Raw genomic sequence first — 108770 nt, 5'->3', positions numbered from 1 at the left:
GAACGGCAGCGATGCCAATCCCCGCCTCTACCATACCGAGCATCGTGGTGACGTGACGCGTTTCGCAGACGCTGGGGCGCCCGGGAATAATATCCCCCAGCATCCGATCGAGCAGGTTACGGTTACCTGACGTTTTATCGAGGGAGATATAATCCTGCTGGTAAAACGCCTGCCACGTCAGGTGACTCTTCTGCGCCACGGGGTGATCCTTTCGGCACGCCGCGACGTAGACATCCTCCACCAGCGGGAAAAACTCGATTTCTGACGGCAGATTTCCTGCAAAGCAGATACCAAAATCCGCCTGGCTGCGGGCCACGGCGTCAATCACATTCCCCGCGCTGCTGTCGATGAGCTTGATGCGAACGCGCGGATAGCGAGACTGAAAACGCCGGATCACGTCGGGCATAAAGTAACAGGCCGCGGAAGGTACCGCGGCAACCGCGATCAGCCCCGTCCGCTCTTCGCTGGCCTTATCGACATCCGCCAGCATTGACTCCACGCTGTCGAGCAGCTGCGCGGAGCGCTCGGCAAAGTTTTGCCCGTAGAGCGTCAGCGCCACGCGGCGGGTGGTGCGATCGAACAGCCTGTTTCCCAGCGCGGCTTCTAGCTTTTCAATCCTGCGGCTCAGCGCCGACTGGGATAAGCAGATAGATTCAGCGGCGACACGGAAGTTACCGTATTCCACTAACGCTCTGAAAGCATAAAGATCGTTAAGGTCAAAATTCACGGGCATAGCGTCTGGATGTCCTGTCATGGAATACGCAACAAAGTCAAAAATAATAGCGTCTTATTGACCTGCCGCAACCGCCCAGGCGTTGAAATACCGATCAGAGGTCGTTGAGATGCAGGCGGACGTACCCGGCGCGGTCGGTAATGGCCTGCCGATCCTCTTCCGTCATGTCCGCAAGCTGTTTAAAGACAATGCCCAGGCGGGGATTGTTGCCGAGACGCGCCTGATTGCGCGCAAAGAAGTCCCAGTAAAGGGCATTGAAGGGGCAGGCCTGCTCTCCGGTACGCTGGTTGTGCTGATACCGGCACCCCTGACAGTAATTACTCATCTTATGAATGTATGACGCGCTTGAGACGTAGGGCTTACTGGCCAGCAACCCGCCATCGCCAAACTGGCTCATGCCGAGGGTATTGGGCAGTTCCACCCACTCAAAGGCGTCAATATAGACGCCCAGATACCATTCATGAACCGCCTGCGGCGACAGGCCGCTGAGCAGGCTAAAGTTTCCAATGACCATCAGGCGCTGGATATGGTGGGCGTAAGCCTCGGTGAGCGACTGCCCAACGGCATGCGCCAGGCAGCGCATCTGCGTTTTGCCCGTCCAGAACCAGTCCGGCAGCGGGGCGTGCTGGTCTAAGGCATTCAGTTCCCGATAGCCGGGCATCTGCGACCAGTAGATCCCGCGCACATACTCCCGCCAGCCGAGAATTTGCCGGATAAACCCTTCAACGGCAGGCAGCGGCGCGTGGCCCAAACGCCACGCCTGCTGGGCGGCGGCAACCACTTCCCGCGGATTAAGCATCTTTGTATTCAGCGCAAACGAAATTAACGAATGGAAAAGAAAAGGTTCCTCCGTGTGCATCGCGTCCTGCCAGTTTCCAAACTGCGGGAGCACGTGCGTGATAAATTCATTCAGCCTGGCTTTGGCTTCAGAACGGTTGAGCGGCCAGCGAAAATTGTCGGCCTGCGGTTCGCCGAAGGTCTTTACGCCGCAGCGTTGGATCTCCGCCCATAAGGCGGAACGATCGTGGCAGGGACGCGCGTCCCCAGGCGCGGGAGGCTCGCCGGACCAGCGCTTGCGGTTTTCAGCATCGAAATTCCATTTCCCCCCTTCCGGCTCGCCTGCTGACGTCAACAGGACGCCGTGCCGACGACGCATTTCCCGGTAAAAGTACTCCATTCGCCAGCTTTTGCGTGACGCAAAAAACGCGCTGACCTGTTCCCGCACGGTGAAAAAATGCTCGCTGCTGACGCAGGCCGTTTCAACGGAGACCGTTTTCGCCCACGCCTGCAGCTGCGTATCAAGACGCCATTCGTCGGGCTCCTGCCATATCACCCTGCCCGCGCCGTAATGCGCGACAAGCGCGTTGAGATTGTCTTCCAGCGCGCCGCGGTTCGAGCTGTCAGAAAGTCGGACATACCTCACCCGATGCCCCTTCTCCTTTAATGCAGAGGCAAACGCCCGCATGGCGGCGAAGATAGCGATAACTTTCTGGGCGTGATGAAGCACATAGGCGGTTTCTGCCCGGAGTTCCAGCATCACGTAAATGATGTTCGGACTGCAGGTATCAAACCAGCTGTGATGCGGATTAAGCTGATCGCCCAGGATCAGACGTAGCTCGGTCAACGGTGGCTCCTGCGACAGCGCTCAGAACAGTATTTAACCTCATTCCAGCATTTCGCCCATTTCTTGCGCCACGTCATGGGCCGCTGGCAGTGCACACACAGTCGACTGGGCAGGTCCTGCTTGTTACCTTTGAAATCGCTCATCTTTTCAATACCGTACTGATTTATTCACCCCACCTGCGGATAAAGGCTACGACAGACTTCACAAAATGAAGGTGATGCCCGCAAACCGCTACCCACCGCTACGTACGAAATGATAGTTTATTCAGGCTGGATTTGTCGCAGCAGGCGATATTCTGGCATCTTAACCTAACCTGACTTTCCCATTTTTGTTCAAGTGACGAGTTTGCGAGCAAAGCGATGATAAAGTGGCCCTGGAAAACGAATGAGGCTGGCCGGGATGTGGCGCTGCCATGGGATGACGCGCTGACGATCCCTGTTCTGGCTAATCTAAACCCGGATGAACAATCGAAACTGGTTCAGCTGGCGGATCGTTTTTTACAGCAAAAGCGCCTGGTGCCGCTGCAGGGGTTTGAACTCGATCCCCTGAAAAACGCCCGCATCGCGCTGCTTTTCTGTCTGCCGGTGCTTGAACTCGGCATTGAGTGGCTGGACGGTTTCCACGAAGTGCTTATCTATCCTGCGCCGTTCGTGGTGGATGACGAATGGCAGGACGATATTGGGCTGGTGCATAACCAGCGCGTGGTGCAGTCCGGACAAAGCTGGCAGCAAGGGCCGATTATCCTCAACTGGCTCGATATTCAGGACTCGTTCGACGCCTCCGGTTTTAATCTAATTATCCATGAAGTGGCACACAAGCTGGACACCCGCAACGGCGATCGCGCCAGCGGCGTCCCGCGGATCCCGCTTCGCGAAGTGGCGGGCTGGGAGCACGACCTGCACGCGGCGATGGATAACATCCAGGATGAAATAGACCTGGTGGGCGAAAGCGCGGCCAGCATTGACGCCTATGCGGCAACCGACCCGGCAGAGTGCTTTGCGGTGCTCTCCGAGTACTTCTTCAGCGCGCCCGAGCTCTTCGCGCCCCGTTTTCCGGCCCTCTGGCAACGTTTCTGCCAGTTTTATCAGCAGGATCCGCTACAGCGCCTGCGGCAGAATGAGGCGTCCGGCGGGCATTCGTCCCGCCAGTTTCATTAAGCTTTTTCAGCAGGGGTACGCTCGGTTGACCATACCCCTATGCTCAGGGCTAAAAACAGCAATGCCATTCCCCACGCGGCCACCGTTAAAGACTGCTCCCCGTAAAAGCGCGTCACGACCGGCACCATCAGCGCGCTGACGCCGTAGCCTAACGTGTGGCTGGTGGCGATGACGCCCGCCCCTTTCCCCGTGGTTAGCCGATCGTTCAGCAGCAGCTGGTAGCCCGGCGTGGCCATCGCCGCCCCGAGTGACGTGATAACAATCCCCACGTAGAACAGCGCTAAACCGGCGACAGACATCAGCCCAAGCCCAGCCACCATCAGCACCGCCGCGATGCTGAGCAATGTCACCGGGCTGAAATGCTGCGGGCGGACCACCAGAAACTGTGCCGCGAGCGTGGCCAGCGCGGCCAGGCTCAGCAGAAGCGCAACATGATGGCTGATGTCCCGGGCGTTACCGTCCAGCAAGGGGCTAAGATGCGGTGACAGGCCAATCTGCATCAGGCTCACCAGCGCCGCCAGCAGCAGCGCCAGCAGCAGGAACGGCAGCATGGAGGCCTGCAGGCGGGTTGCCTGATGGGCTACCGGCGGCAGCGGCGGATCGGCGACTTCGCGAAGCACCAGCAGCAGAGCGAGAAGCGGCGCAACCGCCATCAGCCAGAGCGGCGCCACCGGATTAACGCTGAGCATCAGCGCCGCCAGCGGCGGGCCGAGCAAACGCCCGCAGCTGAGGCCGGAGCTTATCGTCGCCAGCGCCGCCATTCTTTTCTCCAGTCCCGCACGCTGAATCGCCCACGTCTGGGCCGCAGGCACCAGCCCCGAGACCGTCAGTCCGTAGAGCAGGCGCGAGAATATAAGCCCCGCCAGCCCCCAGACCGTATCCAGCCTTCCGGCCGCCATCGCCCAGACCACCAGCGCCATCACGACGAAACTGGCCAGATAGCCGCTTAGCGAGGCCAGCATGACGGACTTACACCCCTTCCGCTCGCTCTGACGCCCCCACCAGGGCGAGGCCGGTAAAAAGAGCATGGATCCAAACATCAACAGCCCGGCCCAGACCGAGAGTGACAGCCCGGTCAGGGTGACCAGCTGCGGGAGCATCACCAGCAAACCGTTTTGCCCGATGCCCAGTAACCCCGCAGATAGCGCCAGGGGCCAGTTAGCTTTTGAAGTGACGTTTTCCGTCAAGGTTTCAGAGTCAGCGCGCATGAGAATGTGAACATAGTGTCAATAAATGTGTGGAAATTATGAAGTTTATGAAAACAAATATTGCAAAAATGGTTGCGAGTGTAAACAGAATGAATATCATAACGAGAATTATTATCAATCATGGAATGAGGTACATCTATGCGTGCTCTGCTCCGCGCCGCCGGTACAGACGTTGCAGCCCAGTGCTTTTTAAACGCCCTGTTGCGTGAAACGAAGGACTGGCGCTATCTCCCCGCTACCGATGCGGATGCACTATCTGAGATCCATATCCCGCTTTCCCAAACCCAGGCGCTTCGGGTGCCGGTACGCTATTTCTCACCCACCCAGCATCATCAGTACCGTTTCCCGGCAACGCGGATTCAGAGCAACAGCGACAGGGGTGACGCCGTCACTTTCCCTCAACTGCTTGATTTAATTCTTGAAAAACCGTCCGTAAAAGGCTCGCTGGATGCCGATACGCTGGCGCGTTTTAAGCAGCGCGTTCTCGAAAGCCATGCACACACCTGGCAGGCGATTGATTTACGCCACCGCTGGGCAACCCTGCGCGATAAGCCGCTGACGTTTGCCGAAGCGGAACAGGCGCTGCTGGTCGGCCATGCGTTTCACCCGGCACCGAAGTCCCACGAGCCGTTCAACGAAGCCGAGGCGCGCCGCTATTTGCCCGATTTCGCCTCCCGCTTCCCGCTGCGCTGGTTTGCCGTTGAGAGCACGCTCGTTGCCGGCGACAGCCTGAACGTCTCCCTGCGTGAGCGTCTGCTGCGCTTTGCGGCCCAGAGCGCGCCCGAGCTGCTCGGCCACTTTACCGACACCCGCTGGCTGCTGCCGATGCACCCGTGGCAGGCCGACTATCTGCTGGAGCAGAACTGGTGCCAGCGTCTGGTGGAAAACGGTTCGTTGCAGGACCTGGGTGAAGCGGGCGCACAGTGGCTGCCCACCAGCTCCTCCCGCTCGCTGTACAGCGAGACCAACAGCGACATGATTAAGTTCTCCCTCAGCGTGCGCCTGACCAACTCCGTGCGGACGCTGTCGGTGAAAGAGGTGAAGCGCGGCATGCGCCTGGCGCGTCTGGCAAAAACGGAACGCTGGCAGGATTTACAGGCGCGCTACCCGACCATGCGCGTGATGCAGGAAGACGGCTGGGCGGGGCTGCGTGACGAGAGCGGCACTATTCAGGAAGAGAGCCTGATGGCCCTGCGCGTCAATCTGCTGTTCGATACGCCAGACACCCAGACCAACGTGCTGGTGAGCCTGACGCAGGCCGCGCCGGACGGCGGTGACAGCCTGCTCGCCGCGGCGGTGCGCCGTCTGAGCCAGCGTCTTGATTTACCGCTCGCCCAGGCCGCCCGCTGCTGGCTGGACGCCTACTGCGACCGCGTATTGCTTCCGCTGTTCAGCGCCGAGGCGGACTACGGTCTGGTCCTTCTGGCGCACCAGCAAAATATCCTCGTTGAGATGCAGCAGGATTTCCCGGTCGGGCTGATCTACCGCGACTGCCAGGGCAGCGCGTGGACCGAAGGCGCCGACGCGTGGCTGAAAGAGGCGGGCGAAACTGAGGTGGAAAACCGCTTCGGCGAGAGCCAGCTGCTGCGCTACTTCCCTTACTACCTGCTGCTGAACTCTACCCTTGCCGTCACCGCCGCCCTCGCCGCCGCCGGTTTCGACAGCGAAGAGAGCCTGATGTCCCGGGTGCGCGACGCGCTGGCAGAACTGCGCCGCACGGCGAAGCAGACCCGCTGCCTCGACTACGTGCTCGACAGCCCGACCTGGAACTGCAAAGGCAACTTCTTCTGCTACCTGCACGATCGCAATGAAAACACCATCGCCGATCCGGCGGTGATCTATTTCGACTTTAGCAACCCGTTCTACAAGGAGAAGGCGTGATGGCTATCGCGAATATCGTCCATTCCGGCTACGGCTTTCACTGCACCGCAACGGATCGCGCCCTGCCGCTGGCGTTGGGTCTCGACGGCAGCGCGGTGCTGGAGCGTCTGAAGGGGATCCCGGACGGCTGGCTGGTGGAAGCCCTGGATCAGCTGTTTGTGGCCGCCCCCGCGCTGACCGGCATTACGTTGCCGTGGGCGGACTGGCAGGATGAACCCCAGGCGCAGGCGCTGTTTGGCCTGGCCCACGGTGATTATCTGGCGCGCGACGCCTTCTGGCAATTGCCGCTGTGGCTGAAGGGCGAACGCCTGCAGGCGAGCGGCGGAATGCAGTTTGACGAGAGCCGTCAACTGTACTTCCCGCTGCGCCCTCGCCGCCCGCAGGGTGAGGTGTATCGCCGTTACGATCCGCAAATTAAGCGTACCCTCAGCTTCCGCGTGGCCGACGTGGCGCTGGACGGCGAGCGTTTTACCCGCTGGATGAATAACCCGCGTGTGAACGCCTTCTGGGAGATGGCGGGCCCGCAGGCCGAGCAGGAAAACTACCTGCGCCGTCAGCTCGACTCGACCTACTGCTACCCGGTTATTGGCTGCTTCGACGATCAACCGTTTGGCTATTTTGAACTCTACTGGGCACCGGAAGACCGCATTGGCCGCCACTACCGCTGGCAGCCGTTTGACCGCGGGCTGCACATGCTGGTGGGCGAAGAGAACTGGCGCGGCGCGCAGTACATCCGCAGCTGGCTGCGCGGTCTGAGCCACTACCTGTATCTCGATGAACCGCGCACCACGCGCATCGTGGCCGAGCCGCGCTTCGACAACCAGCGCCTGTTCCGTCACCTTTCCTCTGCCGGTTTTGACACGGTGAAAGAGTTCGACTTCCCGCATAAACGCTCGCGCCTCATTATGAGCCAGCGTCACCGCTTCTTCAGCGAGGTGGGCCTGTGAACGCGCTCTGGGAAAAAGTGAACCGCGAGATGGTGGCGAAGATCCTCGCCGAGCTGGAATACGAGCGCACCCTGCGCGCCGAGCCGGTTTCGTCGGACGGCTGGCGCATCGCCATGGGCAACGCGTCCTGGCAGTTTTGCGCCACGCGCGGGATCTGGGGCTGGCTGCATATCGACCCGGACAGCCTGACCACCGCCAGCGGCGATGCCGTCGAAGCGGAAAGCGCGCTGCTGCAGCTGGCGACGGTGCTGGAGATGAGCGACGCGCAAACGGCAGAGCACATGGAGGACCTCTACGCCACGCTGCGCGGCGACATGCAGCTGCTGCAGGCGCGTGACGCGCTGGATGCGGACGCGCTGATCCACCTCGATCCGGACGAATTACAGTGCCTGATGCGCGGTCACCCGAAGTTTATTTTCAACAAAGGTCGCCGCGGCTGGGGGCTGGACGCGCTGCGCCAGTACGCACCGGAGTACCGCGGACGTTTTCGTCTGCACTGGGTTGCCGTTCAGCGAGAGCATCTGGTCTGGAGCAGCGACGCCGATTGCGATATCAGCGCCCTGCTGGCGAGCGCCATGGACAACGCCGAGCGCGCCCGCTTTGACGCCCGCTGGCAGGCGCTGGGCCTCGACGAGAGCTGGCTGCCGGTGCCGCTGCACCCGTGGCAGTGGCAGCAGAAGATCGCCATTCATTTCCTGCCGCAGCTGGCGCGCGGTGAGATGGTTGAGCTGGGCGAGTTTGGCGATGAGTACCTGGCGCAGCAGTCTCTGCGCACGCTCACCAACGCCAGCCGTCGCGCGCCGTTTGACATCAAGCTTCCGCTGACGATCTACAACACCTCCTGCTATCGCGGTATTCCGGGCAAATACATTGCCGCCGGGCCGCTGGCCTCGCGCTGGCTGCAGCAGCAGTTTGCCACCGACGCCACGCTTGCCCGCTCTGGCGCGCAGGTACTTGGCGAACCCGCCGCCGGATATCTGTCGCATCCGGGCTATGCGGCGCTGCCGAAAGCGCCGTACCGCTATCAGGAGATGCTGGGGGTGATCTGGCGCGAGAACCCGTCCTGCTATCTGCAGGAGGGTGAACAGGCGGTGCTGCTGGCGGCGCTGATGGAAACCGATAACGCCGGGCGCCCGCTCATCGACGCGTGGATCAACCGTTCCGGGCTAAGCGCCGACGCGTGGCTGGAAAAGCTGTTTGAGGCATCGGTGATCCCGTTCTATCACCTGCTCTGCCGCTACGGCGTGGCGCTGATCGCCCACGGGCAGAACGTGACGCTGGTGATGAAGGACTCTATCCCACAGCGCATCCTGCTGAAGGATTTCCAGGGCGATATGCGCCTGGTGGATGAAGATTTCCCGCAGGCCCAGAGCCTGCCGGAACAGGTGAAGGCCGTCACGGCGCGCCTGAGCGCGGATTACATCATCCACGATCTGCAAACCGGCAACTTCGTGACGGTGCTGCGCTTTATTTCACGCCTCACGCTGCAAAGCGGCGTCAGCGAAACGCGTTTCTATCAGATCCTCGCCGGCGTTCTGCACCGCTATATGGCCGCGCACCCCGAGCTTGCCGAGCGCTTTGCGACGTTCGACCTGTTTAAGCCGCAGATTATTCGCGTGATCCTCAACCCGGTCAAACTGACCTTCTCCGAACACGACGGCGGCAGCCGCATGCTGCCGAACTACGTCACCGACCTTGATAACCCTCTTTTTCTGGCCTCCCGGGAGTCCGCGCAATGAAAACCTATGATTTCATCGGCATTGGTATCGGCCCGTTTAACCTTAGCATCGCCGCCCTCGCAGAAGGGCTGGACGGCTTTAGCTCGCTGTTTCTTGAGCGCAAACCGCACTTTTCCTGGCACCCGGGGATGATGGTGCCGGACTGCCACATGCAGACCAGCTTCCTGAAGGATCTGGTCAGTGCCGTCGAGCCGACCAACCGCCACAGCTTCCTGAACTACCTGGTGCAGCGTAAAAAGTTCTACCGCTTCCTGACCACCGAGCAGCGCACCGTTTCACGGGAGGAGTTTGCCGACTACCTGTGCTGGGCGGCGGACAACCTCACCAACCTCGCCTTCAGCCAGCAGGTACAACAGGTGAGCTTTGATGAGAAAAGCGGCCTGTTTGAGGTAGTGACCCAGCGCGATCGCTTCCTGGCGCGCCACGTCTGCGTGGGGATCGGTAAGCAGATCAACCTGCCGGACTGCGTCACGGCGCAGGACGATACCTGCTTCCACGCCAGCGAGATGATGCTGCGCACGCCGGATCTCGCGGGCAAGCGCGTCACCGTTGTCGGCGGCGGCCAGAGCGGCGCCGACCTGTTCCTGAATATTTTCCGCGGCGAATGGGGCCAGCCGCTGAGCCTGAACTGGGTCTCGCGGCGCAACAACTACAACGCGCTGGATGAAGCCGCCTTTGCTAACGAGTATTTCACGCCGGAGTACGTGGACAGCTTCTCCACGCTCGGTGAAGAGGCGCGTCGTCAGATGTTGCACGAGCAGAAGATGACCTCCGACGGGATCACCACCGAGTCCCTGCTGGCGATTTACCGCGCCATGTACCACCGCTTTGAAGTGCTGCGTGAAAAACCCTGGGCGCACCTGATGCCGTCCCGCTCGGTGACGGCCCTGACGCGCCTGGAAAACGGACAGCGTCTGAGCATACAGCATCACCTCGACGGCGGCCGTGAGCAGCTGGAGAGTGACGTTGTGATTTTCGCCACCGGCTATCGCGCCGTGCAGCCTGCGTTCCTGGCGCCGCTGTCTCACCGCCTGCATCTGGATACGGACGAAGCCTTCTGCATCAACAACGATTTCACCCTCGAATGGGACGGCCCGCAGAGTAACCGCCTGTTTGCCGTGAATGCCGGGATGCACCGTCTCGGCATTGCCGAACCCCAGCTCAGCCTGATGGCCTGGCGCGCGGCGCGAATTCTGAATCGCGCGCACGCCGACGAGCCGTTTGAGCTGGCTACCACCCCCGGCGTTATCCACTGGCGAAGCACCACCAGCCCGGAGAACAGCCAGGTTTTTAAATCATTAGCAAAAACCACCGAGTACTGACACACACAATCAGGGTCAACATAACAATGAAACGTTCTCATCTTTGGGTTTTAAATCCTTGCTTGCTTGCAATGCTTTCTACCTCTGCGTGGGCGGAAGAACAAAAGGAAGAAAATATCGTGGTCTCCGCCAGCCGCGCGCACCGCAGCGTGGCGGAGATGGCGCAGACCACCTGGGTCATCGAGCGGGCTGAAATTGAGCAGCAGGTTCAGGGCGGGAAAGAGATTAAAGAAGTGCTGGCGCAGCTGATTCCGGGCATGGACGTCAGCAGCCAGGGGCGTACCAACTACGGCATGAACCTGCGCGGCCGCTCCATGATGGTGATGGTGGACGGCGTGCGCCTGAACTCGTCCCGCAGCGACAGCCGCCAGCTCGACTCTATCGATCCGTTCAACATTGACCGTATCGAGGTTATCTCCGGCGCCACGTCACTCTACGGCGGCGGCAGTACCGGCGGTCTGGTGAACATCGTCACCAAAAAAGGCCAGCCTGAGACCGAAGTCGAATTCCAGACCGGGGCTAAAAGCGGGTTCAACAGCCACAACGACCACGATGAGAACGTGTCGGCAGCGGTCAGCGGCGGCAACGATAACGCGTCCGGTCGTCTGTCGGTGTCGTATCAGCGCTACGGCGGCTGGTATGACGGCAACGGCGACGAGGTGATCATTGATAACACCCAGACCGGCTTACAGTATTCTGACCGTATCGACGTGATGGGCACAGGCACCCTCAACATCGACGATCATCAACAGCTGCAGCTGACGACCCAGTACTACAAGAGCGAGTCCGACGGCAAGCATGGTCTGTATCTCGGGAAGAATTTCTCGGCGGTCACGGGGGATGCGACCGCGTACAACAAAGGTAACCTCGATTCTGACCGCGTGCCGGGTACCGAGCGCCATCTGATCAACCTGCAATACTCCAATACCGACTTCTGGGGCCAGGATCTGGTCGCGCAGATTTACTATCGCGACGAGAGCCTGACCTACTATCCGTTCCCAACCCTGACCAAAGGTGTGGTCACCAGCATCGGCGCGTCGCAGCAGAAAACCGATTTCTACGGCGGCAAGCTGACGCTGAACAGCAAACCGGTGGACGATTTGACGCTGACCTGGGGTATGGATGCCGACCACGAAACCTTCGACGCCAACCAGCAGTTCTTCAACCTGAAAAAAGCTGCGGCAAGTGGCGGCATGGAGCTGGATAACGCCTACAACGTGGGCCGCTACCCGGGTTATAGCATCACTAACCTCGCCCCGTTCCTGCAGGCCAGCTATGACATTGACGCCATCACCCTGAGCGGCGGCGTGCGCTACCAGTACACCGAGAACAAGGTGGACGACTTTGTCGGTTACACCCAGCAGCAGGCCATCGCTACCGGGAAAGCCACCTCCGCCGACGCGGTGCCGGGCGGGAAAACCGATTACAACAACTTCCTGTTTAACGCCGGGATCCTCGGTCGCCTGACCGAACAGCAGCAGCTGTGGTTTAACTTCTCCCAGGGCTTCGAAATTCCGGACCTGGCGAAGTACTACGGCTCCGGGACCTATCAGCTCAGCAACGGTCACTATCGCCTGCTGAACAGCGTCAACGTCAACGACTCGAAGCTGGACGGTATCAAGGTCAACGCTTATGAGCTGGGCTGGCGCTACACCGGGGATAACCTGCGCACCCAGGTTGCGGCATATTACTCGCTCTCGGATAAAACCATCACCATCAACAAGACGGACATGACCATCAACCTGGAAGACGACAAGCGTCGTATCTACGGGGTGGAAGGTCAGGTGGACTATTTCTTCACCGACAGCGACTGGAGCACGGGCGCGAACTTTAACGCCATTAAGTCTGAAACCCGCGAAAACGGGAAATGGGAGAAGCTGACGGTCGACAGCGCCAGCCCGTCGAAAGCCAGCGCGTGGGTCAACTGGGCGCCGGGCGACTGGACCCTGCGCGTGCAGAGCACGCAGACCTTTGACGTCTCTGACGCCGACGGCAAGAAGATCGATGGCTACAACACGGTCGACTTCCTGGGCAGCTACGCCCTGCCGGTGGGTAAAGTCAGCTTCAGCGTGGAGAACCTGCTGGACAAAGACTATACCACCGCCTGGGGCCAGCGCGCGCCGGGGCTGTATAGCCCAACCTACGGTGCACCGGGCCTGTATACCTATAAAGGCCGTGGACGGACGTTTGGTCTGAACTACTCCGTACTGTTCTAATCCCGAGCGCCGCCTGCGGGCGGCGCATTTTGCTGTGTAATTTCGAAGCAAATTTACTATAAAATCAGCGATTTGCTGAAATTGTCGGCAAACGAACAAAAAGCGCGATTTCACCCTTTGACAAGGCGAACTGAGGTCGCTACTATGCGCCTCGTTCACACGATTCCTCTGTAGTTCAGTCGGTAGAACGGCGGACTGTTAATCCGTATGTCACTGGTTCGAGTCCAGTCAGAGGAGCCAAATTTGAAAAGCCTGCTTTTAAAGCAGGCTTTTTGCTTTTCTGCGTCGGGTAAAATTGTCGGGTGGCGGCTTCGCCTTACCCGACCTACGGGACTGCATCTCTGAAGTTAACTCTGAATCGCATCCAGCCTGGCAATCACCTTAATCTCAAACTTAAATCCGTACAGCCACGTCACGCCGATCCCGGTCAAGGTAGGATAAGGCGCGTCCCCCCAATATTCTGGCAGGATACTCCAGATAGCGTCGAGGTTTGACTCGGGATCGACGACAAAGAGGGTCACGTCAACCAAGTCAGCGAACGTGCAGCCCGCAGCCGCGAGGACAGCATTAAGATTATCGAAGGCCAGCCTGACCTGCGCTTTCAGATCGGGTTCAGGCGAACCATCCTCGCGACTACCCACCTGCCCCGAAACGAACAAGAAACCGTTGGATTTGATGGCCGGTGAATAGCGATTGCGCTCATAGAGCGCCTGTCGACCGGAGGGAAAAACGGCTTCGCGTGCTGTCATGTTTGTACCTTTGCAATAGGGCAAAATCAGCCCGTTGAACATAAAGACACTTTACAGGTGCAGGTTCGGGCGGATAAACAAGCGACTTTGTCCATCATTGTTTGTAATATCCAAACAATCGGTGAAAAGAGAGGATAAGGAATGGATCGTTTCGACGCGATGCGCGCCTTTGCTCGCGTGGTTGAGGCAGGTAGTTTCACAAAGGCTGCCCAAACGCTTCATATGAGCAAAACCACGGTGACGCAGCTCATTCAGCAGCTGGAAGCGCGCCTGCGCGTCAAATTGCTCCATCGCACCACCCGCAGGCTCGGTGTGACCCCCGATGGCGCGGTCTACTACGAACGCGTCATCCGCCTGCTGGCGGACATGGAAGATACTGAAAACAGCCTGTCCAGCGCGACGATGACGCCCAGGGGGCGGCTACGGGTAGACGTGCCCAGTCCGCTGGCCCGCCTCATCCTGGTGCCGGCGCTTCCGGCTTTTCACGCACGCTACCCGGATATCCAGTTCGATATGGGCGTGAGCGACCGGGTGGTGGATCTGATCGGCGACAACGTGGATTGCGTCCTGCGCGGCGGCGAAATCAACGACCAGTCCCTGATCGCACGCCATGTCGGCGATTTGCAAATCGGTGTTTACGTCGCACCGAGCTATCTGGAACGCCTCGGCGCCCCTGCGCACCCGCGAGAGCTGGAAAACACCGACCATCGCATTGTAGGGTTCTTGTCCTCGCGCACCGGTAAGATTGATCCGCTGGTACTGCGCAGTGAGAGTGAACATATTGACATCACGGGGAGCTATGTCCTTGCCGTGGATGATGGCAATGCTTACCTCGAAGCTGGGTTAGCCGGGTTAGGCGTGATTGCGCTGCCGGTCTATATGGCAGAAGCGCATCAGGCTTGTGGTTCCTTGATTCGGCTATTCGAACATTGGCGTATTAAGCCAATGCCCCTGTACCTGGCATTTCCGCCTAACCGCCACGTCAACGCCAGACTGCGCGTTTTTATTGATTGGATCGTTGAATTGATGCAGCAGCATGTCCCTAATTCCAATAATAAGTCACTCCCTCCCAGACCCTGATTCGCTCATTAGGGTTAGTTACTTTCCACAGCACTCACCGCTCGCCGCCAGGCCGCCACCTCCTCATCCAGCCACGCCACAAAAAGCCCCACCTCCGGCTTCTCCTCCTTTGACTGCGCTGTCACCAGCCAGTAAGGCCAGGGATATGGCGCAGTGATGGAGGTTAGCTGGACCAGTTCACCTCGGGTGATGGCATCCTGAACCAGAGAGCGACGCTCCAGCGCGATGCCTTTCCCGAGCCGAACGGCTTCGATAATGATATTGGAGTCGTTAATACATAAACCGCCAGGCACAATCTCTTTCTCCAGCCCCGCATTCACGCACCACGTTTTCCACGACTCCATGGAGAAAATAATATGACTCTTTGCAATCTCCGCTGGCGTAGCGGGCAGCACGCCCCCGTTATAGCCCGGTGTGGCCACCACAATGAGCTCATCGGAAAAAAGATAATGACTTTCGCTCCCTTCCCAGTTTCCCTGCCCCATCCGTATCGCGATATCTATCCCTTCCTGCTGCAGGCTGGTGACCGTCAGACTGGCCTGGATCCGCAGGGTAATAAGCGGATACTTCGCCCGAAAACGAGCCAGACGCGGTAATAACCAGTGGCATCCAAATGACGGCACCATCGCCAGCGTCAACTCCTGCTTTCTCGGCTTCACCTGCACGAGCCGGGTGGCATCCGCGATGTGGTTCAACGCCTCGCGTACCTGTAAGGCATAGAGCCGCCCTTCTTCGTTGATCTGCACTCCTCGCCCCTGACGGATAAACAGCTTTACGCCCACCATCTCCTCCAGCGTTTTGATCTGCTGGCTGATAGCGGAATGGGTAACGTGGAGTTCTTTCGCCGCCAGCGTCACGCTGCCAAGACGGGCGACGGCTTCAAAGCTTCGCAAACTGGCAATGGGTGGAAAATCCGACATGAAAGCACTTCCTTATCTGCGCTGGATATACAGCGGCAACCTGACCATATGTCAGTAATACTAACCCTTACGGTAAGATACTGAAGATATTCGCCATGCAAATTGTATTGTAATGTCGGGTCATCCTTTTCAATGACGCGTTCTTTCACACAGACAGGAAAACGGGAAAGATGATTAAGCTTGTTGGCATGATGGATTCACCTTATGTACGGCGCGTGGCGATCTCCCTTGAGCTTTATGGGGTTGAGTTTGAAAGCCAGCCGCTGTCAGTCTTTAGCACCTTCGACGCATTCTCCCGGATCAACCCCGCGGTAAAAGCCCCGACGCTGGTTCTGGATAACGGAATACGTCTGATGGATTCCTCGCTGATTCTGAATTATTTTGAGGCTCAGGCCGACCCCGAGCGGAGACTCCTGCCCGTCGCGCCGGATGCGCAGGCAAACGATCTTCAGACGCTGGGCTTTATTCTCGCCGCCGCTGAGAAAGCTGTGCAAAATGTGTATGAACACAACCTGCGTCCGGTGGAAAAGCAGCACGTTTCATGGGTCGAACGCATTACAATCCAGCTGCTGGCGGCCTGCAGGGAATGGAATACCTTACTGGAGGGGCGTCCCGCCACCGCCGTTCCCGATCAGGTTGCCGTCACGAGCACGGTTGTCTGGACTTTTATTCAGTCGATGATCCCGCAGATCGTTAACGCAGCGGATTTTAGAACGATTCAGGCGTTTGCCGAATCATTCGAATCACAGGCGGTCTTTAGAAAATACCCATTCAGCTAAGTGGCGAGCCCGGTAAGCACTCGCCACCGGGCAAACCCGCACCTAAATCTGATAATCAATCGCCACTTCTTCTGGCTCCATCACCTGCCGTTTAATCTCGTCCACCGACAGCCCGGCGTTGCAGAGCTCGATAAAGCGCCACACATAGTTACGCTGCAGCTGTCCGCGCTTCAGGCCAAGCCATACGGTGTTGGCGTCAAACAGATGACGCGTGTCAAGACGCACCAGGTTCCCGTCCTCGCGTTCTCCGCTGGACTGTTCCGCCACCAGGCCAATACCCAGACCCAGCTCGACGTAGGTTTTGATGACGTCAGAGTCCTGCGCGCTCAGCACGATGTCGGGCGTTAACCCTTTACGATTGAAGGCCTCGTCTATGCGCGAACGTCCCGTGATCCCCTGGCGATAAGTAATGAGCGGCCATTTCGCAACGTCTTCCAGCGTCAGGGGAGAGACCTGATTCAGCGGATGATCGACCGGGAGCAGTAAGCTGTGATACCAGCGGAACCAGGGGAACGCCACCAGCAGCGGGTCGTTGCTCAGGCGTTCGCTGGCGATACCGATATCCGCCCCACCGTTTTGCAGCAGCACTTCAATTTCCTGCGGCGTGCCCTGGATAAGCTCCAGACGCACCTCCGGAAAAAGTTCGCGGAACGCCTTAATCACCGGCGGCAGGCTGTAGCGCGCCTGGGTATGGGTGGTGGCGATGGTGAGCACGCCGGAGGCATCATTGGTGAAGAGATCCGCCAGACGACGCACGTTGCTGGCCTCGTTGAGGATCCGCTCAGCGATGGTGAGCAATGCTTTACCCGGCTCCGTCATGCCGAGCAGCCGCTTGCCGCGACGGATAAAGATCTCTATGCCCAGCTCCTCTTCCAGCTCGCGGATATGGCGGCTGACGCCGGACTGAGAGGTATAAAGCATATTGGCGACCTCGGTCAGGTTGTAGTCCCGCCTGGCCGCCTCACGGATAATTTTAAGCTGCTGGAAATTCACGATTCACTCCGGCGCATCTGACATAGCTCTATTGTTAGAGTCAGCCGAGCTGCAGAACAAATAATAAAAACCAGCATCTTATGCTTTTATGGAATATCAGCTCACGAGCTGGAGTTCACGGTTCTCAAGCGATGGCTTGCTGACCAGCGACATCAGAATCTCTTTTACCGCCTGCGCCTGTGGCGACAGCGAACCGCGTGCGGACATGTTCAGCGAGAGCGGCAGGCTCATGGAAGGCGTGGTGATCCGCGCCATCCAGCCGTTCGCCGCGCTGCACAGCGAACGCGCGGCGGATTCCGGCAGCACGGTGACGCCCATGCCGCTGGCAATGGCTGCGGTCAGCGTGGAGATCGAGTCAATTTCGCCGATGATTTTGGCCGTCAGGCGGCGCAGGGAGAACGCTTCGTCCACGCGCACGCGCACGGCGCTGTAGTCGCGCGGTAGATAGAGGTTCATCTCTGCCACGGCGGTAAGGTCGACACTCTGGCCCGGACAGTCGCGGGTGCCCACGAGATAGAGATCTTCCTTCAGCAGCGGCTGGCTGGTGATCCCGGCCACCGGGGAGCGATCGTAAAGCACCGCCATGTCCAGCTGGCCGTTGAGCAGTTTGTCATTCAGTACGGACCCGCTGTTTTCGTGCAGGTACACCAGCACTTCAGGCAGCTCAGCGCGAACGGCCTGCAGCAGCGGCATGGTAATAGAGGACGCGGCCGTTCCCGGCGCCAGGCCAATAGAAACGTGTCCGCTCAGGGTCTGACCCACGTTATTCACCGCCAGCTGCGCCTGCTCGCACTGGCGCAGAATCGTGCGCGCATGGGTATAGAGAATTTTTCCGGCTTCCGTTGGCGTGACGCCGCGTTTGGTGCGGATCAACAGCTGCTGATCCATCTCGCCTTCCAGAGTAGCCACCTGCTGGCTCAGCGCAGGCTGCGCGATATGCAGCACTTCTGCTGCTTGAGTCAGGCTGCCGATATCGACGATTTTTACGAAGTATTTCAGTCGTCTTAAGTTCATTTTGCCCCCTGTTCGAAATGCTGTGCCGGAACCGGCTGTCGTTGTTGAACAGGTTTTGCAATATGAATGCCACTTTTACCAGGCGGTCTGAATCGGGCGCTAAGCGCCTGAAAATAAGGAAACCTAATCATGGAGGGGGGTTTTATTACCGAAACAGCAGTTTATGATCTGCCCCATTAGAGGTATATCCGCACCAAAGCGGTGCATTCCGCTGTCAAAAACAGCACTTTGCCGATTTTGTCAGCAAACGATCAAAAGGCGGCGATCCACCCTTTGACAAGGTGAACGCAGGTCGATAATATGCGCCCCGTTCACACGATTCCTCTGTAGTTCAGTCGGTAGAACGGCGGACTGTTAATCCGTATGTCACTGGTTCGAGTCCAGTCAGAGGAGCCAAATTTGAAAAGCCTGCTTTTAAAGCAGGCTTTTTGCTTTTCTGGGTTGGGTTAAATTGTCGGGTGGCGGCTGCGCCTTACCCGACCGACAAAAACCTCGAATCGTAGGCCGGGTAAGGCAACGCCGCCACCCGGCGAAAATGTCCTCAATTGCCGAGCTTCACCGGCATCCCTGACCGCCGTTCCAGCTCAGCACCTGCACCCTCGTTGATCAACTCTGTCCGCAGCGCGGCCGATATCGGCAGCGGCACTTTCCGGGTCGATTCAAATTCCGCACGGTTACGTGACAACGGCTCATGCACTTCCACCCAGCGGCTGCCGTCCGGTTCCGTGGTGACTTTAACGGGCCGATCGATAAGCTGCACGCGGGTTCCGACGGGAACATTATCGAAAAGGTATTTGATGTCGTTATTCCGCAGACGAATACAGCCCTGGCTCACCCGCAGCCCGATGCCGAAATTGGAGTTTGTGCCGTGTATGGCATAGAGCCTGCCGATATAGATTGCATACAGCCCCATCGGGTTATCCGGCCCGGCGGGCACGAAGGCAGGCAGCGTTTTTCCCTCTGCCGCATAGGCACGGCGCGTTTTGGGCGTCGGAGACCAGGTGGGTCCCACCTGCTTACGTTCAACCGCCGTTACCCAGTTACGCGGGGTTTCGCGCCCGGCCTGACCGATGCCGATGGGCAGCACTTCAACGGTATTGCTGCCCGGCGGGTAATAGTAGAGACGCATTTCCGCCACGTTAATGACAATCCCCTCGCGAACGGTGTCGGGCAAAATCAGCTGCTGGGGAATGACCAGCCGGGTGCCGGATTTGGGCAAAAAAGGATCCACGCCCGGGTTCGCTTCCAGCATATTGCTCAACCCCTGCCCGTATTGCGCGGCAAACGCCTCAAGCGGTAACGTATTATGATCCGGCACGGTAATGACCTGCGAGCTCCCCACCAGGCGACTGCCCGCCGGCGGTAAAGGATAGCTCACCGCCTGCACGCTCTGGCTGATGAGTAACGCAGCAAGACAGCCCAACGCCTTTTTACGACACATATTCCCTTCCTCAGTCGCTTCGCTCTTTAGTAAGCATAGCGTAGCCGTTTTGCATTACCCATCAGGAAATAAAATCAGTTTGCACAGGCCCCCTGTCGCGGTAGTCTCATAGGTTCCGTTTATATGACGGCCGCTATGTGAGTGACCTTTTCTTATACCAATAATTAAAAATCAGTGCAGACAGGACAACTATGGACTCCACTCTCACCTCCACACATCCCAACGAGGAGACACCTTCGCTCAATCGTGCCCGCCGCGCCGCACTCGGCAGCTTCGCGGGTGCCGTCGTCGACTGGTATGATTTTCTGCTCTACGGCATTACCGCCGCGCTGGTGTTTAACCGCGAATTTTTTCCGCAGGTCAGCCCCGCGATGGGCACCCTCGCCGCGTTTGCCACCTTCGGCGTCGGTTTTCTGTTTCGCCCGCTGGGCGGGGTGATCTTCGGCCACTTTGGCGACCGCCTCGGCCGCAAGCGCATGCTGATGCTTACCGTCTGGATGATGGGGATCGCCACGGCGCTGATTGGCATTCTCCCGTCGTTTTCCGCGATTGGCTGGTGGGCACCGGTATTGCTGGTGACATTACGGGCGATTCAGGGCTTCGCCGTGGGCGGTGAATGGGGCGGCGCGGCGCTGCTATCCGTTGAGAGCGCGCCCAAAAATAAGAAAGCGTTTTACAGCAGCGGCGTGCAGGTCGGATACGGCGTGGGTCTGCTCCTTTCTACCGGGCTGGTCTCCTTGATCAGCCAGCTTACCACCGACGAGCAGTTCCTGAGCTGGGGCTGGCGCATTCCGTTCATCTTCAGCATCGTGCTGGTCATCGCCGCGCTGTGGATCCGTAACGGCATGGAGGAGTCGGCAGAGTTCGAAAAGCAGCAGGAAAAACCGGCCGTCAAAAAAAGGCTGCCGGTCATGGAGGCACTCGTCCGGCATCCTGGCGCTTTTCTGAAAATTATTGCCCTGCGCCTGTGTGAACTGCTGACGATGTATATCGTCACGGCGTTTGCCCTGAACTACTCGACGCAGAACCTCGGCCTGCCGCGTGAACTGTTCCTGAATATCGGCCTGGTGGTTGGCGGGATCAGCTGCCTGACCATCCCCTGCTTTGCCTGGCTGGCGGACCGCTTTGGCCGCCGTCGCGTCTATATCACCGGGGCGCTGGTGGGAACCCTCAGCGCCTGGCCATTCTTTATGGCGCTGGAGGCGCAGTCGATCTTCTGGATTGTCTTCTTCGCCATCATGCTCGCCAACGTCGCTCACGACATGGTGGTCTGCGTCCAGCAGCCGATGTTTACCGAACTGTTCGGCGCCAGCTACCGCTACAGCGGCGCGGGCGTGGGCTACCAGGTCGCAAGCGTGGTCGGCGGCGGGTTTACGCCATTTATTGCCGCCGCGCTGGTGACCTTCTCCGGCGGAAACTGGCACAGCGTGGCGATTTATCTGCTGGCCGGTTGCCTGCTCTCTGCTGCGACGGCCCTGGTGATGAAAGAGCCCCGCCACACCTGATCGCCCTTTTGTTTCACAGGCGTGTGACATACTATCGGGTAGAGTCGCACACCTGTGGAACAAGGAGACAGAGATGAATAATAAGGGCTCCAGCCTGACCCCGGCTCAGGCGCTGGAAAAACTCGACGCGCTGTATGAACAGTCCGTCAATGCGCTGCGCAGCGCCATCAGCGAATATATCGAAACAGGGAAACTTCCCGACCAAAAGGCCAGAAACGAGGGCCTTTTTGTTTATCCATCGCTCTCTGTGACCTGGGACGGCAGCGCCAGCACGACGCCAAAAACCCGCGCCTACGCCCGTTTCACCCACTCCGGCTGCTACAGCACCACCGTCACCCGCCCGGCCCTGTTCCGCCCGTATCTTGAAGAACAACTTACGCTGTTGTACCAGGATTACGGCGCGCACATTGCCGTTGAGCCCTCGCAGCATGAGATCCCCTATCCGTACGTAATTGACGGTTCGGCGTTAACCCTTGACCGTTCCATGAGCGCGGGGCTGACCCGCCACTTCCCGACGACGGAACTGTCGCAGATTGGCGATGAGACCGCCGACGGGATTTATCACCCGGCAGAATTTTCTCCTCTGTCGCACTTTGACGCCCGCCGGGTCGATTTCTCCCTGGCGCGACTGCGCCACTACACCGGTACGCCCGCTGAACATTTTCAGCCGTTCGTGCTCTTTACCAACTACACCCGCTACGTCGACGAGTTTGTCCGCTGGGGCTGCAGCCAGATCCTCGACCCGGAAAGCCCGTATATTGCGCTCTCCTGCGCGGGCGGGATCTGGATCACCGCAGAGACCGAAGCCCCCGAGCAGGCCATCTCCGATCTGGCATGGAAAAAGCATCAGATGCCGGCCTGGCACCTGATCACCGCCGACGGTCAGGGCATTACGTTGATTAACATTGGCGTCGGCCCCTCGAACGCCAAAACCATCTGTGACCATCTGGCGGTGCTGCGCCCGGACGTGTGGCTGATGATTGGCCACTGCGGCGGCCTGCGTGAAAGCCAGCTGATTGGCGATTACGTGCTCGCCCACGCCTATCTGCGCGATGACCATGTGCTTGATGCGGTGCTGCCGCCGGATATCCCGATCCCGAGCATCGCCGAAGTACAGCGTGCGCTGTATGACGCCACCAAAGCGGTCAGCGGCATGCCGGGCGAAGAAGTTAAGCAGCGCCTGCGCACCGGTACGGTCGTCACGACAGATGACCGCAACTGGGAGCTGCGTTACTCAGCCTCCGCGCTGCGGTTCAACCTGAGCCGCGCGGTAGCCATTGATATGGAGAGCGCCACCATCGCCGCACAGGGCTATCGCTTCCGCGTCCCGTACGGCACGCTGCTGTGCGTCTCCGATAAGCCGCTGCACGGCGAAATTAAGCTGCCGGGCCAGGCCAACCGTTTCTATGAAGGGGCCATCTCAGAGCATCTGCAAATTGGCATTCGCGCCATCGACCTGCTTCGGGCGGAAGGTGACAGACTGCATTCCCGCAAGCTGCGCACCTTCAACGAGCCGCCGTTCCGCTAATAACGATAAGGAATAACCATGTCCAGCACATCTCCGCTCTCTGCCCTGCGCCACTGGCTTGAGGCCAGCCATCTCGACGGGATGATCGTCCCGCGTGCGGATGCGTGGCAGAGCGAATACTGCGCGCCCTGTGACGAAAAGCTGGCCTGGCTGACGGGCTTTGACGGTTCTGCCGGCGTCGCGCTGGTACTGAAGGATAAAGCGCTGCTGTTCGTCGACGGGCGCTATCAGGTGCAGGCCCGCGTTCAGGTGAATCTGGACGAGATTGAAATTCACCACCTGCACAACGAGCCGCTGGCTGAATGGCTGACAGAAAACGTGGAGGCAGGCACGCGCATCGGTTTTGACGCACTGCTGATGACCAATACGGAGTTTGAGCAACTGTCCGCCACGCCGTGCAAGCTGGTACCGCTGAAGGCTTCGCCGTTTGACGCCTTATGGACCGATCGCCCTGCCGCACCGGCGGGGCTTATTCGTGAAATGCCGGTTGAAGTAAGCGGTGAAAGCAGCCAGGACAAACGTCAGCGCGTCGCTGCCGTGCTGGCCGCGAACAATGCTGATTATCTGGCCGTTACGCTGCCGGATAACATTGCATGGCTGCTCAACGTAAGGGGCTCAGATATCCCAACCAGTCCGGTACCGCTCTCATTTGCCCTGCTGAGTCGTGACGGCCACGTTGAGTGGTTTGTAAACGACAACAAGCTCGGCGCCCTGCCTGAAGACGTGCGTAATGCGTTTACGATTGCCCCGCAGGACGCCTTCATCGAACGCTGTCAGCAGATTGCTGCAGGCAAACGGGTGATGGTTGATGCCGATTCCGCTCCGGTCGCCCTGCGCTTTGCCATTGAACCACGGGGAGAGATTGTCTGGCGAACCGATCCCATCACCCTGATGAAGGCCACCAAAAACCCGATCGAGCTGGCTGGGTATCGCGCGTGCCATCACCAGGACGGTGCCGCCTGGGTCAACTTCCTGGCCTGGCTGAGCCGCGAAGTGCCGCTGCGCGAGGCGGCAGGAAATCCGCTCACCGAGCTGGAAGTGCAGGCGCAGCAGCTCGCGTTCCGTAAACAGCAGCCCGGGTTTATCGAGCAAAGCTTTGCGACCATCTCCGCCTCTTCGAGCAATGCGGCGATGTGCCACTATCATTCGAGCGAGGCCAGCAACAAGCCCATCGGCCATGATCATTTTTACCTGAACGATTCCGGCGGTCAGTACGTTAATGGCACCACCGACGCCACGCGCACGCTGGTATGGGGTAAGGTCGACCCGCAGCAGCGCCTGCACTACACCGCCGTGCTGAGAGGCTTTCTGTCGCTCATTACCCTGCAGTTCCCCTCTGGCACTCAGGGGCATCAGCTGGATGCCTTCGCGCGTCGTCCGCTGTGGGAGATGGGGCTGGATTACGATCACGGCACAGGGCATGGCGTGGGGCATCAGCTTCTGATCCATGAGAACCCGCATCGCATCGCCAAAAAGGTCAACCCGTGGCCGCTGGTGGCGGGCAATATCATGACGATTGAACCTGGCTACTATCTGGGCGATAGCCACGGGATTCGCATTGAAAACCAGGTGGAGATTGTGGAGAGCCGTCCGGGATTCTGTAAATTTGCCTCGCTGACGCTGATCCCGATTGATTTAAGCCAGGTCGAGCTGGATCTGTTGAGCGAACAGGAAAAAGCGTGGCTGGATGCGTATCACCAGCAGGTGCGTGAGGCGCTGTCACCACTGGTGAACAGCGATGCGCGTTCGTGGCTGGAAGAGGCGACGGCACCGGTTCGTGTGAACGGATAGTGCGGCTTTTGCCGGGTGGCGGCTTCGCCTTACCCGGCCTACGATTCGAGGTTTTTGTCGGTCGGGTAAGGCGAAGCCGCCACCCGACAATTTTACCCGACGCAGAAAAGCAAAAAGCCTGCTTTAAAAGCAGGCTTTTCAAATTTGGCTCCTCTGACTGGACTCGAACCAGTGACATACGGATTAACAGTCCGCCGTTCTACCGACTGAACTACAGAGGAATCGTGTGAACGGGGCGCATATTATCGATGCTCCCCCATGATGTCAAAGGCAGAATGCATATTTCCGATCGTTTGCCGATTTATTCTCCACTTCGCGCAATTGTCAGGCATTTTTCCGCGGGTATTTCCACAGCCAGCGCCCGCTGACCATGCGCCAGTAGAACAGCGCGCCCCGTACGGCCCAGTCCAGGAACATACCCAGCCAGACGCCGACTACGCCCCATCCGAGCATCACCCCGAGCGTATACCCCGCCACAACGCGACATCCCCACATGCCGAGCATCGACACCCACATCGCAAAGCGGGCGTCACGCGCGCCCTTCAGCCCGGCTGGCAGTACCCATGAGGCCGCCCAGATGGGCATAAAGGCCGCATTGAGCCAGATGAGGATTTTAACGACCTCTTTAACGTCCTCTTCGTGGGTATAGAACGAGGCCATCAGCCCGGCAAACGGCGCCGTTCCCCAGGCAATCACGGTCAGTCCAATGGTTGACAGCCAGAAAACGTGGCGCAGCTGCCGCTCAGCCTGGCCAATCTGTCCTTTCCCGAGCCGTTTCCCGGTAATGATAGTCGAGGCCGAACCCAGCGCGTTACCCGGCAGGTTAATCAGCGAGGCGATAGAAAAGGCGATGAAGTTACCGGCGATAACGTCGGTGCCCATCCCGGCGACAAACATCTGCGTCAGCAGCTTCCCGCCGTTAAACAGCACCGACTCAATACTGGCGGGAATGCCGATCCCCATCACTTCCCAGATAATGGCGAAGTTAAAGGGGCGGAAATAGCTCTTCAGCGTGAGGCGCAGCGAGGGGGTGATCCCCGCCATCAGCACCCCGATAATCGCCGCCGCACCGATATAGCGTGAAATGGTTAACCCCAGTCCGGCGCCGACGAACCCCAGCCCGTCCCACGAGAACACGCCGTAGATCAGCACGCTGCTGATGATGATATTCAGGATATTCATTCCGCCGTTGATCAGGAGCGGAATTTTGGTGTTACCTGCCCCGCGCAGCGCGCCGCTGCCAATCAGGGCGATAGCCGCCGCCGGATAGCTGATGACGGTCATCTCCAGATAGGTCAGCGCCAGGTCTTTAACCTCGTTCGTGGCTTCCCCGGCGACAAAATCGATAATCTCTTTACCGAAATAGTGAATCACCGCCGCCAGAACAATCGAAAAGACAGTCATGATCATCAGCGACTGGCGGGCTGCCTCGCGCGCACGTTTGGGATCGAGCTTGCCGAGGCTAAAAGCCACCACCACCGTCGTCCCGAGATCGATGGCAGCAAAAAATGACATCACCACCATGTTAAAGCTGTCCGCCAGCCCGACCCCCGCCATCGCCTCTTTCCCCAGCCAGCTCACCAGGAAGGTGCTCAGTACCCCCATCAGCAGAACGCAGGTATTTTCCAGGAAGATAGGCACAGCAAGAGGGGTGATTTCACGCCAGAACAGGACACGATAGCTTTTACGTTTTGCATACCATGGCGTGCGCGCGATCGCCTGGCGTAAGGAGGCAGTGACGTTCAAAATGGACCTTAGCGAGAAAAGTTGAAACTCCATTTCAAATGATGGGGGAGAAATGCTAATCCTGCAAAGTATTTTCCTGAAAAAAGATGTGTGGAATTACAACAAACTGACGACAGAATCAGCAATCAGTCGATTTTCCCTAAGATCAGGTTTGACAAAAGTTTTTTCGCCGCTAAGATAAGCCTCCACAACGATTCCTCTGTAGTTCAGTCGGTAGAACGGCGGACTGTTAATCCGTATGTCACTGGTTCGAGTCCAGTCAGAGGAGCCAAATTTAAAAAGCCTGCTTTTAAAGCAGGCTTTTTGCTTTGCGGATGAGGGAAAATGAACGCTCTGTTTGTCTACGGCACGCTGCGCCCGGGCCATTCTAATGCGCATATCCTTGAAAACATCGGCGGTGAATGGCTGGCCGGTTTCGTCTCCGGTACGTTCTACGAGCGCGGCTGGGGTGCGGCGGCGGACTTTCCCGGGATTGTCCTCCACTCCGATGGACCGCGCGTCGAAGGCTATCTGTTTATCTCTGATAACCTTTCCGCACACTGGCAAATGCTGGATGAGTTTGAAGACGGCTATGACCGGGTTGAGGTCACGGTGACCACCACTGAAGGCAAGCAGGTTCAAGCCTGGATTTATCAGCTACAGCCACATTCTGAGTCATAAAAAAAGGCTCTCTGTCACCAGAGAGCCTTTTTCACGATTCGCTGCGATTACTCGCTTTTTGCTTCGCCGTTTTTGATTTCGCCCATCACTTTCAGCTTCTTAGAGATGTCGCGACGCTCTTTGGACAGTTCAGCATTTTTGATGATGTAATCATCAACACGGTCTTCATAGTCGCTCTTCATGCTGGCGATGATGCCCTGAATAGCTTCAACGCTCATGCCTGGCTTGATATAGTCGCTCAGGTTGTCGAGCAGCAGAACACGTTTCTGGTTGTCACGGATCTTCTTCTCAACGTCCTGGATTTCACGCTGCAGCTTGTTTTTGCGGCGGAACAGGCGGACGAATTCCAGAACATCCTGGAACGAAGGCTTGGTAGTTTCCATTTTTACACCCCTGATAATGTGAGATTCGGATTCGTTAAAGCAACCGTTGTAACAATAACCTTACTGACAGCGGCTGCGAATGACAATGAGTATATCGTTTAAACCTATCATAACCCCAATTGCTGCTGAATCGAAGCAGCAGGCGTCACATCCGCGTTTTATTTGCGCAGCGCTCGACAAATCAGATGCGATAGCAGCTCAAGCTGTCGCGCCAGTTCCATACTCAGCCAGACATAGCCATGAATGGGCGTTTCCGCCACGTTATCGCCCTGCCGCTCATTGATTAACTGCTTCAGCTCCGCAACGATCTCATTCAGCCGCTCGCTGTTTGCCAGTATCGGCTGCGGGTTACCTTCGTAGAGCGCATGAGCGATGGTCAACAGCGTTTGCTGCGTCATCTGCTGGGTCTCTTTGAGGGTCTGCGCGTTAAGCATCAACAGATGGCTCGGGCGAGAGGCCCAGTGCGCGTTGATTTGCAGTTCAAGCATGCAGACCAGGTTGCGGCTTACCGTCTGGATGGCTTCGAAAATCGCTTTCTGAATATGGGTCTCTTTGCTGGCGGGCGTGATCAGGCCGCGCATTTTGACCACGTCGTTGAGGATGGTTTGCAGATGCTTTTCCAGCCGGGGGCGTTCAACCAGATTAGGGGAAAAACCGGCCTGATAGACGCGGTTAAACGCGGTGACATAGTTGGCCATCTGGATACGCCAGTGCAGAAAAGCCCGCTGCGGCCAGATGCCGGTAAACAGCATGGCGAGCAGTGAACCCAGAATGACATCCCCGCTTCGCCACAGCGCCGTGGTCATATCGCCGGCGGGTGCGCCGACCACCACCGCAAGCGTGATACCAATCAGCAGCGCCTGATAAGGACGCTTGCCCAACGCCAGCCAGCCGCACAGGAACATGGCGGCACCGCACCATATCAGCATGACCGGGAACGAGATAAGCTCCAGCTTCAGGGCGATTAGCCCCAGGGCCGAACCTAACACGGTCCCGCCAATACGCTCGAAGGCGCGCGGGACAACGTTGCCCCAAAACGAGATGGGCCCCATCACCACCACCAGCGTGATCAGCGGCCACGTCCCTTCCGGAACCTCCAGCAAGCGGACCAGTACAAACGTCAATACGAATGCCAGCGCGATGCGACACCCGTGCACCACACGGTAGTGTTTATACAACCGAATTTCAAAAGGGGTTAATGATTTGTCGGGACGCACACCCGCTCTCCAGCTACACGGCAAATCACAATTGTACTGTGTTTTCAGCCGGGCGGAACGGTCCCGGCTGAAAAACCCTTTATTCAGCAGGCCTAAACCGGTTTGTGCTCTACCGCGATATACATTTCAATATCCCAGTAGCCGTCCGCGTTGCCATCATTCAGGTAGCGCTCGAAGCAGGGTTTGAGCGCCATCTGATACTTATTGTCCTGCAGCAGGGAATTAAAGAACTGATACCACGGCGTGGCAAAGTCGTAGTTTTCCACACGCGCCGTCGCCACGGCATAATCACCGCCCGCGATTTCCGTCATCATGACGCCTTCGCTGTTTTCCGGGATCACAAAATCGTCCGGTACGGTAACGGCCGTATCGCAGCGCAGTTTTTCGGCCGGGACTTCATCCGGGTTATCGTAGTAGACCGCCACCCACTCCAGCGGCTCAATGTGACGCCCGTCGACCCACATGACCAGCTGTTCAAAGCCCTGTTTTACCGTGTGTTCCCACGGACCGACCAAATGAAAACCGGCAATCTTACGTTTCTGTTGCTGCGTAATGCTGTAGTCCATGCTGCCTCCGTTTATCACTGTATATTTATACACTATAAAACTGAATTATCATTATCAGCAAACGAGGAGTGTTTATTATGTGAGCAGACTCGCAACCCTGCCAGTCTGCTCATCGGCGGTTAAAGCGTGTGATGCAGATAATCGCTCAGACGAGAGAACAGGCCGCCTTTATCAACGGCTTCCAGCGTGACCAGCGGCCAGTGGGCTACCACCTTGTCGCGATCGTAAAGCTGGATCTCCCCGACACGCTGATGCGCGGCAATCGGCGCTTCCAGCTCTTTTTTATCCAGCACGTATTTGGCTTTGATATTGGGCACCTCCGCTTTCGGCAAGGCCAGCCAGAAGTCCTGGTCGGTGCCCAGTTTTACCTGCTCCTTGTCGCCGTACCAGATGCGCTCCGTTCCCACTTTTTTTCCGTTATGCAGGATCTGCACCGTATCGAAATTCTGCTGCCCCCAGTGCAGCAGTTTTCGGGCCTGGTCCTCACGCCCTTTCGGGCTGTCCGCTCCCATTACAACGGCTATCAAACGACGCTGACCGTCAACGGCGGATGCAATCAGGTTAAAGCCGGCCCCCGAGGTATGCCCCGTTTTCAGCCCGTCTACGTTCATGGTCTTATCCCACAGCAGGCCGTTACGGTTCTGCTGGGTGATCCCGTTCCAGGTCAGACTCTTTTCGCTGTACATATGATAAAACTCGGGCTCACCGTGGATAATGGCCCGGGAGAGAACGGCCAGGTCATACGCCGAGCTATGCTGGCCCGGCGCGTCCAGCCCGTGGACGGTTTCGAAGTGGGTATCACGCAGGTTCAGCTTCTGCACATAGTCGTTCATCATCTTCACGAACTGCGGCTGCCCGCCCGCCACGTGATCGGCCAGCGCCACGCAGGCGTCGTTGCCGGAATCGACAATCAGGCCGCGGCTCAGATCGCGCACGGTGACGCGATCGCCCTCCTTCAGGAACATCAGCGATGAACCGTCAAACACCGGGTTCCCTTTTGCCCAGGCATCACGCCCTACGGTGACGATGTCATCCGGGGTAATGCGGTGGCTATCAATGGCCCGATCCACCACATAACCCGTCATCAGCTTGGTCAGGCTCGCCGGATTACGTTGTTGATGTTCGTTGCCCGCCGTTAAAATCTGACCAGTCGTGTAATCCATCAGCACCCAGGAGCCAGCCTGAATGGCCGGAGGCTGCGGCGAAAAATCCAGTGGTTCGGCCGCAAAAGCAGATGAGACACTCGAAGCGAGTAAAGAAACAGCAATAAACAGACGGCGTTTCAACGGTATATCCTCAGGTCATTAAAAATCGATGACCTTTTTACGGGAGTTCTGATGTCGTTACCTGGCTTAATTGCAAAAAAATGTGACAGAACGCAGATTTTTCTCTGAAGCTGGCGCGCAAATTTGCGACGCGGCGGTGCTTTTTATTCGGTCTGACCCGCACGATCGTTTACCATAGTGACGTCATTTTTTAACAGGATGGTATTACTGGTGTCTGACTCTGCCGCTCGCCCGACTTTTTTGTTCCACGACTACGAAACCTTTGGCACGCATCCGGCGCTGGACCGACCGGCGCAGTTTGCCGCCATCCGTACCGACGACGAATTCAACATCATCGGCGAGCCAGAGGTCTTTTACTGCAAGCCGGCGGATGATTACCTGCCGCAGCCCGGCGCGGTGATGGTCACCGGGATCACCCCGCAGGAAGCGCGGGAAAAAGGCGTTAACGAGGCAGAATTCGCCCGACGCATCCACGACCTGTTTACCGTTCCCAATACCTGCGTGGTCGGTTACAACAACATCCGCTTCGATGACGAAGTGACGCGCAACATCTTCTATCGCAACTTCTACGATCCCTACGCCTGGAGCTGGCAGAACCGCAATTCACGCTGGGATTTACTCGACATCATGCGCGCCTGCTACGCCCTGCGTCCTGAGGGCATTCACTGGCCGGAAAATGAGGAAGGTCTGACAAGCTTCCGGCTGGAACACCTGACGCGCGCCAACGGTATCGAGCACAGCAATGCCCACGACGCGATGGCGGACGTCTATGCCACCATTGCCATGGCAAAGCTGGTGAAAAGCGCACAGCCCCGGCTGTTTGAGTATCTGCTGAGCCATCGCAGCAAGCAGAAGCTTATGACCCTTATCGACGTACCGCAGATGAAACCCCTGGTGCATATTTCCGGCATGTTTGGCGCCTGGCGCGGCAATACCAGCTGGGTTGCGCCGCTGGCTTGGCATCCGGACAACCGTAATGCGGTCATCATGGTGGACCTGGCGGGCGATATTTCACCGCTGCTCGAACTCGACAGCGATACCCTGCGCGAACGGCTTTATACCCCGAAAAACGAGCTCGGCGATCTGCCGGCGGTGCCGGTCAAACTGGTGCATATCAATAAATGTCCGGTCCTGGCGCAGGCGAATACGCTGCGCCCGGAAGATGCTGACAGGCTGGGCATTAACCGCCAGCACTGCCTCGATAATCTCAAAGTGCTGCGTGAAAATCCGCAGGTGCGCGAGAAAGTCGTGGCCATTTTTGCTGAAGCAGAGCCGTTCGTGCCGTCTGAAAACGTGGACGCCCAACTCTATAACGGTTTCTTCAGCGATGCCGATCGCGCGGCCATGAATATCGTTCTGCAAACAGAGCCGCGTAACTTACCGGCGCTGGATATCACCTTCGCCGATAAGCGCATCGAAAAGCTGATGTTTAACTACCGCGCGCGTAATTACCCCGGCACGCTGGATGAAGCCGAGCAGGAACGCTGGCTGCAGCATCGTCGCAACGTGTTTACGCCAGAGTACCTGCACAGCTATGCACAGGAGCTGGAGATGCTTTACGGCCAGAATGAAGGGAATGCTGAGAAACAGGCGCTGCTGAAATCCCTGTTCCAGTACGCGCAAGAGATAGTTTGATCGATGGGTATAAAAAAGCCGGAGGCGATGTCTCCGGCTTTTTTTTGCCCGGTGGGGCGGCGCTTACGCGGGCCTACGGGGTATGGAGGTCGGGTAAGGCATAGCCGCCACCCGACACAGTCTTACGCGACGTCTTCGTACTGCGGAACCGGGTTACGGAAGCTCTTCGTGACGCAGGCCAGGTAAACCAGACCAATACCCGCCCAAATCAGGCCAAGCACCATTGAGCTCTCTTCCAGGTTAACCCACAGCGCGCCCACGGTCAGGGCACCGCACATCGGCAGGAACAGATACTGGAAGTGATCTTTCAGCGTCTTGTTACGCTTTTCACGGATCCAGAACTGAGAGATAACCGACAGATTAACAAAGGTGAACGCCACCAGCGCACCGAAGTTAATCAGCGCCGTTGCCATCACCAGATCAAAGTTAATCGCCAGAAGCGCGATCGCACCGACCAGGATAATGTTCATTGCCGGGGTACGCCAGGTTGGATGCACGTAGCCGAAGAAGCTTTTCGGGAATACGCCATCGCGGCCCATTACGTACATCAGACGCGCAACGCCTGCATGCGCGGCCATACCGGACGCCAGTACGGTGATGGTGGAGAAGATCAGCGCGCCGACCTGGAACGCTTTACCCGCCACGTACAGCATAATTTCCGGCTGAGACGCATCCGGATCCTTGAAGCGAGAGATATCCGGGAAGTACAGCTGCAGGAAATAGGTCGAGAAAATAAAGATCAGACCGCCAATCAGCGCCGTCAGGAAGATGGCACGAGGAATTACGCGCTCTGCATCTTTGGTTTCTTCAGAGAGGTTGCTGATCCCGTCAAAACCGGTAAAGGAGAAGCACAGAATGGTTGCCCCGGTAATCATCGGGATCACATGCGCATCACCAGACCAGAACGGCTTGCTGCTCGCCAGGGTGCCCGCGCCTTCGCCGTGGAATACGCCGTAAATCACCATGCCAAGAATAACCGCAATCAGGACAACCTGAAGCACAACGATAACGGAGTTAAAGTTGGCGACAGACTTGATGCTGCGCAGGTTAAAGGCCGTCATAAAGGCCACCAGCGCCACAACGAACATCCAGGATGGAATCGACGGCACCAGCGCTTCAAAATAGATTTTTGCCAGCAGAATGTTGATCATCGGCGCGAACAGATAGTCGAGCAGCGAAGACCAGCCCACCATAAAGCCAACCGTCGGGCTGATGGATTTCTGGGCATAGGTGTAAGCGGAACCCGCAGACGGATAGCGACGCACCAGTTTACCGTAGCTCAGCGCGGTAAAGAGGATCGCAATCAGCGCGAAGCCATATGCCGTTGGCACATGACCGTCTGTGAGGCCTGATACGATACCGAATGTATCAAACAGCGTCATCGGTTGCATATAGGCCAGGCCCATCATAACAACCGGAATCAACGTAAGCGTTTTACGTAATTCCACGCGAGAGGTGTTTGGAGTTGCGTTATGCGACATAGTTATTCTCCTTTACGGTGATAACCGCCACGTAAGCGAAAAATTGCCCCATTTCTTTCTTCCTCAGCGACAACAACTGTCGGATTTTAGTAAATATCTATCCGGTACGAAGCCCGGCCTCTTGGTTTTTAGTTTCGTTTCGTACATGCAAAAAAAAATAACCGACGCCTTTTATATCGTCGATTATTCATTTGGTTGCAGCGGCGGCATTTTGCCCCACATCGGATACAAAAGGCAATACTTTGCAACGCACCGGGTAATTTTCTTTTTGCTAACTGGCTGATTTCTCGACGCTGCCCTGAGCATATACAGCAGCGATAGCACTATTTGCTAAAATTTCGTCCCGCCACCAGGCACTCGCCAGCCCGGCGGTCTGTTCATTCCAGCCCACCCACACCGATTCATGGCTGTTTTGAGCAAGTACCTGTTTTTCAACAAGCGCACCGCTGTCAATAAAGCGCTGCGCCAGATAGCGGGGTAAATAGCCGCAGCCCAGACCGCTAATTTGCAGCTCAAGCTTGGTTTTAAAGTCGAAAACGGTAATCGCTTCCTGCTCGTCAAGCAGTTGCGAGGAAACCGCACATTCCGGGCGAGAGCTGTCACCCACTACAATCGCGCGGTAGCCTTTAATCACGCGGCGGTTAAGCGGCTCGGGCTCCAGAGCCAGCGGATGATGAGGTGCCACGGCAAATACCTGCTCCAGCACGCCAAGGCGGGCAAAACCAAATTCACTGAGTTGGGGAGGCTCATGCAATGCACCGACAAAAATGTCCGCCCTGCCCTGGGTTAAGGCATCCCAGGAACCGCCCAGCACGCCGTTGATGAAAATAAGCCGGGTGACGCTGTGATGCTGGTAAAACATTTCAATCAGCGGCGTCAGGAGAGAGAACGGAAAGGTGTCATCCACCCCAATCACCAGCTCGTTTTCCCATCCCTGGTGAAGTTTGACGGCCTGTTTTTCGAGTTCACGAACGGTATGGAGGACTTCACGGCCTTTTTCCAGCAGCATCTGTCCAGTGCGGGTAAAGCGTGCGCGATGCCCGGAGCGATCGAGGATCTGGATATTGAGGTCGCTTTCCAGTTTTTGGACGGTATAGCTCAGGGCCGAAGGGGTTTTGTAGAGCTTTGCCGACGCAGCGGCAAAGCTCCCCTCTTTTTCCAGTGCATCCAGAATAATAAGAACATCCAGCAGCGGTTTCATGCTCGCCCCCTTCTGGTGTGCGATCGTCTCCGCTGCGGAACTTATTCCATGGGCATCACCAGCGGATCGGGATACTGATACTCAAACCCCAGCTCATGACAAATGCGATTGCCATCAACAATTTTGCCTTTACTGCCATCTTTTGCCTCACCAAAGACCGGCGGAGCCAGGCCCAGCTGACGTGCCATCAGTGGGTAAAAGGTGCTGCGCGCCGGATGAGTCGGTGCACATATATTATAGATGTGTCCGCCTTTTGGAGCCTGTAAGAGTAGCTCAATTGCGCCAATAACATCCTCAAGATGGACAAGATTCACGCCATGCTGGCCGTCCGGCGCAGTCTTTCCGGCAAAGAAGCGTCCCGGATGGCGGCCAGGACCCACCAGCCCCGCCAGACGAACGATATCGACCTGCGTGCCGGGAAGATTGTGCAGCCAGTCTTCCAGCTCTTTCAGGACCTGACCGCTCGCGGTAACGGGACGGCGCTCGGAAGTCTCTTTTACTACGCCCTCAACCTCACCATAGACCGACGTCGAGCTGGTGAAAACAATGCGCGGTACGTGATGCGCCAGCGCGCTGTCGACTATCTCCTGCATCGCCTGCAGATAAAATGATTCACCCGGGCCGCTGCGCCGCGCGGGTAGCGTAATCACCAGCGCATCGACGTTCATCAGCGTGTCCAGATCGTCCGCATCACACACCAGTTCCGGCTCCAGACGCAGTTCAACGCCATCAATACCGCACATGCGCGCCGCTTCGACCCCATCTCGGGTGGTCTTGCTCCCGGTCACCTGCCAGCCTTTCGCGGCTAATGACATCGCCAGCGGCATTCCCAGCCATCCTAAACCGACAATCGCGACCTTTTTCATGCGAATTCTCCTGACTCTCACTCGTCTTTCATAAGGCTACGCCAGCCCGGCAGAACACACAATTCATAGCATCAATATGAAATGAATTAATGATCAAAAAAAGCCCTTGCAATATGTCGCACAACTGGTTTAGGTTAAAAGACATCAAATGAATAAGCATTCATCGAGAATTTATATGACACGCGTTCAATTTAAACACCACCATCATCACCATCATCCTGACTAGTCTTTCAGGCGATGTGTGCTGGAAGACGTTTGGATCTTCCAGTGGTGCATGAACGCATGAAAAAGCCCCCGGAAGATCTTCTTCCGGGGGCTTTTTTTTGGACCGAATTCAGACAGGTTAAAACAGGTTAACGAGGAATAAAGAATGTTAGATAACTCACGCTTACGCATAGCTATTCAAAAATCAGGCCGTTTAAGTGACGATTCACGCGAACTGCTGGCCCGCTGCGGGATTAAAATCAACCTGCACACCCAGCGCCTGATTGCACTGGCTGAAAACATGCCCATCGACATTCTCCGCGTGCGTGATGACGATATTCCCGGCCTGGTGATGGATGGCGTCGTTGACCTCGGCATCATCGGTGAAAACGTGCTGGAAGAAGAGCTGCTGACCCGCCGCGCGCAGGGCGAAGACCCGCGTTACTTCACCCTGCGTCGTCTGGACTTCGGCGGCTGCCGCCTGTCGCTGGCAACGCCGGTTGATGAAGCGTGGGACGGCCCGGCCGCGCTGAACGGCAAACGTATCGCCACCTCCTACCCTCACCTGTTAAAGCGCTATCTGGATCAGAAAGGCGTGCAGTTTAAATCCTGTCTGCTGAACGGTTCTGTTGAAGTGGCGCCGCGTGCGGGTCTGGCGGACGCCATCTGTGACCTGGTCTCTACCGGCGCGACGCTGGAAGCGAACGGTCTGCGCGAAGTGGAGGTGATCTACCGCTCCAAAGCGTGCCTGATCCAGCGTGACGGAGAGATGGCCGACGCTAAGCAGCAGCTGATCGACAAACTGCTGACCCGTATTCAGGGCGTCATTCAGGCGCGTGAATCCAAATACATCATGATGCACGCCCCAACCGAGCGTCTGGATGAAGTGATTGCCCTGCTGCCGGGCGCCGAGCGCCCAACCATCCTGCCGCTGGCAGGCGATCAGCAGCGCGTGGCGATGCACATGGTGAGCAGCGAAACCCTGTTCTGGGAAACCATGGAAAAACTGAAGGCACTGGGCGCAAGCTCCATCCTGGTGCTGCCAATTGAGAAGATGATGGAGTAATGGCCATGAGCTTTAACACAATCATCGACTGGAATACCTGTAGCGACGCACAGCAGCGCGAGCTGCTGATGCGCCCGGCGATTTCCGCCTCTGAAAGCATCTCGCGCACCGTGGCGGAGATCCTGGATAACGTCAAAGCCCGCGGCGATGACGCGTTGCGTGAATACAGCGCGAAGTTTGATAAGACGGACGTCGGCGCATTAGAGGTTACCGAGCAGGAAATGATTGATGCCAGCAATCGCCTGGGGGATGACATCAAGCAGGCGATGGCCGTCGCGGTGAAAAACATTGATACCTTCCACACCGCGCAAAAGCTGCAGACCGTGGATGTCGAAACCCTGCCCGGCGTGCGTTGCCAGCAGGTGACGCGCCCGGTTGCGTCCGTCGGCCTCTATATTCCCGGCGGCTCTGCCCCGCTTTTCTCCACCGTGCTAATGCTGGCGACTCCCGCACGCATTGCCGGATGCCAGAAAGTGGTGCTGTGCTCTCCGCCACCGATCGCCGATGAGATCCTCTACGCGGCGAAGCTCTGCGGCGTGCAGGCGGTGTATAAAGTGGGCGGCGCGCAGGCGATTTCGGCCCTGGCGTTCGGCACGGAATCCATTCCCAAGGTCGACAAAATCTTTGGCCCGGGCAATGCGTATGTGACCGAGGCTAAGCGTCAGGTCAGCCAGCGTCTGGACGGCGCGGCCATCGATATGCCTGCCGGCCCGTCTGAAGTGCTGGTGATTGCCGACAGCGGCGCCACGCCGGACTTCGTGGCCTCCGACCTGCTTTCCCAGGCGGAACACGGCCCGGACTCGCAGGTTATCCTGCTGACGCCGGATGCCGATATGGCGAAACGCGTGGGCGAAGCCGTGGAGCGTCAGCTTGCCGACCTGCCCCGCGCCGACACGGCACGCCGGGCGTTAGCGGCCAGCCGTCTGATTGTGGCGCGCGATCTCGAGCAGTGCATTGCCATTTCGAACCAGTACGGTCCGGAGCACCTGATTATTCAGACTCGAAATGCGCGCGATCTGGTCGACAGCATTACCAGCGCGGGCTCGGTGTTCCTCGGCGACTGGTCACCGGAATCCGCGGGCGATTACGCCTCCGGCACCAACCACGTGCTGCCAACGTATGGCTATACCTCAACCTGTTCCAGCCTGGGGCTGGCGGATTTCCAGAAACGCATGACCGTGCAGGAGCTCTCCCGCGAAGGATTTGCCTCGCTGGCGTCCACCATTGAAACCCTGGCCGCCGCCGAGCGCCTGACCGCTCACAAAAACGCCGTTACGCTGCGCGTTGCAGCCCTGAAGGAGCAAGCATGAACATTGAAGAATTGGCCCGCGAAAATGTCCGTCGCCTGACGCCTTACCAGTCTGCGCGTCGTCTGGGCGGTAAAGGGGATGTCTGGCTGAACGCCAACGAATATCCTACGGCGGTGCAGTTTGAGCTGTCGCAGCAGACGCTGAACCGCTATCCGGAGTGTCAGCCGAAGGCGGTTATTGAGAACTACGCGCAGTACGCTGGCGTGAAGCCAGAGCAGGTGCTGGTCAGCCGCGGCGCGGATGAGGGCATTGAACTGCTGATCCGCGCCTTCTGCGAGCCGGGCAAAGACGCGGTGATGTACTGCCAGCCGACCTACGGCATGTACAGCGTCAGCGCGGAGACCTTCGGGGTGGCGTGCCGCAACGTGCTCTCACTGGAGAACTGGCAGCTGGATCTGCAGGGGATTGCCGACAATCTCGAAGGCGTAAAAGTGGTGTTTGTTTGCAGCCCGAACAACCCGACCGGGCAGATTATTAACCCGCAGGATATCCGCACCCTGCTGGAGATGACGCGCGGTAAAGCCCTGGTGGTCGCGGACGAAGCCTACATCGAGTTCTGCCCGCAGGCGACGCTGGCTGGCTGGCTGGAAGAGTACCCGCACCTGGTGGTACTGCGTACGCTGTCGAAGGCTTTCGCCCTCGCGGGTCTGCGCTGCGGATTCACCCTGGCGAATAAAGAGGTCATCGACCTGCTGCTGAAGGTGATCGCCCCGTACCCGCTCTCAACGCCGGTTGCCGATATTGCGGCACAGGCGCTGACGCCTCAGGGGATTAGCGCGATGCGCGAGCGCGTGGCGCAAATCCTGGAGGAACGTCAGTACCTGGTGACCGCCCTGAAGGATATACCGTGCGTGGAGCAGGTGTTCGACTCGGAAACCAACTACATCCTGGTGCGCTTTACCGCCTCCAGCGCCGTATTTAAATCTTTATGGGATCAGGGCATTATCTTACGAGACCAGAATAAACAACCTTCTCTGAGCGGATGCCTGCGCATTACCGTCGGCACCCGTGCAGAGAGCCAGCGCGTGATTGACGCCCTGAAAGCGGAGAAAGTATGACCCAGAAGATCCTTTTCATCGATCGTGACGGCACCCTTATTTCGGAGCCACCAGCTGATTTTCAGGTCGACCGATTCGACAAGCTGGCGTTTGAACCTGACGTGATCCCGGTGCTGCTCAAGCTGCAAAAAGCCGGGTACAAGCTGGTGATGATCACCAACCAGGACGGCCTGGGTACCGACAGCTTCCCGCAGGCAGACTTTGACGGCCCGCATAATTTAATGATGCAGGTGCTGACCTCTCAGGGTGTGGTGTTTGATGAAGTGCTGATTTGCCCGCACATGCCAGCCGACGAGTGTGACTGCCGTAAGCCAAAGGTGAAGCTGGTTGAGCGCTATCTGGCAGAGGATGTGCTGGATAAGGCCAACAGCTATGTTATCGGCGATCGCATCACCGATATTACGCTGGCGGAGAACATGGGCATCGCGGGGCTGCGCTATGACCGCATCAACCTTAACTGGGCGATGATTGGCGAGCAGCTGACAAAACGTGACCGCTACTCGCACGTTGAACGCAACACCAAAGAGACGCAAATTGATGTGAAGGTCTGGCTGGACCGCGAAGGCGGCAGCAAGATCCACACCGGCGTGGGTTTCTTCGACCATATGCTGGACCAGATTGCCACCCACGGCGGTTTCCGCATGGAGATCGCGGTAAAAGGCGACCTCTATATTGACGATCACCACACCGTGGAAGATACCGGCCTGGCGCTGGGTGAAGCCCTGAAGCTGGCGCTCGGCGATAAACGCGGCATCAACCGTTTTGGCTTTGTCCTGCCGATGGACGAGTGTCTGGCGCGCTGCGCGATGGATATTTCCGGTCGTCCGCATCTGGAATACAAAGCAGACTTCAATTACCAGCGCGTGGGCGATCTGAGCACCGAAATGGTGGAGCACTTCTTCCGTTCATTGTCCTACACCATGGGCCTGACGCTGCACCTGAAAACCAAAGGCAAGAACGACCACCACCGCGTGGAGAGTCTCTTCAAGGCCTTTGGCCGCACGCTGCGCCAGGCAATTCGCGTGGAAGGCGACGCCCTGCCCTCATCAAAAGGAGTGCTGTAATGAACGTGGTGATTCTGGATACCGGATGCGCCAACCTCAACTCCGTAAAGTCGGCCATCACCCGCCACGGCTACGAACCGGTGGTCAGCCGTGACCCTGACGTGGTGCTGCGTGCCGACAAGTTATTTCTGCCGGGCGTGGGCACTGCGCAGGCCGCGATGGATCAGATTCGCGAGCGCGAGCTGGTCGATCTGATCAAAGCCTGTACCCAACCGGTGCTGGGCATTTGCCTGGGTATGCAGATCCTGGGCCGCCGCAGCGAAGAGAGCAACGGCGTTGACCTGCTGGGCATTATCAACGAAGACGTGCCGAAAATGACCGACCACGGTCTGCCTCTGCCGCATATGGGCTGGAACCGCGTGTACGCCAAAGCGGGCGACCGGCTGTTTCGCGGCATTGAAGAGGGTGCGTACTTTTACTTTGTGCACAGCTACGCCATGCCGGTGAACGTCAATACGATCGCCCAGTGCACTTACGGCGAGGCGTTTACCGCAGCCGTGCAGAAAGACAATTTCTTCGGCGTACAGTTTCACCCAGAGCGCTCGGGCGCCGCGGGCGCGCAGCTGCTGAAAAACTTCCTGGAGATGTGATGATTATTCCCGCGTTAGATTTAATTGACGGCACGGTTGTCCGTCTGCATCAGGGTGATTACGGGCAGCAGCGAGACTACGGAAACGATCCGCTGCCGCGCCTGCAGGAGTATGCCGCCCAGGGTGCGCAGGTACTGCATCTTGTGGATTTGACGGGCGCGAAAGATCCGGCGAAGCGCCAGATCCCGCTGCTGAAAAATCTGGTTGCCGGTGTTGATGTGCCGGTACAGGTCGGCGGCGGCGTGCGTACGGAAGATGACGTGGCGGCGCTGCTGGACGCGGGCGTGGCGCGCGTGGTGGTCGGTTCAACCGCCGTCAAAGATCCTGAGACGGTGAAGGGCTGGTTCCGCCGCTTTGGCGCCGACGCGCTGGTGCTGGCGCTGGACGTGCGCATTGACGAACAGGGTAATAAACAGGTGGCGGTCAGCGGCTGGCAGGAAAACTCCGGCGTGACGCTGGAGGCGCTAGTTGATACCTATCTGCCCGTTGGCCTCAAGCACGTGCTGTGCACGGATATCTCCCGTGACGGCACGCTGGCGGGTTCCAACGTTTCTTTATATGAAGAAGTTTGCGCCCGTTATCCGCAGGTGGCGTTCCAGTCATCTGGCGGCATCGGTGACTTAGCCGATATCGCTGCGCTGCGGGGAACCGGCGTGAAGGGCGTGATTGTGGGCCGGGCCCTGCTGGAAGGTAAATTTACGGTGACGGAGGCGATTCAATGCTGGCAAAACGGATAATCCCTTGCCTGGACGTGCGTGACGGCCAGGTCGTGAAAGGCGTGCAGTTCCGCAACCACGAGATCATTGGCGACATCGTTCCGCTGGCAAAACGCTACGCCGATGAAGGCGCAGACGAGCTGGTGTTCTACGATATTACCGCGTCCAGCGATGGCCGCGTAGTCGACAAAAGCTGGGTCGCGCGCGTAGCGGAAGTGATCGATATTCCGTTCTGCGTGGCGGGCGGGATTAAATCCGCCGACGACGCCGCCAAAATTCTCTCGTTTGGTGCCGACAAGATTTCCATCAACTCTCCTGCCCTGGCCGACCCGGAGCTCATTACCCGCCTCGCCGATCGTTTTGGCGTGCAGTGTATAGTGGTAGGGATTGATACCTGGTTCGACGCCGCGACCGGCAAATACCACGTCAATCAGTATACGGGTGACGAAAGCCGCACGCGCGTTACGCAGTGGGAAACGCTCGACTGGGTGCAGGAAGTGCAGAAGCGTGGCGCGGGCGAGATTGTCCTCAACATGATGAACCAGGACGGCGTGCGTAACGGGTATGACCTCGAGCAGCTGAAAAAAGTTCGTGAGGTCTGCCACGTTCCGCTGATTGCCTCCGGCGGCGCGGGCACCATGGAACACTTCCTGGAAGCCTTCTGCGATGCGAACGTAGACGGCGCGCTGGCCGCTTCCGTGTTCCACAAACAAATTATTAATATTGGTGAGTTAAAAACGTACCTGGCCGACCAGGGCGTGGAGATCAGGGTATGTTAACAGAGCAACAACAGGCGCAGCTGGACTGGAAAAAAACGGACGGATTACTGCCGGTGGTTGTCCAGCATGCCGTCTCAGGCGAAGTGCTGATGCTGGGCTATATGAACCAGGACGCGCTGGCGAAAACGATCGACAGTGGCAAAGTGACCTTTTTCTCGCGCACGAAACAGCGCCTGTGGACCAAAGGCGAAACCTCGGGTCATTTCCTGAACGTGGTCAGCATTACGCCGGACTGCGATAACGACACCCTGCTGGTACTGGCAAACCCCATCGGTCCGACCTGCCATAAGGGCACCAGCAGCTGCTTTGGAGAGGCGAGTCACCAGTGGCTGTTCCTGTACCAACTGGAGCAGCTGCTGGCGGAGCGTAAATCGGCGGATCCGGAGAGTTCTTATACCGCGAAGCTGTACGCCAGCGGAACCAAGCGTATTGCACAGAAGGTGGGTGAAGAAGGCGTTGAGACAGCGCTGGCCGCGACCGTGCATGACCGCGAGGAGCTGACGAACGAAGCGTCTGACTTGATGTATCACCTGCTGGTGCTGCTGCAGGATCAGGCGCTGGATTTGACGGCGGTGATTGAGAATTTACGTAAAAGACATAAATAAACACCCTACCTGGGGAGCACTCGCCTCCCCTTTTCCTGTAATAAAGCAGTTATCATTCCTTCCGCGAGCGGGTATCATCAGCCGATAGTGTAACGCACGATTTTATGCGTTAAGAGTTACTCATTTAACATTGAGGTTGAAGATGAAATTTCTGGTCACCGGCGCTGCCGGCTTTATCGGTTTCCACGTCAGCGAGCGCCTGTTGCAGGCAGGACATCAGGTTGTAGGAATTGATAACCTTAATGACTATTACGATGTCAATCTGAAGCAAGCACGACTGGATCTGCTTACGTCGGACAATTTCACTTTCTATAAGCTGGATCTGGCGGATCGCGAAGGGATGGCCTCGCTGTTTGCTACTGAGAAATTTGACCGCGTGATCCACCTCGCCGCGCAGGCTGGCGTACGTTACTCTCTTGAAAATCCGCACGCTTACGCGCAATCAAACCTTATTGGCCATCTCAACGTACTGGAAGGCTGCCGACACAATAAGGTGCAGCATTTACTGTATGCTTCTTCCAGCTCTGTTTACGGCCTGAACCGGAAGATGCCGTTCTCCACCGATGACTCGGTTGATCACCCGGTTTCCTTGTATGCCGCGACGAAAAAATCCAACGAACTGATGTCGCACACCTACTCTCATTTGTACAATCTGCCGACAACCGGCCTGCGCTTTTTCACCGTGTATGGGCCATGGGGCCGACCTGATATGGCACTGTTCAAATTTACCAAGGCGATGATCGAAGGTAAAAGCATCGACGTTTACAACTACGGCAAGATGAAGCGCGATTTTACCTATATCGATGATATTGCCGAAGCCATTATCCGTCTGCAGGACGTTATCCCTCAAGCCGATGCGAACTGGACCGTTGAAACAGGGTCCCCGGCGACCAGCTCTGCCCCGTATCGCGTTTACAACATTGGCAACAGTGCGCCCGTGGAGCTGATGGATTACATCACCGCGCTGGAAGAGGCGTTAGGCAAAGAAGCAGAGAAAAATATGATGCCTGTTCAACCTGGTGACGTGCTGGAAACGAGCGCGGATACCACGGCGCTGTATGACGTCATTGGCTTTAAGCCGCAGACGTCGGTGAAGGAAGGCGTGAAGAATTTTGTGGACTGGTATCGTAATTTCTACAAGGTCTAAAAAACAAAACCCGGCGAATGCGCCGGGTTTTTTATTTGTTACGAACACTATTCAGTCGCTACCGAACAAATCGCGGGTATACACTTTATCCGCAACGTCCGCCAGCTCTTCCGCCATACGGTTAGAGATGATCACGTCCGCCTCTTTCTTGAATGCATTCAGATCGCGCACCACGCGGGAATGGAAGAACTCATCTTCCTTCATTACCGGTTCATAAATAATGACCTGTACACCCTTGGCCTTAATGCGCTTCATGATGCCCTGAATGGAAGAGGCACGGAAGTTATCTGAACCACTTTTCATAATCAGGCGATAGACGCCCACCACTTTCGGCTGACGGGAAAGGATTGAATCAGCAACAAAATCTTTGCGCGTCCGGTTGGCATCAACAATCGCCGAGATGATGTTGTTAGGAACAGACTGATAGTTAGCCAGCAGCTGCTTAGTATCTTTCGGCAGGCAGTAACCGCCATAGCCAAACGACGGGTTGTTATAATGATTGCCGATACGTGGATCCAGACAAACGCCTTCGATAATTTGACGGCTATTCAACCCCAGGCTCTCTGCATAGCTGTCCAGCTCGTTAAAATATGCCACACGCATGGCAAGATACGTGTTAGCAAAAAGCTTGATGGCTTCCGCTTCGGTCGAATCGGTAAACAGCGTCGGGATATCTTTTTTGGTCGCCCCTTCCTGGAGCAGCGCGGCAAACCGCTCGGCGCGCTCTGAACGCTCACCAATAACGATACGTGATGGGTTCAGGTTATCGTACAGCGCACGCCCTTCACGGAGAAACTCCGGTGAGAAGATGACATTATCAATGCCGTATTTTTCTTTAACGGACTGGGTAAAACCAACCGGGATGGTGGATTTAATGATCATCACCGCGTTCGGGTTGATTTCCGTAACATCGCGGATAACCGACTCAACGCTCGACGTGTTGAAGTAGTTGGTTTTAGGATCATAGTCGGTCGGCGTGGCGATAATCACATAGTCCGCCCCACGGTAAGCATCCTGCTTGTCAGTGGTTGCGCGGAAGTTTAGCGGCTTCGTAGCCAGATACTCTTCAATCTCTTTATCTACAATCGGGGACTGCTTCTTGTTAAGCATGTCCACTTTAGCCTGCACGATATCCAGCGCAACCACTTCGTGGTTCTGAGCAATCAAGATACCGTTGGAGAGACCTACATAACCTGTACCGGAAATTGTTATTTTCATTCGCGAATAACTTCTGTAAGTGAGCTGTAGAGATGACCGCAGGGCCATCACGATAATCAATAACTGTAGGGCTTTTTACCTCCTGCCTTGTGGGAGTGTCAAGGCGAAGCCTCAGGAATAGCCCGTCCAGGTACAACATTCAGACTACTTCGAATATGTGGTTGTGATTTTGGTGAAAAAAAACCCGGAGAATATCTCCGGGTTTATATAACAACCTGAGGCTAAATCAGATTAGTCCAGCCATTCCGTGTGGAACACACCTTCTTTATCTGTACGCTTATAGGTATGCGCACCGAAATAATCACGCTGAGCCTGAATGAGGTTAGCCGGCAGTACCGCAGCACGATAGCTATCGTAGTAGGCTACTGCAGCAGAGAAGGTCGGAACCGGGATACCGTTCTGCACCGCGTAGGCAACCACGTCACGCAGCGCCTGCTGGTATTCGTCCGCAATTTTCTTAAAGTACGGTGCCAGCAGCAGGTTGGCGATACCGGCGTTTTCAGCATAGGCATCGGTGATTTTCTGCAGGAACTGCGCACGAATGATGCAGCCCGCGCGGAAGATCTTCGCGATCTCACCATAGTTCAGATCCCAGTTGTTCTCGTCTGATGCCGCACGCAGCTGAGAGAAGCCTTGCGCGTAAGAAACGATTTTCCCCAGGTACAGTGCACGACGCACTTTCTCAACGAATTCGGCTTTATCACCCGCTGGTTTAGCCTGAGGGCCAGACAGCACTTTAGACGCCGCAACGCGCTGCTCTTTCAGAGAAGAGATGTAACGCGCGAAGACAGATTCGGTGATCAGCGACAGCGGTTCGCCCAGATCCAGAGAGCTCTGGCTGGTCCATTTACCGGTACCTTTGTTCGCAGCTTCATCCAGAATCACATCAACCAGGTATTTACCCTCTTCATCTTTTTTCGTGAAGATATCTTTGGTGATGTCGATCAGGTAGCTGTTCAGCTCACCTTTGTTCCACTCGGTGAAGGTTTCCGCCAGCTCTTCATTGGTGAGGTTCAGGCCGCCTTTCAGCAGAGAGTATGCTTCCGCGATCAGCTGCATATCGCCGTATTCAATGCCGTTGTGCACCATTTTAACATAGTGCCCTGCACCGTCCGGACCGATATAGGTCACACACGGCTCGCCATCTTCTGCAACAGCTGCGATTTTGGTCAGAATAGGCGCCACCAGCTCGTATGCTTCTTTCTGGCCGCCAGGCATGATGGATGGGCCTTTCAGCGCGCCCTCTTCACCACCGGAAACACCGGTGCCGATGAAGTTGAAGCCTTCAGCAGACAGTTCACGATTACGACGAATGGTGTCCTGGAAGAAGGTATTACCGCCATCAATGATGATGTCGCCTTTTTCGAGGTAAGGCTTCAGGGAGTCGATAGCTGCATCAGTACCCGCGCCCGCTTTCACCATTAACAGGATACGACGAGGGGTTTCCAGAGATTCAACGAATTCTTTAACCGTATAGAAAGGGACCAGTTTCTTGCCTGGGTTCTCGGCAATCACTTCTTCGGTCTTATCACGGGAGCGGTTGAATACGGAAACGGTATAGCCACGACTTTCGATGTTGAGCGCCAGGTTGCGCCCCATCACTGCCATACCGACAACACCGATTTGTTGCTTGGACATTATAAACTCCTGTCAGGTGTGGTTACGAAGACTGAAAAACAGGCTCCAAAGTAAAACTGAATATAGTGTACGACAAAAACTTGCTATTCAATAGTAATGATGCTGACCAACTATCTGATTAACATTCTTATTATGATTGCTATATTTGTAACAGCAGGAATGACGAAGGTGGTTAATGATAAAATCTGTTTTAAGTCATTATTTATCAGATTAGACATGCTGATCGCCAGCAATGAAACCACTAAAATGGGCAAAATCGGAAGTAAATAACGCCCCTGAAAGCCGAGTAAATTATCATATGCCACTGGGTTATAAGTAAGATATAACGGCAATGAAAGAACAATTCCAAAAATAAAGAACAACATTAAGGAGAATGCAAAGCAACTTGTGCGAGAAACACATGAAAAGTTATTGGGCACATTAAAATGTGGATTTGTTAAGCATGCAAAGAAAAGATTCACCAATAACAACCAAAATGCAATTATCATATACATGCCATTTAGGCCATAATGTAATGGGAGAATAGTTGAGTAAAGTTGTTTAACATCAAACACAGTTGATAAAGAAAGTGAAATAAAGTAAAGTGGATTCCTCAACACAAAACAAATTTGTTCGAGCGGTACAGCACCATTACCTAAATAAACCAAACTTTTGTCAGTAAACTTTACCCAAACAATACTCGTTCCAACTGCAAGAAGTACACATCCCATTAAAAGCAAAGTACTCCGGATTAAAGAATTCCTAAAAACCATGAAGCCATTACAGCAAAAATGTAGCACCAATGGAGTTATAGTAATCATTGAATATCCTACCTTACTATTCCCTATGGCAAAGGCGAGAAGGTAAAGTAATATCCATTCTTTTCGTTTTATCAGCGACGCTCTACTATAATCAAAACTCAATATATAGAATATAAAACATAGACAAAGCGCCAGAGTTAAAGCATCAGCACTGACTGAAGCCCATAGAGATAAAGCCATGGGTAACATAGCCAAAATAAGTAGGACTGATACCGAATGTTGCCCAAGCAAAACTCGAGAGCTAAAAAAATAAATTAAAAACAAACAAGAAAAGCCGTTTACAATACGCATAAAATAAACGGAATGCTCAACACTTAAATGCATGAGCTTCGATACAGATAAAGAAATCGCCAATGGCAGGTACGGAAGCGGGGGGTAAGTGCCAGCAGAATTTATAGATTTCACCATACAATTCGCATCTAAGCTTTCACTTTCAGGTTGGTACCAAGCAATTAAAAAATGTTTTTTTGCTGCTGAAAAATAATCTTGGCAATTAATACCAACACCAATATCCCCTTCACGATTTATCAAATGAAAATGGGATACTTCATAGGCTCGCAGGAAATGAGCCCCTTCATCTGGATTGCCGAAAGGTTTTTTTAATAAAGAAAATGCGACAACAACAATAACTAAGAATATAAAAATAATCCGTTGTGATTTAATACCCATATATCACTCCAGACTTTCTGCCAATGGACGTTGTGGTTGCGTATGCATATCATAAGAGAGGAACGATAGAAATAATTGCACACCAATAATTATTGGCATCGATGCAAGCATTACGGTACCGCTCGATGCAACAGTGTCAGAAATTATGGAATTATACCATTCTGAAAGACCGAAAATAATACCAAATGACATCATTAAAATACTTAATGGTAATTGAACGGATGCAACAGAGAAATCTCTCAGATAATATTTATAAAAGATTCTCTTGATTGAGTTTTTAATATGACCTTTCATAAATTTAAAGAGTATATCTGATATTTTTAAGTTTGATATTTCGTCTGCATAAACTGATTTCATTGGAATATCAATCACGACAGCGTTAATGGTACCCAAACGGAAAAGAATATCTGACTCAAAAAAATATCGCTCAGAAATCTTATCGAGATTTAATAGTTTGAGAACATTCAAATTAATTGCTGTATAACCATTAGTAGGGTCGAAGAGATCCCAATAACCGGAAGATATTTTCTGCATGAAAGACAATCCAAGATTACCTAATAATCTTATTTTGGGCATCGACTTAACATCTTCTGGGTTATAAAATCGGTTTCCCTTTGTATAATCAGCTTTATTTGACAATATTGGATCACTAAAATGATGCAATATGCTAGGATCCATCTGATTATCACCATCTATCTTTACTGCACAGTAATGACCATCTAAAATAGCTTGCTTATAACCACTTAAAACAGCAGCACCGACACCTTTGTTGACTTCATGGAAGATCACTTTTACACGCGGATCTAAACAGTTAGCCTGAACATAATTCCCAGACATCTCCGGACAACAGTCATCAACAACATAAATTGCACTTACATTTTGCTCAATACGGTTTATGACATCAAGAATATGCTTTTTAACTTTATAAGTTGGAATTACAACAGCTATAGTTTTTTGTATCACGTTATTTTCCATTATTGAACACCCAGAATTTAGAAATAAAGAAACTTATAACAAACAACAATGTTTCCGTTGCTATTTTGGCTATTAATGTATGCAGCGGCAAAAATGAAATATTAAGAGAAATGAATTTTAAAAAAACCATCAACAAAATATTACTAAGTAGCGTCATGAAAACCCAGAACAATGCAAAACGGAAGTATACTTTTATTAAATAACGAACCTCAAGACACCTTTGATATTTAAATGTATACCGATAATTTAAATAACACCCGAGGCATGCAGCCAATGCACGTGATAAGATATTTGCATAAGTTACTTTGACATCAACCAAAACAAAAAATTGTAATAATGCTGTGTCTACAAAGAACTGAATAACACCAACATTAAAAAAAACAAAAATTCTGTCGAAAGTTTTCAAGTTCATTTATAAAATCTTTTTTCTATGAGCGTGTATGACAAAGCTGAAATACCCAAGATCACTATCAGCGATATTAACTCGGGCCAAAATTGTCCGAGATTGTTTGATGGAAGTGAGTTTTTAATATTCAAAAATATTGGCAAATGATACAAATAAATACTATAACTGATAGTTCCTATATAACAAAAACCGGACCAATGACATAGTTTTACAAAGATATTATTACGTTCAAAAACAATAAAGGAGGCGATAACACTAGCGATACCAACCGCGAGAAAAGTTCTCGAAAAAATGACTGTTGAGGCTGATGTCCAGAACTGAGGGCCTATATGTTTTACGTGAAAAACAAATACTGACACTATCAGCAATCCACTCATAAACAAGAATGTTCCAATATAATTATTTTCAAAGAATTGTCGTTTTGTTGTCCACAATTTCGCCAGAAGGACTCCACAGGCAAATTCATCGAGCATTCCCGGAAGTTGTGTTGTCCATATAAACATCATCATTGGATCTGCTTTAACAATATAAAAACAATAAGCACGCCAGCACCATGAAATGACAAACCACAGCGCAATGTAATAATAAATCTTTTTATCACTTTGTATGATTTTATAACTTAAAGCCATGAGGATGTAAAACATGAATTCAACGCCTAAAGTCCAATAGACGCCATTAATACTGCCATGGAAACGTGCATCAAATGAATGTAAAAAAAGCAGGTGAACAGCAATATGTGTTATACCATTTGTAGTAACTAAAAAATAAGAAGATGCCAACGCCACAAGCACGAGCATCGAAAAATAGTAAGCTGGCGCTATTCTCAAAAAGCGACGTTTGAGGTATTTTAATGTATCCCAGGGCTTCGACTTGATGACACTAATACCTATGAATAACCCACTGAGGACAAAGAAAATATCAACCCCAATCCAACCCCACGTAAACAATCTTGTAATAAAAGATACTTGCAATACCTCCATGTGATAGAGAACGACAAGCATTGCCGCGACGCCACGTAGGACATTCAGGCTGATTAATTTATCTTTCATGAACCCTCAAGACTCAAAATGTTTTATTTTTAACGAAATCATTTATAACAAGCACAAGTTCGCATAAAATTATTTATTATCATAAAAAACAACAGCCTTACGGCTGTTGTCATTTTTATTTTTTATTTATTATTTCATGCATGGGTTTTCTTGAGAGATATCGCTTCAACTTCTTTTGGATGTTAATAGGTATGAATTTCACCAATCTAGCAAGTAATTTTATCCTCATGGACATCCATAATAATAATAATATCCGTTCTTTTATACTTGCCGTTTTTTCCGTATTCTTGTGCAATATTGAGTGATTAATTAAAATCTCCGACAACTGGAGAGCATTATCTCTCTTATCATATTCCATAATATTTTTATTACTCAGCAAAGACAAATACATTTCTGAATAATAGTTTTCAGATACCTCATGAGCTACATGCTTGAAAACATTGCTCATTTTGCAGTCATAAAAGTCAGGCTGTTGCAGCATAAACTCCTCAAACATTGATACTAACTGCTCGACAGAACTATCCCAATCAATAACTTTAGCTAAGTGATTAGCTGTAACCCGCTCGGTGAATGCTCCAATATTAGGAACAATGACTGGATAACCATTTTGAATCGCCAAACTAAGAGTATAACTATATGTTTCAGGCCACAGAGCCGGATACCAAACCACATCAGGCGAGATGTTATTTACCAACTCGATTGCATGTTCTTCATTATAAGGGCCGTGTATAATAACTGAACTATCAAGTTGACGATAAGCATACCCCAAGAGGTAAAATTCAATATTTTTTTTGCGGAGAGCTTTAGCAACTTTTTCTAGATTATCAGCGCCTTTCTCCTTGCTTAACGCACCAATAACAAGGACTTTAAGCTTGTCACTTTGGTTGCATTTTTTTATATTATTAATTTTATTCTTAGCATAAAGCTCATGATCTAGATGGTAAGCGACACGCGACCTTTTTTTGAGCTGTGGCATAAATTGAATAAAACGACTATAACAGTCGATTGATGGAAAAATTACTTCATCAGCTTTATTGAGCCATTCTTGATAACTATTAGATTGTAATAAAAATGATTTTTGTTTATTATTATAATTTTCTACAACTACATTATCACCAATGAACAAGCCATTCTCATCAGTTAATGTTGGGTTAGATGATAATAAGAAATAATCATGAATCGTAATCGCATATTTGACTTGTAATTTATTCGGAAGTTTTAAAATTCTTTCATTGAATCCCAAAGTATGGTGAAAATGTACAAGACTTATGCCAACTCGTTTCAAGAAATCCAGTAGCTTTTGATAATCTTCAACTCCAAAGGAGAATTCATATTTGTTACTATGAGAAGATAAATCGATCCTAATATTGACATCACCATCTGTTGCACCTGGTGTTAAGAGAAGGAAATGCACATTACCTTTGTAAAATTTTGCCATTTCGGCAATATGTTTTTTAACACCGCCACCAAGTTTGTGTGAAACTAATAAAATCGTTGGCAATTGACTTTTGGTAAGCAATGACAAATATGTTTGTATTCTAGAGTAATGCGCAGGATCTTGTTCTATAAAACGCATTACGTCATGAGTATACTGTGGATGCAGCTCATTTAATAACTCCATAGCGCGTTCCTTACGTGGGTTCTGCTCATCGGCAAAACTCACGCCACCTTTATGATACACAAAGGTGTCTAAGGCATGAACATTTTTCCATCCTTTCTTAATCGCACGTTGGCACCAGTCGTTTTCCTCACCATAGCCACGCCCAAAGGTTTCTACATCGAGTAAACCTACATCCTCAATTGCCTCACGCTTCAAATACATACAAAAACCGACACCCGTAGGTACTTCCACATAATTTGCTTTGGAGGAACTATTTGCAACGCTAGAAAATGTTTTATCGATGAGATCTACGGACATTCCTGCAAAGAGCACATTGTCTTCACAGAAATTAGGGAAACTACAAATAGTTGCATTATTTGAGTAAGGCGTTACTGTAGCTATTTTGTCATTTGAATGAGCAATTTTCCGCAATCGCTCTACCCAATCATTTACAACTTCCACATCGCTGTTTAGAAAAATGACATCAGTATCATTATGATAAGTCATCCCTCGATTAGTCGTACCTGTGAAACCTAAATTACTTTCATTTTCTAACAGAATGAAACCATAATTTTTGGCAGTTATTCTTAAGTACTCAGTCAACTCTGGCTCAGGACTGCAGTCGTTAATTAAAATAACATTGACGAGATCTTTATCGATACTGCTATGAACAGTTTCAATTGCCGCGACCGTCTCATCCATTCCTCTGTAAATAGGAATGACTATATCGATTTTTCTCATTTTAAGATATTCCTAGCTTTTTTTGTTACTTTAATAACGGCTCTTGCCAAGATAGATTTTCTTATTTCTAAAAGCTCATTTTTGAAATAATCCCTCTCTTCAGCAAGTTTTTCTAAGAGGTCATGATGTTCATTAATTACAGCTGCATCTAATGCTATCTTATTACGTAACTCATTAATTATCTGAAGATGCTTAGGATGCAGCTCCATCACCCGTTCAGGTATTTTACATATTAATGACGAAAATTGAACATCTGAGCCATTAATTTTATTTAAAAAACCTCTTTCTTTTTTCTGAACATTAGAAAGAAGATTGGCATCAAAATCAATATTGATACTTTTCAAAAGTGCACTTGCTATTTCAGCAGGAGATATCTCTAAAGGATGAATTGTTTTGAGATTAACAAGACTCCAATAGACACCTCGGTAAGCCATCCAGGCGAGGGATACACGTTCATTAATACACCACTCTTGATCAAATATGAAAACACTGTCGCTCAAAAATTTCACATTAAATGGAGTGAGATCGATTAAATTGCCTGGTATTGTATTATTTTCATCCGCTTTTGTGAGTAGAAGATTGAACCAGTGTTTGTAATAAATCATGAAGGAATCTAAATTTTTATATATATTCCATTCTTGCTCTAATTCATTCTGTAGACTTTTACCTGAAACATACTCTTGTTCAAGATCAAGAAGTACAATGTCATTCTGTGGTTTACATTTATTTATCTTACTTTTAGATACAGTAATACTTTGACCGTCATGATTAAATCTTGTCTCTGTAACAAATGCGCTATTGCGATGGCAATTATAATACGATGCAATGATATTCTTCTGAAATATAGTATCATTACTTTTTCCACCGCTGATATCACTATATTCGGCAACTATTAAAAATGAGTTAGACAAATCTTGTGCGATATCATTTTTGCATAGCTCAGGCCATACTAATGATTCTTCAAAAACACGCCCAGTTCTGCCAGAATAATCCCTTGATTGTATAGAACTCAGCAGTTCTTGAGAGATATTTGCTTCATTAAAGCTTTCGTCATCAAGTATAAGTACTGGTAATTTATAATCAGGAAATGGATAAAAGAACTTTGTGCTCAAAAAACCATTAGCATTAAGTAATTGTTTAATTTCTTTTTTGCCAAATGTAATAGGTGAAACTTTTTTATACCTATTTTCAATACTAAGATTTATTTCATCAAGATGGTCTTCTGCACATCCATTGAAATATTTCAGCCCCAATTTGTTCTCTATCGCAACAACAAGTTTTCCAGATGGCTTAAGGTATTTTTTAGCTATTTCGAGGTAACTCTGAATAGGATCACTGGCAGATGAAAATAAAGGTGCATATTCTAGAACTCCAATGAATAAAACCCAGTCATATTTTTTCTCACTTTCATATTCAAGAAAATTATCTACATGGATTTTTACGTTTTCTAATTCGCGACAACGCTCTCCAGCAATTCTAGCGCGAGAGGAAGTCCCCTCAATAGAATCAACTATCGCGCCAATCTCGCCTAAATATCTGGTCATGGCCCCGCATCCACAACCTAATTCCAGGACATCTTCTCCAGCCTGAATATTCAAGGGGCGAAGCAAACAATGACGCTGCCTTGAGAAATGATATTCAGTTGGCCAATCAGTGATTTTTTGCGCAAGCTCATTTGACCAAACACTCTTATCATTGAGATTAAGAACTATTTCATAAAGTCTATTTTCAGTATCCGAGCCATCAGAGTAATTGATAGATGACGAGTCATTTTTCTCATAGAAATTATATTTTTTGTTTTTTTTATACATTGAGCTCACTCGCTTCAACTCCTCTCAGTAAATCTACAACACCATAAGATTTAGTTTTCGATTCGACTCTAATATTTATTGCATCATAGCGACGTTCTATTGGAACAATTTCATCGTTTATCTCAGTAACAACACCAAGAGAAATCACATAGTCACCAGTACAGAGTTCTGGTTTCAATCTAAATGCACATTGGATAATTTGCCCTGCACTCACACTCTTAAGAGATGCATCATCAACCGATGCACGGGTGTTGGTACCAAAAATAGTAATTCCATCTACGGATTTAAGTGTAAAGCCTATAATAACGTTTAAGAAGCTTTCAAAAAATTCGACTTCAAAACAAAATACCAGATCAGCATGATTATCGAATATAATAGGGTTTCTTTTTTCGCCCTGCTGTATATCAAAGTTAATTATCTGTGCTTGCCTATTACCCCATCGATGCTCATGATTATTATAATAAATAGCATCTGATAACTCTCGTCTTTCAAAACTAGTGCCTAATGCTTTAAGCTTTGTCGGTTCTTCGTTTTTCCCAAAAAGGAGTTCCAAATATTTGTTTGCAATAATACTTGACTCCCCTATTGCCAGCATCTCACCCTGCTCAATCAACACAGCGCGGTCGCAGTGCCTCGTAACCTGTTCCGTCGAATGTGTTACAAGGAGAACAGTTGTTCCTTTAGATTTAAGTTCATTGATTCGCCTAAAACATTTTGACTGGAACCGAACATCGCCAACAGCAAGGGCCTCATCAATAATTAAAATGTCCGGATCAACAGAAGAAGCAATTGCAAAAGCCAGGCGCATAAACATTCCGCTTGAGTAGTTTTTAACTGGCTGCTCAATAAAGTCGCCAATGTCCGCAAAATCGAGAATGCTATCGAACCTTTCTTCTAGTTCTTTTTTAGTTAAACCTAAAATGGCGGCGTTAATATAAACATTTTCCCTGCCGGTGAATTCAGGATTAAAGCCAGCCCCTAGCTCCAACAATGCAGATAGTCGTCCATGAACTTCTATTTTTCCGGATGTGGGAGTAAGTGTTCCACAGATAATTTGCAACAATGTAGACTTACCTGCGCCATTACGGCCAAGAATGCCAATTGATTCCCCTCGTTGTGCCTCAAAAGAAATACCTTTAAGAGCATGAAATTTTTTGACAGTAGAGGAATCTTTGAGCCCAAATACATCGCGAGAAAATTTCGCAAGTTTTTGGAACTGATTTTTGTAAATATTATACGATTTGCAAACATTATCAATTTTTAAAGTTGTTCTATATAACATCAGCAAACCCTTTTTTTGTTCTATCAAAAATAATTAGCCCCAGAGCAGCAATTGCAAATGTACTAACTAATGATATTATATAATGAAGATAATTGGGATGGTTGCCATAAATTAGGACATTTCGAAATTCTTCGATGAAGTATGTCAGCGGATTTAAATATATGATTGTCTGAAGTCTTTCAGGTAGCATTGAAACTGGATACAAAATTGGTGAAGCAAACATTAGCATTGCTGTCAATATACCCGTAAGGTGAATAACATCCTTAAAATAGACACCAATAGCTGAAATAATCCAACTGATACCCGCGAGTAAAAAAATAAATGGTATAATCAGAGGGAACAAATACAATATATTAAGTGATATACTGTGAGTTATAATTACTTTCGCTATTACAAGCAAAACAAATCCAATACCAGCCTGAAACGTCGCACTTCCTACAATTACCCAAATTAATGACTCAAGAGGAAACACGACCTTTTTAACATAATTTGAATTATTTTGCATGAGTCCCGGCGTTCGATTCAAACATTCAGCTAATTGCGCATGAAGTATCATGCCAGTGTATAAAATTAACGCATACATGTCTCGTGGTAATTCTTCACCTTTTCCCCAGCGAGCCTGAAATACATATGAAAACACAAATGTATAAAGAGCAAGCATTATCAATGGAGTAATAACAGACCATGCGAGTCCAACTGTTGACCCCCTGTATCGCTGTAAAATATCACGTTTTGTTAGCTGATAGATTAAATTATAATTAGCAAATAAGCTTTTATATAACTTATTGAAAATCGACATTAATTTTTCTCTTTGCTTAAAGATTTATCCCACAAGCACAACATCAAAAATCAGAATTGCTCATAAAACACTATATTTTTTTTAATAACAGCGCCACATAAAAAGCAATACTTTCTAAAACACTTTGTCTGTATAAGCCAACACTGTGAGCATTTACCATTCTGCTAATAAAAGATGCCGTTCTTATATAATTAAATTTATCAATTAATATTTTGCTTTCTTCTGTAAGATGCCCATTTAATGCCTTCAAAAGTAAAATGTTTTTATCTATGCTTGGCCGCAAACTACCAGAGAAAAGTAATTTAAACCTTAATATTCTTGCTGACAGTAACCTGTTAGCACCAACTATATTTCCAGAATGTTGTCGATATTTTACTGTCGAAGTTGAATCATAGTAGACGTAACCACCACATGCACAGACACATTGATATATCCACCAATCATGTGATGGAACTAGTATACTTTCAGGAACCTTAGTTATAATTTTTCTTGCCGCGTGATTTATCAGCATGGTATTACCGCCAGCAATGCTTTGGATTAGCGCATTTTTAAGTGTGGCAGCTTTACTGAAATTGTATGAATAACCAATTGTAATATCTTGTTCATCGATTAACTCAGTTCTCGAGCAGTATAATGCAGGAGTCTGTGACTTGCTACTGAGGGCCGATAGACTTCTTTCTAATTTATCCGAATTCCAAATGTCATCCTGATCGCAAAAAGCATAGTAATCAGAAAAAATACAGTGGTTGTATATTAAGGAAAGAAAGTTTCTTGCAAAACCCTGGCCGGGTCCATCTAGTATGACCAAACGGTTTTTTCCTAATTTTTTCTGGTAATGCCTCAGAATTTCTATTGTTCTGTCGCTGGAACCATCGTCAGAAACGTAAATATCCCAGTGTGTATAAGTCTGGTTTATTATTGAATCTAACTGTTTTTTTAAAAATTCTTGTCCATTATACGTGCAAAGTAAAATGGTAACTTTCGGCTGATGTGTCATTATCAACAATAAATATCTGCTTTTTTTAACGTTACGGCACAAGCATCTTTTTGAGAAAGCTGAATATTATCTACTAATGGCCATTTAATACCAATATCAGAATCATTCCAGATGATGCTTCTTTCAGAGGTTGGACAATAATAATTGGTGGTTTTATAAACAAACTGTGCTTTTTCACTTAATGTTAAGAATCCATGAGCAAAACCTTCAGGGATCCACAATTGCTTTTTGTTATCTTCACTCAAGATAATTCCGACCCACTTTCCAAATGTTGGAGAGTCCTTGCGTATATCGACTGCAACATCAAAAACTTCACCTTCAATGCAACGCACCAGTTTACCTTGTGCATTCGGTTCAAGTTGATAGTGTAAGCCTCGCAAGACGCCGCGCTGTGACTGGGAATGGTTGTCCTGAACAAAATCAATATTGGAACCAACAGCTTCATCAAAAATTTTCTTATTGAAGCTTTCAAAAAAGTAACCTCGAGCATCACCAAATACTTTAGGTTCGATAATCAATACATCGGGAATTTCTGTTTTAATAATATTCATATATGCACTCGAATTATTTACCAAGAGTTTCTTTTACTACACGCACAACGCCTGTCTTCCAGTCCGGTAATGATACATTAAATACCTGCTCAAACTTACGGTTGCAAAGACGTGAGTTTAATGGCCTTTTCGCAGGAGTAACATATGAAGATGTTGATACACCGTTAACCTTTTTAACATTCAAACTTTCGCCATTATATTCAGCTGTTTCAAAAATAAGATTGGCAAAATGGTACCATGTGGTTTCACCGCTTGCGACTAAATGATAAATTCCATAATTGGCATTTTCTGACATAACTTTGTGGATAGCTAATGACGTACAATCCGCAATGAGTTCAGCTCCTGTAGGAGCCCCAAACTGATCGTTGATTATTGAAAGTTCTTCTTTTTCACCAGCTAGACGCAGCATTGTTTTTATAAAATTTGCACCACGTGTTGCGTAAACCCAACTTGTTCGAAAAATCAGATGCCTAGGATTATTATTAATAATGGCCAGTTCACCTGATAATTTCGTTTCTCCATAAACATTTAGTGGTCCAGTTTTTTCATCCTCACGTCGAAAATGCGAACCACTTCCATCAAAAACATAATCTGTGGAGTAATGAACTAATAGTGCATTAATATTTGCCGTTTCTTTAGCAATTATATCAACAGCATCGGCGTTCAAAGACTGGGCTAATCCAACGTCGCTCTCTGCTTTATCTACTGCAGTATGAGCTGCAGCATTGACGACAACATCCGGTTGAACTCGGCGAATCGTTTCTGCTATTCCTGAAAGGTTTGTCAGATCTCCACAAAGCTCATTATCAAAATAATCAATTGCTATCAGCTCACCCAGAAAACATAGCGAACGTTGAAGTTCCCAACCAACCTGCCCATTCTTCCCAATCAATAAAATTTTCATTTTCTGTTCCATAAACGCCCGATCAAAGTTCTTCATTAATGAGCATTCTTAAATATCGTCCATATTCATTTTTAGCCATTTTATTTGCCTGTTCCTGAAGCTGTTCACGTGAAAGCCAACCTTTACGGAATGCAATTTCCTCTAGACAAGCCACTTTCATTCCCTGACGTTTTTCTATTGTATGAATAAATTGGGAAGCTTCCACTAGACTGTCATGTGTACCAGTATCAAGCCAGGCAAACCCTCTCCCTAACAACTCTACTTGCAGGTTACCTTGTTCAAGATACATCTGATTGAGTGTTGTGATCTCGAGCTCCCCTCTTTCAGAGGGTTTAACCTGCTTGGCCATTTCCACAACATGATTATCGTAAAAATAAAGTCCTGTCACGGCCCAATTTGATTTTGGTTTTACTGGTTTCTCTTCAATTGAAAGTGCTTTGTAGTTTTCATCAAACTCTACAACACCGAAACGTTCTGGATCTTGTACCTGGTACCCAAATACCATGGCACCGCCTAAGAGCTGTGCGGCAGTTTCCAGTTTTTTACCAAAGCTTTGACCGAAGTAAATATTATCACCAAGTACAAGGGCACATGGTTCATTATTAATAAACTGCTCACCAATAATGAATGCCTGCGCCAGGCCATCCGGAGAAGGTTGAACGGCGTAAGACAAGCTGATGCCAAATTGCGACCCGTCGCCCAGTAGACGTTTGAATGAAGGCATATCTTCCGGAGTAGTGATTACCAAAATCTCACGGATACCTGCCAACATCAGGACAGAAATAGGATAGAAAATCATTGGTTTATCATAAACAGGAAGCAACTGTTTAGATACACCTTGCGTAATAGGATAAAGACGCGTTCCGGAACCACCCGCGAGCACAATACCTTTCATCATATTTATCCTTTATTATTCCGCCAGTCCAAGACGTTCGCCCGCATAGGAGCCATCCATAACGCGCTTCCACCAGCTTTCGTTATTTAAATACCACTCGACCGTTTTACGGATACCGGACTCAAATGTCTCCTGAGGTACCCATCCCAGATCGTTTTTAATTTTGCTGGCATCGATGGCATATCGCAGGTCGTGTCCAGGGCGGTCGGTTACATAGGTAATCAGATCGGCGAAGTGAGTAATGCCTGTAGGCTTAGCGGCTATAATTTCATCCAGAATGGTGCAGATTGTCTTAACGACCTCAATGTTTTTACGCTCGTTGTGTCCACCGATATTGTAAGTTTCCCCCACAGCACCTTCAGTCACTACTTTGTATAACGCACGCGCATGATCTTCAACAAACAGCCAGTCGCGAATCTGCTCGCCGTTACCGTACACCGGAAGCGGTTTGCCTGCCAGTGCGTTGAGGATGATGAGTGGGATCAGTTTTTCCGGGAAATGGTAAGGACCGTAGTTATTTGAGCAGTTAGTTACCAGAGTAGGTAACCCATAGGTTCGACTCCATGCGCGGACTAAATGGTCACTGGATGCTTTCGAAGAGGAATAAGGACTGCTGGGGGAATAAGGTGTTGCCTCAGTAAACAGTGGTAGAGAGCTTCCGGCTGGTACCTCATCAGGATGCGGCAAATCACCATACACTTCGTCGGTTGAGATATGGTGGAAACGGAACGCATCTTTGCGGACATCATCCAGCTGTGACCAGTACTTTCGTGCCGCTTCAAGCAGAACATAGGTACCAATAATATTGGTTTCGATAAATGCCGCTGGACCAGTGATTGAACGGTCAACATGACTTTCTGCCGCAAGATGCATGATAGCATCAGGTTGGTGCTCAGCAAAAATACGCGCCATGGCATTTCCATCACAGATGTCTGCTCGTTCGAATGCATAACGCGGATCATTTGCAATGTCTACTAGCGATTCGAGGTTACCAGCGTAGGTCAACTTGTCTACGTTAACCACAGAATCTTCAGTATTATTAATGATATAACGAACTACTGCAGATCCAATAAAACCTGCACCACCAGTGACAAGTATTTTCACAAGACTATTCCGTATTGCGTTGTAATGTTTAGATTTAAACTTAAATCATAGAGCCGAACTGGCGTACGCAGAAAATAAAACACGCTACCGCCCCTGGCTCTACAGCTACCAGTATACTGAAAACAATGACAGTGTTTTTTAGCCCTCCAGCCACAGCTGGCGAGCTATTTTAAGGGGGTTGGCACAAAATGCTAATCGACTATTCTCCCCTTTAACGGCGCTGAAAACAAGGAAAAATCTCAGCGTAAAATAGGGAGTCAAAACTGCTCGCCGCTTTTTTATTGCTTGATTTTAATACAAAAAAAAAGGTAGTGAAGATAATTTATTAAGCTGTAAACAGCTCGGAATTATCCTCGGCTACCTGTGTATTGTTACGACCGAAACGACCGGTTCGTCGGCTTACTGACTAAGAAGTTGCTCGATTTTCTTACGGAACTTCGCCCCTTCCTTCAGGTTGCGCAGCCCATAGTTCACGAACGCCTGCATATAGCCCATTTTCTTACCGCAGTCATAGCTCTCACCGGTCATCAGCATCGCATCGACAGACTGCTTCTTCGCCAGCTCGGCAATCGCATCGGTGAGCTGGATACGATCCCAGGCGCCTGGCTCGGTTTTTTCCAGTTCCGCCCAGATATCGGCATTCAGAACATAACGCCCCACTGCCATCAGGTCAGAATCCAGCGTCTGCGGCTGATCCGGTTTTTCGATGAACTCAACGATGCGGCTAACCTGCCCTTCCGTCTCCAGCGCTTCTTTCGTCTGAATTACGGAGTACTCGGAGAGGTCGCCTTTCATGCGCTTCGCCAGCACCTGGCTACGGCCCGTTTCGTTGAAACGTGCCACCATTGCCGCCAGGTTGTATCGCAGCGGATCGGCAGACGCGTTATCAATAATGATATCCGGCAGCACAACGATGAACGGGTTATCACCCACCACCGGACGGGCACAAAGGATCGAGTGTCCCAGACCCAGCGGCTGCGCCTGACGCACGTTCATGATGGTCACGCCCGGCGGACAAATAGACTGCACTTCCGCCAGCAGCTGACGCTTAACGCGCTGCTCAAGCAACGCTTCGAGTTCGTAAGAGGTGTCGAAGTGGTTTTCTACCGCATTCTTGGATGAGTGCGTAACCAGGACGATTTCTTTGATCCCTGCAGCAACAATCTCGTCGACAATGTACTGAATCATTGGCTTGTCGACGATCGGCAGCATCTCTTTAGGAATGGCTTTTGTGGCGGGCAGCATATGCATGCCCAGGCCTGCTACCGGAATGACTGCTTTCAAATTAATCATTATTTCTTCCACCTTAAAATGGTTGACGAATTATAGCTCTTAAACCTGTTTTCGCCAGCATGATTTGCCGTAATCCTGAAGCAATGTTACGCCTTAGCATCACATATTTCTGTAGTTGTAATCTGATTCGATCGCGCTTATATGCCAGGAATCGTCTTAAAACAGATTATTGTCGATTATCTGTGCGGCAGCGCAAAGTTCAGTCTTTCCACATTCACCACCTGCTGGTCGACCCGGTCAATATCCACCGAGCTTTGCCCCTTCTCGTTCACAGCTTTGATGTTCGCCAGCGAAAGCAGCGTCTCGTCTTTCGCCATGAATTTTCCTCGCACATCCTTGCGCAGGTCGAAGTTAATCTTCAGGGCAGGCCCCACGGCAGCTTCCTGCATCACATTGATATTACGTAAGAAAAGATGCTGCGGCTTGTTGTGCAGTTCCAGCGTTGCGCGCTGCATTTCCACATTAGTAATCGCCACAAACGACGTCGCATTACCGGATGAAATCTGTATTCCGCGCAATTTATAGGCGAGCTGGCGGTTATCGAGATGAATATTATTGAGCTTGAAGTTCTGCGGGATGGACAAATAATCGCCTTTTATGACCCCATAGCCGATTAACATTCCCGCGCTGTTGACCATGTCGACATTATCAATAATGAAATTATCACAGCCATAAATCGCCACCGTGGCGTTGTCTATTCCCGCCTTTTTACTGAAGTCTGGGGTGATATTTTTGGCCTTAATATTGCGGATAACAAAGTGCTTCCCGTTTTCCACATGCACCAGCTGACGACAGTTGCTGCCGGTGATGTTGGCCACCACGAAGTTCTTAACGGTTTGCTTTTCCGGGTAGTCGTTGTCGTAGGTGCTCCCGGCAAGGCCAATGCCGATGCCCCAGTTGATCTTGCCGTTGGTGCAGTTGATGTTGTCGATGACATGATCGGAGATCAGGATATTGCGATCGTTGATGGCGACGTTCCATTCGATCGCATCGCCCTGCAGATGGCTAAATTTGCTGTTGGTGATGCGGGCGCCGTCCACCTGGTTGTGGAAACCCTGGCGCAGGATGGCGTAGTTGGCCTGACTCACGCTGATGTTATCAATCACCAGATTGCGCATCACGCTCGGTTTCTTACCGCCGATGTAGATTTGCGTCACAGGGCCAAAACCGCTCATGGCCAGCCCTTTGATGACGCAGTTAGAGCCGCGAACGTCGAGCGTAATGTTCTCCGTGCGGCCAGCGCCTTCGCCTACCACTTTGCTGCCTTCCTGCAGAACAAAGCGGCCGCGGCCATTGCCGGTTAACGCCCCGCGGATCAGCAGCGTTTTACCGTCGGGAATGAAAATACCCGTGTTGATGTTTTCACAGGTCAGCCCGGCAGGGACAACGACCGTGTCCCCGTCATTAAACGCCTGCTTAAAGGCCGCGATCCAGTCGTTGTTATTGTACTGTTTAACAGGGACCGTTCTTCCACTCGCCGCCCGCGCAATGCGGGACGACAGCAGCGGCGTAGCTGCCAGAACGGACAGAGACGAGACAAAGGTGCGTCGGGTAATCTTTTTCAGCATACATCCTCGGCGTTACAACGTTTGCAGCAGGCTGGCTAACTGACGGTTAATCACCTGCTGGTTAAAATCGGCTTCAACTTTTTGTCGGGCATTATGGAGCACGGGCTCCAGCGCCTGCTGGTCGATATCGCTGAAGGCAGCTAAGCGATCGGCGAGCGCCATGGCATTATTCTCCGGCACCAGCCAGCCGGAATGGTCAGACTTAATCAGCTCCGGGATCCCGCTGTGAATGGTCGAGACCACCGGTATCCCGACGGCCATCGCCTCCATCAGCGCCACCGGAATGCCCTCCATATCGCCATCGGCTCCCGTTACGGAAGGCAGCAGGAACACATCTGCCTCATCGAGCATCGCCTTGACCTCGTGGCTCGGCTTGAAGCCCGGCATCTCTACGACATCTTCCAGCTGATACTGTTCGATCAGCGTGCGCAGACGACGCTCCCACGGCCCAATCCCGAGAATGCGGTAGTGGAAATCCACCCCGCGCGCTTTCAGCTGGCGGCAGGCTTCAATCGCCACATGCAGGCCTTTCTTCTCGGTCAGACGCGCGACGGAGATGATCTGCAGCGGCTTGCCCGGCACCTTCACCGGACGGCGGGTAAAGCGCGTTAAATCCACGCCCATGCGCGACACGGCAATTTTCTCTCCCGGGCAGCCCATGCTTTTCAGGCGTCCGGCCCACAGTTCGCTGATGGGCAGCATCATGTCGCCGCGGCGGAAAAGCTGCTGGTACTCCGGCGTATAATGGTTCAGCACTTCACGGCTGGAGATGTCGATACCGTGGAAAATGGTCGCAATTTTACCGTCAATCACGCCCAGTTCGCGTAACTTCGCGGCGGTCACGCCTGCCGGGCCAAAGTGGGCGATAAACACGTCAGCACGATACGGCTGCGCCGTTTGCCCGCAGATGGCCGAGAGAATTAAATTGCGTGATTCCGACCCATAGCGGGAAACGTTCAGCGCCCGCCACGTCGACGCGCGATGGATCCCACGTAAGGTCTGGCTGGCGCGGTGGCGCAGCTTGCTCAGCTTCCCGGACGGCTCGTCCTGCAGCCAGCGGGTTTTTGCCTCCAGCCCATACTGGGTATACGCCGCATGGGTGTTTTGGGTATCGCCCTTTTGCAGGGCGATAATCTCCACGTCATATCCCATATCGATAAACGCGGTGATTTGGTTCAGAACAAACGTTTCGGACGACAGTGGAAATTTCAGTAAGAAGAAACCAACCTTCATTTCCCCTCCCGTACGCGATCGAGCACCGATTTCACCATCCCAATGCCCTTCTCGCGCTCGGCTTTCACCGCCACCGCCAGACGTTCATTGATCGCAGGCAGTTGGCCAAGCGTGTCCCCCACCATGGCGCCGAGCGATCCGTCCAGCAGATGACGAATATCCACCGCCATTTCCGGCATACCGAGCTGCTGCATAATCCCGGCGGACTTGTGCTCGTAGTTAATAGCGATGGCTGGCGTGCCAAAGTTCATGGAGATAATGGCCGAGTGCAGTCGGGTGCCCACGGTCAGGTCGCAGGCGGAGAGCAGTTTGCCCATCTCCAGGTCGTTCAGCTCGTCCATCACCACGTGATAGCGGGACGGATCGTTCACCAGGTTGCGCAGGTTGAGAGCCACCATGCGGTCATCTTTGTTGTAGCTGTCGATACCGGTACAGGTGGATAGCGCCAGCACCTGGTACCCGCTGTCCAGCACGCGGTTCACCACGTCGGCGAACGCTTGCTCATACGCCGCCTGCGTCGTGCCTAAACGTTTATCGAATGGCGCCAGCTCGCGCAGGGTGATCGCGACGGTTTTCTGTTTCGCCGTAACGCCGAGCCAGTGCTGCACCGCGTAGCTCGGCTGGAAGCTGTCGTCCTGGTGATCCACCAGCCAGGCGGTATCCACGCCGTGCTCAACTTTCGACGTGTCAATCTCGCTGCGCTTCATCATGTCAAGGCTGACCGACTCACGCAGGATCAGGGCATCGCAGTGGCCAAACACATAGTTCGCCAGCTGGTTAAACTGCGGATCCTGGAAAGGCCCGACGCTGTGGCCGATCATAAACAGCGGCTTTTTCGCCATGAACGTACAAAGCGCATGCTCAAACTGCGGCACGCCGTAGAGATCGACGAAGAACGAACCGCCGACCTGAATAATGGCGTCATAGCCGGAGAGCAGACGGACAAAATCCGTAAAGCCCTGGGCAATGGCGATATTGCGCAGCTTGCCGGTATCGGTCACCCGGGAAAGCAGCACCTGATGCTGGTAGCGACGACGCAGCACTTTTTTCACGCGCCCCATTACGCCCGCGGCGTTGTTGTGCTGTTTCATCTGGCTGTAAAGCGGGTCGCCCATTACCGGGCGGTTCAGTAACCAGGATGAGCTGACTGGATAACGGCTCATCACGTCCACTTCGGTCTCAGGCTTAAGGGTGTTAATTGCATCCAGTAAACCGCGCAGGATGGCGCTGTCGCCACGGTTGCCGCAGGTATGGTTGCCAAGAATTAATAATTTCATAATGGCCTCTTAAATAACTAGCCTGCGCGAAGCAGCGTTTTCATTTTTTCGTTACGGCAAAACTGGCGCTTCATCTCAACGACCAGCGCATTGCGCGACAGCACAATCATCACGCCAAATGCCAGCGCCCCCGCGGCAACCTGCACCGCCAGCAGCGCGGCCAGCGGAAGATGCCCGCTGAGGATAATGCCCAGGCCGTAGCTCACCGCCAGGGTCGGCAATGAGAGATAGAACGGCAGCCACAGGCTCAGGATGTACTGACGGTAGCTGGAGCCCAGCACCGGTTTAATCATGATGAAGTAGCTCAGGACGGTATTGACGATCTGCACCAGCAGGAAGCCCAGCGTCACGCCAATAGCGCCCGCCATGTGTCCGCCGACGATAATTGCCGGAATAAACAGGAAGGTTTTGAATACGTTGAACTTAAAGCTGATGTCCACGCGCGCTTTTGCCATCAGCAGGGACCCAATCGGGTTTCCCACGGAGCGCAGCAGCCCCACCACGCACAGCATCTGCAGGATCGGGATGATGCCGTTCCATTTCTCACCAAACACCAGCGGTACGAAGTTGCTGGACACCACCATCAGCCCCAGCAGCACCGGGAAGTTGATGATCCCCACCACCGAAAGCAGCTTGTAAAAGTTAATGCGCAGCTTTTCGGTGTCGTCCTGAATCTTGGCAAACGCCGGGAACAGCACGCGGGTGATTATTGGGTTCAGCTTCATCGGCGGCACCACCGCGACGTTGTAGGCCAGGTTGTAGCCCCCCGCCACGCTCGCGCCCAGAATGCGTGCCAGCACCAGCGTCGAGAGGTTGGTGTTCACGTAGTTGATAATGCTGTCCGCCGTCAGCCACGCGCCAAAGCGCAGGTTGGACGAGACGGACGCAAGAGAGAAATGCAGTCCCGGGCGGTAAATTTTACGCCCAAAGTAGCCGAACAGCAGCGTACGCACGGCAGAGTTCACCAGGTAACCGAGGATGGCGGTCATCGCCAGCGGCCAGAAATGGGCGCTCACGACGGTAAAGGTAAAGCCCGCCAGCACGGCGCTGGTCTCGATCATGCCGATCTTGTTGAACTCCAGCTCTTTCTGCATCAGCGCGCGGAACTGCTGCCCGTGGGGGATCACCACGAACGCAAACGACAGCGTACGCATCAGCGGGGCGAGATCCGGGTTGTGCAGCACGCTGGCGATGGTATCGCTCAGCAGGAACACCAGCACAAACACGAAAATCCCCAGCCCCACGTTCAGCCAGTAGAGCGTGGTCAGCTCAAGATGGCTGATCTCTTTGCGCTGGATAATCGAGTTGGCGATACCAAAGTCAGACAGCGTATCGGCCAGCGCAATGATCACCAGCGAGACGGTCAGCAGGCCGAACTGGTGATTATCGATAATGCGCGCCAGCACCGTCATCTGCACCAGGCCGAGGCCAATGATGACGATGGTCGCCATCGCTGACCACTTGGCGCCGCTGATGGTTTTTTCACGTAAGCTCATCTTAGTACGCCGCTTTGTTCACGAAACCTTTGAAGATGGTCAGAAAAACAATCTTGATATCGAACCAGAGGCTCCACTCGCGGATGTACTCCAGATCGAACTCGATGCGTTTTTCCATTTTTTCCAGCGTGTCGGTTTCGCCGCGCCAGCCGTTGATTTGCGCCCAGCCGGTGATGCCCGGCTTCACCTTATGGCGCAGCATGTAGCCTTCAATCAGCGAGCGGTACTGCTCGTTATGCGCCACCGCGTGCGGACGCGGGCCAACAATCGACATCCCGCCGGTAAAGACGTTGATAAATTGCGGCAGCTCGTCCAGCGAGGTGCGGCGCAGGAAGTTCCCCACGCGGGTGACGCGCGGATCGTTCTGCGTGGCCTGAGTCACCACCTTGTCGTTCTCCATCACCTTCATGGAGCGGAATTTCCACACCATAATCGGCTTACCGTCCATGCCGTAGCGGGTCTGACGGAAGATAACCGGTCCTGGCGAGCTCAGCTTCACCGCGAGGGCAATGCAGCACAGCACCGGGGAGATGAGCAGCAAAATCAGCGAAGAGAGCACGATATCTTCCAGACGCTTCAGCACGCGGTTAATACCGGACAGCGGCGTGTCGTACAACGGTACGACCGGCACCCCGTTCACCTCTTCAATACGGGAGTGAAGAATGTTGAAGGTAAACACGTCCGGGATCAGGATCACTGAACAGGTGGTATCCGCCAGCTCGCGCATCAGCTGCTTAATGCGGGATTCGTCTTTCATCTGCATGGCGATGTAGACGTTGTGAATTTTGCCGGCTTTGGCATCGTCAATCAGCTGATCGTAGTTGCCCGCCCAGTCGGCAGGCACGCCGCCAGGCTTTGCGTCGTGATAAATCCCGACCACTTCAAAGCCTAACCACGGCTCTTTGCGGAAGCTGTCGAGCAGCACTTTCCCAACCGGCAGATCGCCTGCCACCGCCACGAAGCGACGGTTATAGCCCCGGTTGCGCAGCCAACCCGCGCCAAAGCGGATCAGGGAACGGCACACCACCATGCCGACGCTGGTCAACAGATACCAGCTCAGATAGGTCACGAGGCGATTATCAAAATCATGGCTAAATGCCACCAGGCCTGCGCTGAAGATCAGGCTCAGGGTCCAGTTCTGCAGCAGCAGCATCAGTTCAGTGGTCATTTTGACGCCGCGCCACGAGCGGTAGAAATCGGTCATACCGCCGATCATTTGAAACACGACCAGCGCAATCAGGGCCATCAGCAGATGCATATATAAGAACGGCAGCCCGCTGATCCGACACACCGCCCACAATCCACCGACCATGATGGTGATATCAGAAAAACGCTGCACCATAGAGATTAACGATGCATTCGTTCTCGCTCGTTCGCGTTTTTTTAGATTCGTCATCGTTGTTCCTGTATTCGGTTCCCCCTCCCACCGGGAGGGGCAGTTATTACTGATTCAACAGCGCCAGAATGTCCTTCGTTCGGGCTTCCATGAGCGCGGTGTCAGCGCGGGACTCCACGTTCAGGCGCACCACCGGCTCGGTATTGGACGAGCGCAGGTTAAAGCGCCACTGCGGGAACGCCATGCTGATGCCGTCGGTACGGTCAATTTCCAGCGCGTGGATGGCAAAGTGCTGCTCCACGCGGGCAATCGCCTCGGCAGGCTGTGCCAGCTTGCTGTTGATCTCTCCGCTCGCCGGGAACGCCGCCATACGGTCGCGCACCAGCTCGCCCAGGGTTTTCCCCTTCAGGCACAGCAGTTCAGTCACCAGCAGCCACGGGATCATCCCGCTGTCGCAGTAGGCAAAGTCACGGAAGTAGTGGTGGGCGCTCATCTCGCCGCCGTAGATGGCGTCTTCTTCGCGCATGCGCTCTTTGATGAAGGCGTGACCGGTTTTGGACATCACCGGCGTGCCGCCTGCGGCAGAAACCACGTCGACGGTGTTCCAGGAGAGGCGCGGGTCATGAATGATCTTCGCGCCAGGGTTTTTCTCGAGGAACGCTTCCGCCAGCAGGCCGACAATGTAGTAGCCCTCGATGAACTGCCCTTTCTCGTCGAACAGGAAGCAGCGGTCAAAATCGCCGTCAAAGGCGATACCCATGTCCGCGCCGTGTTCAATCACCGCGTTGCGGGTGTCGTCACGGCACTCCGGCAGCAGCGGGTTAGGAATGCCGTTCGGGAAGTTGCCGTCCGGGGTGTTGTGCACTTTGACGAAGGTCACCGGCACGTTCAGTGCTTTAAAGCGCGCTTCAAGGGCATCGACCACCGGGCCAGCCGCGCCGTTGCCGGAGTTAATCACCAGCTTCAGCGGCTTCAGGTTTGCCACGTTGATGTAGCCCAGCAGGTGGTCGATGTACTCTTTCTGCAGGTTGATTTTTTTGTAGCTGCCGCGCTTCGCCTCGTTCACCGGCGGGAAATCGTTGGCTTCCGCCAGACGCTGCACGTCGCGCAGGCCGGTGTCGCCGCTGATAGGACGGGCGCCCTTGCGCACCAGCTTCATGCCGTTGTAATCCATCGGATTGTGGCTGGCCGTCACTTCAATACCGCCGTCCACGCCCAGGTGGAAGGTGGCAAAGTAAATCTCTTCGGTTCCGGAAAGACCGATGTCCAGCACGTCCACGCCCGCGTCCTGCAGCCCTTTCGCCAGCGCCAGCTTGAGGGATTCACTGGTCAGACGCACGTCACCGCCCAGCACGATGGTCTGCGGTTTTAAGTATTCGCCGTACGCGCGGCCAATGCGCCACGCAATGTCTTCATTCAGCTCTTCGCCCAGCTTGCCGCGAATATCGTAGGCTTTAAAACAGGTTAATTTATCCATGATGACCCCTTTTTCAGGCAACAGTCGGTCCTGACCACTAAATGGCCAAATTAATTTTTTTGTCATTCGTAGGCCCGGTAAGCGCAGCGCCACCGGGCATGATGCAGAGAGCTACACTCGCCCGTAGCGGTCCTGGAAGCGCACGATATCGTCCTCTTCCAGATACGAGCCGGAGCGCACCTCAATTAAGTCGAGAGGAATTTTCCCCGGGTTCTCCAGACAGTGCGTCGCCCCCAGCGGAATATAGATGGACTCGTTTTCGCCCAGCAGTTTCACTTCACCGTCGATGGTGACTTTGGCGGTACCCGCGACCACCACCCAGTGCTCGGCGCGGTGATGGTGCATCTGCACCGACAGCCCCTCGCCCGGCTTCACGGTGATGCGTTTCACCTGATAGCGGTCACCGGCGTCAATGGAGTCATATTTGCCCCACGGACGGTAGACTTCGCGATGAATATGGTGCTCGTGACGGCCATCCGCCTTGATCTTCTCCACCACTTTTTTAACGTCCTGCACGGCGTTACGGTCGGCAATCAGCACGGCGTCTTTGGTCTGGACCACAACAAGATCTTTTACCCCAACCGTGGTGACCAGGCCGGACTCGGCGTAGACGTAGCTGTTTTCCGTTTTGTGGCTAATGACATCGCCGTGATGGACGTTACCCTCCGGGGTATGGGCGCTGATCTCCCACAGGGAGGACCAGGATCCAACATCGCTCCAGCCCGCATCCATCGGTACCACGACGGCGTCAGCCGTGCGTTCCATTACCGCATAGTCAATGGACTCTTCCGGACAGGCGAGGAAGGCCTCTTCATCCACGCGGATGAAGTCGAGATCCGGATCCACCACCGCCATCGCTTTCTCGCAGGCGCTCAGAATATCCGGGCGATATTTGCGCAGCTCTTCCAGATAGCGTCCGGCGCGGAACAGGAACATCCCGCTGTTCCAGTAATATTCCCCGCTGGCGACATACGCCTGCGCGGTTTCCAGATTCGGTTTTTCAACGAACTGCGCCACGTCAAACGCCACGCTGTCGCCTTCACCCGGCGTCACGTTGCCGCGACGGATGTAGCCGTAGCCGGTTTCCGGCAGATCCGGCACGATACCGAAGGTCACCAGCTTGCCGCGCTCAGCGTAAGGAATGGCCGCACGCACCGCGTCGCGGAAGGCCTCTTCCTGCTGGATCACGTGGTCTGCCGCCAGCACCAGCATCAGCGGGTCACAGTCCGGGCTGCTGCGTTTTGCCGCCAGCGCCGCCAGGGCGATAGCCGGTGCGGTATTGCGTCCGGCAGGCTCCAGGATGATATTTTCTGTGAGTTTGTTCAGCTGGCGCAGCTGCTCGGCAACAATAAAGCGGTGCTGTTCGTTACAGATCACCACCGGGCTTTCACACTCCACGCCGTGGAGACGGTTTACCGTCGTCTGCAGCATGGTGAGATCCCCTTTCAGGCAGAGGAACTGTTTTGGATAGAGCACGCGGGACAGCGGCCACAACCGGCTACCAGAGCCACCAGCCATCACAACCGGATACAAAGTGGTTTGACTCATGATTTATCCCCGTATATCTGCAATAAATTGGCTCAGCACGTTCTCTTTCTCGAGCGTGCGTTCGGCATATTCACGTGCCACCGTGTTCACTTTTGGCATGGCAAGTGCCTGTTCAATGCCGGTGACCAGCGCCGGAACCGATTCCGGCTCTACGCACACCGCAATCCCCGGATAGCTGTCACATAGCTGGCCTAATTCAGTTTCGGCTTCGGCCGTAATCACCGCGTTACCGCCCACGGCCAGAATGTTGGTCAGCTTGGACGGCAGCACCGCATCCGCCGCGCCGCGCTTTTGCACCACCAGATGGCAGTCGCCCATCTTCAGCAGCGCAGGCAATGCCTCGTAAGACTGAAGCGGGAAGAATTTCACGTTGGTCAGGCCGCGAACGCTTACCATTTTTTCCAGCCGCGCTTTTCCACCGCCCTGCCCGACAATCACAAACATCCATGGATGTTCGTTCAGCAGTTGAGCCGCCTCGATCACGCTCTCCAGCCCCTGCTTTTCGCCGATATTGCCTGAGTAAAGAATGATTTTTTGATCTTCAGGCAAACCGAGCTGCCCGCGCAGCGCCTGAGCGTCTTGCTCAGTCACGTCGCGAAAACGCGCCACTTCGGACCAGTTCGGGAAGAAGATCACCTTCTCCGCCGGGACACCTTTCTCCTGCGCTTTGTTCATCATGGAGCGCGAGATCGTTGAGACGTAGTCCACGTTGTGTAAGCCACTGCGCTCAAACGCGCTGGCGAGCTTCGCCACCTTGCCGCCTTTGCTTTTGCCTGCCATCCCCAGGCCCAGCATGGCGTCCACTTCATAATCCTGAATGTGCAGCAGGGTGCGCGCGCCGGAGAGTTTGCCCAGCAGGCGCATGCCCGGCGTGCAAAACAGCGTCGGCACCACGCCGATAATGCGATCCGGCTTCCAGCGACGCTGCGCCATCAGCGGGAAGAAGCTGCTCAGGGCAAAGCTGCCGAGATGAATCAAGCGCTTCAGCGTCGAGGGCTGCTTAGGCACATACAGCGGGCAGCGCCAGACGGTCGCTGCCCCCTCTTCGCGACGGTAGCGCCAGCTTGAGTAGCGCTCCCCCACTTTCCACTCCGGGTAGTACGGCGGCGCGGTAATGACCCGCACGTCATGTCCCTGGCTCGCCATCCACTCGACCATCTCGCCGGTGTATTTTCCGATGCCGGTTAATTCCGGCGAGTAGTTGATTCCGTATACGAGGATCTTCATAAGCCCGGCACCCCGGACTGACGTTCAGCGAGGAAATAGGCACGGCTGTTGTCATGCACATTGTCGCTCGCCAGCAGCGCCTCTGGCGTCTGCCAGCGGTAGTCGTCATGCTGAGAATCAGGCAGACGCAGGTCTGCCTCACTCACCTTCAGGCGGAACCCCAGCACGATGTAGTGCGTGGAGAACCCGGTACCCGAAAAGTTATCGTCATAGAAGTGCTGCCAGACCCCGTAAAACTGGCCCGCTGCCATCGGCAACTGCAGGCCCAGTTCCGCCAGAGTGAGACGCTCAAACGCATCGGTCAGCGTCTCATCCTTTTGCACGCGCCCGCCGGGCACGAACCAGAAGCCCTGTGCAGGACGGTTGGTTCGTTTCCCCAGCAAGAACTCGCCGCGTTCGTTCTCCACGATCAAATCAATTGAGATGAGCGGAGTGGAACGCACTACCGTGGCAAAATCTTCCTGACTTAAAAACATCGTTACCCCCGGAAGCGGTGCTGGTTTTCCAGGAACCACTGATAGGTGCTGGCCAGCCCCTGCTCCAGTGACACCTCGTGATACCAGCCCAGCTGATGCAGACGGGTCACGTCCAGCAGTTTGCGCGGCGTGCCGTCCGGTTTCGTGGCGTCAAACACCACGCGGCCTTTGTAGCCCACCACCTGCGCGATGGTCTGCGCCAGCTCGCGAATGGTGCAGTCCACGCCGGTGCCCACGTTGATGTGCGACAGCATCGGCTCGGTGTTCTCCTGCCACACCTCGCGATCCAGCTCCATCACGTGAATGCTGGCCGCAGCCATGTCGTCCACGTGCAGGAATTCGCGCATCGGCGTACCGCTGCCCCACACCACCACATCCGGCGCGTTCTCGGCGGTCGCCTCGTGGAAGCGGCGCAGCAGCGCCGGGATCACGTGCGAATTGCTCGGGTGGAAGTTGTCGTGCGGTCCGTACAGGTTGGTCGGCATTACCGAGCGATAGTCGCGGTTGTACTGACGGTTGTAGGACTCGCACAGCTTGATCCCGGCAATTTTGGCAATCGCGTACGGCTCGTTGGTGGCTTCAAGCGTGCCCTGCAGCAGCTCGCTTTCAGCGATCGGCTGTTTTGCCATTTTCGGGTAAATACAGGATGAGCCGAGGAACAGCAGCTTGTTCACGTTGTGCAGATGCGCCGCGTGAATGATGTTGCTCTCAATCATCATGTTTTCGTAGATGAAATCCGCCGGGTAGGTGTTGTTGGCAACAATGCCGCCCACCTTCGCCGCCGCCAGATACACCTGGTCAATACGTTCGTTCGAAAAGAAGTCCTGTACCGCACGGCTGTCGAGCAGGTTCAGCTCGTCGCGCGTGCGGACAACCACTTCGACGTCACCGCGCTGTTCGAGCTGGCGAACAATCGCGGAACCCACCATTCCGCGATGACCGGCGACAAAAATACGTTGTTTTGTCATTCTCAGGACTCCAGCGCGATGGCAACCTCGTAGCCATGAGATTTGAGCAGGGAGTGTTTTTTCGCTGCTTCAAGATCTTTGGCTACCATCTCGGAAACCATCTCCTGCAGAGTGGTTTCTGGTTTCCAGCCCAGCTTCTCGTGCGCTTTGGTTGGGTCGCCCAGCAGGGTTTCCACTTCAGCAGGACGGAAGTAGCGTGGGTCAACCTGCACAATCACGTCGCCTGGCTTCACGCCCGGTGCGTCATGGCCGGTCACGGAAACCACGATGCCCTTCTCTTCCACGCCGGTGCCTTCGAAGCGCAGCTTGATGCCCAATTGAGCGGCAGCCATTTCGACGAACTGACGAACGGAGTACTGCACGCCGGTGGCGATCACGAAGTCTTCTGGCTGTTCCTGCTGCAGCATCATCCACTGCATTTTCACGTAGTCTTTGGCATGGCCCCAGTCACGCAGGGAGTCCATGTTGCCGAGGTGCAGGCACGATTCCAGACCCTGCGCAATGTTGGCGATTGCGCGGGTGATTTTGCGGGTCACGAAGGTTTCGCCGCGACGTGGAGATTCGTGGTTGAACAGAATGCCGTTACAGGCGTACATGCCGTAGGATTCACGGTAGTTCACGGTGATCCAGTAGGCGTACAGTTTCGCTACCGCGTACGGAGAACGTGGGTAGAACGGCGTGGTCTCTTTCTGTGGGATTTCCTGCACCAGGCCGTACAGCTCAGAGGTGGATGCCTGGTAGAAACGGGTTTTCTTCTCAAGACCCAGGAAGCGGATCGCTTCCAGCAGACGCAGGGTACCCATGGCGTCCACGTCAGCGGTGTATTCCGGAGACTCGAAGGAGACCGCAACGTGGCTCATCGCGCCCAGGTTGTACACTTCATCCGGCTGCACTTCCTGCAGGATACGGGTCAGGTTGGAGGTATCGGTCAGGTCGCCGTAGTGCAGGTGGAATTTCGGGTTCGCCGCGTGAGGATCCTGATAAATATGATCGACACGTTCGGTGTTAAATGAAGACGCACGACGTTTAATACCGTGTACTTCATAACCTTTTTCCAGCAGTAACTCTGCCAGGTAAGAACCATCCTGCCCGGTAACGCCGGTGATGAGAGCGACTTTAGACATGTTTATATTCCTCTACTTATGAATTTAATCAGTTTCAACGCGTTCGCGTATCACCACTGCGGGGTTGCCACGACAAATTTTATTTGCCGGTAGCGATTTAAAAACGCTGCTGCGGGCACCGACTACCGTGCCATCGCCAACAGAAACACCCGGTGCAACAAAAACATCCGTTGCCAGCCAGCATTTTTCACCAATCACAATAGGCGAAGCGGTAATATCAAAATGCTGACTCATAAAGTCGTGGCTGCCGGTGCACAAATAACATTTCTGTGAAACCACCGAATTCGCGCCAATCGTAATCTCGCCCAGGGTATATAACACCGCGTCATCCCCTACCCAGGCGTAATCCCCAAGCGTTAATTTCCAGGGATAGGTAATTTTCACCGAAGGACGAATGACTACGTTTTTTCCTATTTTTGCGCCAAAGAGACGCAATAAAAATGCTCGCCAGCGGTAAAGTATTTGCGGTGACCAGGCAAATAAGGTGGCCTGAACCGCCCACCATAGCTGCACTTTAATACCGCCTGCCCCCCGAAAACCTTTCGGTACGGAGAAACCGTTCAGATCCTGCATTACGTTTCCTTATATTCAGGCTTTGTTATATAAGGCTTTCGTTTTACTCGTGGTACGCACGCGTAAAAAATAAGATAATTCCGCCCAGAATCCCGGCACGCGTAATATTTTACGCTGCACGTTTTTGGCATCCTGGCACAACTCCAGATTATTCGAGGTTGACACACCCCCCATTGAAAACTCAGATACCAGCCCTTTAATTCGGCGGAACGGGTAACCTGACTTATACAGACTGGCGGCCAGCGCATAATCGGATGACACTTTATACTGCAAATCGTAAGGCTGTTTTTTCAGACCTTTTACCGGAAAGAAAATGGCCTGATGGCTGGCGGGTAAGCTGTGGTAGATATACCAGCCCGGCTTCGCGCTGCGGCACACTTTATGTCCGTCGCCAAAATCAAGCAGCGCATCGCCAATATACATGGCGTCCTCTTTCTGGCGCGCCAGCTGACGGGCAAACAGCGCCACGTCGTCATGGAAGATATCACCCGAATTCAGGAAGATGGCATAACGGCCTTGCGCCATGTTAATGCCTTTGTTCATTGCATCGTAGATGCCTTTATCTTTCTCGCTGATGTAGCGTAAGTTGAACTCACCGTTGAGTTTTTCCAGAAACTCTGCCGTGCCATCGTTCGAGCCGCCGTCGACCACAATCCACTCAAAGGTGAGGCTTGGATCGCGCGCCAGGTTGCGCAGCGAGCGCCAGGTTTTTACCACCCCTTCGTAATTACGAAAAGCGACAGTAATGACGCTAAGAAACATAAATCACCTCATTTCGTCATACGTGCGTAATATTAAGCGCCTTGCGCAGAATAAACGGACAGACAATCAAGAAAGCATATTCCGGGCTAAATATTGACCCGGTAAAAAACAGCGACACCGGCGTAAACAGATAAAGTTGCACGCGAAAGTTCTGGTTATCACCAAACGCGTTAATCATCATTTTGAAAACTTTAAACAGATACCACAGCGTCAACAGTACGGCGAACCACGAAAAATAAATAATTAACAGATACAGACCATTGTCTATGGTTTTACCGACATCCGCACCGTTAAAGATTCCGAATGATGCAACATATTCGTAAAGTGAGCCGAATCTTACTACACCATCAATATGGGTTAAGGAATAACCCACCATCACCAGTGGTCCAATGATGCGATAATAGGACGAGGATCCTTCCGTTCCCAAATCACCCAGACGTTCTGAGATGTAGGGGAAAGCAAATATCACGCCCACCATAAATACCGTCAGGGAGATAATCGCCAGCGGCAGTTTTTTCTTAATCGCATCTTTGTTCAGGTACTGAAACGCCCATTCCAGCAGGTAAAACAGGATAAATGTCATTACCCCTGAGAACGATCCAGACAGAACGATTCCTGCAAGAATCATAGCATCGGTCTTAGGCGTTTTGATACCAAACTGTTTGATGCTGAGCCAAATTGAGATTAACGCCAAAGCGAAAAACGCCGGTTCAAAATAGAGGGCCGTGGTACGCTTCCCGCCGAACTTGATGAAGTTCAATACATAGCTGTTGCTGTAAATGAGATATTTCGAAATTATCTCCATCAGGCTGCTGCCGCCGGTGAGAATAATTTGCGCCATCTCCATAGCAGCAAGCATAACAATTAACGCAACGGCAATATAAAAGAACCTGAGGATTTTCCGATAATTGTGCGGAGAAATCGTTTTAAAGCGAATACTCCAGACCATTCCGATAATAATGACAATATAAACAAACAGCATGGTCGAGGTGACGTATTTACTGGCATCCAGCGACTGACCGAAGATATAGTTAAAAAGCGTCAGACCCGTACCCAACCCTAAGGCAATCATCAGCTTCTTCAGGTTGATTTTATCGACATACAGCAGAAGCAGAACGGGCAAGAAGGTGACGATAGTTATCGGGAAGCTTTCGCCGAGCTGGGCAATCTTAACGTTGACCAGCAGGTAAATCAGCGGCAGCAGCAGATAACTACAGATTCTGATAGAACGAGACATACTCCTCCAGCATCTGTTGTCCACTGTAGGCCTTGCGGCTGCGGTTGCGGAACGATTCCAGGTCGGTGCCAAAAACGGCCTGAGCGATCTGCGCCTTCGGCAATTGCACCAGCGGCAGAACCTCCTGCTCCGCAAAAGTTTTCCCGCCGGATTTTTCCAGCACCTCACGTGCCGCATCGCTGTGGGTGGCAATCACCGGCACGCCGATGGAGAGCGCTTCACAGAGGATCAGCGGGTAGTTATCCACGCGGGAGCTGAACACCAGCGCATCCATTTCATTCAGCGCGCTCATCAGCTTGCGCTTATCGGTTTCAAACCCGTGGTTGACCACGTTAGTCCCTTCAAACGGTGAAAATTTGCCGAAGGTGTGAAGCTCAATTTTGTCACCCAGCGCCATCATGTCGCGCACCAGCTGCTGGTTGGTTTTCCCGTCGTAACGAAGGTCATGCGCAACGATAGCGATTTTCGGTTTGCCCGTGGTTTGCGCCACCGGCGTCAGGTCGGCGAGAATGGCTTCCGTCGCCACGTCGATGCCGTTGTTAATAATCTGGCAGCGCCCTGCCCCATACAGACTGTTGAAGGCATCGGCCACGTGCTGGCTCGGGGAGATAAACGTACAGCCGAGCGAGAGCATGTCGCGGAAAAGCTGACGCTTTCCGGCCACCAGCTTGTGCGCGCGATCCACCTTCACCGGCGGATAGTTGCTCAGCGTCGGGCATTTCTGGCAGTTGTTTTTCCAGCCTTCGCAGCCGTCGGTAAATGCGCAACGGCCGGTTACGCTCCAGTGATCGTGCAGCGTCCAGACGAAGCGGGTGTCGGGCTTGTGGGCCTGCACCTTCTGACAAAACGCTACCACCTCTTCCAGATTCAGCCAGTAGCTGTGCAGCACGTGAAAATGCAGCACAACCGGGCCGGTAGTGCGGGTCACCGTGCGATAAAGCGTATTCAGGTTGCCAAACAGATCGCGGTTAAACAGACGGAACAGCGCAATGTTGGCAATCGAGGTCAGGCGCGGCGTGTGCTTGTGCACCTGCGGGAAGTTATCGTGACTGACGCTTTTCTTGCCGCCCTTGCCATAGCCATAAATAAATCGAGACTGAAGTCCTTTTTGCAGCGCGCGCTGGTGCAGATCCAGCGCCACCCCTGCCGCTCCGCCTTCTGCGAGGCGTACGTTAAATTGCAGAATATTCATTTAATCACCTTCACGCGGGCTTTTTCTCCCACCACCAGCGCGTTATCCGGAATGGTGTCCAGCACCACGCTGCCCGCACCAATCGTGACGTTGTTACCAATCGTAATGTCGCCAATGATCACCACGTTCGCGCCCAGCTCGACGTTATTGCCAATGACCGGGCAGGCCAGGCTGTCTGGCCCACGGTTGCCAATGGTCACCCCATGGCGGATGGTGAAATCATCCCCGGCGACCACGAACTTGTTGATCACCACCGCATAGCCGTGATGGATGGTAAAGCGACGGCCAATGGTGGCAGCGGCCTGAATTTCATAGCCAAAAAAGCATTCGGTAATGATGCGGTACAGCACCAGTACGGGGGCCGCCCAGATGTTGTTCAGGATATTTTTCTTACGCCACACCGAGCAAAAATGCGCGATGCGGTACGCCAGAACCATGCAGCAAGGACGCAGGCTCCAGCTGTTAGCGCGGCAATCTTCCAGAAACATTATTTCCCCCGAAGTCCATCAGCCAGGCGCTTGCCGTTACGTATGGACAACAGCGTCAGCAGCGTGCGCCAGTTCATGCGCTTATTGCGGATCTGATAGAGGGTAAAGAGCTGATATTTACGGCTGGCACGGTCAAACTTGTCCTTGTGCTTGCGGTAAAAATGGAAGTAGCCCGAGAACTTCTTCGGCGACGAGGTGATCTGCATCTCCCCGTGGTTGATGTGCAGGATCTGCGTGGCCTCTTCCACTTTCCACGGCTCGCCATACTCCACCACCATGCGCAGAAAGATATCGTAATCCTGCGCGGCCTTCAGTTCGGTATCGAACAGGCACTCCTTGAAGCGCCACGCCCAGGTGAAGACCTGGTTACCAATGATGTTGCGCTTGTAGAACAGGCGTCGAGAGTACGGTGATTTCGGATAGAGCGGCAGGCTGGCAGGCTGCGAGTACACCTCGCCCTGACAGACATAGTCGTTGGCATACAGGAACGCGTGCGTGACCAGCTGCTCTTTATGCGACAGGAAAATAGACAGGCGGTTTGGCGTCCATTCGTCATCGTCGTCGATGCCGGTCAGATACTGCCCTTTGGCCTGCATAATCGCCTGATTTCGTACAGCACAGGCGCCAGAGTTAATCTCGTTGTGGGTATAGACCACCCGCGGGTCGTTGAGGTCAGTCACGAATTTTTGCAGCTGTTCATACGAGGAAGAGCAGTCATCAACGATGATCAGCTCCCAGTTATCGTAATCCTGACGTAACACCGACTTGATTGCGCGGATCGCCAGCTGCTGACGATTCCATGTCGGCATATAGATTGAAACTAAAGGGCGTTGTGTGGTCATGATCTTCCCCTGATCCCTCACCCCGCCCCTCTCCCCTCGGGAGAGGGTTAGGGTGAGGGGGATTGTTATTTGCTGTCAGACTTATATTCGTACTCGTAATACCCGTAATCCTGGTACCCGGTCGCGCGGCGGAAGATGGAGTTCAGGATCACCCCTTTCACCTCAATCCCGTTCTGCTCGAAGCGGCTCAGGCTGGTTTCCACCTCTTTCAGGGTGTTCACCGCGTAACGCGCCACCATCAGCGTCGTACCCGCATGGCGACCCACAACGGCAGCATCGGTCACGGCCAGAATCGGCGGCGTATCGATCAGCACCAGGTCGTAGTTTTTGCTCGCCCACTCAACCAGCTCGGTAAAGCGTTCGCTCATCAGCAGCTCGGACGGGTTAGGCGGTACCTGCCCACGTGGGATCAGGTCAAATTTCGGCACGGTAGTCGGTTTCGCGCTCTGGCTGATGTCACCTTTGCCAAGCAGGATCTCCGACAGACCGTTGACGTTGTTGGTGCCCAGCAGCTCGTGGGTGTAGCCCTTGCGCATATCGCAGTCGATAAGCAGCACGCGCTTGTTGGTCTGGCTAACGACCGCCGCCAGGTTGGCGCAGACGAAGGTTTTACCGATTGACGGGCTAACACCGGTCAGCATCAGGACGTTGTTTTTAGCCTGCATCATGGCGAAGTGCAGACTGGTACGCAGGCTGCGTATCGCTTCAATCGCCAAGTCGGTTGGGTTACCCACCGCCAGCAGCTGGCTCTGTTTGTAACGCTTAACGCCTTTGATGGTTTTCACGCTGTCACGGGATTTTTGCCACTCAGACAGCGGAATGCTGGCATAGACGTTGATACCGTTCTCTTCCAGCACCTGCGGGCTTTCGATACCGCGGTTGAACAGCGAACGCAGCAGCACGCCAACGATGGAGAGCATCAGGCCGAGAATAATGCTGCCGAGAATGATCAGCGCTTTCTTCGGCTTCAGCACGCCAGGCTGGGTAATCGCCGGGTCGACGATGCGCACGTCACCCACGGTGCTTGCCTCGGTGATTTTCAGCTCCTGCTGCTTGTTCAGCAGCTGCATGTAAACCTGCTGTCCTGACTCCACGTCGCGGGTCAGACGCACGATCTCCTGCTGCGTTTTCGGCATCGCGGTCACACGGTCATTGAGCTTCGCCTTCTCCTCTTCCAGCGTGCGGCGTTTCTCCAGCAGCGTGCGGTAAGCCGGGTGACGTTTGGTGTAAAGCTTGGAGATCTCCGCCTCTTTGAAGGTCAGCTCGTTGAGCTGAGCGTCAATGTTGACCATCGAATCGAGGACCGATTTCGCCTCCAGCGGCAGGTCGACAGAGTCTTTATCCTGGCGGTAGGCGTTCAGCTTGTTCTCGGCATCATCCAGGCGGGCGCGCACTTCCGGGAGCTGTTTCGACAGGAACGCCAGGCTTTTCGCCGCTTCAGCCGACTTACGCTCAACGTTCTGCTCAAGGTAGTTGCGGGTAATGCTGTTCAGGATGTCGCGGATCTGATCCTTATCCTCCCCGGTAAAGGTCATGCTCAGCACGCCGGTGTCCTTACCGTTTTCGGTAACGGTCAGGTTGTTTTGCAGGTTGTTGATCATCCCCAGCGTGGAGAATTTGGTGACGGTAAACTCCCCGCCCTCCTGGGCGTTGATCGCACTGACCATCATGCTGACGCCGTCTTTGCTCAGCATCTGTCCGACTTCACCGCGCGCGCTAAAGCCCGCGTCGCTGGTCAACTGATACTGTTTCGGGCCAAGCACCGTCAGGGTAAAGGTCTGATCGGCTGCCCCTTTTGGCAGCACGAAGTCAGTGACCTTCACCGTGTCGTTGCTTCTGCCCATCAGCCGATCCCAGCCCGCACCAAAGATTGGGAAGGTATTTTTGGTGACGGAGATATCGAGCCCAAGGTCGTGAACCGTTTTACCCAGGACCAGACGTGACTGGATGAGCTGGATTTCAGCGTCAGAGGCCGGCGGCTTGTTCGCCAGCGCAGAGCCAATGTCCTGCACCAGCGAGTTACCGGTATTCTGCTCGATCTGCACCAGCGCATCGGCGCTGTAGATAGGGGTGGCGAACAGCGTATAGACGACGGCCGCCGCGGCAAACACGGCGGTAATGCCCAGCACCCACCACTTTGCCTCGATAACCGTGCCAACCAGGCGCCCAATATCAATTTCATCACTGCCCGAAGTCGGGGCGGCAGAAGGTTTTGTTTTTTCTGTCATTGTTATCCCTGCTGAGCTTTCAGTGCCTGCGCCCACTGTTGGGCAGACTGGTCAAGTAAGGTGTAAACCGCCTCGAAAGCCTCATGGCTTTTGCGATATGGATCGGGGATTTCACGTTCATTGTCCCAGTGTCCAAACAGCATCACCTTACCGCGCATCTCCGGAGCGATATCGCACAGCGCTTGAATATGGCGTTTTTCCATCGCCAGAATCAGGTCATACTCACGGCACATGCGGCCAGTGACCTGGCGGGCAACATGCCCGTCGAGAGAGAGGTGATGGTCCCGCGCCACGCTCATTGCGCGCTCATCGGCACCTTTACCGACCAGTGCACCCAGCCCTGCCGAATCAACGTTCAGTTCGGGCTGGTAGTGTTTCAACAACCGTTCAGCCGTAGGGGAACGGCAAATGTTCCCCACGCATACCACCAGAATTTTGTTAAACATCGCGGATTACCAGGTATGAATGTCGCGCGCCGTATCCGTCATGTAGCGAACGCCACTGATGGTTGGCAGCAACTGGTTGATCAGACGGTTCCAGCGGGCAACCGGTGCGGTAGTGACATACACCACGTCGTATGGCTGGAGACGGAACTCCGTCGCCATCACCAGAGAGGTCGCATCGGACATATCCAGCTGGTAGATGTTGGCAATCTTGCCTTTCGCGCTGCCCTCACCTTTCAGCGGACGGATCACGAAGATACCGGTCGCGTTAGAGGTCGTCAGATCGATACCCTCAGCATTGCCCAGCGCTTCGGTCAGCGTCATACCGCTGAAGTCCATCTTGAGGGTGCTCTGTTTCTTCACTTCACCCATCACGAAGACTTTAAGATCGTCATTGCGTGGTACATAGAGGATGTCGCCCGGATAAAGCAGGCGGTTCTGGGTCAGATCGCCGTTTTGCATCAGCGCCTGCAGCGAAATGCGCTGCTCTTTCCCGTTGTGGGTCAGTACCACGTTGCGCCAGTCGGCGCCGTCGGTTAACCCGCCTGCGGCGTTAATGGCATCCAGCACGGTCAGAGGAACGTTGGTGATGGCCTGCTGACCAGATTTGTTCACCTGGCCGGAGATATAGGCTTTTTGCGAGCGGAATGCGGCGATATTAACGTCCACCTGCGGATCGGCGATGTACTGCGCTAAGCGGCCGGTAATATCACTGCGGATCTCGGCAAGCGTTTTCCCTGCTACATGGACTTTACCAATGTAGGGATAGAACATGGTGCCATCTGACTGCACCCAGTTACCGGTGTCGCTTGAGCTACGGTACTGGCCCGCTGGCGTGGTCAGTTCGGGGTGATCCCAGACGGTCACGTTAATGACGTCTCCAGGCCCTACGCGATACTGGTAGGAAGCAATTTCCTGGTCCAGTGACATATTTGGCTGGGCAACGTTTGGACGTGGGCGTAATTGTTCGACCAGACGAGGCGTAAGTGGATAAACATTCACCATTTTGTCGAGATCAAAATCGGCATCCTGTTGCTTGATCACATCCTTGCCCATTGTAGACATATTGCTTCCGGGAAAGACCGTGCAACCGCTCATCAAGGTCACAGACACCAATAATGGCATCAATTTCATTTTGGAGTTCATCATTGATTATTTATCACTTTGGCAGAGTAATTATCCTGTGCAATTTAAATACGTGTGAATCTAAAATGCATTAAGAATGTAGCTAATTAAATAAAAATATAAGTGGCATCATTCCTAAAAAAAACGCTATTTGGCCAGTCACTGTTGACAACGTAATCATGGCCCACCCACACACATTCAGGCACGCTACCGCCCTTGGCTTCCAGCTACCAATACGCTATAACACAATGAATTACAGGCAAAAAACCGCAAGAATTTTTTACTGGTGAAATAAATGAAGCATTCAAAATACGCAGGCACTATTTCGTTAATCGCCCAAAAAAAACATCAATCCTTAACGGGAGATATCCTTTTTTAGGCTAATAATCTTGTAACAGTTAATCCCAAAACAGGCAAGAAAACGGGTTCCGAACGTCAACTTTTAAGAATTTATTTAGAAATGCACTTTATTTTTAAGAATTTCTTTATGTTGACAGCGTTATGATTGACCATCTTTTAATGCGATATTTCTTAATTTTGTTATTTCGGATAAATACAGATTTCCTGGATAAATTAAAACTATTATACCCGCCAGTTTTAATTTAATGATTATTGAGAGAAATCTCATACTGACATTGCATTTTCCCACAGCTTTATCCATGATCGAATTGTGTCATTAGTCATGTTACAGAAGGTATTGCTACTACTATGGAATGGATTGCCGATCCCTCAATCTGGGCCGGGCTGGTTACGCTGGTTGTCATCGAGCTGGTGCTCGGGATTGATAATCTGGTTTTTATCGCCATCCTCGCTGAAAAACTGCCCCCTTCCCAGCGCGATCGCGCGCGCGTAACGGGGCTGCTGCTGGCGATGGTGATGCGCTTACTGCTGCTGGCCTCTATTTCCTGGCTGGTCACGCTCACTCAGCCTCTGTTCTCCATTCACGGTCTGAGCTTTAGCGCCCGCGATCTGATCATGCTCTTCGGCGGGCTATTCCTGCTGTTCAAAGCCACCGTGGAGCTCAACGAGCGGCTGGAAGGCAAAGACAGCGAGAACCCGACCCAGCGCCGCGGAGCAAAATTCTGGCCGGTGGTCGCGCAAATCGTGGTGCTGGATGCGGTCTTCTCCCTGGACTCGGTGATCACCGCCGTCGGGATGGTGGACCACCTTGCGGTGATGATGGCCGCGGTCATTATTGCCATCACGCTGATGGTCATGGCCAGCAAGGCACTGACCCGCTTCGTGAACAGTCACCCGACCATCGTTATCCTTTGCCTGAGCTTCCTGCTGATGATTGGCTTCAGCCTGGTGGCCGACGGTTTTGGCTTCCATATTCCGAAAGGCTACCTGTATGCCGCCATCGGGTTCTCCGTCATGATTGAAGCGCTTAACCAGCTGGCGATATTCAACCGCCGTCGCTTCCTTTCCGCCAATCAGACTCTGCGTCAGCGCACAGCCGACACGGTCATGCGTCTGTTAAGCGGCAAGAAAGAGGATGCGGAGCTGGACGCCGAATCCTCCGCCATGCTGGCCGACCACAGCGACGGGCAGATCTTTGACCCGCAGGAACGACGGATGATTGAGCGAGTGCTCAATCTGAACCAGCGTACGGTCAGCAGCATTATGACGTCGCGGCATGATATAGAGCATATTGACCTGACGGCCCCGGAAGCGCACATTCGCGCCCTGCTGGATAAAAACCAGCACACCCGCGTGGTGGTGACCGGCGGGGAAGCGGAAGAGGAGCTATTGGGCGTGGTACACGTCATTGATCTGCTCCAGCAGCAGCTCCACGGTGAGCCGCTCAATCTCCGCGCTCTGGTTCGCCAGCCGCTGGTCTTCCCGGAGGGGCTGCCGTTGCTTTCCGCCCTTGAGCAATTCCGTAACGCGCGCACCCACTTTGCCTTTGTGGTGGATGAGTTTGGTTCGGTGGAAGGGCTGGTCACGCTCAGCGACGTGATGGAAACCATTGCCGGTAATCTGCCAAACGAGGTGGATGAGATTGACGCCCGCCACGACATTCAGAAAAACGCCGACGGCTCGTGGACGGCTAACGGCCATATGCCGCTGGAAGACCTGGTGCAGTATGTGCCGCTGCCGCTGGATGATAAACGGGAATACCACACCATTGCCGGTCTGCTGATGGAGTATTTGCAGCGTATCCCACAGCCGGGGGAAGAGGTTCAGGTCGGCGACTATCGGCTTAAAACGCTCCAGATTGAAAACCATCGCGTGCAGAAGGTTCAGCTGATACCGCTGCGGGAAGAGGAAGAACTGGATTTTGAGGTGTAAAAAAGCCGGGTGGCGTTTCGCTCACCCGGCCTGCGGTGTTCGGTTTTTGTAGGCCGGGTAAGGCGAAGCCGCCACCCGGCATAAAGAGATTTTCCATGCCACATCTTTCCACCCGCGTGCTTCAGGGCCTGCTGACCCTGCTGCTCACGCTCTTCGGGCTGCTGCTCGTCACGTTTGCGCTCTCGGCGTTTTCACCGGTCGATCGCGTGCTGCAGATCGTCGGCGATCACGCCAGCCAGTCCACGTACGATCAGGTTCGCCACCAGCTCGGGCTGGATCGACCGCTGCCCGTGCAGTTCTGGCACTATCTGCAGAGCCTCGCCCACGGTGATTTAGGCACCGCCAGCGCCACCGGGCAGCCGGTGCTGCAGGATCTGCTGCACGCCTTCCCCGCCACGCTGGAGCTGGCAACGCTGGCGCTAATTATCGGCACGATACTCGGCGTGATTGCGGGTGTGCTGTGCGCCCGCTACGCCGGTTCGCCGCTCGATTTAGCGATCAGAACGCTCACCCTGCTCGGCAACTCGGTGCCGATTTTCTGGCTCGGCCTGCTGATGCTGGCTCTGTTCTACGCGAAGCTGCAGTGGAGCGCGGGCCCCGGCAGGCTGGACGATATCTGGCAGTTCACCGTCGAGCCGCGCACCGGCTTTGCGCTGATAGATACCTGGCTTTCCGGCGATCGCGAGGCATTCCGCAACGCCATCAGCCACCTGGTGCTGCCGGTGGTGCTGCTGGCCTACTACTCGCTGGCGAGCATTACCCGTCTGACCCGCTCCGCCTGCCTCAGCGAAATGAACAAGGAGTACATCCTGCTTGCCCGCGCCAAGGGCGCCGGGGAGATGACCATTCTGCTGCGCCACGTGCTGCCGAACATTCGCAGCACCCTGCTGACGGTGATCGCCCTGGCCTATACCAGCATGCTGGAAGGTGCGGTATTAACCGAAACCGTCTTCTCGTGGCCGGGCATCGGACGCTATCTCACCACCGCCCTGTTCGCCGGAGACACCACCGCGGTCATGGGCGGCACGCTGCTGATCGGCGTCTGCTTTGTCCTGATCAATAACCTTACCGACCTGCTTGTGCGGGCGACCGATCCCAGGGTGCGCTGATGCCGTTTTATCTCTTCTTACGCCGCCTGCGCCGCTCCCCTGCCGCCGTTTGCGGGCTGATTGCCCTGGCGCTGCTGGTGTTTATTGCCCTGTTCGCGCCCTGGCTGGCACCGGTTGATCCGAACTGGCAGGACGCCGCCGCGCGCCTGCAGGCACCGAACGGCCAGCACTGGCTGGGCACCGACAGCTACGGGCGCGATCTGCTCTCGCGCCTGATTTACGGCACCCGTCCGGCGCTCGGGCTGGTGGCATTAGTCACCGTTATCACCCTGCCCGCCGGGCTGCTGGTGGGGATCCTGTCCGGCTACTACGGCGGCTGGCTGGAGCGAGTCCTGATGCGCTTTACCGACGTGGTGATGTCGATGCCGCGCCTGATCCTCGCCTTCGCGTTTGTGGCGATGCTCGGCCCGGGGCTGGTCAACGGCGCGCTGGCGCTGGCCTTAACCAGCTGGCCCGCCTACGCGCGTCAGGCCCGGAGCGAGATTCAGCGTCTGCGCCACAGCGATTATCTGGCCGCCGCGGAGATGATGGGGATCCGCGGCCCGCGCCTGCTGGTCGGCCATATTCTGCCCCTGTGCCTGCCGTCCGCGATTGTGCGGCTGGCGCTGGATCTGGCGGGGATTATTCTGGCCGCCGCCGGTCTCGGCTTCCTCGGCCTTGGCGCACGGCCGCCCATGGCCGAATGGGGCGCGATGATTGCCGACGGCATGCAGGTGATTTTCGACCAGTGGTGGATTGCCGCTATTCCGGGCGGAGCGATTCTGTTTGCCAGCCTGGCGTTTAACCTGCTGGGCGATGGCCTGCGCGATGTACTGGAGCCACAGCATGACTGAACACCGCGTCATCGTCGATGCGCTGAATATCGACTACCCCGCCGCACGCGTGGTCAACAACCTGAGCTTTACGCTTGGCAACGAGCGGCTGGCGCTGGTGGGGGAATCCGGCTCCGGCAAGTCCATGTCCGCCCGCGCCCTGATGGGTCTGGTGCGTAAACCCGGTATCGTAAGCGCCAACCGGCTTAACGTGCTGGGCAACGATCTGCTGACCCTGAACGCCCGCCGCTGGCAGGCGCTGCGCGGCAACGGGATTGCGATGGTCCTGCAGGACCCGCGCTACGCCCTTAACCCTGTGAAAAGCGTCGCCGCGCAGCTTGATGAGGCGCTGACCCTGCATCAGCGCCTGCCGCGTCCGGAGCGTACGGCACGTATTCACGACATCCTCCGCGCCGTCGGGCTGAGCGAGAACGTGCTGTCACGCTATCCCGGCGAACTTTCCGGAGGCATGGGCCAGCGGGTGATGATTGCGATGGCGCTGATCAACAACCCGCAGGTGCTGATTGCCGACGAACCGACCTCCGCGCTGGACGCCCGCCTGCGCAACCAGATCCTCGAGCTGCTGGTGCAGCAGTGCGAAGAACGCCAGATGGCGATGCTGCTCATCAGCCACGATCTGCCGCTGGTGGCGGAGCACTGCGACCGCGTGCTGGTGATGTATCAGGGCGAAAAGGTGGATGAGATGACAGCGAGCCAGCTCCCGCTGGCGACGCATCCGTACACGCGAACCCTGTGGACCTGTCGACCAGACGCCCATACCTATGGGCAGATGCTGCCGACGCTCGACCGTTCGCAGCCGTGGAAGGAGGCCAGCGATGGCGATCGTTGAGGTTAACCAGGTGCAGGTCGCCTTCGGGGAAAAAACGGCGGTTTCGGCCGCCAGCTTTAGCATTGAGAAAGGCGAGACGTTCAGCCTGATTGGCGAATCCGGCTGCGGGAAATCGACTATTCTGCGCGTGCTGGCGGGGCTGCAGCGCGAGTGGCGCGGCAGTATTGCGCTACTGGGAGAAGCGTTAACGCCAGGGCGACGCTTTGAAGGCGAGCTTCGCCGCAACGTGCAGATGGTGTTTCAGGATCCGTGGGCGTCGCTGCATCCCAACCACTCGATTTCTCGCACGCTGTCGGAGCCGTTGAACATTCGCGGCGAGACCCAGGTCGCGGAGAAGGTGGCCAATGCGCTGCACGAGGTGGGGCTCTCCGCCGACGCGGGCAGTCGCTATCCGCACCAGCTTTCCGGCGGCCAGCGTCAGCGCGTTGCGATTGCCCGGGCGCTGCTGCTGCGCCCGCAGCTACTGCTGCTGGACGAGCCGACCTCGGCGCTGGATATGTCGGTGCAGGCGGAAATCCTGAACCTGCTTAACCGCCTGAAGGCCGAGCATGAGATGACGTATCTGCTGGTGAGCCACGACGCGGACGTGATTGCCCATATGTCCGACCGGGCGGCATTGATGGCGCACGGGAAGATCCAGAAGGTGTTTAACCGTGAGGCGATGTTACGGGGCGAGCACAGGATGGGTTAAGTGCGTGCGGCGGTGCCCGGTGGCGCTGCGCTTACCGGGCCTACGTTTCGTGCCGCGTTGATGGTTTTTCGTAGGCCGGGTAAGGCGTGCCGCCACCCGGCAAACAATTACTTCAGCAGCTTCACCGTGGCATCGATGTCGATCTCATCTTCGGTGAAGATCAGCGTCGTATTCTGGAAGGTGGTGATCGCCAGCTTCTTCACCGTGCGCATTTCGCCCGGCTTTTTATCGGATTTTGGCTTGATGCTGTTCATCAGCAGGCCCACCGACAGCACCGCGTTCTCTTTGTCGATTTTGGTATCAACGGGCTCTTCTTCGCTGAACACCACGAAGGATTTGATCGAGGTGAGCTTTACGCGCTCGCCTGCGATATAGAGATGTTTGCTTTCGGGGATCACCTTCACCGCGTAGGCGGAAAGGCCTTTGTTGTTGGTGGTAGGCTCGAAGGTCACCGCGGCATCTTTCTTAATCAGATCGGGGTTCGCGACCTTAATCACATGAAAATAGCGGTTGTCGCCGTTTTCATCTTTGATAAATCCAAAGCCTTTATCTTTAAACCACGTTGTGATTGTACCGTTCATCGCTGTTACCGCCTGTCAGATCGTAATGACTAAAGTTTTGCAGCGCGCAGTGTAATGCACAATGACGGAGGAGACAAAAAAAAGCCCCTGCACGGGGGCAGGGGAAAACTCATGTCAGAGCTTATTAGAATTTAGTTGAACACCATCCCACCATCGATGAGCAGAGACTGGCCTGTCATGTAGTCAGAGTCCGGTCCTGCCAGGTATGAGACGCAGGCGGCGACATCTTCCGGCTCGGACAGGCGGCCAAGCGTGATGCGTTTGGCAAAGGTTTCGGTCCCGTAGCCCAGCGGTTTACCCGCCGCCTCGGAGACCTGACGGTCGATCTCCGCCCACATCGGCGTTTTCACGATGCCCGGGCAGTAGGCGTTAACGGTGATCCCCAGCGGAGCAAGATCCCGCGCGGCGGTCTGGGTTAGGCCGCGCACCGCGAATTTACTGGAACTGTAGACGGCCAGCTCCGGGTTACCGGTGTGGCCCGCCTGGGAGCAGGCGTTAATGATCTTGCCGCCGTGCCCCTCTTTGCGAAACGCGTCAATCGCGGCCTGGATCCCCCAGATCACCCCTTTCACGTTGATGTTGTAGACCTTATCGACAATCTCCGGCGTGATGGATTCGATTGGCGTGGACGGCGCGACCCCGGCGTTATTGACGATAACGTGGAAACCGCCCAGCGCGGTGCGGGCTTTCTCTACCGCCGCAAATACCTGCTCGCGGTCAGAGACGTCCACCTTCACGGCGACGGCGTTACCGCCGTTGCGGATAATTTCATCGGCCACGGCTCTGGCCGTTTCCGCGTTATAGTCGGCGATGGCGACGGCAAAGCCATCCTTCACCAGGCGAAGCGCAATCGCTTTACCAATCCCCTGGCCTGAGCCTGTTACGAGAGCAACTTTTTGCATTTCTCTGTCCTTATGTTGAGTCACAAAATCTGGCTGAGATGGAGCTGGCCCATCAGCAGCGGGTTATCGCTGTAGTCGACGGGAATGGCCACCACGGCCGGGCCATCCACATCCATCGCCGCGCGCAGCGTGGGTTCGAGCGCGTCGGCGCTCTCCACGGCAAAGCCTTTCGCGCCAAAGGCGTCGGCATAGACTTTGAAATCGACCGGGCCGAACTCGACGCCGGAAAGACGCTGGTATTTTTTCTCTTCCTGAATGGCAACCATGTTGTAGCCGTTATCCACCCAGATGATGTGCAGCACGTTAGCGTTGAGGCGCACCGCGGTTTCCAGCTCCATGCTTGACTGCAGGAAGCCGCCGTCACCGGAGACCGACACCACCTTGCGGCCCGGGTTGACCAGCCACGCGCCAATGGCCCACGGCAGCGCGACGCCCATGGTCTGCTGGCCGTTGGAGATCATCACCTGGCGCGCCCGGAAGCTGTAGAGGTAGCGGGCGATCCAGATGTGGAAGCTGCCCATGTCGACGGTCAGGGTCACGTCGTTATTCACGATGTCCTGCATGGCCCGCACGATGCGCAGCGGATGCAGGGCGAACTGATTAAGCGAGGCGCCGCGACGATCGAGCAGATCGCGCTGATGCTGGCGGTCGACCAGAATTTCGGAGGCCCGCTGGCTCAGCTCAAGCTTGTGGTCGATACGGTTCGCGAGCTGATTCAGCGTTTCGGCGATGTCCCCCACCAGCTCCAGATCCGGCACGTAGTTACGCTCTTCATAGGCAGGCAGCACGTCGATGTGCACCAGCGTGGCGTCGCCGCTGTTCCACATGGACGGCTCGTACTCCACCGGACTGTAGCCGATGCAGATAATCAGATCCGCCAGATGGAGCAGCCTGTCGCCCGCCTGGTTATTGAACAGACCGACGCGTCCGGCGAAGCGGGTGAAGTGTTCCTGGTTCACCGCCCCGGCGGCCTGATAGGTGCTGGTGACCGGAATACGGCTTTTCTCCAGCAGCTTGCGCAGCGCCGCGCTGTTGGCGGGCTGGCTCGCCATCAGCCCCAGCAGGATGACCGGGTTTTTGGCCTTTTCGATAAGCTTCGCCACATCGTTGATAGCGGATTCTGGTGCGGGGCCCATCAGCGCGGGACCGCTGGCGGGTAAAATCGCCCCCGTGGCGGGCTGGTCAACAATGTCCTGCGGCAGGCTGACGAACGCGCCCCCCGGCCTGCCGTGCTCGGCGGCGCGAAACGCATTCGATACCACCTCAGCAATCGCGTCCGGCGCACTCACCTCCACGGCGTATTTGGTGACCGGGCTGAACATGGCGACGGTGTCCATGCTCTGGTGCACCAGCTTCGCTTTATCCGCCCGCTTCACCGCCCCGCCCAGCGCCACCACCGGGTCGCCTTCGCTGTTGGCGGTGGCAATGCCGGTGATCAGGTTCGAGCAGCCCGGCCCGGAAGTGACCAGCGCCACCCCGGCCTTGCCGGTCAACCGCCCTACCGCCGCCGCCATAAACGCCGCGTTCGCCTCGTGACGCACCGGGATGATCTCAATGGAGGAGTCCAGCAGAGAGTCAAAGACCTTGTCGATTTTCGCCCCCGGGATCCCGAACACCTGCTTCACGCCCTGCGCTTCCAGCTGGCCGACAACCAAATCGGCGCCGTGCGCCCACTGACGTGACTGTTTCTCACTGTTCACGGTAGTTCTCCTGTTAGTTTTCGACGGCACGGATCGCCGCATCCAGATTGCTGGGGTGAAGGTTGGCCTGTAAAAAGGCGCTGTCGGCGGGCAGGTCAATCATCAGCTTGTGAATTTCACCGAAGGTGAGCACGCCGCTCTCCAGCTGGTAGTCAAGCAGATGGCCCCCGCCCTGACGGTCGTCGGTGATGAAGTGTTCGTGGTAGCCCGCCACGTTGATCCCCTGCATATGCTGCGGCGTGCGGAACCCGACCAGCACCCCTTCGCGCTGGTTAAAGCGGAACACCGGCTGGTCGTCCAGCACGTCGGTCATCGCGCGGTACGGCGGCGTCTGGCGCGGTACGGTGCGGGTGTGGGCATGGCGGAAGTTGCCGTCAATGCGCAGCGCGCAGAACAGGTTATCGGAGGGGATCTGCTGGTCGATGACGTCGTGGATCTGCTGACGGCTGACCGGCGCGTCGAAGGTTTTACGGTACTGCGGCTGGAACCAGGTCATCACCGCGAACGGCGTTTTCTGCTCCGGCTTCGCGGCCCGGGCGCTGCCGTCGGCGCGCAGCTGGTACACCTGGCTGCTGAAGGCAATCATTTCGCCGTCCAGCTCGTTGAAGGTGCCCAGACCAAAATCACCGTGTGCCAGCAGATCGGCGATGGTGGTCTCCCCCTCGTACACGCCGCTTAGCAGGGCGCTCATTAGCGATGTCTGATAGATCACGCTGTCAGGATGCTGGGCGGAGAACCCGCGCAGGGTCTCGCACAGGCTGGCTTCACAGTCGCAGGCAGATGAATGCACCATCATGCTCGTCCTCTTCAACTTTATTTAGAAAGGTTAAATAAATGTTGACCCGATTCAGCAGAGAGTTCCAATATAGAAACCATGCTGGTTTGAGACGTTTTAGATATGGAACTTCGTTATCTGCGGTATTTTGTCGCGGTTGCACGCGAGCGACACTTCACCAGGGCGGCCGAAGCGCTGGGTATTTCGCAGCCTCCTCTGAGTCAGCAGATCAAACGGCTCGAAGAGGAAGTGGGCACGCCGCTGTTCAGACGCCTGACGCGGGGCGTGGAGCTGACCGAAGCGGGAGAAGCCTTCTACGAGGACGCCTGTAAGATCCTGGCGCTGAGCGACGCCGCGCTGGAGAAAGCCCGCGGCATCGCGCGCGGGCTGAACGGTAACCTGTCGATTGGCATCACCAGCTCCGATGCTTTTCATCCCAAAATTTTCGCGCTGATTCGCCAGTTTCAGGTGCAGAACATGGCGGTGCAGGTTCACCAGGTGGAAGCCAATATGTCGTCGCTGACGACGATGCTGGCGGAGGGCGAACTGGATATCGCCTTCGTGCGCCTGCCGTGCGAGAGCAGCAAGGCGTTCGAGTTAACCATCCTCGATCGGGAGCCGATGGTGGTGGCGCTGCATCGCGACCATCCGCTGGCGGCGTGCGATTCGCTGGCGTTAGAGCAGCTTCAGGATACGCCGGTGGTGTTGTTCCCGCAGGAGGTCGCGCCCGGCCTGTACGACCGGGTTCACGGCTGCTGCGAGCGGGCCGGGATCGACGTGCAGCACGCGCTGCAGTCGTCACAGCTTTCATCCTCCCTGAGCATGGTTTCCGCGGGCGGCGGGTTTGCGCTGGTGCCGAAATCCATGGCGGCCATTTCTCCGCCAAATGTCACCTACCACGCGCTGAGCTCGCCGGAGCTTTATACCGATATCGCGCTCTGCTGGCGGCGCTTTGAACGCTCGCGGACGGTGAAGCGGTTTCTGGCGATGATGAGCGAGGGGTAGCGGCCGGTTTGGTTGGTGGTTTTTGTAGGCCGGGTAAGGCGTAGCCGCCACCCGGCAATGCCCTTCTGGAAGCCGCCTCGCAAACCTGCAAGCAACCTTATGTAATTCAGGGTTATCCCCTTTCCATCCTTTTTTCACCGCCGTAAAGTGCCTGCGTTGCGGCCCATCCGTAACCGGGCGTAGGAACCCGTTAGCATAACGTGACATTTTTACTTAAAGAGGATGCTAAATGGCTACTGTCCCTGAGTTTTCTTATGCGCTCTCTGAAGAAAGCGCTGTTCACCACCTCATCGATCTTCAACTTTGCGATTCTGCAGATCTCTTCGAACTGGCTGACACCTGCGCCGCCTGTGTGAGCGTGCTGGTTGAAACTGACGATCCCGTGACGTTTTCCATACTTTGCGAGCGCTTGCTGGCACTGCTTAAACGCCTGCGTGAATGTTGCGATACAGAACTTCCCCCACATCTGGTTGAAAGGCTCATCGCAGGAGAAAAGATCGTTTCCTGCGTGCCAGACTGCTGGCAGGAGACGACGTTGCAGGTGGATTATGCCGTGGCGTTAACGCTGGCGGTGATTGGCGGGACACTGCCTGCGCGCGTGGCGAAAGAACTCACCGGGTTGCTGCACGATATGGTCTGGCTGCTGGCGGAGTTTGTGAAGGAGCCGTATATTACGGCGCACTGAGACGGGTGATGGGCCGGAATTCTGCTGCTGCGGATGGGGGAGCATTTCGGCCAGATACCCCTCTCTTTTCCTGGTAATTGCTTGCGGAACGCCATCTGATACTCTGGCTGCACTCAAGGGATGACAAGGAAGAGAAATGCTGAATCCTGGATTCGTAACCCGCAAAGCGCTTGCTCAGTGGAAGGATGTCCCCGCTTTTTTACCTCAGTTCCAGTTTCATGAAAAACACCGAACGGTCATTCATACTGCGCATCCCGAACATATTCTGCCGTTGATTGCAAACTTTGACGTTCGGCAAGATGTCGTCATTCGGCGGCTGATGTTTTTACGGCAATTACCGCAGAAATTTCTGCGTAATCAGCAGGCTAACTCCATCGGCAACTTTGGCCTGCACAGTTTTACCCTTTTGAAAAACTCAGCATCTGAGCTCTGCTATGGCTTGCGAGGACAGTTCTGGCGTTCAGATTTTGGTCTGGAAAAAGTACCGGATGTCAGCGCTTTTCAGACGTCAGTGACGCCGGGCAGCGCGACATTGTTGCTGCGCTATCAGGTAACGGAATTGGCGCCAGGCCAGCATGAACTCAGTACAGAAACGTTCGTCGATTGCCCGGACAGAAGCACCCGGCTCAGGATGGCGGCTTACTGGCTGATAATCCGGGCGGGCAGCGGCTGGATCCGCAGGAGAACGCTGAAAGCGGTTAGGTTGAATATCGAGAAGCTGGACTGAAGTGCAACAGATAACCTTATGGCGTTCAGCGTTAGCACTTCGCTTTAAATATCCGTTTCAGGACGAGAACTACCGGGAAGAAATGTTTGAGGAACCGTTATTAGCAAAGAGCGGTCCCTGGTAGGGATTTAGAATGAATATCTATGCTGCGGGAATCCCCCCTTAACACAAATTTACTCGAAAAAGTTACCTGCACAGCATACTTATTTATCAGTCAGTTGCGTTTGTAATAGACTTCGTTTAATCTATTGTAAATTATAAAATACTTCAAAGGTCCATATATGGAATGGGGATGCATAAAGTGTGGGGTCGAAATACCTCAGGACAGAGAGTTTTGCGACAGTTGTGAAGATAAAAGTTTCAGGAAAATTGGAGGTTTTCTTTTTTTACCCCTTATAGGATTAGTGGTTACTGCTGCTTCCTATCTTTTTGCAATGACAGATGCATTTAAATTTACGATAGAAAACTATTCGCATTTGAATGCAAATGCAAAAATCTTCTTCATGCTTTCCCTGGTTATTTATATAGGCGAATTTCTTTTTACAGTCACCGTTCTTTCATTTTTCCTAAAAAAGAAGAAATCGCTACCAAAGCTTTATATTTTGTTTTTAATATCAATCGTGACGACAATGTCATTTAATACCTACTTGCTTTACATATTAATTCCTGGCGCTGAAATTGGCTATAATGAACTTGTGCCTGTTTTTAGAAACGTAATTACGGCTTTAATTTGGATTCCCTATTTCATAACCTCTGTTCGCGTAAAAAGAACGTTTATCCGATAAAAGCACGAGTGGCTTCATCATTTTGATGACAGAAGATGCATGGCTATACTAATGCACATACAGTCATCAACACTGAGCGGACGCTATCACCGTCCGCTCATTATACGGAAAGGGCAGAAAAGTGGGTAAGGTCCGCACTGAGTTAAGAACGGACACTCTTGTAGAAAGCATGGCGTCGGATTATAGTGAGAGCATTGATTGATAAGTGAGTAGAATCAGAACAGTAGCCAATGAAACAAAAACTTCGCAAACGTAACCAGGACTGGATATCAAGGCAATTACAACGTGCGCGCAAAGAGAAAATGCCGTTAAGTTTCTTTATTAATTTTCCTTCAATACGAGCAACTGCGTGTAATGGTCAGCGCCTTAAACGGCGTGGTCGTCTCAAGCCTGACTGGAGTCGCGCATTGTTTCATCCGGGGTGGGGAGAAGTGCCGATTATTGGACCGCAAGGCTCAGTGTATTGGTTTGAGGGGTTTGATAAGGAACAATTACCTGCAGAATTGATGCCGCTATGGGACGATGTTTGATTGTATTGACTTTGAATTAATAACTTTCAGTGTAACGCTTAGACAGTGAGGAGTAGAGGCCAATTCTACTCAAAGACTAACGTATTCCTGTTAGCCATTAACCGATTTTATCTAGTTAAAGATAATCTACATAGCTGACCGAATCTGCGTATCCCCAAATTCTATAACCGGTTGATACCTCGATTCCTGGGAGATGAATAGCGCGAAGAATAGTACCTACCATGGTATGTTGTTCAACTGAGTTTGTCATAATATCAAGATACTTGATATCCAAATAGCCACCTTCACAGAAATGGTAAAACCACTCGCCATCAACTGCAGATTCATAGCCATTGAGAAAAGTGATTTTCCATAAGGGGGAAGATTCAATGCTAACCATTGCCATGCGGATCTCATTCCATTTTGTATTATTCATGCAGCTATAAAGCATTTGAACCTCCCGGGATCTGCTCCCGACAGATTAACACGCTACCAGGATAACAACGTAAAATTATGGCACAAAGCTGAACTTCATATTCACTTGTCTTCCCCCCTCTCTATCGCCCCACCGCCACTCTCAGGTACGAATCCGTGAACGCGTTTATCACCATGTTCATAAAAGTGATGGGCAGCACGGCCGCCCATTACTTTGCCGAACGGAAAAACAGTAACCGTTAACCCGGCCCCTCGCTCCCCGCCGCCAGCAGCGGCACCACCACGTCGCTGATGGGCACCGCAATGCCGTGTTTGCGGCCGTAGCGCTGGATCACGCCGTTGCGGATGTCCCACTCCATCGGGCGATCCGCCTGACGGTCAGCGAGAATCGACGTGCCGAGGTCCTCAGGCGCGCGCTGAAAGTTCGCCAGAATCTCCTGCGCCACGTCATCGGCCAGCTTCGCCCCCTCAGCGCGGGCGACAGTAAGCCCTTCCCGCAGATAGGCCAGCGAAAGTTCGCTGATATCCTCGCGCCTGAACATCCCGGCACGGCGGTTAGCGAGCACCATGAGCCCGGCGACCGCGTTTTGCAGCAGCTTGCGCCAGGCGACGGTGGGGAAATCAGCCGAGAGTTCAACTTCACAGTGCGTACCGCGAAGCGCCTCCACCACCCGCTGCGCCTGCGGCACGTCCGGCAGCGTCAGGCGCGGCTTCGCCCGTAGCCAGACGGAGGCATCCGGCTCGCGCTGCGCCGGGAACCAGACCACCGACGGCAGCACCGTTGCGCCACTGACCAAAGGCTCAAGCTGCGCCTTCTGCTCTACGCCATTTTGCAGCGCGCAGACCACGGTATTTTCATCGCAAAGGGCGCGCAGCCACCCGGCGCTGTCGGCATTTTGCGTCGTTTTTACCGCGATAAACACGAGGTCAACGGGGCGCGTGATGGCCGTCGGATCGGTGAATACCGGACCGGGCACCACCGTTTCACCCTCATCGTGACGCAGGCGTAATTCCGGATGCGCGGTCCGTCCGCAGAGCAGCGGCGTGCGGCCCGCGTCATGCAACACCGCGGCAATGGTGGTGCCAATCGCACCGGGACCAATCAGCGCAATGGTTGGATAGTCAGACATGAGTCACTCCCCTTTTGCTAAGCCTGCTATCAGTTATACCACCCTGAGACGAGCGCGCCACACCCGTTGTCTATACTCAACATTCACAGACAACGGAGTGCGCCATGCCTTTACCTGATTTTAAATCCTCTGAACCGTTCACCCTTGGCATCGAGCTCGAACTGCAGGTGGTTAACCCGCCGGGGTACGATCTCAGCCAGGACTCCTCCGCGCTCATCGCCGCCGTCAAAGACGACATCAAAGGCGGTGAAGTCAAACACGACATCACCGAAAGCATGCTCGAAATCGCCACCGGCGTGTGTCAGACCATCGATCAGGCGGCGGCGCAGTTCTCGGTGATGCAGCAGAGCATCCTGCGCGCGGCGGCGGAGCAACACATTCAGATCTGCGGCGGCGGGACGCATCCGTTCCAGAAATGGCAGCGTCAGGAGGTGTGCGACGACGAGCGCTATAACGTCACGCTGGAGCGCTTTGGCTATCTGATTTTGCAGGCGACGGTATTCGGCCAGCACGTGCACGTCGGCTGCTGGACCGGGGATGACGCCATTTACCTCCTGCACGGCCTGTCGCGCTTTGTACCGCACTTTATTGCCCTGGCGGCCGCCTCGCCGTACATGCAGGGCACCGACACGAAGTTCTCCTCGTCGCGGCTCAATATCTTCTCCGGGTTCCCGGATAACGGACAGATGCCGTGGGTCAACAGCTGGCAGGAGTTCGAAGGGCTGTTCCGCCGCCTGAGCGCCACCAGCATGATCGACAGCATCAAAGATCTGCACTGGGATATTCGCCCCAGCCCGCATTTTGGCACCGTGGAGGTGCGGGTGATGGATACGCCGCTGACGCTCGGCCACGCGATTAACATCGCCGGGCTGATTCAGGCCACGTCGCACTGGCTGCTGACCACGCGGCCGTATAAGCATCAGGAACGGGATTTTCTGCTCTACCGTTTTAACCGTTTTCAGGCGTGTCGCTACGGGCTGGAGGGGATCCTGACGGACGTGCACACCGGCGAGCACAAAACCCTGGCGGAAGATATCGCCTGGCTGTTGGAGCAGGTGGCGCCGTCGGCCGAGAAGCTCGGCGCGACAAGCGCAATCAATGAAATTGCCCTGCTGTTAAAGCAGGGCAAGAGCGAGGCGCAGCGCATGCGGGACTTTATCGCCGACGGCGGCTCGCTGATTTCTCTGGTGCAGAAGCACTGCGAGCTGTGGGCGACGAGTCCGTAAGGCCGTGGCCCCACTCCCGCAGGCGCTGGAACAGCACGAACAGCGCGGGGATGAACAGAATCCCCACCACGGTCGCCACCAGCATGCCGCTGAAGACCGTGGTGCCGATGATGCGGCGGCTCTGGGCGCCCGCCCCGGTCGCCAGCATCATCGGCAAAACGCCGATAATGAACGACACGGCGGTCATCATCACCGCCCGGAAGCGGCGCGAGGCCCCTTCCCGCGCGGCATCGACAATCGCCATTCCGTCCATACGCCGCGCGCGGGCGAACTCGACGATAAGAATCGCGTTCTTGGCCGCTAACGCGATCAGCAATACCAGACCAATCTGCACGTACACGTCGTTGGCGTAGCCCGTCATCCACAGCCAGACCAGCGCCCCGCCGAGGGCGAACAGCACCGAGAGCATTACGCTCGCCGGAAGCGTCCAGCTCTCGTACTGGGCGACGAGGAACAGCCACGCCATCACCACCGCCGCCAGCACGATCCAGATCGCCTGATTGCCGGTCTGCTGCTCCTGATACGACATGCCGCTCCAGGCGTAGTCGTACCCCGCAGGCAGGCTTGCCGCCAGAATTTCGCCCATCGCCGCCATGGCGGTGCTGCTGCTCACCCCAGACGCTGCCGAGCCGCTCACCGACACCGACGGGAACTGGTTGTACTGCTGGAGGAACGGCGCGCCGACGGTCGGCGTGATGGTGACGAGGTTGCTCAGGCGCACCCGCTCGCCGCTGTTGCTGCGCACGAACAGCTCGCTGATTTGCTCTGCACGCTCGCGCCACTGCATCTCGTTCTGCATCACCACGTGGTAGACGCGGTTGTTGATGCTGAAATCCCCGGCGCGGGTGCCGCCGAAGGCGGTTTGCAGGCTGCTGAAGATGCGCGACACCGGCACGTCGAGACGGGCCGCACGCTCGCGGTCAACGGTCAGCGTCAGCTGCGGCACGTTGCTGCTCCAGGTGGTGAACACGCGGCTCAGCTGCGGGTGCTGGTTGGCTTTTATCAGCACCTCGCGGGTGACGCGCTCCAGCTCCGCCGGGCTCTGCCCCGCCTGCGCCTGGATGCGCAGGTCAAAGCCGGAGGCGTTGCCCAGCCCCGGCAGCGTCGGCGGCGCGAAGGTCATGATGGTCGCCTCCGGCAGGGCCAGCAGCTGGCGCTGAAGAGTACCCATCACCTCATCCAGCGGCGGACGCTCGCTCCAGTCTTTGAGCATGATGGAGATAAACCCGCCGTTGGAGGCGCTGGTGCCGTTGAGGATGTTAAACCCGGAGACCTGAATCACGTCTTCCACCGCCGGATTTTGGGCGATCAGCTCTCGCGCGGTGGTCATCACCGCTTCGGTGCGCTCCAGCGAAGCCGCTTCCGGCAGCTGAACGCTGGCGAAGAAGTAGCCCTGGTCCTCCTGCGGCAGGAAGCCTTTTGGCATCGACATAAAGCTGAACAGCACGACTGCCGACGCGCCAGCGGTGGCCAGCAGCGCCAGCCACGGGCGCAGGTTTAAGACATGCACGAGGCGGGTGTACAAACCGCGCGTGGCGTCCAGCCCGCGGTTGAAGACGCGATAAACGGCCGCCGGTTTCTCCGGGCGCGGACGCAGCAGCATCGCGCACAGCGCGGGCGTCAGGGTCAGCGCCACCAGGCTTGAGAGCGTCACGGCCGTCGAGAGCGTCACCGCGAACTGGCGGTACAGCTCGCCGACAATCCCCGGCAGCAGCGCCACCGGCACAAACACCGCCAGCAGCACCAGCGTGGTGGCAATCACCGGCCCGGCAATCTGGCGCAGCGCCAGCGCGGTCGCCGCCGTGCGGCTCTGCCCTTCCGCCATCAGCGTTTCGACGCTTTCCACCACCACGATGGCGTCATCCACCACCATGGTCAGCGCCAGAATGATGGCGAACAGGCTCAGCGTATTGGCGGAGTAGCCGAGCGCGTAGAGCACCGCAAAGGTGCCCACCAGCGACACCGGAATGGCAAGCGCGACAATCAGCGTCGCGCGCCAGCTTTGCAGGAACAGGGAAACGACCACCACCACCGCCAGCATCGTGAGCGCCAGCGAGGCGCCGATCTCTTTAATGGTGGCGGCGACAAAGGTGGTGGTGTCGAATTTCACCTCATAGACCAGGTCGTCCGGGAAGCGCGTCGAGAGGCGCTCCAGCTCCGCGCGCACCGCGTCGGCCACGCGCAGGGCGTTGGCGGACGGCGTCGGGTAGATACCCAAATAGGCGGAGTCGTGCCCGTTCAGCTGCGCGCCGGAGCTGTAGCTGCGCGAGCCGAGCTCGATGGTGGCGACGTCCTTCAGGCGCACCAGCTGGCCCATTTCCCCCGCGCGGATGATGATATCGGCAAACTCGTCGGCCTGGCTTAAGCGCCCCAGCCCGTTGATGGTCAGGGTCTGCTGCTGGCCGTTAAACACCGGCGGGGTGCCCACCTGGCCGGCCGCCCCCTGCACGTTCTGCTCTCGCAGCGCCTGCGCCACGTCATCGGTGGTGACGTTCAGGGCGTTCATGCGGTCCGGGCGCAGCCAGATGCGCATGCTGTAGTCGCGCGCGCCGAACATCTGCACCTGCCCCACGCCGGGCAGACGCGACAGCGCCTCGCGCACCTGGGTGCTGGCGTAGTTGCTGACGAACAGCGGCGTGTGGGTGTTATTCGGTGAGTAAAGACTTACCCCCATCATCAGGTTGGTGGCCCGCTTGCGCACCTGCACGCCGTTTTGCTGCGCCTCGGTGGGCAGCTGCGCCACGGCCTGCGCCACGCGGTTTTGCACGTCGATGGCGGCGAGATCCGGCTCGGTCCCCGCCGCAAAGGTGATGTTCAGGCTGTAAGTGCCTTCGTCCGAGCTGGTGGACTCCATGTAGAGCATATGGTCCACGCCGTTCAGCTGCGTCTCCAGCGGCGTGGCGATGGCCTCCGCCACGTCGGCCGAGCTGGCGCCCGGCCAGCTGGCAGAGACGTTCACCACCGGCGGCGCGATCTGCGGGTACTGCTCCACCGGGATAATCCTCAGCGCGATGGCCCCCAGCAGGGTGATGACCAGCGCAATCACCATCGCGAAGCGCGGGCGTTTGATGAAAAACGTCAGCATGATGGCTCCTTAATTGAGTATCTGGACGGCAGCGCCGGGCTGCACGCGCTGCGCGCCGTCAGTAATCGCTCGCTCACCGGGCTTCACGCCGGAGGCAATCTGAAACTGCTGGCCGATCTGCCCGGCCACGTTCAGCAGGCGCATTTCGGCGTTGCCGTCGGCATTAACCACCCAGGCAAAGAAGCCGTCGCCGTTCTGCTGGACCGCTGCGGCAGGCAGGGTCAGCACCGGCTGCTCGCTTGCCGGGCGCAAAAACACATTCACGTTGCCGCCGGGCAGCAGCTGATGGCGCGGATTGGCAAACTCGGCGCGCAGCATCACGCTGGCGGTACGCGGGTCAACGCGGTTATCCACTGACGTCAGCTCGCCGCTGACGCGCTGGCCGTTGCTGTCGATCAGCGCCTGCCAGGCACGCTTCATGGCGTTGATATCCGCATACTGTCCGGCTTTGGCGGCAAATGCCCCCTCTTCCAGCGCAAAGGCGATGCGGATCGGGTCAAGCTGCACCACCTCCACTAAAACGCCGCTCGCCGGGTTGACCAGGCTACCCACGTGGAAGCTGCTGTGCCCCACGCGGCCGTCAATCGGCGAGGTGATGCGGGTGTAGCTCAGGGTGACGCGGCGGGCGTCGAGCCGGGCCTTCGCCTGCTCGAGAGCGGCGCTGGCGACGTCGCGCTGCATGCGGGCGTTGTCCACGTCGTGGCGGCTGATGGCGTTGCTGCTGCCGAGACTTTCAAAGCGGGAAAGCTGCTGCTGCGCCTGGCGCAGCGTGGCTTCGGCGCTTTTCACTTCGGCCTGCGCCAGGCGCAGGGCGGCGCGCGGCTCGGCGTCGTCCAGCTCAAACAGCACGTCGCCTTTTTTCACGTACTGCCCGCCGCGGAAGTGGATTTTGGTAATCGCGCCCTCCGTGCGTGCGCGTAGCTCAACGGTGTGAATGGCTTCGATGCGGCCCGGGATCTGGCGCTCGGCGGCATGGGCGGTTTGCTCCACGGTGGCGACGCGAACGGGAATGGCGGCAGCGAATGCGGGTGGCAGAGTGCAGGCGAGGAGCGCGAACAGGAGTGGGAGTTTCATGGGAGTACCTCAGGGTTGTTGCCCTCACCCCGGCCCTCTCCCACAGGGAGAGGGAGGTCAGAGTCCCCTCTCCCCGTGGGAGAGGGTTAGGGTGAGGGCAAAAGGTTATGCAGCCTTACGGAACCTGCGGGTCAGCCGCTTCTCGAATTCGACGACGAAGAACATCACGCCTGCAACGGCCAGGGTCACAAACCAGTAGCGCAGCGGCAGGGCTTCGGTACCGAACAGCATCTGCATAAACGGCAGGTAGATAATCGCCGCCTGGAGCAGGAACAGCACGCCCGTCACCAGCCAGATCCCTTTGTTCGCCAGCAGGCCGCGGTTGAGGGAGAACCCTTCGGTGTTGCGGCAGTTAATCATGTATACCCACTGGGCGCAGACCAGCATCTGCAGCAGCACGGTGCGGATGAACTCCGCGCTGTGGCCGCGCGGGGCCAGCCAGGCTTCCAGCGCAAAGGCGGCGATGGCAATCATGGTGCCGACGAAGGCCACGCGCCAGACGGCGTAGGCGTCCATCACGTGCTGGCCGGTCTGACGCGGCGGACGGCGCATGATGTTGCGCTCGGCGGCTTCAAAGGCCAGGCCGAAGGAGAGCGTGGCGGAGGTCGCCATGTTCATCCACAGGATCAGCACCGGCGTCAGCGGAATGATGTTCCCCGCCAGCAGCGCAATCACAATCAGCAGCCCCTGCGCCAGGTTGGTCGGCATGATGAACAGGATGGTCTTCTTCAGGTTGTCGTAAACGCGACGCCCCTCTTTCACCGCGCTGGCAATGGTGGCGAAGTTATCGTCCGTCAGGACCATGTCCGCCGCCTCTTTGGTCACTTCCGTGCCCTTAATGCCCATCGCAATGCCCACGTCCGCCTGACGCAGCGCCGGGGCGTCGTTCACGCCGTCGCCGGTCATGCCGACAATTTCACCTTTGTCCTGCAGCGCTTTCACCAGTCGCAGCTTATGCTCCGGGCTGGTACGGGCGAAGATGTCATACTTCACCGCGGCTTCCGCCAGCGCGGCATCGTCCATCTTCTCCAGCTCATAGCCGGTGACCGCCTGCTCGCTGTTGCAGATCCCCAGCATCTGCCCGATGCTCATTGCCGTCTGCGGGTGATCGCCGGTGATCATCTTCACGCGGATCCCCGCCTGCTGGCAGGCGTTAATCGCGTCAATCGCTTCCGGGCGCGGCGGATCCATCATCCCGGCGATGCCGAGGAAGATCAGGCCGTGGCTCAGGTCATCGTGCGTCAGTTCCTGCTCGCCGTTCGCCGGCTTGAACGCCGCGGCGACCATGCGCAGCCCCTGACGCGCATAGCGCTCCATCTCACTTTCCCAGTACGCGCGGTTGAAGGCTTCCGCACCGTGACGGGTCTGCTGCTGCGCGCAGAGGGCGAAAATGACGTCCGGCGCCCCGGTGATCAGGATCTGCTCCTCACCGCCAATCTGGTAGTGGGTGCTCATGTACTTGTACTGCGAGTCGAACGGGATTTTGTTAACCAGCGTGGTCATCACCGGCTCAAGGTTGGCTTTCGCCGCCAGCACCTTCAGCGCGCCCTCGGTTGGGCCGCCGGTGATGCCCCACAGCCCGCGATCGTCCTGAATCAGCTGGCTGTCGTTACACAGGTCGATGGTGCGCAGGTACTGCTCCAGCACGGTGCCCGGCTGGATGTGGACCGGCTCGTCGCTGCCTTCCAGGTAGAGGTTGCCCACCGGCTCGTAGCTGTTGCCGTCCACGCGGTAGCAGGCGTCGGCGGTGATGATAGCTTTGACCGTCATCTCGTTCATGGTCAGGGTGCCGGTTTTATCCGAGCAGACCACGGTCATCGCGCCAAGCGTTTCCACCGTCGGCAGCTTGCGGATAATCGCCCGCTTGCGCGCCATCGCCTGCACGCCCAGGGAGAGGATGATGGAGATAATCGCCGGCAGACCTTCCGGTACGGAGGCGACCGCCAGGCTGATCAGGGAGAGCAGCAGCTCGCCCATTGGGATCTCGCGGAACGCCAGGCTGAAGACAAACAGCGCGGCCATCATCGCCAGAATAATCGCAAAGATCGCCTTACCCAGCTTGTCCATCTGCACCAGCAGCGGCGTACGGTGCTTCTCGATACCCGCCATCATCTGGTTGATGTGGCCGAGTTCCGTATCCTGACCGGTGGCGGTGACCACGCCGACGCCGCCGCCCGCGCTGACGGTCGTTCCGGAGAAGACCATGTTGGTGCGATCGCCCAGCGGTAATTCGCCGCTCAACGGATTAACGTGTTTATCCACCACGGTGGATTCACCGGTCAGAATCGCCTCTTCCACGCGTAAATTATGCGCTTCAATTAAACGCATATCCGCCGGAATACGATCCCCCGCGCGTAATACAATAATATCGCCCGGGACTATTTCAGTTGTGGGAATTGTTTCATGGTTGCCGTTACGAATAACGCGCGCCTCGCTGGCGAGCATATTACGAATACTCTTCAGGGATTTTTCCGCGTTGCTTTCCTGAATATGACCAATTAAGGCATTGATTACCGCCACGCCCAAAATAACCAGCGTATCGACCCAGTGGCCCATTACTGCCGTTAATACAGCGGCGGCCAGCAGGACATAAATCAGGACATCATTAAAATGGGCCAGGAAACGCAGCCAGGCGGATTTCCCTTTTTTCTCCGGCAGCGCGTTCGGCCCTGTTTTTTGCAGACGCGCCTGCGCCTCTGCACGGTCCAGACCGCAGGCCTGGCTCTGCGCGTGTGCAAGCACCTGCTCTACGGTCTGCTGGTATGCCAGCCCGCCGGAAGGCGGCACGTTCGGAATCACTTTTTTTTCAGTCATCGTATTTTTCCTTCAATTTCCGGT

Annotated in this window: 97 protein-coding genes, 4 tRNA genes, 1 pseudogene and 1 other annotated feature; of the genes and pseudogenes, 38 read left to right on the top strand and 64 right to left on the bottom strand. The window is 54.5% G+C overall.

The annotated features are described in order from the left end of the window. The 3 genes from B498_RS20100 to B498_RS21935 all read right to left on the bottom strand — a co-directional run. Positions 1 to 733 (bottom strand): LysR family transcriptional regulator (locus B498_RS20100; protein WP_008499490.1); only part of this gene is annotated, 733 nt, incomplete at its 3' end. Between the two features lie 94 nt (positions 734 to 827). After that, on the bottom strand, positions 828 to 2357 hold the full coding sequence (locus B498_RS20105) for a cryptochrome/photolyase family protein (RefSeq protein WP_008499489.1): 1530 nt from the start codon (positions 2355 to 2357) through the stop codon (positions 828 to 830). Next, the gene (locus B498_RS21935) at positions 2354 to 2500 is read right to left on the bottom strand and encodes a DUF2256 domain-containing protein (RefSeq protein WP_071530926.1); all 147 of its coding nucleotides are present in this window, start codon (positions 2498 to 2500) and stop codon (positions 2354 to 2356) included. The genes B498_RS20105 and B498_RS21935 overlap by 4 nt, the downstream gene beginning before the upstream one ends. 216 nt (positions 2501 to 2716) lie before the next feature. Here B498_RS21935 and mtfA point away from each other — a divergent pair, with 216 nt between their 5' ends. Then, positions 2717 to 3514: a DgsA anti-repressor MtfA gene (mtfA, locus tag B498_RS20110; RefSeq protein ID WP_008499488.1), complete on the top strand. Its 798-nt coding sequence runs from the start codon at positions 2717 to 2719 to the stop codon at positions 3512 to 3514. On the opposite strand, the gene B498_RS20115 is transcribed toward mtfA, so the two are convergent. Continuing rightward, on the bottom strand, positions 3511 to 4722 hold the full coding sequence (locus B498_RS20115; RefSeq protein WP_008499487.1) for an MFS transporter: 1212 nt from the start codon (positions 4720 to 4722) through the stop codon (positions 3511 to 3513). The two genes, mtfA and B498_RS20115, sit on opposite strands and share 4 nt — an antisense overlap. A gap of 138 nt (positions 4723 to 4860) precedes the next feature. Between B498_RS20115 and B498_RS20120 the strand changes: the two genes are divergently transcribed. The 6 genes from B498_RS20120 (at position 4861) to B498_RS20145 (ending at position 13067) form a co-directional block, all read left to right on the top strand. Beyond that, a complete protein-coding gene (locus tag B498_RS20120) occupies positions 4861 to 6603 on the top strand; it encodes an IucA/IucC family protein (RefSeq protein WP_008499486.1) in 1743 nt (580 codons plus the stop codon). Beyond that, positions 6603 to 7550 carry a GNAT family N-acetyltransferase gene (locus B498_RS20125; protein ID WP_008499485.1) on the top strand — a complete coding sequence of 316 codons (948 nt, stop codon included), beginning with the start codon at positions 6603 to 6605 and terminating at the stop codon, positions 7548 to 7550. Before B498_RS20120 ends, B498_RS20125 begins: the two co-directional genes overlap by 1 nt. Then, the gene (gene iucC, locus B498_RS20130) at positions 7547 to 9289 is read left to right on the top strand and encodes an IucA/IucC family protein (RefSeq protein WP_008499484.1); all 1743 of its coding nucleotides are present in this window, start codon (positions 7547 to 7549) and stop codon (positions 9287 to 9289) included. Before B498_RS20125 ends, iucC begins: the two co-directional genes overlap by 4 nt. After that, positions 9286 to 10611: a lysine N(6)-hydroxylase/L-ornithine N(5)-oxygenase family protein gene (locus B498_RS20135; protein WP_008499483.1), complete on the top strand. Its 1326-nt coding sequence runs from the start codon at positions 9286 to 9288 to the stop codon at positions 10609 to 10611. The genes iucC and B498_RS20135 overlap by 4 nt, the downstream gene beginning before the upstream one ends. 26 nt (positions 10612 to 10637) lie before the next feature. Beyond that, positions 10638 to 12827 carry a TonB-dependent siderophore receptor gene (locus B498_RS20140; protein WP_008499481.1) on the top strand — a complete coding sequence of 730 codons (2190 nt, stop codon included), beginning with the start codon at positions 10638 to 10640 and terminating at the stop codon, positions 12825 to 12827. Between the two features lie 164 nt (positions 12828 to 12991). Further along, a tRNA-Asn gene (locus B498_RS20145) sits at positions 12992 to 13067 on the top strand. Positions 13068 to 13174: 107 nt separating this feature from the next. On the opposite strand, the gene B498_RS20150 is transcribed toward B498_RS20145, so the two are convergent. Further along, on the bottom strand, positions 13175 to 13576 hold the full coding sequence (locus B498_RS20150) for a RidA family protein (protein ID WP_008499480.1): 402 nt from the start codon (positions 13574 to 13576) through the stop codon (positions 13175 to 13177). 141 nt (positions 13577 to 13717) lie between these two features. On the opposite strand from B498_RS20150, the gene B498_RS20155 reads away from it, so the two are divergent. Continuing rightward, on the top strand, positions 13718 to 14656 hold the full coding sequence (locus B498_RS20155) for a LysR family transcriptional regulator (RefSeq protein ID WP_008499479.1): 939 nt from the start codon (positions 13718 to 13720) through the stop codon (positions 14654 to 14656). 14 nt (positions 14657 to 14670) lie between these two features. Here the strand turns inward: B498_RS20155 and B498_RS20160 are convergent, their stop codons facing one another. Beyond that, positions 14671 to 15576: a LysR substrate-binding domain-containing protein gene (locus B498_RS20160; RefSeq protein ID WP_008499478.1), complete on the bottom strand. Its 906-nt coding sequence runs from the start codon at positions 15574 to 15576 to the stop codon at positions 14671 to 14673. Between the two features lie 170 nt (positions 15577 to 15746). On the opposite strand from B498_RS20160, the gene B498_RS20165 reads away from it, so the two are divergent. After that, positions 15747 to 16355 (top strand): glutathione S-transferase family protein, encoded by a 609-nt coding sequence (locus B498_RS20165; protein ID WP_008499477.1) that lies wholly within the window; start codon positions 15747 to 15749, stop codon positions 16353 to 16355. Positions 16356 to 16397: 42 nt separating this feature from the next. Here the strand turns inward: B498_RS20165 and cbl are convergent, their stop codons facing one another. After that, complete coding sequence (cbl, locus tag B498_RS20170; protein ID WP_008499476.1) at positions 16398 to 17348, bottom strand: HTH-type transcriptional regulator Cbl; 951 nt, start codon at positions 17346 to 17348, stop codon at positions 16398 to 16400. A 96-nt stretch (positions 17349 to 17444) separates the two neighbouring features. Then, a complete protein-coding gene (gene nac, locus B498_RS20175; RefSeq protein ID WP_008499475.1) occupies positions 17445 to 18362 on the bottom strand; it encodes a nitrogen assimilation transcriptional regulator NAC in 918 nt (305 codons plus the stop codon). Between the two features lie 320 nt (positions 18363 to 18682). On the opposite strand from nac, the gene B498_RS20180 reads away from it, so the two are divergent. Beyond that, positions 18683 to 18758: transfer RNA gene (locus B498_RS20180), tRNA-Asn, on the top strand. Between the two features lie 145 nt (positions 18759 to 18903). Here B498_RS20180 and ldtA read toward each other — a convergent pair. Continuing rightward, positions 18904 to 19803 carry a L,D-transpeptidase gene (gene ldtA, locus B498_RS20185; RefSeq protein WP_008499473.1) on the bottom strand — a complete coding sequence of 300 codons (900 nt, stop codon included), beginning with the start codon at positions 19801 to 19803 and terminating at the stop codon, positions 18904 to 18906. A 191-nt stretch (positions 19804 to 19994) separates the two neighbouring features. On the opposite strand from ldtA, the gene shiA reads away from it, so the two are divergent. From shiA to B498_RS20200, 3 genes are all read left to right on the top strand, one after another. Further along, positions 19995 to 21308 carry a shikimate transporter gene (gene shiA / locus B498_RS20190; RefSeq protein ID WP_008499472.1) on the top strand — a complete coding sequence of 438 codons (1314 nt, stop codon included), beginning with the start codon at positions 19995 to 19997 and terminating at the stop codon, positions 21306 to 21308. Positions 21309 to 21381: 73 nt separating this feature from the next. Continuing rightward, positions 21382 to 22836: an AMP nucleosidase gene (locus B498_RS20195; protein ID WP_008499471.1), complete on the top strand. Its 1455-nt coding sequence runs from the start codon at positions 21382 to 21384 to the stop codon at positions 22834 to 22836. A gap of 18 nt (positions 22837 to 22854) precedes the next feature. After that, the gene (locus B498_RS20200) at positions 22855 to 24627 is read left to right on the top strand and encodes an aminopeptidase P family protein (protein ID WP_008499470.1); all 1773 of its coding nucleotides are present in this window, start codon (positions 22855 to 22857) and stop codon (positions 24625 to 24627) included. 145 nt (positions 24628 to 24772) lie between these two features. Here B498_RS20200 and B498_RS20205 read toward each other — a convergent pair. Both B498_RS20205 and emmdR read right to left on the bottom strand, forming a co-directional pair. Next, positions 24773 to 24848 (bottom strand) — tRNA-Asn (locus B498_RS20205). A gap of 103 nt (positions 24849 to 24951) precedes the next feature. After that, the gene (emmdR, locus tag B498_RS20210) at positions 24952 to 26406 is read right to left on the bottom strand and encodes a multidrug efflux MATE transporter EmmdR (RefSeq protein ID WP_021241423.1); all 1455 of its coding nucleotides are present in this window, start codon (positions 26404 to 26406) and stop codon (positions 24952 to 24954) included. A gap of 162 nt (positions 26407 to 26568) precedes the next feature. On the opposite strand from emmdR, the gene B498_RS20215 reads away from it, so the two are divergent. Together B498_RS20215 and B498_RS20220 are read left to right on the top strand one after the other, a co-directional pair. Next, positions 26569 to 26644: transfer RNA gene (locus tag B498_RS20215), tRNA-Asn, on the top strand. Between the two features lie 53 nt (positions 26645 to 26697). Next, complete coding sequence (locus B498_RS20220) at positions 26698 to 27033, top strand: gamma-glutamylcyclotransferase family protein (protein ID WP_008499468.1); 336 nt, start codon at positions 26698 to 26700, stop codon at positions 27031 to 27033. Positions 27034 to 27080: 47 nt separating this feature from the next. Here B498_RS20220 and B498_RS20225 read toward each other — a convergent pair whose 3' ends face one another. The 4 genes from B498_RS20225 to dacD all read right to left on the bottom strand — a co-directional run bounded on the left by B498_RS20225 (position 27081) and on the right by dacD (position 30485). After that, positions 27081 to 27416: a DUF496 family protein gene (locus B498_RS20225; protein WP_008499467.1), complete on the bottom strand. Its 336-nt coding sequence runs from the start codon at positions 27414 to 27416 to the stop codon at positions 27081 to 27083. Positions 27417 to 27574: 158 nt separating this feature from the next. Continuing rightward, positions 27575 to 28633: an FUSC family protein gene (locus B498_RS20230; protein WP_008499466.1), complete on the bottom strand. Its 1059-nt coding sequence runs from the start codon at positions 28631 to 28633 to the stop codon at positions 27575 to 27577. Between the two features lie 92 nt (positions 28634 to 28725). After that, positions 28726 to 29199 carry a DNA gyrase inhibitor SbmC gene (sbmC, locus tag B498_RS20235; RefSeq protein ID WP_008499465.1) on the bottom strand — a complete coding sequence of 158 codons (474 nt, stop codon included), beginning with the start codon at positions 29197 to 29199 and terminating at the stop codon, positions 28726 to 28728. A gap of 119 nt (positions 29200 to 29318) precedes the next feature. Continuing rightward, positions 29319 to 30485 carry a serine-type D-Ala-D-Ala carboxypeptidase DacD gene (gene dacD, locus B498_RS20240; protein ID WP_008499464.1) on the bottom strand — a complete coding sequence of 389 codons (1167 nt, stop codon included), beginning with the start codon at positions 30483 to 30485 and terminating at the stop codon, positions 29319 to 29321. 198 nt (positions 30486 to 30683) lie between these two features. Here dacD and sbcB point away from each other — a divergent pair, with 198 nt between their 5' ends. Then, positions 30684 to 32120, top strand: a complete 1437-nt coding sequence (gene sbcB / locus B498_RS20245; RefSeq protein WP_370976713.1) for an exodeoxyribonuclease I — start codon at positions 30684 to 30686, stop codon at positions 32118 to 32120. Positions 32121 to 32242: 122 nt separating this feature from the next. Here sbcB and plaP read toward each other — a convergent pair whose 3' ends face one another. The 4 genes from plaP to B498_RS20260 form a co-directional block, all read right to left on the bottom strand. Continuing rightward, positions 32243 to 33601, bottom strand: coding sequence for a putrescine/proton symporter PlaP (plaP, locus tag B498_RS20250; RefSeq protein ID WP_008499462.1), 1359 nt, complete (start codon positions 33599 to 33601; stop codon positions 32243 to 32245). Beyond that, positions 33591 to 33653, bottom strand: a complete 63-nt coding sequence (gene yoeI / locus B498_RS23040) for a membrane protein YoeI (RefSeq protein WP_099458931.1) — start codon at positions 33651 to 33653, stop codon at positions 33591 to 33593. The genes plaP and yoeI overlap by 11 nt, the downstream gene beginning before the upstream one ends. A 219-nt stretch (positions 33654 to 33872) precedes the next feature. Continuing rightward, positions 33873 to 34802: a LysR substrate-binding domain-containing protein gene (locus B498_RS20255; RefSeq protein WP_008499461.1), complete on the bottom strand. Its 930-nt coding sequence runs from the start codon at positions 34800 to 34802 to the stop codon at positions 33873 to 33875. Between the two features lie 41 nt (positions 34803 to 34843). Beyond that, the gene (locus tag B498_RS20260) at positions 34844 to 35668 is read right to left on the bottom strand and encodes an SDR family oxidoreductase (protein ID WP_008499460.1); all 825 of its coding nucleotides are present in this window, start codon (positions 35666 to 35668) and stop codon (positions 34844 to 34846) included. A 175-nt stretch (positions 35669 to 35843) separates the two neighbouring features. Between B498_RS20260 and hisL the strand changes: the two genes are divergently transcribed. The 10 genes from hisL to B498_RS20305 all read left to right on the top strand — a co-directional run bounded on the left by hisL (position 35844) and on the right by B498_RS20305 (position 44207). Continuing rightward, positions 35844 to 35894: a his operon leader peptide gene (gene hisL, locus B498_RS23035; RefSeq protein WP_001364200.1), complete on the top strand. Its 51-nt coding sequence runs from the start codon at positions 35844 to 35846 to the stop codon at positions 35892 to 35894. Continuing rightward, positions 35870 to 35993 (top strand) — a sequence feature (His leader region). It overlaps the preceding gene by 25 nt. 45 nt (positions 35994 to 36038) lie before the next feature. Beyond that, the gene (hisG, locus tag B498_RS20265) at positions 36039 to 36938 is read left to right on the top strand and encodes an ATP phosphoribosyltransferase (RefSeq protein ID WP_000886595.1); all 900 of its coding nucleotides are present in this window, start codon (positions 36039 to 36041) and stop codon (positions 36936 to 36938) included. Between the two features lie 5 nt (positions 36939 to 36943). Further along, the gene (gene hisD, locus B498_RS20270; RefSeq protein ID WP_008499458.1) at positions 36944 to 38248 is read left to right on the top strand and encodes a histidinol dehydrogenase; all 1305 of its coding nucleotides are present in this window, start codon (positions 36944 to 36946) and stop codon (positions 38246 to 38248) included. Then, positions 38245 to 39306, top strand: a complete 1062-nt coding sequence (gene hisC, locus B498_RS20275; protein WP_008499457.1) for a histidinol-phosphate transaminase — start codon at positions 38245 to 38247, stop codon at positions 39304 to 39306. The genes hisD and hisC overlap by 4 nt, the downstream gene beginning before the upstream one ends. Then, positions 39303 to 40370, top strand: coding sequence for a bifunctional histidinol-phosphatase/imidazoleglycerol-phosphate dehydratase HisB (gene hisB, locus B498_RS20280; RefSeq protein WP_008499456.1), 1068 nt, complete (start codon positions 39303 to 39305; stop codon positions 40368 to 40370). The genes hisC and hisB overlap by 4 nt, the downstream gene beginning before the upstream one ends. After that, positions 40370 to 40960, top strand: coding sequence for an imidazole glycerol phosphate synthase subunit HisH (gene hisH, locus B498_RS20285; RefSeq protein WP_008499455.1), 591 nt, complete (start codon positions 40370 to 40372; stop codon positions 40958 to 40960). Before hisB ends, hisH begins: the two co-directional genes overlap by 1 nt. Then, positions 40960 to 41697 carry a 1-(5-phosphoribosyl)-5-[(5-phosphoribosylamino)methylideneamino]imidazole-4-carboxamide isomerase gene (gene hisA / locus B498_RS20290; protein ID WP_008499454.1) on the top strand — a complete coding sequence of 246 codons (738 nt, stop codon included), beginning with the start codon at positions 40960 to 40962 and terminating at the stop codon, positions 41695 to 41697. Before hisH ends, hisA begins: the two co-directional genes overlap by 1 nt. Next, positions 41679 to 42455, top strand: coding sequence for an imidazole glycerol phosphate synthase subunit HisF (gene hisF / locus B498_RS20295; protein ID WP_008499452.1), 777 nt, complete (start codon positions 41679 to 41681; stop codon positions 42453 to 42455). The genes hisA and hisF overlap by 19 nt, the downstream gene beginning before the upstream one ends. Further along, a complete protein-coding gene (gene hisIE, locus B498_RS20300; RefSeq protein ID WP_008499451.1) occupies positions 42449 to 43060 on the top strand; it encodes a bifunctional phosphoribosyl-AMP cyclohydrolase/phosphoribosyl-ATP diphosphatase HisIE in 612 nt (203 codons plus the stop codon). The genes hisF and hisIE overlap by 7 nt, the downstream gene beginning before the upstream one ends. A 142-nt stretch (positions 43061 to 43202) precedes the next feature. Further along, a complete protein-coding gene (locus B498_RS20305) occupies positions 43203 to 44207 on the top strand; it encodes an NAD-dependent epimerase (protein ID WP_008499450.1) in 1005 nt (334 codons plus the stop codon). Between the two features lie 51 nt (positions 44208 to 44258). On the opposite strand, the gene ugd is transcribed toward B498_RS20305, so the two are convergent. The 36 genes from ugd to B498_RS20470 all read right to left on the bottom strand — a co-directional run bounded on the left by ugd (position 44259) and on the right by B498_RS20470 (position 85583). Beyond that, the gene (ugd, locus tag B498_RS20310; protein ID WP_008499449.1) at positions 44259 to 45425 is read right to left on the bottom strand and encodes a UDP-glucose 6-dehydrogenase; all 1167 of its coding nucleotides are present in this window, start codon (positions 45423 to 45425) and stop codon (positions 44259 to 44261) included. A gap of 231 nt (positions 45426 to 45656) precedes the next feature. Beyond that, on the bottom strand, positions 45657 to 47063 hold the full coding sequence (gene gndA / locus B498_RS20315; RefSeq protein ID WP_008499448.1) for an NADP-dependent phosphogluconate dehydrogenase: 1407 nt from the start codon (positions 47061 to 47063) through the stop codon (positions 45657 to 45659). A gap of 110 nt (positions 47064 to 47173) precedes the next feature. Next, positions 47174 to 48532 carry a DUF2142 domain-containing protein gene (locus tag B498_RS21925; RefSeq protein ID WP_008499447.1) on the bottom strand — a complete coding sequence of 453 codons (1359 nt, stop codon included), beginning with the start codon at positions 48530 to 48532 and terminating at the stop codon, positions 47174 to 47176. Between the two features lie 3 nt (positions 48533 to 48535). After that, positions 48536 to 49507 carry a glycosyltransferase family 2 protein gene (locus B498_RS20320; RefSeq protein ID WP_008499446.1) on the bottom strand — a complete coding sequence of 324 codons (972 nt, stop codon included), beginning with the start codon at positions 49505 to 49507 and terminating at the stop codon, positions 48536 to 48538. Next, the gene (locus B498_RS23485) at positions 49497 to 49919 is read right to left on the bottom strand and encodes a GtrA family protein (RefSeq protein ID WP_032622657.1); all 423 of its coding nucleotides are present in this window, start codon (positions 49917 to 49919) and stop codon (positions 49497 to 49499) included. Before B498_RS23485 ends, B498_RS20320 begins: the two co-directional genes overlap by 11 nt. After that, complete coding sequence (locus tag B498_RS20325) at positions 49916 to 50962, bottom strand: acyltransferase family protein (protein WP_008499445.1); 1047 nt, start codon at positions 50960 to 50962, stop codon at positions 49916 to 49918. Before B498_RS20325 ends, B498_RS23485 begins: the two co-directional genes overlap by 4 nt. Before the next feature lie 115 nt (positions 50963 to 51077). Next, positions 51078 to 53303, bottom strand: coding sequence for a glycosyltransferase (locus B498_RS20330; RefSeq protein WP_008499443.1), 2226 nt, complete (start codon positions 53301 to 53303; stop codon positions 51078 to 51080). After that, the gene (locus tag B498_RS20335) at positions 53300 to 55114 is read right to left on the bottom strand and encodes a class I SAM-dependent methyltransferase (protein WP_032622656.1); all 1815 of its coding nucleotides are present in this window, start codon (positions 55112 to 55114) and stop codon (positions 53300 to 53302) included. The genes B498_RS20330 and B498_RS20335 overlap by 4 nt, the downstream gene beginning before the upstream one ends. After that, positions 55107 to 56396, bottom strand: coding sequence for an ABC transporter ATP-binding protein (locus tag B498_RS20340; RefSeq protein WP_008499441.1), 1290 nt, complete (start codon positions 56394 to 56396; stop codon positions 55107 to 55109). The genes B498_RS20335 and B498_RS20340 overlap by 8 nt, the downstream gene beginning before the upstream one ends. Continuing rightward, positions 56386 to 57195, bottom strand: coding sequence for an ABC transporter permease (locus B498_RS20345; RefSeq protein ID WP_008499440.1), 810 nt, complete (start codon positions 57193 to 57195; stop codon positions 56386 to 56388). The genes B498_RS20340 and B498_RS20345 overlap by 11 nt, the downstream gene beginning before the upstream one ends. A gap of 70 nt (positions 57196 to 57265) precedes the next feature. After that, entirely contained in the window at positions 57266 to 58192 is a 927-nt protein-coding gene (locus B498_RS21920) for a glycosyltransferase family 2 protein (RefSeq protein ID WP_008499439.1), read from the bottom strand. Positions 58193 to 58194: 2 nt separating this feature from the next. Next, positions 58195 to 58743, bottom strand: a complete 549-nt coding sequence (gene rfbC / locus B498_RS20350) for a dTDP-4-dehydrorhamnose 3,5-epimerase (RefSeq protein ID WP_008499438.1) — start codon at positions 58741 to 58743, stop codon at positions 58195 to 58197. A 13-nt stretch (positions 58744 to 58756) separates the two neighbouring features. Beyond that, positions 58757 to 59647: a dTDP-4-dehydrorhamnose reductase gene (rfbD, locus tag B498_RS20355; RefSeq protein WP_008499437.1), complete on the bottom strand. Its 891-nt coding sequence runs from the start codon at positions 59645 to 59647 to the stop codon at positions 58757 to 58759. Positions 59648 to 59669: 22 nt separating this feature from the next. Beyond that, on the bottom strand, positions 59670 to 60542 hold the full coding sequence (gene rfbA / locus B498_RS20360) for a glucose-1-phosphate thymidylyltransferase RfbA (protein ID WP_032622655.1): 873 nt from the start codon (positions 60540 to 60542) through the stop codon (positions 59670 to 59672). A 15-nt stretch (positions 60543 to 60557) separates the two neighbouring features. Continuing rightward, a complete protein-coding gene (gene rfbB / locus B498_RS20365; protein ID WP_032622653.1) occupies positions 60558 to 61646 on the bottom strand; it encodes a dTDP-glucose 4,6-dehydratase in 1089 nt (362 codons plus the stop codon). Positions 61647 to 62045: 399 nt separating this feature from the next. Beyond that, positions 62046 to 62939 (bottom strand): GalU regulator GalF, encoded by an 894-nt coding sequence (gene galF, locus B498_RS20370; RefSeq protein WP_008499434.1) that lies wholly within the window; start codon positions 62937 to 62939, stop codon positions 62046 to 62048. A 176-nt stretch (positions 62940 to 63115) separates the two neighbouring features. Next, complete coding sequence (gene wcaM / locus B498_RS20375; RefSeq protein WP_008499433.1) at positions 63116 to 64507, bottom strand: colanic acid biosynthesis protein WcaM; 1392 nt, start codon at positions 64505 to 64507, stop codon at positions 63116 to 63118. Positions 64508 to 64519: 12 nt separating this feature from the next. Further along, positions 64520 to 65740: a colanic acid biosynthesis glycosyltransferase WcaL gene (gene wcaL / locus B498_RS20380; protein WP_008499432.1), complete on the bottom strand. Its 1221-nt coding sequence runs from the start codon at positions 65738 to 65740 to the stop codon at positions 64520 to 64522. Then, a complete protein-coding gene (gene wcaK / locus B498_RS20385) occupies positions 65737 to 67017 on the bottom strand; it encodes a colanic acid biosynthesis pyruvyl transferase WcaK (RefSeq protein ID WP_008499431.1) in 1281 nt (426 codons plus the stop codon). The genes wcaL and wcaK overlap by 4 nt, the downstream gene beginning before the upstream one ends. Before the next feature lie 17 nt (positions 67018 to 67034). Next, positions 67035 to 68513, bottom strand: a complete 1479-nt coding sequence (wzxC, locus tag B498_RS20390; protein WP_008499430.1) for a colanic acid undecaprenyl disphosphate flippase WzxC — start codon at positions 68511 to 68513, stop codon at positions 67035 to 67037. A gap of 1 nt (position 68514) precedes the next feature. Beyond that, complete coding sequence (gene wcaJ / locus B498_RS20395; protein ID WP_008499429.1) at positions 68515 to 69909, bottom strand: undecaprenyl-phosphate glucose phosphotransferase; 1395 nt, start codon at positions 69907 to 69909, stop codon at positions 68515 to 68517. Between the two features lie 46 nt (positions 69910 to 69955). After that, positions 69956 to 71326: a colanic acid biosynthesis phosphomannomutase CpsG gene (gene cpsG / locus B498_RS20400; protein ID WP_032622651.1), complete on the bottom strand. Its 1371-nt coding sequence runs from the start codon at positions 71324 to 71326 to the stop codon at positions 69956 to 69958. Between the two features lie 111 nt (positions 71327 to 71437). Beyond that, the gene (cpsB, locus tag B498_RS20405) at positions 71438 to 72874 is read right to left on the bottom strand and encodes a mannose-1-phosphate guanyltransferase (protein ID WP_008499427.1); all 1437 of its coding nucleotides are present in this window, start codon (positions 72872 to 72874) and stop codon (positions 71438 to 71440) included. A gap of 3 nt (positions 72875 to 72877) precedes the next feature. Continuing rightward, complete coding sequence (gene wcaI, locus B498_RS20410; RefSeq protein WP_008499426.1) at positions 72878 to 74101, bottom strand: colanic acid biosynthesis fucosyltransferase WcaI; 1224 nt, start codon at positions 74099 to 74101, stop codon at positions 72878 to 72880. Further along, on the bottom strand, positions 74098 to 74577 hold the full coding sequence (locus tag B498_RS20415; protein ID WP_008499425.1) for a GDP-mannose mannosyl hydrolase: 480 nt from the start codon (positions 74575 to 74577) through the stop codon (positions 74098 to 74100). The genes wcaI and B498_RS20415 overlap by 4 nt, the downstream gene beginning before the upstream one ends. A gap of 2 nt (positions 74578 to 74579) precedes the next feature. After that, positions 74580 to 75545: a GDP-L-fucose synthase gene (fcl, locus tag B498_RS20420; protein WP_008499423.1), complete on the bottom strand. Its 966-nt coding sequence runs from the start codon at positions 75543 to 75545 to the stop codon at positions 74580 to 74582. A gap of 2 nt (positions 75546 to 75547) precedes the next feature. Next, complete coding sequence (gmd, locus tag B498_RS20425; protein WP_003863514.1) at positions 75548 to 76669, bottom strand: GDP-mannose 4,6-dehydratase; 1122 nt, start codon at positions 76667 to 76669, stop codon at positions 75548 to 75550. Positions 76670 to 76693: 24 nt separating this feature from the next. Then, on the bottom strand, positions 76694 to 77242 hold the full coding sequence (gene wcaF, locus B498_RS20430; protein WP_008499422.1) for a colanic acid biosynthesis acetyltransferase WcaF: 549 nt from the start codon (positions 77240 to 77242) through the stop codon (positions 76694 to 76696). Positions 77243 to 77257: 15 nt separating this feature from the next. After that, entirely contained in the window at positions 77258 to 78004 is a 747-nt protein-coding gene (wcaE, locus tag B498_RS20435) for a colanic acid biosynthesis glycosyltransferase WcaE (RefSeq protein ID WP_008499420.1), read from the bottom strand. Between the two features lie 16 nt (positions 78005 to 78020). Next, on the bottom strand, positions 78021 to 79241 hold the full coding sequence (gene wcaD / locus B498_RS20440) for a colanic acid polymerase WcaD (RefSeq protein WP_008499419.1): 1221 nt from the start codon (positions 79239 to 79241) through the stop codon (positions 78021 to 78023). Further along, on the bottom strand, positions 79216 to 80433 hold the full coding sequence (gene wcaC / locus B498_RS20445) for a colanic acid biosynthesis glycosyltransferase WcaC (protein ID WP_008499418.1): 1218 nt from the start codon (positions 80431 to 80433) through the stop codon (positions 79216 to 79218). The genes wcaD and wcaC overlap by 26 nt, the downstream gene beginning before the upstream one ends. Continuing rightward, positions 80430 to 80921: a colanic acid biosynthesis acetyltransferase WcaB gene (wcaB, locus tag B498_RS20450; RefSeq protein ID WP_008499417.1), complete on the bottom strand. Its 492-nt coding sequence runs from the start codon at positions 80919 to 80921 to the stop codon at positions 80430 to 80432. The genes wcaC and wcaB overlap by 4 nt, the downstream gene beginning before the upstream one ends. Continuing rightward, positions 80921 to 81763 (bottom strand): colanic acid biosynthesis glycosyltransferase WcaA, encoded by an 843-nt coding sequence (gene wcaA / locus B498_RS20455; protein WP_021241458.1) that lies wholly within the window; start codon positions 81761 to 81763, stop codon positions 80921 to 80923. The genes wcaB and wcaA overlap by 1 nt, the downstream gene beginning before the upstream one ends. Before the next feature lie 65 nt (positions 81764 to 81828). After that, positions 81829 to 83991, bottom strand: a complete 2163-nt coding sequence (gene wzc / locus B498_RS20460) for a tyrosine-protein kinase Wzc (RefSeq protein ID WP_008499415.1) — start codon at positions 83989 to 83991, stop codon at positions 81829 to 81831. Between the two features lie 2 nt (positions 83992 to 83993). Next, positions 83994 to 84437, bottom strand: coding sequence for a low molecular weight protein-tyrosine-phosphatase Wzb (wzb, locus tag B498_RS20465; RefSeq protein ID WP_008499414.1), 444 nt, complete (start codon positions 84435 to 84437; stop codon positions 83994 to 83996). Positions 84438 to 84443: 6 nt separating this feature from the next. Continuing rightward, on the bottom strand, positions 84444 to 85583 hold the full coding sequence (locus B498_RS20470) for a polysaccharide export protein (RefSeq protein ID WP_008499413.1): 1140 nt from the start codon (positions 85581 to 85583) through the stop codon (positions 84444 to 84446). Positions 85584 to 86267: 684 nt separating this feature from the next. Here B498_RS20470 and B498_RS20475 point away from each other — a divergent pair. The 5 genes from B498_RS20475 to B498_RS20495 all read left to right on the top strand — a co-directional run bounded on the left by B498_RS20475 (position 86268) and on the right by B498_RS20495 (position 91313). After that, complete coding sequence (locus tag B498_RS20475; protein ID WP_008499412.1) at positions 86268 to 87851, top strand: TerC family protein; 1584 nt, start codon at positions 86268 to 86270, stop codon at positions 87849 to 87851. Positions 87852 to 87946: 95 nt separating this feature from the next. Further along, positions 87947 to 88960: an ABC transporter permease gene (locus B498_RS20480; RefSeq protein WP_008499411.1), complete on the top strand. Its 1014-nt coding sequence runs from the start codon at positions 87947 to 87949 to the stop codon at positions 88958 to 88960. After that, a complete protein-coding gene (locus tag B498_RS20485) occupies positions 88960 to 89793 on the top strand; it encodes an ABC transporter permease (RefSeq protein WP_008499410.1) in 834 nt (277 codons plus the stop codon). The genes B498_RS20480 and B498_RS20485 overlap by 1 nt, the downstream gene beginning before the upstream one ends. Continuing rightward, positions 89786 to 90622: an ABC transporter ATP-binding protein gene (locus B498_RS20490; RefSeq protein WP_008499409.1), complete on the top strand. Its 837-nt coding sequence runs from the start codon at positions 89786 to 89788 to the stop codon at positions 90620 to 90622. Before B498_RS20485 ends, B498_RS20490 begins: the two co-directional genes overlap by 8 nt. Continuing rightward, positions 90609 to 91313 carry an ABC transporter ATP-binding protein gene (locus B498_RS20495; protein WP_008499408.1) on the top strand — a complete coding sequence of 235 codons (705 nt, stop codon included), beginning with the start codon at positions 90609 to 90611 and terminating at the stop codon, positions 91311 to 91313. The genes B498_RS20490 and B498_RS20495 overlap by 14 nt, the downstream gene beginning before the upstream one ends. A gap of 107 nt (positions 91314 to 91420) precedes the next feature. Here B498_RS20495 and B498_RS20500 read toward each other — a convergent pair whose 3' ends face one another. The 4 genes from B498_RS20500 to budA form a co-directional block, all read right to left on the bottom strand. Then, positions 91421 to 91894, bottom strand: coding sequence for a cold-shock protein (locus B498_RS20500; protein ID WP_008499407.1), 474 nt, complete (start codon positions 91892 to 91894; stop codon positions 91421 to 91423). Between the two features lie 131 nt (positions 91895 to 92025). Continuing rightward, the gene (locus B498_RS20505) at positions 92026 to 92796 is read right to left on the bottom strand and encodes a (S)-acetoin forming diacetyl reductase (protein WP_008499406.1); all 771 of its coding nucleotides are present in this window, start codon (positions 92794 to 92796) and stop codon (positions 92026 to 92028) included. A gap of 20 nt (positions 92797 to 92816) precedes the next feature. Then, positions 92817 to 94538: an acetolactate synthase AlsS gene (gene alsS, locus B498_RS20510; RefSeq protein WP_247608344.1), complete on the bottom strand. Its 1722-nt coding sequence runs from the start codon at positions 94536 to 94538 to the stop codon at positions 92817 to 92819. Then, on the bottom strand, positions 94510 to 95289 hold the full coding sequence (gene budA, locus B498_RS20515; protein ID WP_031275271.1) for an acetolactate decarboxylase: 780 nt from the start codon (positions 95287 to 95289) through the stop codon (positions 94510 to 94512). The genes alsS and budA overlap by 29 nt, the downstream gene beginning before the upstream one ends. A gap of 105 nt (positions 95290 to 95394) precedes the next feature. Here budA and B498_RS20520 point away from each other — a divergent pair, with 105 nt between their 5' ends. The 5 genes from B498_RS20520 (at position 95395) to B498_RS23030 (ending at position 99003) form a co-directional block, all read left to right on the top strand. Continuing rightward, positions 95395 to 96276 (top strand): LysR family transcriptional regulator, encoded by an 882-nt coding sequence (locus B498_RS20520; protein ID WP_008499402.1) that lies wholly within the window; start codon positions 95395 to 95397, stop codon positions 96274 to 96276. 229 nt (positions 96277 to 96505) lie between these two features. Continuing rightward, entirely contained in the window at positions 96506 to 96961 is a 456-nt protein-coding gene (locus tag B498_RS20525; protein WP_008499401.1) for a hypothetical protein, read from the top strand. 136 nt (positions 96962 to 97097) lie between these two features. After that, positions 97098 to 97688 carry a hypothetical protein gene (locus tag B498_RS20530; RefSeq protein WP_008499400.1) on the top strand — a complete coding sequence of 197 codons (591 nt, stop codon included), beginning with the start codon at positions 97098 to 97100 and terminating at the stop codon, positions 97686 to 97688. Between the two features lie 281 nt (positions 97689 to 97969). Continuing rightward, complete coding sequence (locus B498_RS20535; protein ID WP_008499399.1) at positions 97970 to 98473, top strand: DUF2569 family protein; 504 nt, start codon at positions 97970 to 97972, stop codon at positions 98471 to 98473. 230 nt (positions 98474 to 98703) lie between these two features. Continuing rightward, positions 98704 to 99003, top strand: coding sequence for a hypothetical protein (locus B498_RS23030; protein ID WP_126287360.1), 300 nt, complete (start codon positions 98704 to 98706; stop codon positions 99001 to 99003). A gap of 115 nt (positions 99004 to 99118) precedes the next feature. Here the strand turns inward: B498_RS23030 and B498_RS20540 are convergent, their stop codons facing one another. Further along, a complete protein-coding gene (locus B498_RS20540) occupies positions 99119 to 99433 on the bottom strand; it encodes a DUF6678 family protein (protein WP_008499398.1) in 315 nt (104 codons plus the stop codon). 119 nt (positions 99434 to 99552) lie between these two features. On the opposite strand from B498_RS20540, the pseudogene B498_RS23320 reads away from it, so the two are divergent. Further along, positions 99553 to 99660 (top strand): annotated as a pseudogene (locus B498_RS23320) (AraC family transcriptional regulator); the annotation flags it as partial. Here the strand turns inward: B498_RS23320 and B498_RS20545 are convergent. Beyond that, a complete protein-coding gene (locus tag B498_RS20545) occupies positions 99657 to 100547 on the bottom strand; it encodes an oxidoreductase (protein ID WP_008499397.1) in 891 nt (296 codons plus the stop codon). The pseudogene B498_RS23320 and the gene B498_RS20545 overlap by 4 nt on opposite strands. A 104-nt stretch (positions 100548 to 100651) precedes the next feature. Between B498_RS20545 and B498_RS20550 the strand changes: the two genes are divergently transcribed. Beyond that, entirely contained in the window at positions 100652 to 101773 is a 1122-nt protein-coding gene (locus tag B498_RS20550; protein ID WP_008499396.1) for a YbdK family carboxylate-amine ligase, read from the top strand. Here the strand turns inward: B498_RS20550 and B498_RS20555 are convergent. From B498_RS20555 to B498_RS20565, 3 genes are all read right to left on the bottom strand, one after another. After that, positions 101703 to 104858, bottom strand: a complete 3156-nt coding sequence (locus B498_RS20555; RefSeq protein ID WP_008499395.1) for an efflux RND transporter permease subunit — start codon at positions 104856 to 104858, stop codon at positions 101703 to 101705. The two genes, B498_RS20550 and B498_RS20555, sit on opposite strands and share 71 nt — an antisense overlap. Before the next feature lie 9 nt (positions 104859 to 104867). After that, complete coding sequence (locus tag B498_RS20560) at positions 104868 to 105932, bottom strand: efflux RND transporter periplasmic adaptor subunit (protein ID WP_008499394.1); 1065 nt, start codon at positions 105930 to 105932, stop codon at positions 104868 to 104870. 105 nt (positions 105933 to 106037) lie between these two features. After that, complete coding sequence (locus B498_RS20565; RefSeq protein WP_008499393.1) at positions 106038 to 108746, bottom strand: cation-transporting P-type ATPase; 2709 nt, start codon at positions 108744 to 108746, stop codon at positions 106038 to 106040. Positions 108747 to 108770: the final 24 nt, after the last annotated feature.

It is taken from the genome of Enterobacter sp. SST3, assembly GCF_000286655.1.
Taxonomy (GTDB): domain Bacteria; phylum Pseudomonadota; class Gammaproteobacteria; order Enterobacterales; family Enterobacteriaceae; genus Enterobacter; species Enterobacter roggenkampii.
Note: the sequence above shows the minus strand (reverse complement) of the source record. Positions and strands in the feature narration are given on the sequence as shown.

Bases quoted from the DNA above. Each gene is read 5' to 3' on its own strand.
- wzxC (WP_008499430.1), bottom strand. From the start codon at position 68,513: ATGAGCTTACGTGAAAAAACCATCAGCGGCGCCAAGTGGTCAGCGATG.
- gmd (WP_003863514.1), bottom strand. From the start codon at position 76,669: ATGTCTAAAGTCGCTCTCATCACCGGCGTTACCGGGCAGGATGGTTCT.
- wcaA (WP_021241458.1), bottom strand. From the start codon at position 81,763: ATGACCACACAACGCCCTTTAGTTTCAATCTATATGCCGACATGGAAT.
- B498_RS20125 (WP_008499485.1), top strand. From the start codon at position 6,603: ATGGCTATCGCGAATATCGTCCATTCCGGCTACGGCTTTCACTGCACC.
- B498_RS20135 (WP_008499483.1), top strand. From the start codon at position 9,286: ATGAAAACCTATGATTTCATCGGCATTGGTATCGGCCCGTTTAACCTT.
- cpsB (WP_008499427.1), bottom strand. From the start codon at position 72,874: ATGAGTCAAACCACTTTGTATCCGGTTGTGATGGCTGGTGGCTCTGGT.
- wcaD (WP_008499419.1), bottom strand. From the start codon at position 79,241: ATGTCTCGTTCTATCAGAATCTGTAGTTATCTGCTGCTGCCGCTGATT.
- hisC (WP_008499457.1), top strand. From the start codon at position 38,245: ATGAACATTGAAGAATTGGCCCGCGAAAATGTCCGTCGCCTGACGCCT.
- hisD (WP_008499458.1), top strand. From the start codon at position 36,944: ATGAGCTTTAACACAATCATCGACTGGAATACCTGTAGCGACGCACAG.
- B498_RS20120 (WP_008499486.1), top strand. From the start codon at position 4,861: ATGCGTGCTCTGCTCCGCGCCGCCGGTACAGACGTTGCAGCCCAGTGC.
- hisB (WP_008499456.1), top strand. From the start codon at position 39,303: ATGACCCAGAAGATCCTTTTCATCGATCGTGACGGCACCCTTATTTCG.
- B498_RS20260 (WP_008499460.1), bottom strand. From the start codon at position 35,668: ATGAAAAAGGTCGCGATTGTCGGTTTAGGATGGCTGGGAATGCCGCTG.
- wcaE (WP_008499420.1), bottom strand. From the start codon at position 78,004: ATGTTTCTTAGCGTCATTACTGTCGCTTTTCGTAATTACGAAGGGGTG.
- ldtA (WP_008499473.1), bottom strand. From the start codon at position 19,803: ATGTGTCGTAAAAAGGCGTTGGGCTGTCTTGCTGCGTTACTCATCAGC.
- B498_RS20150 (WP_008499480.1), bottom strand. From the start codon at position 13,576: ATGACAGCACGCGAAGCCGTTTTTCCCTCCGGTCGACAGGCGCTCTAT.
- sbcB (WP_370976713.1), top strand. From the start codon at position 30,684: ATGGTATTACTGGTGTCTGACTCTGCCGCTCGCCCGACTTTTTTGTTC.
- wcaF (WP_008499422.1), bottom strand. From the start codon at position 77,242: ATGCAGGATCTGAACGGTTTCTCCGTACCGAAAGGTTTTCGGGGGGCA.
- wcaC (WP_008499418.1), bottom strand. From the start codon at position 80,433: ATGAATATTCTGCAATTTAACGTACGCCTCGCAGAAGGCGGAGCGGCA.
- B498_RS20470 (WP_008499413.1), bottom strand. From the start codon at position 85,583: ATGATGAACTCCAAAATGAAATTGATGCCATTATTGGTGTCTGTGACC.
- B498_RS20325 (WP_008499445.1), bottom strand. From the start codon at position 50,962: ATGAAAGATAAATTAATCAGCCTGAATGTCCTACGTGGCGTCGCGGCA.
- B498_RS20140 (WP_008499481.1), top strand. From the start codon at position 10,638: ATGAAACGTTCTCATCTTTGGGTTTTAAATCCTTGCTTGCTTGCAATG.
- B498_RS20560 (WP_008499394.1), bottom strand. From the start codon at position 105,932: ATGAAACTCCCACTCCTGTTCGCGCTCCTCGCCTGCACTCTGCCACCC.
- B498_RS20155 (WP_008499479.1), top strand. From the start codon at position 13,718: ATGGATCGTTTCGACGCGATGCGCGCCTTTGCTCGCGTGGTTGAGGCA.
- B498_RS20345 (WP_008499440.1), bottom strand. From the start codon at position 57,195: ATGTCGATTTTCAATAAGTTATATAAAAGCTTATTTGCTAATTATAAT.
- emmdR (WP_021241423.1), bottom strand. From the start codon at position 26,406: ATGGAGTTTCAACTTTTCTCGCTAAGGTCCATTTTGAACGTCACTGCC.
- plaP (WP_008499462.1), bottom strand. From the start codon at position 33,601: ATGTCGCATAACGCAACTCCAAACACCTCTCGCGTGGAATTACGTAAA.
- shiA (WP_008499472.1), top strand. From the start codon at position 19,995: ATGGACTCCACTCTCACCTCCACACATCCCAACGAGGAGACACCTTCG.
- B498_RS23030 (WP_126287360.1), top strand. From the start codon at position 98,704: ATGAAACAAAAACTTCGCAAACGTAACCAGGACTGGATATCAAGGCAA.
- B498_RS20305 (WP_008499450.1), top strand. From the start codon at position 43,203: ATGAAATTTCTGGTCACCGGCGCTGCCGGCTTTATCGGTTTCCACGTC.
- ugd (WP_008499449.1), bottom strand. From the start codon at position 45,425: ATGAAAATAACAATTTCCGGTACAGGTTATGTAGGTCTCTCCAACGGT.
- B498_RS20545 (WP_008499397.1), bottom strand. From the start codon at position 100,547: ATGTCTGACTATCCAACCATTGCGCTGATTGGTCCCGGTGCGATTGGC.
- B498_RS21920 (WP_008499439.1), bottom strand. From the start codon at position 58,192: ATGACACATCAGCCGAAAGTTACCATTTTACTTTGCACGTATAATGGA.
- alsS (WP_247608344.1), bottom strand. From the start codon at position 94,538: ATGCGGCGATCCGTGCCGTCGAAAACTAACAGGAGAACTACCGTGAAC.
- cpsG (WP_032622651.1), bottom strand. From the start codon at position 71,326: ATGGATAAATTAACCTGTTTTAAAGCCTACGATATTCGCGGCAAGCTG.
- B498_RS20505 (WP_008499406.1), bottom strand. From the start codon at position 92,796: ATGCAAAAAGTTGCTCTCGTAACAGGCTCAGGCCAGGGGATTGGTAAA.
- B498_RS20550 (WP_008499396.1), top strand. From the start codon at position 100,652: ATGCCTTTACCTGATTTTAAATCCTCTGAACCGTTCACCCTTGGCATC.
- B498_RS20495 (WP_008499408.1), top strand. From the start codon at position 90,609: ATGGCGATCGTTGAGGTTAACCAGGTGCAGGTCGCCTTCGGGGAAAAA.
- B498_RS20480 (WP_008499411.1), top strand. From the start codon at position 87,947: ATGCCACATCTTTCCACCCGCGTGCTTCAGGGCCTGCTGACCCTGCTG.
- B498_RS20540 (WP_008499398.1), bottom strand. From the start codon at position 99,433: ATGCTTTATAGCTGCATGAATAATACAAAATGGAATGAGATCCGCATG.
- B498_RS20500 (WP_008499407.1), bottom strand. From the start codon at position 91,894: ATGAACGGTACAATCACAACGTGGTTTAAAGATAAAGGCTTTGGATTT.
- wcaI (WP_008499426.1), bottom strand. From the start codon at position 74,101: ATGAAGATCCTCGTATACGGAATCAACTACTCGCCGGAATTAACCGGC.
- B498_RS20555 (WP_008499395.1), bottom strand. From the start codon at position 104,858: ATGCTGACGTTTTTCATCAAACGCCCGCGCTTCGCGATGGTGATTGCG.
- galF (WP_008499434.1), bottom strand. From the start codon at position 62,939: ATGATTAATTTGAAAGCAGTCATTCCGGTAGCAGGCCTGGGCATGCAT.
- sbmC (WP_008499465.1), bottom strand. From the start codon at position 29,199: ATGGACTACAGCATTACGCAGCAACAGAAACGTAAGATTGCCGGTTTT.
- rfbD (WP_008499437.1), bottom strand. From the start codon at position 59,647: ATGAAAATTTTATTGATTGGGAAGAATGGGCAGGTTGGTTGGGAACTT.
- hisG (WP_000886595.1), top strand. From the start codon at position 36,039: ATGTTAGATAACTCACGCTTACGCATAGCTATTCAAAAATCAGGCCGT.
- wcaB (WP_008499417.1), bottom strand. From the start codon at position 80,921: ATGTTTCTGGAAGATTGCCGCGCTAACAGCTGGAGCCTGCGTCCTTGC.
- B498_RS20530 (WP_008499400.1), top strand. From the start codon at position 97,098: ATGCTGAATCCTGGATTCGTAACCCGCAAAGCGCTTGCTCAGTGGAAG.
- B498_RS20335 (WP_032622656.1), bottom strand. From the start codon at position 55,114: ATGTATAAAAAAAACAAAAAATATAATTTCTATGAGAAAAATGACTCG.
- fcl (WP_008499423.1), bottom strand. From the start codon at position 75,545: ATGACAAAACAACGTATTTTTGTCGCCGGTCATCGCGGAATGGTGGGT.
- wzb (WP_008499414.1), bottom strand. From the start codon at position 84,437: ATGTTTAACAAAATTCTGGTGGTATGCGTGGGGAACATTTGCCGTTCC.
- B498_RS20475 (WP_008499412.1), top strand. From the start codon at position 86,268: ATGGAATGGATTGCCGATCCCTCAATCTGGGCCGGGCTGGTTACGCTG.
- B498_RS20415 (WP_008499425.1), bottom strand. From the start codon at position 74,577: ATGTTTTTAAGTCAGGAAGATTTTGCCACGGTAGTGCGTTCCACTCCG.
- B498_RS20225 (WP_008499467.1), bottom strand. From the start codon at position 27,416: ATGGAAACTACCAAGCCTTCGTTCCAGGATGTTCTGGAATTCGTCCGC.
- hisIE (WP_008499451.1), top strand. From the start codon at position 42,449: ATGTTAACAGAGCAACAACAGGCGCAGCTGGACTGGAAAAAAACGGAC.
- B498_RS20165 (WP_008499477.1), top strand. From the start codon at position 15,747: ATGATTAAGCTTGTTGGCATGATGGATTCACCTTATGTACGGCGCGTG.
- rfbC (WP_008499438.1), bottom strand. From the start codon at position 58,743: ATGAATATTATTAAAACAGAAATTCCCGATGTATTGATTATCGAACCT.
- B498_RS23485 (WP_032622657.1), bottom strand. From the start codon at position 49,919: ATGAACTTGAAAACTTTCGACAGAATTTTTGTTTTTTTTAATGTTGGT.
- B498_RS20565 (WP_008499393.1), bottom strand. From the start codon at position 108,746: ATGACTGAAAAAAAAGTGATTCCGAACGTGCCGCCTTCCGGCGGGCTG.
- B498_RS20195 (WP_008499471.1), top strand. From the start codon at position 21,382: ATGAATAATAAGGGCTCCAGCCTGACCCCGGCTCAGGCGCTGGAAAAA.
- B498_RS20330 (WP_008499443.1), bottom strand. From the start codon at position 53,303: ATGAGAAAAATCGATATAGTCATTCCTATTTACAGAGGAATGGATGAG.
- B498_RS20115 (WP_008499487.1), bottom strand. From the start codon at position 4,722: ATGCGCGCTGACTCTGAAACCTTGACGGAAAACGTCACTTCAAAAGCT.
- wcaK (WP_008499431.1), bottom strand. From the start codon at position 67,017: ATGAAATTATTAATTCTTGGCAACCATACCTGCGGCAACCGTGGCGAC.
- rfbA (WP_032622655.1), bottom strand. From the start codon at position 60,542: ATGAAAGGTATTGTGCTCGCGGGTGGTTCCGGAACGCGTCTTTATCCT.
- mtfA (WP_008499488.1), top strand. From the start codon at position 2,717: ATGATAAAGTGGCCCTGGAAAACGAATGAGGCTGGCCGGGATGTGGCG.
- budA (WP_031275271.1), bottom strand. From the start codon at position 95,289: ATGGTGCATTCATCTGCCTGCGACTGTGAAGCCAGCCTGTGCGAGACC.
- B498_RS20220 (WP_008499468.1), top strand. From the start codon at position 26,698: ATGAACGCTCTGTTTGTCTACGGCACGCTGCGCCCGGGCCATTCTAAT.
- B498_RS21925 (WP_008499447.1), bottom strand. From the start codon at position 48,532: ATGGGTATTAAATCACAACGGATTATTTTTATATTCTTAGTTATTGTT.
- B498_RS20160 (WP_008499478.1), bottom strand. From the start codon at position 15,576: ATGTCGGATTTTCCACCCATTGCCAGTTTGCGAAGCTTTGAAGCCGTC.
- B498_RS20485 (WP_008499410.1), top strand. From the start codon at position 88,960: ATGCCGTTTTATCTCTTCTTACGCCGCCTGCGCCGCTCCCCTGCCGCC.
- B498_RS20320 (WP_008499446.1), bottom strand. From the start codon at position 49,507: ATGGAAAATAACGTGATACAAAAAACTATAGCTGTTGTAATTCCAACT.
- B498_RS20520 (WP_008499402.1), top strand. From the start codon at position 95,395: ATGGAACTTCGTTATCTGCGGTATTTTGTCGCGGTTGCACGCGAGCGA.
- hisA (WP_008499454.1), top strand. From the start codon at position 40,960: ATGATTATTCCCGCGTTAGATTTAATTGACGGCACGGTTGTCCGTCTG.
- wzc (WP_008499415.1), bottom strand. From the start codon at position 83,991: ATGACAGAAAAAACAAAACCTTCTGCCGCCCCGACTTCGGGCAGTGAT.
- B498_RS20525 (WP_008499401.1), top strand. From the start codon at position 96,506: ATGGCTACTGTCCCTGAGTTTTCTTATGCGCTCTCTGAAGAAAGCGCT.
- B498_RS21935 (WP_071530926.1), bottom strand. From the start codon at position 2,500: ATGAGCGATTTCAAAGGTAACAAGCAGGACCTGCCCAGTCGACTGTGT.
- hisH (WP_008499455.1), top strand. From the start codon at position 40,370: ATGAACGTGGTGATTCTGGATACCGGATGCGCCAACCTCAACTCCGTA.
- B498_RS20255 (WP_008499461.1), bottom strand. From the start codon at position 34,802: ATGAAACCGCTGCTGGATGTTCTTATTATTCTGGATGCACTGGAAAAA.
- wcaJ (WP_008499429.1), bottom strand. From the start codon at position 69,909: ATGACGAATCTAAAAAAACGCGAACGAGCGAGAACGAATGCATCGTTA.
- B498_RS20535 (WP_008499399.1), top strand. From the start codon at position 97,970: ATGGAATGGGGATGCATAAAGTGTGGGGTCGAAATACCTCAGGACAGA.
- gndA (WP_008499448.1), bottom strand. From the start codon at position 47,063: ATGTCCAAGCAACAAATCGGTGTTGTCGGTATGGCAGTGATGGGGCGC.
- B498_RS20200 (WP_008499470.1), top strand. From the start codon at position 22,855: ATGTCCAGCACATCTCCGCTCTCTGCCCTGCGCCACTGGCTTGAGGCC.
- B498_RS20340 (WP_008499441.1), bottom strand. From the start codon at position 56,396: ATGTTATATAGAACAACTTTAAAAATTGATAATGTTTGCAAATCGTAT.
- wcaL (WP_008499432.1), bottom strand. From the start codon at position 65,740: ATGAAGGTTGGTTTCTTCTTACTGAAATTTCCACTGTCGTCCGAAACG.
- hisF (WP_008499452.1), top strand. From the start codon at position 41,679: ATGCTGGCAAAACGGATAATCCCTTGCCTGGACGTGCGTGACGGCCAG.
- B498_RS20490 (WP_008499409.1), top strand. From the start codon at position 89,786: ATGACTGAACACCGCGTCATCGTCGATGCGCTGAATATCGACTACCCC.
- nac (WP_008499475.1), bottom strand. From the start codon at position 18,362: ATGAACTTAAGACGACTGAAATACTTCGTAAAAATCGTCGATATCGGC.
- wcaM (WP_008499433.1), bottom strand. From the start codon at position 64,507: ATGCTGAAAAAGATTACCCGACGCACCTTTGTCTCGTCTCTGTCCGTT.